Annotated in this window: 110 protein-coding genes (2 of these 110 cut by a window edge); 65 read left to right on the top strand and 45 right to left on the bottom strand. The window is 73.3% G+C overall.

Annotation, left to right across the window (positions count from 1 at the left end; genetic code table 11):
* The 3 genes in view from ACY3FI_RS12870 to ACY3FI_RS12880 are tightly spaced (at most 28 nt apart) and all read right to left on the bottom strand, a layout consistent with a single transcriptional unit that may run on beyond the window.
* Positions 1–108, bottom strand: the 5' end (the start) of a protein-coding gene (locus tag ACY3FI_RS12870) for a MarR family winged helix-turn-helix transcriptional regulator (protein WP_462547950.1). It extends 438 nt beyond the left edge of the window; the window shows 108 of its 546 coding nt (coding positions 1–108); the start codon lies at positions 106–108; its stop codon lies off the left edge, out of view.
* 28 nt (positions 109–136) lie between these two features.
* Positions 137–571, bottom strand: coding sequence for a hypothetical protein (locus ACY3FI_RS12875; RefSeq protein ID WP_462547951.1), 435 nt, complete (start codon positions 569–571; stop codon positions 137–139).
* Positions 568–1,890 (bottom strand): molybdopterin-dependent oxidoreductase, encoded by a 1,323-nt coding sequence (locus ACY3FI_RS12880; RefSeq protein ID WP_462547952.1) that lies wholly within the window; start codon positions 1,888–1,890, stop codon positions 568–570. Before ACY3FI_RS12880 ends, ACY3FI_RS12875 begins: the two co-directional genes overlap by 4 nt.
* 21 nt (positions 1,891–1,911) lie before the next feature.
* Between ACY3FI_RS12880 and ACY3FI_RS12885 the strand changes: the two genes are divergently transcribed.
* Genes ACY3FI_RS12885 through ACY3FI_RS12895 form a run of 3 tightly spaced genes read left to right on the top strand, consistent with a single transcriptional unit; the run spans position 1,912 to position 4,699 of the window.
* Positions 1,912–3,354 (top strand): glycosyltransferase 87 family protein, encoded by a 1,443-nt coding sequence (locus tag ACY3FI_RS12885; RefSeq protein WP_462547953.1) that lies wholly within the window; start codon positions 1,912–1,914, stop codon positions 3,352–3,354.
* Positions 3,355–3,359: 5 nt separating this feature from the next.
* A complete protein-coding gene (gene moaA, locus ACY3FI_RS12890) occupies positions 3,360–4,457 on the top strand; it encodes a GTP 3',8-cyclase MoaA (RefSeq protein WP_462547954.1) in 1,098 nt (365 codons plus the stop codon).
* A 2-nt stretch (positions 4,458–4,459) separates the two neighbouring features.
* The gene (locus tag ACY3FI_RS12895) at positions 4,460–4,699 is read left to right on the top strand and encodes a MoaD/ThiS family protein (RefSeq protein ID WP_462547955.1); all 240 of its coding nucleotides are present in this window, start codon (positions 4,460–4,462) and stop codon (positions 4,697–4,699) included.
* A gap of 13 nt (positions 4,700–4,712) precedes the next feature.
* Here the strand turns inward: ACY3FI_RS12895 and ACY3FI_RS12900 are convergent, their stop codons facing one another.
* From ACY3FI_RS12900 to ACY3FI_RS12920, 5 genes are read right to left on the bottom strand one after another with little or no spacing between them, the layout of a single operon-like run.
* The gene (locus ACY3FI_RS12900; protein ID WP_462547956.1) at positions 4,713–5,723 is read right to left on the bottom strand and encodes an ABC transporter ATP-binding protein; all 1,011 of its coding nucleotides are present in this window, start codon (positions 5,721–5,723) and stop codon (positions 4,713–4,715) included.
* Positions 5,720–6,553 carry an ABC transporter permease gene (locus tag ACY3FI_RS12905; RefSeq protein ID WP_462547957.1) on the bottom strand — a complete coding sequence of 278 codons (834 nt, stop codon included), beginning with the start codon at positions 6,551–6,553 and terminating at the stop codon, positions 5,720–5,722. Before ACY3FI_RS12905 ends, ACY3FI_RS12900 begins: the two co-directional genes overlap by 4 nt.
* 3 nt (positions 6,554–6,556) lie before the next feature.
* On the bottom strand, positions 6,557–7,354 hold the full coding sequence (gene modA / locus ACY3FI_RS12910) for a molybdate ABC transporter substrate-binding protein (protein ID WP_462547958.1): 798 nt from the start codon (positions 7,352–7,354) through the stop codon (positions 6,557–6,559).
* On the bottom strand, positions 7,351–8,424 hold the full coding sequence (locus tag ACY3FI_RS12915) for a ThiF family adenylyltransferase (protein ID WP_462547959.1): 1,074 nt from the start codon (positions 8,422–8,424) through the stop codon (positions 7,351–7,353). The genes modA and ACY3FI_RS12915 overlap by 4 nt, the downstream gene beginning before the upstream one ends.
* Entirely contained in the window at positions 8,421–8,831 is a 411-nt protein-coding gene (locus tag ACY3FI_RS12920) for a TOBE domain-containing protein (RefSeq protein ID WP_462547960.1), read from the bottom strand. Before ACY3FI_RS12920 ends, ACY3FI_RS12915 begins: the two co-directional genes overlap by 4 nt.
* A 172-nt stretch (positions 8,832–9,003) precedes the next feature.
* On the opposite strand from ACY3FI_RS12920, the gene ACY3FI_RS12925 reads away from it, so the two are divergent.
* Positions 9,004–10,665, top strand: coding sequence for a glycosyltransferase family 39 protein (locus ACY3FI_RS12925; protein WP_462547961.1), 1,662 nt, complete (start codon positions 9,004–9,006; stop codon positions 10,663–10,665).
* 16 nt (positions 10,666–10,681) lie between these two features.
* Here the strand turns inward: ACY3FI_RS12925 and ACY3FI_RS12930 are convergent, their stop codons facing one another.
* From ACY3FI_RS12930 to ACY3FI_RS12945, 4 genes are all read right to left on the bottom strand, one after another.
* A complete protein-coding gene (locus ACY3FI_RS12930) occupies positions 10,682–11,614 on the bottom strand; it encodes a 4-(cytidine 5'-diphospho)-2-C-methyl-D-erythritol kinase (RefSeq protein WP_462547962.1) in 933 nt (310 codons plus the stop codon).
* A gap of 9 nt (positions 11,615–11,623) precedes the next feature.
* On the bottom strand, positions 11,624–12,928 hold the full coding sequence (locus tag ACY3FI_RS12935) for an O-acetylhomoserine aminocarboxypropyltransferase/cysteine synthase family protein (RefSeq protein ID WP_462547963.1): 1,305 nt from the start codon (positions 12,926–12,928) through the stop codon (positions 11,624–11,626).
* Positions 12,928–13,974, bottom strand: coding sequence for an LLM class flavin-dependent oxidoreductase (locus ACY3FI_RS12940; RefSeq protein WP_462547964.1), 1,047 nt, complete (start codon positions 13,972–13,974; stop codon positions 12,928–12,930). The genes ACY3FI_RS12935 and ACY3FI_RS12940 overlap by 1 nt, the downstream gene beginning before the upstream one ends.
* Before the next feature lie 86 nt (positions 13,975–14,060).
* Complete coding sequence (locus ACY3FI_RS12945) at positions 14,061–15,059, bottom strand: ATP-grasp domain-containing protein (protein WP_462547965.1); 999 nt, start codon at positions 15,057–15,059, stop codon at positions 14,061–14,063.
* 93 nt (positions 15,060–15,152) lie between these two features.
* Between ACY3FI_RS12945 and ACY3FI_RS12950 the strand changes: the two genes are divergently transcribed.
* Complete coding sequence (locus ACY3FI_RS12950) at positions 15,153–15,653, top strand: hypothetical protein (protein WP_462547966.1); 501 nt, start codon at positions 15,153–15,155, stop codon at positions 15,651–15,653.
* A 3-nt stretch (positions 15,654–15,656) separates the two neighbouring features.
* Here ACY3FI_RS12950 and ACY3FI_RS12955 read toward each other — a convergent pair whose 3' ends face one another.
* On the bottom strand, positions 15,657–16,514 hold the full coding sequence (locus tag ACY3FI_RS12955) for a helix-turn-helix transcriptional regulator (protein WP_462547967.1): 858 nt from the start codon (positions 16,512–16,514) through the stop codon (positions 15,657–15,659).
* 101 nt (positions 16,515–16,615) lie between these two features.
* Between ACY3FI_RS12955 and ACY3FI_RS12960 the strand changes: the two genes are divergently transcribed.
* A complete protein-coding gene (locus tag ACY3FI_RS12960; protein WP_462547968.1) occupies positions 16,616–17,356 on the top strand; it encodes an SDR family oxidoreductase in 741 nt (246 codons plus the stop codon).
* Here the strand turns inward: ACY3FI_RS12960 and ACY3FI_RS12965 are convergent.
* The 6 genes from ACY3FI_RS12965 to rsmI all read right to left on the bottom strand — a co-directional run bounded on the left by ACY3FI_RS12965 (position 17,353) and on the right by rsmI (position 22,727).
* On the bottom strand, positions 17,353–17,892 hold the full coding sequence (locus ACY3FI_RS12965; RefSeq protein WP_462547969.1) for a hypothetical protein: 540 nt from the start codon (positions 17,890–17,892) through the stop codon (positions 17,353–17,355). The genes ACY3FI_RS12960 and ACY3FI_RS12965 overlap by 4 nt on opposite strands.
* A 45-nt stretch (positions 17,893–17,937) precedes the next feature.
* Positions 17,938–18,390, bottom strand: coding sequence for a hypothetical protein (locus ACY3FI_RS12970; RefSeq protein WP_462547970.1), 453 nt, complete (start codon positions 18,388–18,390; stop codon positions 17,938–17,940).
* 10 nt (positions 18,391–18,400) lie between these two features.
* Positions 18,401–19,279: a 16S rRNA (adenine(1518)-N(6)/adenine(1519)-N(6))-dimethyltransferase RsmA gene (gene rsmA / locus ACY3FI_RS12975; protein ID WP_462547971.1), complete on the bottom strand. Its 879-nt coding sequence runs from the start codon at positions 19,277–19,279 to the stop codon at positions 18,401–18,403.
* A 2-nt stretch (positions 19,280–19,281) separates the two neighbouring features.
* A complete protein-coding gene (locus ACY3FI_RS12980) occupies positions 19,282–20,211 on the bottom strand; it encodes a TatD family hydrolase (RefSeq protein WP_462547972.1) in 930 nt (309 codons plus the stop codon).
* Positions 20,208–21,785 (bottom strand): methionine--tRNA ligase, encoded by a 1,578-nt coding sequence (metG, locus tag ACY3FI_RS12985; protein WP_462547973.1) that lies wholly within the window; start codon positions 21,783–21,785, stop codon positions 20,208–20,210. Before metG ends, ACY3FI_RS12980 begins: the two co-directional genes overlap by 4 nt.
* Positions 21,786–21,905: 120 nt before the next feature.
* Complete coding sequence (gene rsmI, locus ACY3FI_RS12990) at positions 21,906–22,727, bottom strand: 16S rRNA (cytidine(1402)-2'-O)-methyltransferase (protein WP_462547974.1); 822 nt, start codon at positions 22,725–22,727, stop codon at positions 21,906–21,908.
* Positions 22,728–22,781: 54 nt separating this feature from the next.
* On the opposite strand from rsmI, the gene ACY3FI_RS12995 reads away from it, so the two are divergent.
* Positions 22,782–24,413 (top strand): dolichyl-phosphate-mannose--protein mannosyltransferase, encoded by a 1,632-nt coding sequence (locus tag ACY3FI_RS12995; protein WP_462547975.1) that lies wholly within the window; start codon positions 22,782–22,784, stop codon positions 24,411–24,413.
* A gap of 99 nt (positions 24,414–24,512) precedes the next feature.
* Here the strand turns inward: ACY3FI_RS12995 and ACY3FI_RS13000 are convergent, their stop codons facing one another.
* Entirely contained in the window at positions 24,513–25,172 is a 660-nt protein-coding gene (locus ACY3FI_RS13000) for a TetR/AcrR family transcriptional regulator (RefSeq protein ID WP_462547976.1), read from the bottom strand.
* Between the two features lie 161 nt (positions 25,173–25,333).
* On the opposite strand from ACY3FI_RS13000, the gene ACY3FI_RS13005 reads away from it, so the two are divergent.
* The 7 genes from ACY3FI_RS13005 to ACY3FI_RS13035 all read left to right on the top strand — a co-directional run bounded on the left by ACY3FI_RS13005 (position 25,334) and on the right by ACY3FI_RS13035 (position 36,103).
* On the top strand, positions 25,334–26,890 hold the full coding sequence (locus ACY3FI_RS13005; protein WP_462547977.1) for an MFS transporter: 1,557 nt from the start codon (positions 25,334–25,336) through the stop codon (positions 26,888–26,890).
* 177 nt (positions 26,891–27,067) lie between these two features.
* Entirely contained in the window at positions 27,068–27,928 is an 861-nt protein-coding gene (locus ACY3FI_RS13010) for a sulfurtransferase (protein ID WP_462547978.1), read from the top strand.
* 71 nt (positions 27,929–27,999) lie between these two features.
* A complete protein-coding gene (locus ACY3FI_RS13015; RefSeq protein WP_462547980.1) occupies positions 28,000–29,067 on the top strand; it encodes an NAD-dependent epimerase/dehydratase family protein in 1,068 nt (355 codons plus the stop codon).
* A 2-nt stretch (positions 29,068–29,069) separates the two neighbouring features.
* Positions 29,070–29,615: an AAA family ATPase gene (locus tag ACY3FI_RS13020; RefSeq protein WP_462547981.1), complete on the top strand. Its 546-nt coding sequence runs from the start codon at positions 29,070–29,072 to the stop codon at positions 29,613–29,615.
* A gap of 66 nt (positions 29,616–29,681) precedes the next feature.
* On the top strand, positions 29,682–31,517 hold the full coding sequence (locus ACY3FI_RS13025) for a thioredoxin domain-containing protein (RefSeq protein WP_462547982.1): 1,836 nt from the start codon (positions 29,682–29,684) through the stop codon (positions 31,515–31,517).
* A 30-nt stretch (positions 31,518–31,547) separates the two neighbouring features.
* The gene (gene hrpA, locus ACY3FI_RS13030; RefSeq protein WP_462547983.1) at positions 31,548–35,414 is read left to right on the top strand and encodes an ATP-dependent RNA helicase HrpA; all 3,867 of its coding nucleotides are present in this window, start codon (positions 31,548–31,550) and stop codon (positions 35,412–35,414) included.
* 62 nt (positions 35,415–35,476) lie between these two features.
* Entirely contained in the window at positions 35,477–36,103 is a 627-nt protein-coding gene (locus ACY3FI_RS13035; RefSeq protein ID WP_462547984.1) for a hypothetical protein, read from the top strand.
* Between the two features lie 6 nt (positions 36,104–36,109).
* Here the strand turns inward: ACY3FI_RS13035 and ACY3FI_RS13040 are convergent, their stop codons facing one another.
* Positions 36,110–36,652: a YbaK/EbsC family protein gene (locus ACY3FI_RS13040; protein ID WP_462547986.1), complete on the bottom strand. Its 543-nt coding sequence runs from the start codon at positions 36,650–36,652 to the stop codon at positions 36,110–36,112.
* 75 nt (positions 36,653–36,727) lie between these two features.
* Between ACY3FI_RS13040 and ACY3FI_RS13045 the strand changes: the two genes are divergently transcribed.
* The 6 genes from ACY3FI_RS13045 (at position 36,728) to ACY3FI_RS13070 (ending at position 41,144) form a co-directional block, all read left to right on the top strand.
* Positions 36,728–37,381, top strand: a complete 654-nt coding sequence (locus ACY3FI_RS13045) for a CatA-like O-acetyltransferase (protein ID WP_462547987.1) — start codon at positions 36,728–36,730, stop codon at positions 37,379–37,381.
* A gap of 42 nt (positions 37,382–37,423) precedes the next feature.
* A complete protein-coding gene (locus ACY3FI_RS13050; RefSeq protein WP_462547988.1) occupies positions 37,424–37,804 on the top strand; it encodes a VOC family protein in 381 nt (126 codons plus the stop codon).
* Between the two features lie 390 nt (positions 37,805–38,194).
* Entirely contained in the window at positions 38,195–38,782 is a 588-nt protein-coding gene (locus ACY3FI_RS13055) for an immunity protein CdiI family protein (RefSeq protein WP_462547989.1), read from the top strand.
* A gap of 25 nt (positions 38,783–38,807) precedes the next feature.
* Entirely contained in the window at positions 38,808–39,539 is a 732-nt protein-coding gene (locus ACY3FI_RS13060; RefSeq protein ID WP_462547990.1) for a class I SAM-dependent methyltransferase, read from the top strand.
* Between the two features lie 25 nt (positions 39,540–39,564).
* Positions 39,565–40,575, top strand: coding sequence for a LacI family DNA-binding transcriptional regulator (locus ACY3FI_RS13065; protein ID WP_462547991.1), 1,011 nt, complete (start codon positions 39,565–39,567; stop codon positions 40,573–40,575).
* A 182-nt stretch (positions 40,576–40,757) separates the two neighbouring features.
* Positions 40,758–41,144, top strand: coding sequence for a VOC family protein (locus ACY3FI_RS13070; RefSeq protein ID WP_462547992.1), 387 nt, complete (start codon positions 40,758–40,760; stop codon positions 41,142–41,144).
* Positions 41,145–41,175: 31 nt separating this feature from the next.
* Here the strand turns inward: ACY3FI_RS13070 and ACY3FI_RS13075 are convergent, their stop codons facing one another.
* Entirely contained in the window at positions 41,176–41,916 is a 741-nt protein-coding gene (locus ACY3FI_RS13075; RefSeq protein WP_462547993.1) for an esterase/lipase family protein, read from the bottom strand.
* A complete protein-coding gene (locus tag ACY3FI_RS13080) occupies positions 41,913–42,683 on the bottom strand; it encodes an alpha/beta fold hydrolase (RefSeq protein WP_462547994.1) in 771 nt (256 codons plus the stop codon). The genes ACY3FI_RS13075 and ACY3FI_RS13080 overlap by 4 nt, the downstream gene beginning before the upstream one ends.
* A gap of 94 nt (positions 42,684–42,777) precedes the next feature.
* Here ACY3FI_RS13080 and ACY3FI_RS13085 point away from each other — a divergent pair, with 94 nt between their 5' ends.
* The 3 genes from ACY3FI_RS13085 to ACY3FI_RS13095 all read left to right on the top strand — a co-directional run bounded on the left by ACY3FI_RS13085 (position 42,778) and on the right by ACY3FI_RS13095 (position 45,267).
* Positions 42,778–43,275, top strand: coding sequence for a hypothetical protein (locus ACY3FI_RS13085; RefSeq protein WP_462547995.1), 498 nt, complete (start codon positions 42,778–42,780; stop codon positions 43,273–43,275).
* 39 nt (positions 43,276–43,314) lie between these two features.
* Positions 43,315–43,863, top strand: coding sequence for a dihydrofolate reductase family protein (locus ACY3FI_RS13090; RefSeq protein ID WP_462547996.1), 549 nt, complete (start codon positions 43,315–43,317; stop codon positions 43,861–43,863).
* Between the two features lie 105 nt (positions 43,864–43,968).
* Entirely contained in the window at positions 43,969–45,267 is a 1,299-nt protein-coding gene (locus tag ACY3FI_RS13095) for an NAD(P)/FAD-dependent oxidoreductase (protein ID WP_462547997.1), read from the top strand.
* Between the two features lie 106 nt (positions 45,268–45,373).
* On the opposite strand, the gene ACY3FI_RS13100 is transcribed toward ACY3FI_RS13095, so the two are convergent.
* Positions 45,374–46,276 carry an SDR family oxidoreductase gene (locus ACY3FI_RS13100; RefSeq protein ID WP_462547998.1) on the bottom strand — a complete coding sequence of 301 codons (903 nt, stop codon included), beginning with the start codon at positions 46,274–46,276 and terminating at the stop codon, positions 45,374–45,376.
* A gap of 94 nt (positions 46,277–46,370) precedes the next feature.
* Between ACY3FI_RS13100 and ACY3FI_RS13105 the strand changes: the two genes are divergently transcribed.
* From ACY3FI_RS13105 to ACY3FI_RS13115, 3 genes are all read left to right on the top strand, one after another.
* A complete protein-coding gene (locus ACY3FI_RS13105; protein WP_462547999.1) occupies positions 46,371–46,943 on the top strand; it encodes a TetR family transcriptional regulator in 573 nt (190 codons plus the stop codon).
* A gap of 95 nt (positions 46,944–47,038) precedes the next feature.
* Positions 47,039–48,304, top strand: coding sequence for an acyltransferase family protein (locus ACY3FI_RS13110; protein ID WP_462548000.1), 1,266 nt, complete (start codon positions 47,039–47,041; stop codon positions 48,302–48,304).
* Between the two features lie 151 nt (positions 48,305–48,455).
* A complete protein-coding gene (locus ACY3FI_RS13115; RefSeq protein WP_462548001.1) occupies positions 48,456–49,616 on the top strand; it encodes an FAD-dependent oxidoreductase in 1,161 nt (386 codons plus the stop codon).
* A 77-nt stretch (positions 49,617–49,693) separates the two neighbouring features.
* On the opposite strand, the gene ACY3FI_RS13120 is transcribed toward ACY3FI_RS13115, so the two are convergent.
* Positions 49,694–50,560 carry a UbiA family prenyltransferase gene (locus tag ACY3FI_RS13120; protein ID WP_462548002.1) on the bottom strand — a complete coding sequence of 289 codons (867 nt, stop codon included), beginning with the start codon at positions 50,558–50,560 and terminating at the stop codon, positions 49,694–49,696.
* 150 nt (positions 50,561–50,710) lie between these two features.
* Here ACY3FI_RS13120 and ACY3FI_RS13125 point away from each other — a divergent pair, with 150 nt between their 5' ends.
* The 4 genes from ACY3FI_RS13125 (at position 50,711) to ACY3FI_RS13140 (ending at position 54,558) form a co-directional block, all read left to right on the top strand.
* Positions 50,711–51,319, top strand: coding sequence for a hypothetical protein (locus ACY3FI_RS13125; protein ID WP_462548003.1), 609 nt, complete (start codon positions 50,711–50,713; stop codon positions 51,317–51,319).
* A 216-nt stretch (positions 51,320–51,535) separates the two neighbouring features.
* Positions 51,536–52,000, top strand: coding sequence for a hypothetical protein (locus ACY3FI_RS13130; protein ID WP_462548004.1), 465 nt, complete (start codon positions 51,536–51,538; stop codon positions 51,998–52,000).
* A 220-nt stretch (positions 52,001–52,220) separates the two neighbouring features.
* Positions 52,221–53,084 (top strand): SMP-30/gluconolactonase/LRE family protein, encoded by an 864-nt coding sequence (locus ACY3FI_RS13135; protein ID WP_462548005.1) that lies wholly within the window; start codon positions 52,221–52,223, stop codon positions 53,082–53,084.
* A gap of 109 nt (positions 53,085–53,193) precedes the next feature.
* Complete coding sequence (locus tag ACY3FI_RS13140) at positions 53,194–54,558, top strand: MFS transporter (RefSeq protein ID WP_462548006.1); 1,365 nt, start codon at positions 53,194–53,196, stop codon at positions 54,556–54,558.
* Here the strand turns inward: ACY3FI_RS13140 and ACY3FI_RS13145 are convergent.
* Positions 54,470–55,426 carry a DMT family transporter gene (locus tag ACY3FI_RS13145; protein ID WP_462548007.1) on the bottom strand — a complete coding sequence of 319 codons (957 nt, stop codon included), beginning with the start codon at positions 55,424–55,426 and terminating at the stop codon, positions 54,470–54,472. The genes ACY3FI_RS13140 and ACY3FI_RS13145 overlap by 89 nt on opposite strands.
* A 70-nt stretch (positions 55,427–55,496) precedes the next feature.
* Between ACY3FI_RS13145 and ACY3FI_RS13150 the strand changes: the two genes are divergently transcribed.
* From ACY3FI_RS13150 to ACY3FI_RS13200, 11 genes are all read left to right on the top strand, one after another.
* Entirely contained in the window at positions 55,497–56,345 is an 849-nt protein-coding gene (locus tag ACY3FI_RS13150) for a LysR family transcriptional regulator (RefSeq protein WP_462548008.1), read from the top strand.
* 57 nt (positions 56,346–56,402) lie between these two features.
* Positions 56,403–57,620: a sensor histidine kinase gene (locus tag ACY3FI_RS13155; RefSeq protein WP_462548009.1), complete on the top strand. Its 1,218-nt coding sequence runs from the start codon at positions 56,403–56,405 to the stop codon at positions 57,618–57,620.
* Entirely contained in the window at positions 57,608–58,327 is a 720-nt protein-coding gene (locus tag ACY3FI_RS13160; protein WP_462548010.1) for a response regulator transcription factor, read from the top strand. Before ACY3FI_RS13155 ends, ACY3FI_RS13160 begins: the two co-directional genes overlap by 13 nt.
* 34 nt (positions 58,328–58,361) lie before the next feature.
* Positions 58,362–59,177 carry a fructosamine kinase family protein gene (locus ACY3FI_RS13165; RefSeq protein ID WP_462548011.1) on the top strand — a complete coding sequence of 272 codons (816 nt, stop codon included), beginning with the start codon at positions 58,362–58,364 and terminating at the stop codon, positions 59,175–59,177.
* 99 nt (positions 59,178–59,276) lie between these two features.
* Positions 59,277–61,508: an ArnT family glycosyltransferase gene (locus ACY3FI_RS13170; RefSeq protein WP_462548012.1), complete on the top strand. Its 2,232-nt coding sequence runs from the start codon at positions 59,277–59,279 to the stop codon at positions 61,506–61,508.
* Positions 61,509–61,546: 38 nt separating this feature from the next.
* A complete protein-coding gene (locus ACY3FI_RS13175; protein ID WP_462548013.1) occupies positions 61,547–62,269 on the top strand; it encodes a response regulator transcription factor in 723 nt (240 codons plus the stop codon).
* Positions 62,266–63,849: a sensor histidine kinase gene (locus ACY3FI_RS13180; protein ID WP_462548014.1), complete on the top strand. Its 1,584-nt coding sequence runs from the start codon at positions 62,266–62,268 to the stop codon at positions 63,847–63,849. The genes ACY3FI_RS13175 and ACY3FI_RS13180 overlap by 4 nt, the downstream gene beginning before the upstream one ends.
* Before the next feature lie 23 nt (positions 63,850–63,872).
* Entirely contained in the window at positions 63,873–64,142 is a 270-nt protein-coding gene (locus tag ACY3FI_RS13185; protein WP_462548015.1) for a hypothetical protein, read from the top strand.
* Positions 64,143–64,248: 106 nt separating this feature from the next.
* Positions 64,249–65,562, top strand: coding sequence for a glycosyltransferase (locus ACY3FI_RS13190; protein WP_462548016.1), 1,314 nt, complete (start codon positions 64,249–64,251; stop codon positions 65,560–65,562).
* Between the two features lie 375 nt (positions 65,563–65,937).
* On the top strand, positions 65,938–71,580 hold the full coding sequence (locus ACY3FI_RS13195; RefSeq protein WP_462548017.1) for a glutamate synthase-related protein: 5,643 nt from the start codon (positions 65,938–65,940) through the stop codon (positions 71,578–71,580).
* Positions 71,577–73,376, top strand: a complete 1,800-nt coding sequence (locus ACY3FI_RS13200; protein ID WP_462548018.1) for a sulfite reductase subunit alpha — start codon at positions 71,577–71,579, stop codon at positions 73,374–73,376. The genes ACY3FI_RS13195 and ACY3FI_RS13200 overlap by 4 nt, the downstream gene beginning before the upstream one ends.
* Positions 73,377–73,606: 230 nt before the next feature.
* On the opposite strand, the gene ACY3FI_RS13205 is transcribed toward ACY3FI_RS13200, so the two are convergent.
* Entirely contained in the window at positions 73,607–73,984 is a 378-nt protein-coding gene (locus ACY3FI_RS13205) for a DUF7882 family protein (protein ID WP_462548019.1), read from the bottom strand.
* 82 nt (positions 73,985–74,066) lie between these two features.
* On the opposite strand from ACY3FI_RS13205, the gene ACY3FI_RS13210 reads away from it, so the two are divergent.
* Complete coding sequence (locus tag ACY3FI_RS13210) at positions 74,067–74,555, top strand: SRPBCC family protein (RefSeq protein ID WP_462548020.1); 489 nt, start codon at positions 74,067–74,069, stop codon at positions 74,553–74,555.
* 56 nt (positions 74,556–74,611) lie between these two features.
* Here the strand turns inward: ACY3FI_RS13210 and ACY3FI_RS13215 are convergent, their stop codons facing one another.
* The 5 genes from ACY3FI_RS13215 to mvk are packed head-to-tail and all read right to left on the bottom strand — an operon-like array spanning position 74,612 to position 79,902.
* On the bottom strand, positions 74,612–75,772 hold the full coding sequence (locus ACY3FI_RS13215; RefSeq protein WP_462548021.1) for a hydroxymethylglutaryl-CoA synthase: 1,161 nt from the start codon (positions 75,770–75,772) through the stop codon (positions 74,612–74,614).
* Positions 75,769–76,833 (bottom strand): hydroxymethylglutaryl-coenzyme A reductase family protein, encoded by a 1,065-nt coding sequence (locus ACY3FI_RS13220; RefSeq protein ID WP_462548022.1) that lies wholly within the window; start codon positions 76,831–76,833, stop codon positions 75,769–75,771. Before ACY3FI_RS13220 ends, ACY3FI_RS13215 begins: the two co-directional genes overlap by 4 nt.
* Positions 76,830–77,909: a phosphomevalonate kinase gene (locus tag ACY3FI_RS13225; RefSeq protein WP_462548023.1), complete on the bottom strand. Its 1,080-nt coding sequence runs from the start codon at positions 77,907–77,909 to the stop codon at positions 76,830–76,832. The genes ACY3FI_RS13220 and ACY3FI_RS13225 overlap by 4 nt, the downstream gene beginning before the upstream one ends.
* Complete coding sequence (gene mvaD / locus ACY3FI_RS13230; protein ID WP_462548024.1) at positions 77,906–78,913, bottom strand: diphosphomevalonate decarboxylase; 1,008 nt, start codon at positions 78,911–78,913, stop codon at positions 77,906–77,908. The genes ACY3FI_RS13225 and mvaD overlap by 4 nt, the downstream gene beginning before the upstream one ends.
* Positions 78,913–79,902 (bottom strand): mevalonate kinase, encoded by a 990-nt coding sequence (gene mvk, locus ACY3FI_RS13235; protein ID WP_462548025.1) that lies wholly within the window; start codon positions 79,900–79,902, stop codon positions 78,913–78,915. Before mvk ends, mvaD begins: the two co-directional genes overlap by 1 nt.
* Before the next feature lie 278 nt (positions 79,903–80,180).
* Here mvk and ACY3FI_RS13240 point away from each other — a divergent pair, with 278 nt between their 5' ends.
* The 4 genes from ACY3FI_RS13240 to ACY3FI_RS13255 are packed head-to-tail and all read left to right on the top strand — an operon-like array spanning position 80,181 to position 83,569.
* Positions 80,181–81,629, top strand: coding sequence for a Mur ligase family protein (locus tag ACY3FI_RS13240; RefSeq protein WP_462548026.1), 1,449 nt, complete (start codon positions 80,181–80,183; stop codon positions 81,627–81,629).
* A 36-nt stretch (positions 81,630–81,665) separates the two neighbouring features.
* On the top strand, positions 81,666–82,118 hold the full coding sequence (locus ACY3FI_RS13245; RefSeq protein WP_462548027.1) for a MarR family winged helix-turn-helix transcriptional regulator: 453 nt from the start codon (positions 81,666–81,668) through the stop codon (positions 82,116–82,118).
* A gap of 26 nt (positions 82,119–82,144) precedes the next feature.
* Entirely contained in the window at positions 82,145–82,567 is a 423-nt protein-coding gene (locus tag ACY3FI_RS13250) for an organic hydroperoxide resistance protein (RefSeq protein WP_462548028.1), read from the top strand.
* A 27-nt stretch (positions 82,568–82,594) separates the two neighbouring features.
* The gene (locus tag ACY3FI_RS13255) at positions 82,595–83,569 is read left to right on the top strand and encodes a zinc-binding dehydrogenase (protein ID WP_462550364.1); all 975 of its coding nucleotides are present in this window, start codon (positions 82,595–82,597) and stop codon (positions 83,567–83,569) included.
* 72 nt (positions 83,570–83,641) lie between these two features.
* Here ACY3FI_RS13255 and ACY3FI_RS13260 read toward each other — a convergent pair whose 3' ends face one another.
* Complete coding sequence (locus tag ACY3FI_RS13260; protein ID WP_462548029.1) at positions 83,642–85,099, bottom strand: sugar porter family MFS transporter; 1,458 nt, start codon at positions 85,097–85,099, stop codon at positions 83,642–83,644.
* A 121-nt stretch (positions 85,100–85,220) separates the two neighbouring features.
* Positions 85,221–85,745, bottom strand: coding sequence for a hypothetical protein (locus tag ACY3FI_RS13265; protein ID WP_462548030.1), 525 nt, complete (start codon positions 85,743–85,745; stop codon positions 85,221–85,223).
* Positions 85,746–85,869: 124 nt separating this feature from the next.
* Between ACY3FI_RS13265 and ACY3FI_RS13270 the strand changes: the two genes are divergently transcribed.
* Positions 85,870–86,775 carry a LysM domain-containing protein gene (locus ACY3FI_RS13270; RefSeq protein WP_462548031.1) on the top strand — a complete coding sequence of 302 codons (906 nt, stop codon included), beginning with the start codon at positions 85,870–85,872 and terminating at the stop codon, positions 86,773–86,775.
* Between the two features lie 217 nt (positions 86,776–86,992).
* On the opposite strand, the gene pgi is transcribed toward ACY3FI_RS13270, so the two are convergent.
* From pgi to ACY3FI_RS13290, 4 genes are all read right to left on the bottom strand, one after another.
* Entirely contained in the window at positions 86,993–88,699 is a 1,707-nt protein-coding gene (gene pgi, locus ACY3FI_RS13275) for a glucose-6-phosphate isomerase (RefSeq protein WP_462548032.1), read from the bottom strand.
* 144 nt (positions 88,700–88,843) lie between these two features.
* The gene (locus tag ACY3FI_RS13280; RefSeq protein WP_462548033.1) at positions 88,844–91,093 is read right to left on the bottom strand and encodes a heavy metal translocating P-type ATPase; all 2,250 of its coding nucleotides are present in this window, start codon (positions 91,091–91,093) and stop codon (positions 88,844–88,846) included.
* Positions 91,090–91,308 carry a heavy-metal-associated domain-containing protein gene (locus tag ACY3FI_RS13285; RefSeq protein WP_462548034.1) on the bottom strand — a complete coding sequence of 73 codons (219 nt, stop codon included), beginning with the start codon at positions 91,306–91,308 and terminating at the stop codon, positions 91,090–91,092. The genes ACY3FI_RS13280 and ACY3FI_RS13285 overlap by 4 nt, the downstream gene beginning before the upstream one ends.
* A 23-nt stretch (positions 91,309–91,331) precedes the next feature.
* A complete protein-coding gene (locus tag ACY3FI_RS13290) occupies positions 91,332–91,622 on the bottom strand; it encodes a metal-sensitive transcriptional regulator (protein ID WP_462548035.1) in 291 nt (96 codons plus the stop codon).
* 112 nt (positions 91,623–91,734) lie between these two features.
* On the opposite strand from ACY3FI_RS13290, the gene ACY3FI_RS13295 reads away from it, so the two are divergent.
* From ACY3FI_RS13295 to ACY3FI_RS13345, 11 genes are all read left to right on the top strand, one after another.
* Positions 91,735–92,928, top strand: coding sequence for a helix-turn-helix transcriptional regulator (locus ACY3FI_RS13295; RefSeq protein ID WP_462548036.1), 1,194 nt, complete (start codon positions 91,735–91,737; stop codon positions 92,926–92,928).
* A 163-nt stretch (positions 92,929–93,091) separates the two neighbouring features.
* Entirely contained in the window at positions 93,092–93,568 is a 477-nt protein-coding gene (locus ACY3FI_RS13300) for an Asp23/Gls24 family envelope stress response protein (protein ID WP_462548037.1), read from the top strand.
* Positions 93,561–93,752, top strand: a complete 192-nt coding sequence (locus ACY3FI_RS13305; RefSeq protein ID WP_126891821.1) for a DUF2273 domain-containing protein — start codon at positions 93,561–93,563, stop codon at positions 93,750–93,752. Before ACY3FI_RS13300 ends, ACY3FI_RS13305 begins: the two co-directional genes overlap by 8 nt.
* Positions 93,749–94,081: a hypothetical protein gene (locus ACY3FI_RS13310; RefSeq protein ID WP_462548038.1), complete on the top strand. Its 333-nt coding sequence runs from the start codon at positions 93,749–93,751 to the stop codon at positions 94,079–94,081. Before ACY3FI_RS13305 ends, ACY3FI_RS13310 begins: the two co-directional genes overlap by 4 nt.
* A gap of 8 nt (positions 94,082–94,089) precedes the next feature.
* A complete protein-coding gene (locus ACY3FI_RS13315; protein WP_462548039.1) occupies positions 94,090–94,665 on the top strand; it encodes a DUF6286 domain-containing protein in 576 nt (191 codons plus the stop codon).
* Positions 94,662–95,225 (top strand): Asp23/Gls24 family envelope stress response protein, encoded by a 564-nt coding sequence (locus tag ACY3FI_RS13320; protein ID WP_462548040.1) that lies wholly within the window; start codon positions 94,662–94,664, stop codon positions 95,223–95,225. Before ACY3FI_RS13315 ends, ACY3FI_RS13320 begins: the two co-directional genes overlap by 4 nt.
* Positions 95,226–95,271: 46 nt before the next feature.
* The gene (locus ACY3FI_RS13325; RefSeq protein WP_462548041.1) at positions 95,272–95,445 is read left to right on the top strand and encodes a CsbD family protein; all 174 of its coding nucleotides are present in this window, start codon (positions 95,272–95,274) and stop codon (positions 95,443–95,445) included.
* Positions 95,446–95,506: 61 nt separating this feature from the next.
* Positions 95,507–96,586, top strand: a complete 1,080-nt coding sequence (locus ACY3FI_RS13330) for an Asp23/Gls24 family envelope stress response protein (RefSeq protein WP_462548042.1) — start codon at positions 95,507–95,509, stop codon at positions 96,584–96,586.
* Entirely contained in the window at positions 96,583–96,996 is a 414-nt protein-coding gene (locus ACY3FI_RS13335; RefSeq protein WP_462548043.1) for an MFS transporter permease, read from the top strand. Before ACY3FI_RS13330 ends, ACY3FI_RS13335 begins: the two co-directional genes overlap by 4 nt.
* Positions 96,997–97,226: 230 nt before the next feature.
* Complete coding sequence (locus ACY3FI_RS13340) at positions 97,227–97,763, top strand: RNA polymerase sigma factor (protein WP_462548044.1); 537 nt, start codon at positions 97,227–97,229, stop codon at positions 97,761–97,763.
* Positions 97,753–98,577 (top strand): hypothetical protein, encoded by an 825-nt coding sequence (locus ACY3FI_RS13345; protein WP_462548045.1) that lies wholly within the window; start codon positions 97,753–97,755, stop codon positions 98,575–98,577. Before ACY3FI_RS13340 ends, ACY3FI_RS13345 begins: the two co-directional genes overlap by 11 nt.
* 46 nt (positions 98,578–98,623) lie before the next feature.
* Here the strand turns inward: ACY3FI_RS13345 and ACY3FI_RS13350 are convergent, their stop codons facing one another.
* From ACY3FI_RS13350 to rimK, 4 genes are all read right to left on the bottom strand, one after another.
* Entirely contained in the window at positions 98,624–99,595 is a 972-nt protein-coding gene (locus ACY3FI_RS13350) for an NAD-dependent epimerase/dehydratase family protein (protein WP_462548046.1), read from the bottom strand.
* Entirely contained in the window at positions 99,592–102,327 is a 2,736-nt protein-coding gene (locus ACY3FI_RS13355; RefSeq protein ID WP_462548047.1) for an alpha/beta fold hydrolase, read from the bottom strand. Before ACY3FI_RS13355 ends, ACY3FI_RS13350 begins: the two co-directional genes overlap by 4 nt.
* Positions 102,324–103,397, bottom strand: coding sequence for a 3-oxoacyl-ACP synthase III (locus tag ACY3FI_RS13360; RefSeq protein WP_462550365.1), 1,074 nt, complete (start codon positions 103,395–103,397; stop codon positions 102,324–102,326). The genes ACY3FI_RS13355 and ACY3FI_RS13360 overlap by 4 nt, the downstream gene beginning before the upstream one ends.
* 69 nt (positions 103,398–103,466) lie before the next feature.
* The gene (rimK, locus tag ACY3FI_RS13365; RefSeq protein WP_462548048.1) at positions 103,467–104,645 is read right to left on the bottom strand and encodes a 30S ribosomal protein S6--L-glutamate ligase; all 1,179 of its coding nucleotides are present in this window, start codon (positions 104,643–104,645) and stop codon (positions 103,467–103,469) included.
* A gap of 66 nt (positions 104,646–104,711) precedes the next feature.
* Here rimK and ACY3FI_RS13370 point away from each other — a divergent pair, with 66 nt between their 5' ends.
* Positions 104,712–105,173 carry an ATP-dependent zinc protease family protein gene (locus tag ACY3FI_RS13370; protein WP_462548049.1) on the top strand — a complete coding sequence of 154 codons (462 nt, stop codon included), beginning with the start codon at positions 104,712–104,714 and terminating at the stop codon, positions 105,171–105,173.
* Between the two features lie 99 nt (positions 105,174–105,272).
* On the opposite strand, the gene ACY3FI_RS13375 is transcribed toward ACY3FI_RS13370, so the two are convergent.
* The gene (locus ACY3FI_RS13375; RefSeq protein ID WP_462548050.1) at positions 105,273–106,163 is read right to left on the bottom strand and encodes an alpha/beta hydrolase; all 891 of its coding nucleotides are present in this window, start codon (positions 106,161–106,163) and stop codon (positions 105,273–105,275) included.
* Positions 106,160–106,771 (bottom strand): TetR/AcrR family transcriptional regulator, encoded by a 612-nt coding sequence (locus tag ACY3FI_RS13380; protein ID WP_462548051.1) that lies wholly within the window; start codon positions 106,769–106,771, stop codon positions 106,160–106,162. Before ACY3FI_RS13380 ends, ACY3FI_RS13375 begins: the two co-directional genes overlap by 4 nt.
* 23 nt (positions 106,772–106,794) lie before the next feature.
* Here ACY3FI_RS13380 and ACY3FI_RS13385 point away from each other — a divergent pair, with 23 nt between their 5' ends.
* Positions 106,795–108,012: an MFS transporter gene (locus tag ACY3FI_RS13385; RefSeq protein ID WP_462548052.1), complete on the top strand. Its 1,218-nt coding sequence runs from the start codon at positions 106,795–106,797 to the stop codon at positions 108,010–108,012.
* Here ACY3FI_RS13385 and ACY3FI_RS13390 read toward each other — a convergent pair.
* Entirely contained in the window at positions 107,968–108,327 is a 360-nt protein-coding gene (locus tag ACY3FI_RS13390; protein ID WP_462548053.1) for a YciI family protein, read from the bottom strand. The genes ACY3FI_RS13385 and ACY3FI_RS13390 overlap by 45 nt on opposite strands.
* Before the next feature lie 209 nt (positions 108,328–108,536).
* Between ACY3FI_RS13390 and ACY3FI_RS13395 the strand changes: the two genes are divergently transcribed.
* From ACY3FI_RS13395 to ACY3FI_RS13415, 5 genes are all read left to right on the top strand, one after another.
* Positions 108,537–109,808 carry an MFS transporter gene (locus ACY3FI_RS13395; protein WP_462548054.1) on the top strand — a complete coding sequence of 424 codons (1,272 nt, stop codon included), beginning with the start codon at positions 108,537–108,539 and terminating at the stop codon, positions 109,806–109,808.
* Between the two features lie 105 nt (positions 109,809–109,913).
* Complete coding sequence (locus ACY3FI_RS13400) at positions 109,914–111,176, top strand: sensor histidine kinase (protein WP_462548055.1); 1,263 nt, start codon at positions 109,914–109,916, stop codon at positions 111,174–111,176.
* Entirely contained in the window at positions 111,158–111,862 is a 705-nt protein-coding gene (locus ACY3FI_RS13405) for a response regulator (protein WP_462548056.1), read from the top strand. The genes ACY3FI_RS13400 and ACY3FI_RS13405 overlap by 19 nt, the downstream gene beginning before the upstream one ends.
* Before the next feature lie 156 nt (positions 111,863–112,018).
* Positions 112,019–112,900 carry an ABC transporter ATP-binding protein gene (locus ACY3FI_RS13410; protein WP_462548057.1) on the top strand — a complete coding sequence of 294 codons (882 nt, stop codon included), beginning with the start codon at positions 112,019–112,021 and terminating at the stop codon, positions 112,898–112,900.
* Positions 112,897–113,249, top strand: the start of a protein-coding gene (locus ACY3FI_RS13415; RefSeq protein ID WP_462548058.1) for an ABC transporter permease. The gene runs 724 nt beyond the window's last position; 353 of the gene's 1,077 nt are visible here — the first part of the coding sequence; it begins with the start codon at positions 112,897–112,899; the stop codon falls past the right edge of the window. Before ACY3FI_RS13410 ends, ACY3FI_RS13415 begins: the two co-directional genes overlap by 4 nt.

Below are 113,249 nucleotides of genomic sequence, written 5' to 3' on the forward strand. Positions count from 1 at the left end.
CCGCTGGAGCTGCTGGTCGAGCGCCGCGGGCAGGAGCTCCATGACGGCGACGAGCTTCATCCACGCACGCAGCTGCTCGCGCGTCAGCCACGGGGTCTCGTCGGTCATGCCCTCATCCTAGCGAAAGGTTGTCGGTTCAACCAGTGGTCGCTGCGACCCGCCGGCGACGACTCCCGACCAGCAGGACGGCGACCACCACCACGAGCAGCACGCCCTCGACGACGAGCAGTCGGGCGCCGTAGTCGAACGGCAGGACCGTCTGGTTCTTCTGCCCGTGCGCCTTCGCCGCGATCTCCGGCACCACCACGACGGCGAGCACCGTGCCGAGGACCACGGCCGTCTGCACCACGACGAGCGCCCAGGCCCGCACCGCCCGACCGGTCCGGCGGAGCAGCACGCCGACCGCGACGACGAACGGGGACAGGATCGCGTCGTGCAGCACGACGGCGGCGATCAGCCAGGTCACCAGGCCCCAGATGCGGTCCGGTCGGACGGTCGTCACGAGCGTGGACGCCCCGAACGCCAGGACGAGCACGCCCACGACGACGAGGACGATGCGCGCGGCCCTCATGCGATCACCTCGATCTTCTCGATCCACTTCGTCTGCAGGACCCCGGGTCGTCCGGGCGCGATGATCCGTGCCGGGAAGCCGTGGTCGAGGTCGAGCGTCGCGCCGTTCAGCTCGAGCGCGACCAGGGTCGTCGGGTCGTCGGCGAACTCCGGCCCCATGTCCATCACGCGGTACCCGCCGTGTCGTTCGAGGCTCGTGACCCGCACGTGCGAGCCGCGCGGCGCCTGCACGGCGTCGAGCAGGTCGCGCAGCGGGACGCCCTTCCAGGTGCCCATCTGGCTCCAGCCCTCGACGCACGAGATCGGCAGGTCCACGGTCGCGCCGCCGAGCGCCACGAGCTCGGCCCGCGCGAAGGTCCGCATCACGACGTGGCTGGACACGGTCAACGTCCAGTCCGCTGCGGTCGCGGTCGCCAGGACGCCGGCCGCCCGCGCGGTCCGGTTCACCGGCAGGTCGTTCGGCCCGCGTCCGCGCTGCCGGGCCCCGAACACGTTGAGCGGCTCGGCGAGGCGGTTCGACTGGCCGGCGGTCAGCGCGACGACGCCGACGGTCGCCGCCGCGACACCGGCGAAGAACCCGCGTCGTGCGATCCGCTCGCGCCGTCCGGTGCTGGGCTGCTCCGCTCTGGAGGCGCGCCCAGCGTCGTCGGGACCGGCCTGCGGTCCGGCGGGAGCGCCGTCGATCCACCGGTGCAGGCGGCCGGTGAGGCCGCCGACGGAGCCGCCACGCGCCTCCTGGTCGTCGGGCAGTAGCTCGCTGCCCACCGAGGCGTCCGCGACGAACCGGCCGTCTGGGTCGTAGGAGTCCCGCGCCCGCCAGTACCGCACGATGATCGGCAGCTTGGTCCCGATGTGCAGCACGAGCGAGCCGATCAGCACGTAGGACAGCGCGTAGTGCACCTGCCGGAAGGGGAACGGCCACGGGTACCACTGGTACGTGTTCACGAGCCCCGTGAACACCTGCACGAGGGCTGCCGAGACGAACACCGCGATGGACAGCCGTTCGAGCAGGTGCAGGACGCCGCGCACCGGCGGGGTCTGCGCGAGGGCCGGCATCACGGCGTTCAGCTTGGCGAGCAGCAGCGGGATGATCGCGATGCCCGCGGTGATGTGCAGCCCCTGCGTGAACTGGTAGAGCTGCACGGGCCGGGTCGGGAACCGCATGCCGGGCAGCGGGTCCTGCAGGAAGTGGCTGTACAGGCCGGTGCCGAAGCAGACGAGGAACGCGATGCCGAGCAAGCGGCCGAGCACCACCGCCGAGCGGGCGTTCCGGTTCGGCGACGCCATGGCCGCCCGCGCGTCCAGCAGCAGCCGCCGCACGATCGGTAGCCTCTCCCCTTGATGAGCGAGCGACTGCGTCCGGGCCGACTCCTGCCGACCGTGCTGGCCGTGGTCGGCGTCCTCGCCCTGGCGGGCGTCGTCGCCTGGGGCGTCACGCATCTGGGGTTCCTCCGAGCCGGTCATCGTTCCCCATTCGTTGCGTGGACCCTCATCGCTTGGACCCTCTTCGCCGGATCGGTGCTCGCGCTCCGGTTCGTCCCGGCCCGCTGGACCTCGCGGATCGTGGTCGTCGGCGCCGTGCTGGTCGGCCTCGCGGCCTTGGTCGGTCCGCCGGACACCAGCACCGACTCTGCCCGGTACGCCTGGGACGGCATCGTGCAGCACGCCGGCGTCTCGCCGTACGCGCACACGCCGCAGTCGACGGCACTGTCCGCGCTGCGTCCGGACTGGCTCTTCCCGGACAAGGTCGACGGCACCTGCAAGCCCCTCGAACCGCGCTTCCGCGGGCTCGGCGACGGTGCGGACGGGCACTGCGTCGCGATCAACCGACCGGACGTCGTGACGATCTACCCGCCGATGGCGCAGCTCTGGTTCGCCGGGGTGCGGGCATTCGTGCCGGCGACCGCGCAGTACCTGCCGTTCCAGGTCGCGGGCCTGCTCGTCTCGCTCGGCGTCACGCTCGGGCTCGTCGCGGTGCTCCGCCGCGTCGGCCGTCCGACCTGGTGGGCCGCACTCTGGGCCTGGTCGCCGCTCGTCGCGTCCGAGGGCGTGACGAACTCGCACGTCGACCTGCTCGGCGCCGCGCTCGCGACCGCCGGCGTCGTGCTCGTGGCGTTCGGTCGACCGGTGTGGGGCGGCATCGCCCTCGGGGCCGCGACCGCGACGAAGCTCATCCCGGCGATCGTGTACCCGCCGCTGCTCCGCCGCTGGCGACACTGGTGGGCGGTGCTCGTCGGCATCGCGGCGTTCGGGCTGCTCTACGTGCCGTACGTCCTGTCCACCGGCATCGACGTGCTCGGGTACCTGCCGGGCTACCTCAGCGAGGAGGGGTACGAGGACGGCTCCCGGTTCGCCCTCGTCTCGCTCGTGGTCCCGGGTGACGCGGCGACGATCGTGGTCGGACTGGTCGTGCTGCTGGCGGCGTTCGTGTCCTGGCGGCTCGCGGACCCGGCGCGGCCCTGGTCGGCCGAGGTGCTCATGATCGGCGTGACCTTCCTGGCGGTGACCCCGCGCTACCCCTGGTACGCCCTGCTCCTCGTGCCGTTCGTGGTGCTCTCCGGGCGGTGGGAGTGGCTGTCGATCGGCCTCGCCATCGCCCTCCGCGGGGTGTGGCCGTCGGCCGACGCCTTCCGGTGGTGGCTCGCCGCGGCGGTCCTCGTCATCGTGGTCGTCACCCTGGTCCGCACCCGCCGCGAGGACTGGCGCCGCTGGGGACGACGCCTGGCCTTCCGTCCACCGATCGCCGCCGCGCTGCCACCGGAGCGCGCGGACGCCGTACGCTGACGCCCATGGCACCCGCGATCCTGCTCGGCACGACCGGCGGCCCCGAGACGCCCAGGAGCGCTCCGGACGACCGGCACGCCCCCGACGGCCTGCTCGACCGGTTCGGTCGGCGCGCCGTCGACCTCCGCGTGTCCCTCACCGAGCGCTGCAACCTCCGGTGCACCTACTGCATGCCGGCGGCCGGGTTGCCGTTCGCGCCGGACGACGCCCTGATGACCGCGGCCGAGATCGAACGGCTCGTGCGGCTCGGCGCCGAGCGCTTCGGCATCCGGAAGGTCCGCTTCACCGGCGGGGAGCCCATGCTGCGGCACGACCTCGTCGACGTCATCGCCCGCTGCGCGGCACTGCCGGACGCCCCCGAACTGTCGCTCACCACGAACGCGATCGGCCTCGCCCACCGCGCCCGGGCCCTGCGTGACGCCGGACTCCGCCGGGTCAACGTGTCGCTCGACACCGTCGACCCCGACGTCTTCACCACCGTCACCCGCCGGCCGTTCCTCGACAAGGTGATCGCCGGGCTCGACGCCGCCGCCGACGCCGGCCTGACGATCAAGGTCAACGCCGTGCTGCTCCGCGGCGTGAACGACGCCCTGGCGCCCGACCTGCTCCGCTGGTGCCTCGACCGCGGCCACGAGCTGCGGTTCATCGAGCAGATGCCGCTCGACCCCGACCACGTGTGGGACCGCACCGAGATGGTCACAGCGGCCGAGACCCGCGCGATGCTGTCGGAGTCGTTCGCCCTGGTGCCCGACGACGCCCCGCGCGACGGCGCCCCGGCCGAACGCTTCCGGGTCCTGGCACGCGACACCGACGCGCACCACCGCGCAGGCGACGACCTCGGCACGATCGGCATCATCGCGAGCATCACCGAGTCCTTCTGCGCCGACTGCACCCGGACCCGGCTCACCGCCGACGGCCACGTCCGCAGCTGCCTGTTCTCGGACGACGAGACCGACGTGCTCGGCCCGATGCGCGCCGGTGCCGACGACGACCAGGTCGCTGCGCTCTGGCAGCGCGCGATGTGGGCGAAGCCGCGCGACCACGGCGACGACGGCGACGAGTTCGTGCACCCCACCCGCGGCATGAGCGCGATCGGCGGCTGACCGTGCCGACCCTGCGCTTCTTCGCCGCCGCCCGCGCCGCCGTCGGTGCGGACGAGGCCACCGCGGACGCCGCCGTCCTCGGCGACGCCCTGGCCGCCGTCGACGCAGCCGACCCGGAGCGCTGGACGGCGCTGCAGGAGCGCTGCTCCTACCTCGTCGACGGCGTCACCACCCGCGACCGCTCGACCCCGCTCGCGGGCGTCGGCGTCGTCGACGTCATGCCGCCCTTCGCCGGCGGCTGACCCGCGGCCGACGTCAGGGCGCCGGGTACACGCTCACCTCGGCCGGCGGGACGGCGACGTGCACGACGTCCCCCGGCACCGGACCGAGCGCGGCGGCCACCGCGACCGTGACGTCCGCCACGAGCTCGCCGGCCCGGATCCGCACCAGACCGTCGCGCGGCTCCACCGCGTCGACGGTGCGGGCTGGCCCGTCGCCGTCCGCCGTCAGCCGTGCCGCCGTCGGGTGCCACGTCGCCAGCGCGGGCCGACCGGGAGGCACGGTGCGCGTCGTCGACGCGAACCCACCCCCGCCGTCGAGCGCGATCCCCGTCGCGGTGGCGGTCCCACGGACCAGTGTCAGCCCCGAGAACGCCGCGGCGAACGCGCTGGTCGGGCGCGCGAGCACGGTGGCGACGGGGCCCTCCTCGACGACCCGTCCGCCGTCCAGCACGACGACGCGGTCCGCGAGGGTCACCGCCTCGAGCGGGTCGTGCGTGACGAGGAGCACCGGACGGTCGGCGCGGAGCGTGCCCAGGACAGCGCGGACCTCGGCGCGGGCGTCGACGTCGAGCGCCGAGGTGGGCTCGTCGAGCAGGAGCAGCTCGGGTGCCGCCGCGAGTGCCCGGGCGACGGCGACCCGCTGGGCCTGGCCGCCGGACAGGGTGTCCGGCGCACGGGGTGCCAGACCGGCCACCCCGACGGCGGCGAGGGCCGCGGCGGACCGGTGCCGCGCCTGGCGTCCGGTCGCACCGGTGGCGCGTGGACCGAAGGCGACGTTCCGGGCGACGGATCGGTGCGGGAAGAGGTCGGGGCGCTGCGCGACCAGGCCGACCCGTCGGCGGTGCGGCGGGATGGCCGTGAGGTCGCGGCCGGCGAGGACCACCGCGCTCTCGCGAGGACGGAGGAGGCCGGCGAGGACCTCGACGACGGTGCTCTTGCCCGCGCCGTTCGGCCCGACCAGGGCGACGCACTCCCCCGCGGCGACCTCGAGGCGGACGTCGACGCCGCGCTCCGGGACGACGACGTGCGCGCGGAGGCCGCTCACGTGACGGCCCCGCGGTTCCGGACGGTCGCGGCGCCGATGACCACGAGCGCGACGACGACGAGCACGAGCGCGAGGGCGACGGCGGTGTCCGGGTCGATCTCGCGCTGCAGGTACACCTCGAGCGGCAGGGTCCGGGTGACGCCCTGCAGACTGCCCGCGAAGGTCAGCGTCGCGCCGAACTCGCCGAGCGCCCGCGCGAAGCAGAGCACCAGGCCGGACACGATGCCGGGCAGGGCCAGCGGTGTCGTGACGGTCAGGAAGGTCCGGGTCGGGCCCGCGCCGAGCGTGGCCGCGACCCGCTCGTACCGGTCGCCGCGGACCCGGAGGGCGCCCTCGACCGACGAGACCAGGAACGGCATCGCCACGAACGTCTGCGCGACGACGACGGCGGTGGTGGTGAACGCGATGCGGAGACCGTGTCCGTCGAGGAACGCCCCGAGCACGCCGAGCCGGCCGTACGCCGCGAGCAGGGCGAGTCCACCGACGACGGGCGGCAGCACGAGCGGCAGGAGGACGAGCGCCCGGGCGACACCGACCCAGCGCGAGGTGGACCGCGAGAACAGCACCGCGAGGGGGTAGCCGAGGACGAAGGCGGTGCCGGTCGCGGCGGCGGCGGTGCCGAGGCTCAGGCCGAGGGCGCTCAGTGACGCGGGCGAGCTGACGAGGGCGGCGAAGGAGGTCCAGTCGACGCGGCCGACCATCGCGAGGACGGGGACGACGACGAACAGGCCGCCGAGGACCGCGGGGACGGGGAGCCACCAGGGCACGGCCGTGCGGGCGGACCGGGCGGTGCGGCCTGGTCCGCGCCGCTCCTCGCGTGGTCCGGGCACGGGTCAGGGCTTCCCGAAGCCGGCGGCGTCGAGCACCCGCTGCCCCGCGTCGGAGCGGACGTACGCCGCGAAGGACCGAGCGAGCGCCGGGTTCCTCGACTGCCGGAGCACCCCGACCGGGTACGTGTTTACGGCCTCCGCGGACTCGGCGAAGGGCACGCCGTCGACCTTGCCGGCAGCCCCCCGGACGTCCGTCACGTAGACGAGCCCGGCGTCCGCCTGTCCGGACTCCACCTTGCCGAGGACGTCCGTGACCGACTGCTCCTCGCTGACCGGTCGGAGGTCGACGCCGGACGCCTGTTCGACCTTCGCGGTCGCGGCTCCGCACGGCACGGGCGCCGCGCACGTGACGAGCTGGACGCCGGGCTCCGCGAGGTCGTCCAGCGAGCGGATACCGCGGGGGTTGCCCGGGGCGACCGCGATCTCGAGGACGTTGGTCGCGAAGTCCCGGGGCGAGCCGTCGAGGTCGCTCGACCCGAGCTTCGCCATGTTCGCCTCGTCCGCCGAAGCGAACACGTCCGCCGGTGCGCCGTTCTGGATCTGGCTGACGAGGTCGCTGGAGCCGGCGAACGATAACGTCACGGTCGCGCCCGGGTGCGCCGCCTCGAACCGGTCACCGAGCGTCGTGAAGGTCTCCTGGAGCGATGCGGCCGCGAACACCGTGATCGAGCCGGTCGCAGTGCTCGATGCCGACGGCGTGCCGGTGGTGTCCGGCTGCGACGAGCAGCCCGTGAGCACGAGGGCGGCGACGCCCGTCCCGAGGAGCAGGGACAAGCACTTCTTCCGCAGACGCGACGTCACTCTGCGATCGTAGCCGCATCTGCGGTGACCGGCAGTCCCTCGCGCCGCCAGGCAATGATGCCGCCGTCGAGCACGACCGCGCCGGGGTGCTGCCGGGCCCAGGCGGTCGCCCGCACGCCGCTCGCACAGACCACGACGACGTCGGTCGCGTCCGCACCGCCGGGCTCGTCCTCCGGCCCCGGGCGACGGCTGCCGGGCACGACCCCGGTCACCAGTTCCTCGTCGGTCCGGACGTCCACGAGGACGGTCCGGCGGCCCGGGTCGTCGAGCCGCCGTGCGAGCTCGCCGGGCGCGATCCGCTCCGGTTCCGCGTCGACCGACGGCGCGGGACGGCGTGACGCGGGGCCACGACGGACCGGGCTCTCCGTCCAGCGCCACCGGCGTGCGTCGACCGTGAGCACCCGCCCGAGCAGGGGTTCGCCGAGGCCGGCGACGAGAGCGGTCACCTGCGCGGCCATCACCGAGCCGACTGCGCCGCAGAGGGCGGGCAGCACGCCGTCGAGGGCGCAGGACCCCTCGTCCGGCAGGGCCTCGGGGTGCAGGTCGTGGAAGTCGACGGGCTCCGGGGCGGCGTCGTGGAACACCGACACCTGGCCGTCGTAGCCGAGGACGGTCCCCCACACGAAGGGGATGCCCGCGTCGGCACAGGCGTCCGACACCGCACGGGTGACCTCGACGCTGTCCGCGGCGTCCACCACGACGTCGTGCCCGGCGACGTGCTCGGACCGGAAGCGCTCCCGGATGGCGACGACCTCGGTCACCGCGTCGACGGCGCGGACCCGAGCGGCGGCGCACACCGCTTTGGCGTGCCCGACGTCGGCCGCCGAGAAGAGCGTCTGCCGGGCGAGGTTCGAGACGTCGACGGTGTCGTGGTCGACGATCGTGATGCGTCGGAGTCCGCTGCCCGCGAGCAGCGCGAGCACGGGAGCACCGAGTCCACCGGCACCGACCACGAGGACGGAGGCCCGGGACAGCGCGTCCGTGGCACGATCCCCGGCCCCGGCGAGCGCGGCGGTGCGTGAGGTCAGCCGGCGGCGGGCGGCGAGGGATCCGGCGTCGGGGGTCGTCATGCGTCCGCCTCCGGTGCCGGGACCTCGACGGAGACCATCGTCGCCTTCACCGAGGCCACCGCGACCGCCCCGACCGCGAGCCCGAGGTCGCGCACGGCCTCGGCGCTCATCAGCGACACCACCCGGTGCGGCCCGCTCTGCAGCTCGACCTGCGCCATCACGCCGTCGACGACCAGGTCGGTGACGATCCCGACGAAGCGGTTCCGGGCCGAGCTGCGAGTGCCGGACGGATCGTCGAGCTGGCCCCCGCGACCACGGATGTGCGCGGCGAGCTCGGCACCGTCGAGCACCGTCCGACCCGAGGCGTCGGTGCCCGGCGTGAACGTCCCGGCGTCGACCATCCGTCGGACGGTGTCGTCGCTCACGCCGAGGTACCGCGCGGCGTCGCGGATCCGCAACTTCGTCATCCCACCGCACGATACCGGCCGCGTCGGCACGACACCGGCCGTGCCCGCACAGCACCGGCGGCAACCGCCGGTCGGCGGCAGGGTGTCCCCCGGGTGACGGCCTGCGGAACTCTCAGTGGGGGCTGTCCGTGCGCCGGGCCACCGCCCAGCCGGTCCCGCTACCGTCCTCGGTGTGACTGCACCTCGGACCGGCTCCATCGGCATCCCCGCCCACGCGGGGCTCGCCTCGGTCCGTTCGCGCTCCCGAGGGGTCGCTGGCTCGATCGGCCTGGCCCTCGTCCGCACCCCCGAACTGACCGTCGGTGCGCTCGGCGTCGCCGTCGCCGCGGCCTTCGCCTGGGTGCCCTCGCTCTGGTACGACGAGGCCGCGACCGTCACGAGCGCCCAGCGGTCCTGGGGCCAGCTCTGGGCCGAACTGCACAGCGTCGACGCGGTGCACGGCCTCTACTACGCCCTGATGCACGCCTGGTTCTGGCTCGTCGGGTACAGCCCGTTCACCCTCCGGTTCCCGAGCGCGCTGGCGGTCGGCGTCGCCGCCGGCCTGCTCGTCGCCCTCGGTCGTCGGCTCGGCGGCCGCCGGCTCGGCATCGTCGCCGGACTCGTCTTCATCGCCCTGCCCCGGGTGCAGTGGGCGGGCACCGAGGGACGTCCCTACGCCACCATCACGACGTTCGCCGTCTGCCTCACCCTCGTCGGGCTCACCGCCGTCCGGCGCTCGCGGAGCGACCGTGCCCTGCGTTGGTGGATCGCCTACGGTGCGCTCGCCCTCGTGGCCGTCACCTTCAACGTGTACCTCTCGCTCGCGGTCGTCTCGCACGGCGTCGCACTGGTGTGGACGCTCCTGGCCGACCGGAGCCGACTCCGCCGGACGCTCGACTCCCGCGACTCCGCCGCGCCCGGTCCGGCGCTGGTCACCCGCGGGGTCCTGCTCCGCTGGGTGGTCGCCGCCGGCGCCGCCGCCGTGCTCGTCTCCCCCGTCGTGCTCGAGGTCGCCTCGCAGTCGAAGCAGGTGGCGTGGATCACGGGCATCGGGAAGCGCACCGCCGACCAGGTGTTCGCGACCGCGTGGTTCGGCGGGTCGAACGCCTACGCCGCGCTCGCATGGACCCTGCTCGTCGTCGGGGTGGTCGGCGTCCTCGCCGCGGCACACCGGCGCTCCGCGGGCATCCGCTCGCTCGTCCGCGCCCAGGCCGTCCGGGTCGCGCTGCCCCTCGTCCTGCTGCCGACCGCGACGCTCGTGCTCGCGACGGCCATGGGCAAGCACCTCTACTCGCCGAAGTACGCCTCGCTGAGCCTGCCCTTCGTGGCACTCCTCATCGCGCTCGCGCTGACCCTGGTCCGTCCGAAGGCACTGCTCGCCGCGGCCGTCGCCGTCGTGCTCGTCGCCTCGGTCCCCGCCGCCGTCCTCGTGAAGCAGCCGCGGGCGAAGCAGGACTCGACGTGGGCGAGCGCCGCCGCGTTCATCGCCGCGGAGCGCGGCAAGAACCGGGTCGACGCGGACGAGGGCGTCGTGTTCGGCAGCGTCTACGGCCACCCCGGGACGACGGCAGACATCATCCGCATCTCGTACCCCGCTGCGTTCACGGGGATGACCGACCTCGGCATCCGCAAGGACGGCCCGGAGTCCGGCGTCCTGTGGGACCAGACCGGCGACCTCGCGGCGAACATCCCGGCACGTCTGCACGACATCGACACGGTGTGGTTCGTCGGCGGCACCCCGAAGGCGCGGAACATCCAGCCCGAGACGGCGCAGATCCTCGCCGCACACGGCTTCGACGCCGAACAGCACTGGAAGCGCGGCACGGTCGTCGTCACGGAGTACGTGAAGGGCTGACGCCCGAGGCCGTCCCTCAGTGCACGACGCGGGCGCCGTGCACCGGCCCGGTCGCCCGGACCGCGACGATGCCGGCCGCGCTCAGCTCGACCTGCACCTCGAGCGCGGTGTCCCGGTCGGCGACCAGGAACGCCACGGTCGGACCGCTGCCGGACACCAGACCCGCGAGCGCGCCGGCCTTCTCGCCGATCTCGATCGTCGAGGCGAGCGACGGCTGGAGCCGCATCGCCGGAGCCTGCAGGTCGTTGTGCAGGCAGTCGGCGAGCAGCGACGGGTCGCCCGCGCGGAGCGCCTGCAGCACGTGCGCCTCGACCACCGGCGTCGTCGGCGCGGGGGCGATGTCCGCACGGTAGCGATCCCGGTGCTCGTCGAGCGCGCGGTAGACGACCGGCGTGCTGAGGCCCTCGTCGCTCAGGGCGAGGACCCAGTGGAACTCGCCCTTCGCGAGCGCCGGGCTGAGCTCGTCGCCGCGCCCGGTGCCGACCGCGGTGCCCCCGGCGAAGGCGAACGGGACGTCCGCCCCGAGCTGCGCCGCGAGCCGGAGGAGCTCCTCGCGCCCGAGGGCGGTGCCCCAGAGCGTGTCGACGGCGAGCAACGTCGCCGCGGCGTCCGCCGACCCTCCGCCCATGCCGCCGGCGACCGGGACCTGCTTGTCGATCGTCAGCCGGACGCCCCCGCGGTACCCGGAGGCGTCCGCCACGAGCCGAGCGGCCCGGATCGCCAGGTTCGACTCGTCCGTCGGCACCGTGCTCGTGTCGATCGGACCGGTGAACGTGACCGAGAAGTCGTCGGCCGGTTCGGCGGAGACGTCCTCGTACAGCGACACCGCCTGGTACGCCGTCGCGATGTCGTGGTAGCCGTCGTCCTGCAGCGCACCGACGGAGAGGTAGACGTTGATCTTGCCGGGAGCGCGCGTCCGCACGCGGGTCGGAGCGGCCAGCGAGGTCATGCGCCCAACCTATCCCGCTGCGGCTGCCGCGAACCCGCGCTCCAGGTCGGCGAGGACGTCGTCCACGTGCTCGAGGCCGATCGACAGCCGGATGAGCCCCTCGCCCACGCCCGCCGCCGCACGCTCCGTCGGGGTCATCTGCACGTGCGTCGTCGAGGCCGGGTGCACGACGAGCGACCGCACGTCGCCGATGTTCGACACGTGGTCGAACAGCTCGAGCGCGCCGACGAACCGTCGCCCCGCGTCGACGCCGCCCGCCAGGTCGAACGCCAGCACCGCTGAAGGCCCCTTCGGCACGTACCGCTGCTGCAGGTGGTGCCACGGCGACGAGGGCAGGCCCGCGTAGTGCACGTGCTCGACCTGGGCGTGCGCGTCCAGCCACGAGGCCACCGTCGCCGCGTTGGACACGTGTCGGTCCATCCGGAGCGACAGCGTCTGGATGCCCTGCAGGACGAGGAACGCGTTGAAGGGCGCGATCGCCGGGCCGAGGTCCGCCGAGAGCTTCGACCGGGTGCGCTGGATGAACGCCCGGCGGCCGAACTTGTCGGCGAAGGCCGTGCCGGCGAACCCGGACTGCTCGACCGTCGTCAGCTGCGGGTACTTCTCCGGGTGTGCCGCCCAGTCGAAGTTCCCGCTGTCGACGATGATCCCGGCGATCGCGCTGCCGTGGCCGGCGAGGTACTTCGTCGCCGAGTGCACGACGATGTCCGCGCCGTGCTCGATCGGCCGGACGAGGTACGGCGTCGCGATCGTGTTGTCGACGATGAGCGGGACCCCGGCCTCGTGCGCGACGCCGGCCACCCCCGCGAAGTCGAGCACGTCGCCGCGCGGGTTCGGGATGCTCTCGCCGAAGAACGCCCGGGTCTCCGGGCGCACCGCCGCGGCCCACTCCGCCAGGTCGGTCGGGTCCTGCACGAAGGTGAACGTGATCCCGAGGTCGCGGAGGGTCGATGCGAAGAGCGTGTACGTCGCGCCGTAGAGCGAGGCGCTGGAGACGACGTGGTCGCCGGCGCGGGCGACGCCGAGGACGGCGAGTGAGGTCGCCGCCTGCCCCGACGCCAGGGCCAGCGCACCGACACCGCCCTCGAGGTCCGCGATGCGCCGTTCGAGGGCCGCCGCCGACGGGTTGTTCACCCGCGAGTACGTGTGCCCGGGGGCGTCGAGCAGGAAGCGCGCCGCGGCGTCCTCGCCCGACGGGTAGACGAAGGCGGCGGTCTGCGCGATCGGCGGGACGTTCCCGCCGAACCCGGGGTCGGCCTTGAACCCGGCGCGGATCTGCCGGGTCTCGAACGCCCAGTCGTCCTCGGCGGCCATCAGGCGACCGGCTCGGCGGGGACGGACGCGCGGACGAGCGGGATGACCTGCTCGCCGAAGCGCTCCATCTCCTCGGCCTGGGGCGAGAACTGCAGCAGGAGCGTGTCGACCCCGGCGTCCTCGAACTCCCGGATCCGGTCGGCGACCTGCTGCGGAGTGCCGACGAAGCCGGGGCGCAGGCCGCGGTTCGACACCGAGTAGTCCTCGAGCGACGGCACGTGCTCGAGCTGCGACTTCGAGATGAAGTCCTGGTACGACTCGTACGCCTTGCCGTGCTGTACGTCGGTGATGCGCGCCAGCTCGGCCTGCGCCTCCTCCTCGGTCTCGCGCACGATCACGTACGCGGCCATGCCGAACGCCTCGAACGGGGCCAGGCCCGCGTCCTCGCGACGACGCTTCATCTCGTCGATCTTCGTGCGGAGCTCGTCCACCGTGCCGCCGTGCGTCAGGTACGCGTCGGCGAACCGGGTGATCGAGCTCTTGCCCGCCTCGCTCTCGCCGCCCGCGTAGATGCGCGGCGTGACCCGCGGCTTCGGCTCGAGGTGCGTGTTCTGCACGTCGTAGTACTCGCCCGAGAACGAGAACGGCGTCTCGGCCCACAGCCCCTTGAGGATCGCCACGAACTCCTCGGTGCGCGCGTACCGGTCGTCGTGCTCCGAGAAGATGCCGCCGTACTGCCGGGCCTCCTCGGCCCACCAGGCGCTCACCACGTTGAACGTGAAGCGACCGCAGGAGATCTCGTCGATGGTCGCCGCCTGCTTCGCCGTCACCGCCGGCAGGTGGTAGCCGGGCCGCATCGCCGCCATGATCTCGAGGCGTTCGGTCGTCGCCGCGAGTGCCGCCGCGAGTGCCCACGCCTCGAGGCTCGGCGCCGCCGTCCCCTTGATGTCGTTGAGGTTCAGCTCCGGCACGAGCGTCAGGTCGAACCCGATCCGCTCGGCACGCTGCGCGAGCCGCTTCACGTAGTCGAAGGTGACGGGCATGTCCTCGTCCTCGACGTTGCGCAGCCAGCCGCCGAAGAGCGGGGTCCAGTATCCGAATCGCACGAGTGGTTCCTTGCTGGTGGGGAGTGACGGTCTGGAGGCGCGGGGCGGGCCCGCACCGCGCCTCCAGACCGGTGGGTGGTGTCGTCTCAGGCCGTGGTCGCTGCTGCGAAGTCGCGCTCGAGGAGCGCGCCGGTGTAGCGCGCGATCGCGCGCGGGCCGGAGACCGGCGCGACCGCCTCGACGGCGGGGTTGTAGTTCGTGTTCGTGTTGATGTCGTAGACCACGGTGCGGCCGTCGGTGGTCTCCATGAACTCGACGCCCGCGATCTGGATGCCGTGCAGGGCCAGGAACGCGCGGAGCCGCTGCACGAGCGGGTGCTCCGCCGTGACCTCCTCGCGCAGGCTGAATGCGGCGGGTGCCCCGGGGGCCTCGGCGCCGGGGACGTCGCACACCGCCCCGGCGATGGCCTGCGGGACCTCGCACGCGTCGGCGGGGCAGAGCTCGAAGCTGCCGGCGCTCGTGTCCACCCGGACCGCGTAGACGAACTCGCCGCCGACGAACTCGGCGCGCGTGATGAACGGCTCGCGGGCCGTCAGGTACTCCTGCAGCAGGGTGATGCCGTCGACGGGCTCCTCGAACTCGGGGCCGTCGACGTAGGCGTCGAACTCGGCGAGCGAGTCGAAGCGACGGACGCCGAGGCCCTTGCCGCCCTGGTTGTGCTTCGTGATGAAGGGGCCGTCCTGCCCGCCGGTGAAGGTGCGGGCGGCCTGCTTGAGCGGCCCCGTGCCGAACACGGCGGTCGTGCTCGGGACGTCGAACCCGGCCGCCTGCAGCAACCCGTGCTGGGCGACCTTCGAGACCTCGAGCTCGAGGACGTTGCTGCCCCCGACGACCGTCCGTCCGGCGCGCTCCAGCCAGCCGAGGAGCGCGCGGGTGTACTCCTTGCTGTGCCCGTGGCCGCGGGTGTGGCTGCTCGCCGACATGCGGCTCCAGTAGACGCCCGGCGCGGGCTCGGCTGCGAGGTCGATCTGCCCCTCGGTGAGGAGGATCTCCTCGACCGGGACGCCCTCGGCTGCGAAGGCGGCGGCGAGCGGCGGGAACCACTCGGGGTTCTCGTGGATGACGTACACGCGGGGAGTGCTCACCCGCCCACCCTAGGCACGGTATACCGCACGTGCCCAAGTGTGTGACGCGGCGTTGCGCGGAGCGGTCCCGAGCTGTGTGGGAGGGTGGAACGCATGGACCACCCCGTGTACGAGGAGACCGTCCGGTCCGGCCGCGTGACGTCGATCATCGGCTGGGGCGTGATCGCCCTCTCGGCGGGGATCGCAGCCCTCGTGCTCGCCGTCCCAGCCGGTTGGCAGGACCGACCGCCGTCCGGGTCCGACATCGGCGTCGTGGTGGTGACCCTCGCGCTGACGCTCGCCCTCGGCATCGGCATCGTGCTGATGCGGATGGTCGTGCGCATCGACGCGCTGCTCGAGGTCCGGGTGCGGCCGTGGTGGTACCGACGACGGATCGACCCGGCGCAGATCACCTCGGCGCGCGTCGTGCAGCTCACCGCGCTGAACTCCGGCGGACTGGGCGTCCGGCTCGTCAGCGGCGGCACCGCCGTGCTGCTCGACCACGGAGCAGGCGTGCAGCTAGAGATCGCCGGAGCTCGTTCTCTGCGGTTCCGGTGCAACGACCCGCAGGCCGTCCTCGAGGCCCTCCGCGTCCGGGGCGCCACGATCCGCTGACGATCAGCGCGCGACGCGGTCGGGGCCGAACTGCTGCGTCCCGACGACACCGAGCAGTTCGAGCTTCTGGGCGTCCTCGCTGCCCGGAGGCGCGGTGAAGAGCAGGAGTGCCTGCGCCTGGTCGTCGGTGTGCAGGACCTGGCAGTCCACGGTGATCCGTCCGAGTTCGGGCTGCACGATCGTCTTGTTGTCGGACCAGCGCGTCGACACCTCGTGCCGTTCCCAGAGCTCCCGGAACGCCGGGCTGCGGCGCTGCAGCTCCGCGACGAGCTCGGTCGCCCGACGGTCGTTCGGCCCGGCCAGTCCGACCGCGGCCCGGAGCGAGGCGACCACCACGCGCCCGAGGCGCTCGTGCTGCTCGGGCGCGTACTTCGCCAGCTCCGTGCCGGTCACGAACCAGCGCCAGGCCTGGTAGCGCTCGTTGCCGGGCAGGTCGACCGAGCCGCCGAGCAGCGCCCGCGCGAGCCGGTTCTCGACGAGGGTCTCGCCCAGGTGGCTCACCACGATCGCCGGGGTGTCCTCGAGCCGGTCGAGCACGCGCAGGATGGCGGGGTCGACGTGGTCGGCACGGTGCATCCGGACCGGAGCGGTGTGCCCGGCGAGGTGGAACAGGTGGTCGCGCTCGTCGAGGCTGCACCGGAGCGCTCGGGCGATCGCCGCCACCATCTGCTCCGACGGCTGCGGCCCGCGCTGCTGCTCCAAGCGCGTGTAGTAGTCCACGCTCATCCCTGCGAGGGCGGCCACCTCCTCGCGACGGAGCCCCGGCGTCCGCCGACGAGCGCCGGTGCCGAGCCCGACGTCCTCCGGACGCAGGAGCTCGCGGCGGCGGCGCAGGAAGTCGGCGAGGGCAGGGCGGTCCACGACTCCATCGTGCACCGCTCCTCGCAGCAGAGCCAGGGATCGGCGGTCCCCCGATGCACGCGCCCTGGAGCCGCCGCAGGACCGGGAGCATCGTGGACGGCATGGACACCACGAACAGCACCGTCTTCATCTCCGGCGCCACCTCGGGCCTCGGCCTCGCACTCGCCCAGCGGCTGCAGGCAGCCGGGAGCACCGTCGTCATCGGCGGTCGCCGGCAGGACCGCCTCGACGCCCTCGCCGCCGAGCACGGCTTCGGCACGGTCGTCATCGACGTCGCCGACGGGGACTCGATCAGCGCCGCGGCCGAGGACGTCCTCGGCCGGTACCCGGAACTCGACACCGTCGTCACCATGTCGGGCATCATGCGGAACGAGGACCTCCGCTCCCCCGACCACATCGGTGACGCGCTCGAGACCGTCCAGACGAACCTCGTCGGCACGATCCGGCTCATCGACGCGTTCCTGCCGCACCTGCTCACCCGCCCCGCCGCGACGCTCATGACCGTGTCGTCGGGCCTCGCCTTCGTGCCGCTGACCGCGACGCCCACCTACAACGCCACGAAGGCAGCCGTGCACTCGTACACGCAGGCGCTCCGGCAGCAGCTCGTCGGCAGCTCGGTGTCCGTGCTCGAACTCGTGCCGCCGGCCGTGCAGACCGAGCTGATGGGTGGTCAGGACTTCGGCGGGATGCCGCTCGACGCCTTCACCGACGAGGTGATGCGCCTGATCGAGTCGGGTGCGGCGCCGGAGATCCTCGTCGAGAACGTGCAGCCGCTGCGGTGGGCCGAGCGCGACGGGACGCACCAGCAGATCCTCGAGGCGATGGCGAGCCGCGGTCACTAGAACCGGGCGAGGAGCTCCTGCAGGCTCGCCTTGGCCTCGGGCATCCGGTCCGGACCGGTCAGTCGTTCGCGCTGCGCCGCGATCCGCACCGTGCCCTCGCGGGGTCCGTCCTCGGTGGTCACGAGGACGGACTCGCGGTCCGGGAACGTCCACCGTGCCGAGGGGCGCTTGCCACCGCGGCGCTCGGACGTGGGGGCGAAGCCGAACACGTCGGAGCACAGCGTGACGATCCGGTCGAGCACGGACTCCCGCTCCCCCGGGACCTGGCGCGACGCCGACACCGCGAAGGTGCCGTCGGACCGCTGCCCCGGGATGCGGAGTCCGCGCGACTGCTCGTAGCCGATCGTGACGCCCTGTGCCCACCACGGGTCGACGCCGAGGCCGACGAGGTGCCCGGCGATCGCAGTGTGCCCGATCGACCGGCCGTCGGCGGCGTCGAGCAGGGCGTACCAGTCGGTCGGCGTCCTGCCCGTGGCCGCCGTGACTCGGCCCGTCGCCATGCCCTGCGCGTGCGTCCGTACCGTGCCGTCGGTCATGGCGTCAGCGTAGAGCGACGAGCGGCGAGCCGGAACAGTCCGGACTCAGTGGTCATCGACCGCGAGGCCTGCCGCCCCGGAGCCGGCGCCGTCGGCCCTGCGGCGGGCGAGCACCGCGTCGAGCCACCGGTTGAGCACCTGCAGGCCGACGATCGTCGCCGCGATCGCGATCGCGACGGTCGCCGAGTGTCCGAAGAGGCTCCGGCTGGCCCAGTACGCGCCGGTGCCGGCCATGGCGAAGAGGGCCGCAGAACCGACCCCGTCGCGCAGCAGCGGCCCGTCGTCGTCTGCCTCGTGACCGTGCCCGTCGTCGGAGCCGAGGCGGTGGAAGGCCACACCCCACGTGACGAGCGAGAGCCCAGACACGATCGCCACCCACGACGTGTCGTCCGTGACGTCGAGGACGACCCCACGGACGGCGAACACGACGAGGGTCGCGCCACCGAGCAGGAAGGCGGCGGTGATGCCCACTGCGAGGCGGGAAGGCCGGCGACGCACCCCGAGGAGCCTAGGGCGCTTCAGGCGCAGTCGGTGCCTGTGCGCCGGCGTCGAGCGCCGTCCGGCCGAGGCGCACGAAGTCGTCCGGGCTGATGGCCTCGCCCCGCGCGGTCGGGTCGATCCCCGCCGCGGTGAGCACCTCGGACGCCCGGGCGCTGCCGCCGAGCACGCCGGACAGACTCTGCCGGAGCATCTTCCGCCGCTGCTGGAACGCACCGTCCACGAGGGCGAACACCTGCGCGCGCAGGGCTTCGTCGCCGGGCTGGTCGTGACGGTCGAAGCCCACGAGGACGCTGTCGACGTTCGGCACCGGCCAGAAGACCTGCCGGCTGATCTGTCCGGCGGTCGACCACGAGCCGTACCAGGCGGCCTTGACGCTCGGGGCGCCGTAGACCTTGCTGCCGGGCCCCGCGGCGATGCGGTAGCCGACCTCGGCCTGCACCATGACGAGCACGCGTTCGATCGTCGGGAACGTCGCGAGCAGGTGCAGGAGGACGGGCACCGAGACGTTGTACGGCAGGTTCGCCACGACGTGGGTCGGCGCTTCGGGGAGCTCGTCTGCTGTCAGCGCGAGGGCGTCCTGGTGCACCACGTGCAGGCGGGCGTCGGGCTGCATGGCGGACACCGTCGCGGGGAGCTGCGCCGCGAGTCGACCGTCGATCTCGACGGCGGTCACCGAGGCGCCGGTCTCGGTCAGTCCGAGGGTGAGCGAGCCGAGCCCGGGACCGATCTCGAGCACGGTCGAGTCCGCGGTGACGCGCCCGGCGGTGACGATCCGTCGCACGGTGTTGGCGTCGTGCACGAAGTTCTGCCCGAGCTTCTTCGTGGGGGTCACGTCGAGCTGAGCGGCGAGGTCCCGGATCTCCGCCGGGCCGAGGAGCGCTGCCACGCCTACTCGTCCACCGTGACGGGTTCGGCGTCCCATGCGCCGTACACGAGCTCGGTGGTGGATGCGATCTGTGCGGCGAGCATCGATGCGTCGGTGCCGAGGGTCTCGGCCATCGACCGGAGCGTGAGCGGGATCAGGTACGGCGCGTTCGGACGCCCCCGGTACGGCGTCGGGGTGAGGAACGGCGCGTCCGTCTCGATCATGACCAGGTGTCTGGGTGCCACCTGCAGCGCGTCGCGCAGCGTCTGGGCGTTCTTGAACGTGACCGTGCCGGCGAAGGACATGTACCACCCGCGCTCGGCACACAGCCGGGCGAGGTCGGGGCCACCGGAGAAGCAGTGGAAGACGGTCTTCTCGGGAGCGCCCACGCGGTCGAGGACCTCGACCACGGCGTCGTGCGCGTCGCGGTCGTGGATCGTCAGCGCGAGGTCGTGCTCCTTCGCGATGCGGATGTGCTCCTCGAACGACCGGACCTGGGCGGCACGGCCGTCCTCGCCGGTGCGGAAGAAGTCGAGCCCCGTCTCGCCGATCGCCCGGACGCGCGGCAGCGCCGCGAGTCGCTCGATGCCGGCGAGGTGCTCGTCGAGGAGTCCCTGCTCGTCGAGCACCGGGGCCTCGTTCGGGTGCAGCGCGACGGCGGCCAGCACACGGGGCTCACGCGCGGCGATCTGCGCGGACCACTCCGAGGTCGCCAGGTCGGTGCCGACCTGCACGACGCCGCGGACGCCCACGCTGGACGCGCGGTCGAGGTGCTCGCGGTAGTCGAGCGGACCGTCGCCGCCCTCTCCGACACCGTCGGCGATCTCCATGTGGGTGTGGTTGTCGTACACCGGCACGACGAGCGCCTGCGGCAGGGGCGGGTAGCTCAGGTCGCGAGAGGACCCGCCGGACGAGCCGTCGCCACGTGCCCGGACGTGCGCCGCGTCCGTCACGCTGCGCCCTGCTCCGCCTGCTCGATGCGCGGGAAGAGCCCGGACTCGAGCGGGGTCACCTGCGCGGCTCCCTGCCACTCCCACGCACGGTCGACGCGCTGCTCGCTGACCGAGCCGCCGGCGCCGATCGAGGCCCAGAGCTTGGCCGTGGCCTTCGGCATCACCGGCGACACGAGGACGTTGACCGTGCCGAGACCGCGCAGCGCGGTCGCGAGGACGGTCCCGAGGCGCTCGCGCTGGGCCTCGTCCTTCGCGAGGGCCCAGGGCTCCTGCTCGGTGATGTACCCGTTCAGCGCGTCCACGAGCTCCCACACGGCGGCGATCGCCTCGTGCGGGGCGAACGCCTGGATGGCGGCGTCGGCACGCTCGGTGACGGAGACCGCGAGGGCGTCGATGGCCTCGTCGGAGGCGCTCAGCGCACCGCGCGACGGGACGGTCCCGTCGAAGTACTTCTGCAGCATCGCCACCAGACGCGACGCCAGGTTGCCGAAGCCGTTCGCGAGGTCGGCGGAGTACCGGGCGGAGATGTCCTCCCAGCTGAAGTTGCCGTCCTGCCCGAAGGTGATGGCCCGGAGGAAGTAGTACCGGAAGGCGTCCGAACCGAACGTGTCGGTGATCTCCGACGGCGCGATGCCGGTCAGCTTCGACTTCGACATCTTCTCGCCGCCGACGAGGAGCCAGCCGTGGCCGAACACCCGCTCGGGCACGGGCAGGCCGGCAGCCATCAGCATGGCGGGCCAGATCACGGCGTGGAACCGAGCGATGTCCTTGCCCACGATGTGCACGCTCGGCCACAGGCGCCGGAACGCCTCGTCGTCGTCGCTGCCGTACCCGAGAGCGGTGACGTAGTTCAGGAGTGCGTCGAACCACACGTAGAGCACGTGGTCGGAGTCCCACGGGATCGTGATGCCCCAGTCGAAGCTCGACCGCGAGATCGAGAGGTCGCGCAGGCCCTGCTTGACGAACGAGACGATCTCGTTGCGGACGCTCTCGGGCTGGATGAACTGCGGGTTCGACTCGTAGAGGTCGAGCAGGCGCTGCTCGAAGTCGCTCATCCGGAAGAAGTAGTTGCGCTCGGACAGCACCTCGACCGGGATCGAGTGGATCGCGCAGACCTGCTGCCCCTCGTACGCGCCCGTGCCGGGGACGAGGTCGCTCGGCTGCTTGTACTCTTCGCACCCGACGCAGTAGAAGCCCTCGAACTCGCCGGCGTAGATGAAGCCGTCGTCGTACAGCTTCTGCAGAAACGCCGTCACACCCCGCTCGTGGCGCTCGTCGGTGGTGCGGATGAAGTCGTCGTTCGCGACGTCGACGGTGTCGAGCAGCGGCTTCCACGCGTCGGTGACGAGGCGGTCGGCCCACTCCTTCGGCGACACGTCGTTGGCGCTGGCGGTGCGCAGGATCTTCTGGCCGTGCTCGTCGGTACCGGTCAGCAGCCAGGTGTCGTCACCGCGCTGCCGGTGCCAGCGCGCGAGGACGTCCGCGGCGACCTCGGTGTAGGCGTGCCCGATGTGGGGCACGTCGTTCACGTAGAAGATCGGCGTGGTGATGCTGAACGAGGACCCGTCGGACATGCGGACCATCCTACGGGCGGGCGGCAGCCGCATGACGCGCCCCGCGCGCCACCTGTGGAGAACCGGACGGGAGGAACGGGGCGGGCCCGCACCGCGCCTCCAGTCCGACCGTGGTCGCGCCTACCGCGCCGCGAGCGCGCCCTCGTAGAGGTCGCGCTTCGACAGCCCGGTCGCGTCCGCGACCGCGACCGCGGCCTCCTTCATGCGCGACCCGGCGGAGACCCGCTCGAGCACCAGGCGGACCCCGTCCTCGATGCTCGTGACGTCGAGTGCGCCGCTCGATCCCTCGACGACGACGCAGATCTCGCCGCGCACGCCCTCCGCCGCCCAGGCGGCCAGCCCGGCGAGCGAGTCGCGGCGGACCTCCTCGTGCAGCTTCGTGAGCTCACGGCACACGACGGCGCGCCGCTCGTCGCCGAAGCCGGCTGCCATGTCGGCCAGCGTGTCGGCGAGCCGGTGCGGCGACTCGAAGAAGACCATCGTGCGCTGCTCGCCCGCGAGCGACGCGAACAGGCGGCGTCGCTCGCCGCCCTTCCTGGTCGGGAAGCCCTCGAAGCTGAAGCGGTCGGTCGGCAGGCCGGACACCGCGAGCGCCATGAGCACGGCCGACGGGCCGGGCAGGGCGGTGACGGTGACCCCTGCGGCGGCAGCCGCCTCGACGAGGGGGAACCCGGGGTCGCTGATGGCCGGCATGCCGGCGTCGGTGAGGACCACCACGTCCTCGTCACGGGCGAGCTCGACGACCTCGGACGCCTTCGCCCGCTCGTTGTGCTCGTGCAGTGCGACGAGCCGCGGGCGGTTCTCGATGCCGAGCGCCCGCATCAGGTGGATCGCAGTCCGGGTGTCCTCGGCGGCGACGACGCTCGCGTTCGACAGGGTCTCGACGAGTCGGCGCGACGCGTCGCCGAGGTTGCCGATGGGGGTGGCTGCGAGGACGATCACCTCCCCATTGTGGTGCCAGTGGCGTCATGGGAGCGATCCGTAGGATGCACTGCGATGACGAGCGAGCTGACCGACGACCGCACGGCCGTGCCCGACGAGCCGGTCGGCTCCCGCCTCGACGACTGGTGGGCACGGACACTGTCCACGGGTCGACGCGTCGCCGTCTGGCGGTGGACGGGTCCGCTGGCCGTCACGTTGCTCGCCGCCGTGCTCCGGCTCGTCGGCCTCGGGCACCCACACAGCCTGGTGTTCGACGAGACGTACTACGTTAAGGACGGCTGGTCGATCGTGCACCTCGGGTACGAGGGCACCTGGCCGCCGAACCCGACCGGGGACGGCGTCCGGACGACCGACCAGCGCTTCGCCTCCGGCGAGACCGACATCTTCACGAGCGCCGCCGAGTTCATCGCCCATCCCCCGCTCGGCAAGTACCTGATCGGGCTCGGGATGCTGCTGTTCGGCGCGGACAGTTCGTTCGGGTGGCGCTTCACGGTCGCCGTGCTCGGCACCGCGACGGTCCTGCTCACCGCCCTCATCGCCCGGTCGCTCTTCCGGTCGACGATGGTCGGCACGCTCGCCGGGTTCCTGCTCGCGATCGACGGGCAGGCGATCGTGCTCTCCCGGGTGACGCTGCTCGACGGCATCCTGACGTTCTTCGTCGTGCTCGGTGCGGGAGCGCTCCTGCTCGACCGGAGGTGGACCGAGCGCCGCCTCGACGCGTGGGTGCGCCGGCGGGCGGAGGCGAACCGGGACACGCTCTGGGGTCCGGTGCTGCTCTGGCGGCCGTGGCTGCTCGCGATGGGGCTCGCGCTCGGGATGGCGGCCGCGACCAAGTGGTCGGGACTCTACTTCCTGGCGTTCTTCGGCCTGTACGCGGTGCTCAGCGACATGATGCTGCGGCGTCGTGCGGGCGTGGAGTTCTGGGCGTCCAGCGCGTTGCTGCAACAGGCCCCCGTGTCGTTCCTGCTCACGGTGCCGATCGCGGCCGCCACGTACCTCGCGTCGTGGACCGGGTGGTTCGTGTCGAAGAGCGGGTGGGACCGCAACTGGATCGGCACGGGTGGGGAACGCTGGACCGGGGTGCTCGCCTGGGTGCCGGACTCGTTGCAGGACTGGTGGCACTACCAGTCGGAGATCTACGGCTTCAACATCGGTCTGCACACGCCGCACTCGTACCAGGCGAACCCGCTGCTCTGGCTCGTGATGCAGCGGCCGACGTCGATGTACTACGTCGGCACGGACGCCGGGCAGGACGGCTGCACGGCGACGCGCTGCGGCGAGGCCATCACGAGCATCGCGAACCCGTTCATCTGGTACGCCGCGGTGATCGCCACGGTCGCCCTGCTCGTGCTCTGGGTGCTGCGTCGCCGGTGGGAGTACGGCTTCGTGCTGCTCGGCGTCGCGGCGGGGTACCTGCCGTGGCTGCTCTACGTCGACCGCACGGTGTTCCAGTTCTACACGGTGGCGTTCGAACCCTTCATGGTGATGGCGCTGGCCGCCGCGATCGGGCTCGTGCTCGGGTCACGGGACGACCCGCGCGGCCGACGGACGCGGGCGATCACCTGGGTGGGGGTGTACCTCGGCGTGGTCGTGCTGGCGTCGGCGTACTGGTTCCCGATGTGGACCGGCATGCAGAGGCCGTGGGACTTCATCCGGTCGCACTACTGGCTGCCGAGCTGGCTGTAGCCGGCGCGGGCGCACGGCCCCGCTTGCGCGTGCGGCGGGCGCATGCGCGTGCGGCGAGCGCATGCGTGCGCGTGCGCGTGCGCGTGCGGCGGGCGACGGTCAGGACTGCGCGTGCAGCGCCCGCTCGATCGACGTGCGGTCGAGCGGGTCGCCGGTCATCGGCGCGGTGGTGCCGCCCGGGAGCACGCCCTCGAGCACGACCTCGGCGTAGCGCCGCCACGCGTCCGGGTCGTGCGCGCGGGTCACGTCCGCGACCGCGCCGACCATCGTCGTGAGCATCGGGAGGTCGCGGTAGTCGAAGCCCGCACGGACGACGCCGGCCCGTTCGGCGCGCTCGATGATGACCGCGACCTGTCGTTCGAGCCGGTCGCGCTCGGAGACGATCGACGGTCGGGCCTTGCCGGCGCGGACGATGGCGTCCGCGAGTGCCCGGTCACGCGCCCGGAACTCGAACACCCCCATCAGGTAGACCCGCAGTGCCTCGCGCGGGTCGGTCTCCTGCGCCGCACGTGCCGCGGCGTCGTTCATCGCCTCGAACTTCGTCGCGAGGAGCGCCTCGATCAGGGCGTCCTTGTCGGCGAACCGACGGTAGACCGTGCCGACGCCGACCCCGGCCTCGTGCGCGATGTCGTTGAGCGTGACCGACAGCCCGCGCTCCGCGAAGCACCGGCGAGCCGTCTGCAGGATCAGCTCACGGTTGCGCGCGGCATCGGCGCGCAGGGGGCGCTCGAGGTCGGGCGCGGACTCGGTGGTGCTCACGGATCGAACGTAGTCGGAATTTCTGGGAACAAACGGATGCGGTCCGTCCGTTTCAGTCTACACTGACCACAAACGGATGCACCGCATCCGGTTCCACCTCCTCGCGAAGCGCTCGACGGCGCGTGCTCCGCCACCACCACCCTTCTCAGAAGGAGGCTGCCGTGACGGCAGAACACACCGTGCCGGCTCCCACCGGGGCCGCCCCCACCGGGGCAGCACCGACGACCCCCGCGTCGACGCCCGACAAGAGCAACCGCCGCTGGATCGCCCTGGCGGTCATCGCCCTCGCCCAGCTCATGGTGGTGCTCGACGCCACCATCGTGAACATCGCGCTCCCGTCGGCTCAGACCGACCTCGGCTTCGGCACCGACCAGCGGCAGTGGATCGTCACCGCCTACTCGCTCGCGTTCGGGTCGCTCCTGCTGCTCGGCGGACGCCTGGGTGACCTCTTCGGCCGCAAGAACACCTTCATCATCGGGCTCGTGGGCTTCGCGGTCGCCTCGGTGCTCGGCGGCCTGGCCGACTCCTTCGGGCTGCTCGTCGCCGCCCGCGCGCTGCAGGGCGTGTTCGGCGCGCTGCTCGCACCGTCTGCGCTCGGCATGCTCACGACGACGTTCCGTGACCCGAAGGAGCGCGGTCGCGCGTTCGGCATCTTCGGTTCCATCGCCGGCTCGGGTGCGGCGATCGGCCTGCTGCTCGGCGGTGTGCTGACCGAGTACGCGTCGTGGCGCTGGTGCCTCTACGTGAACGTCGTCTTCGCCGTCCTCGGCGTGATCGGCGCGCTGGTCTTCATGGCGAAGCCGCCGAAGGCCGACCGTCCCCGCATCGACGTCGCGGGTGTGCTCACCATCACCGCCGGCCTCGTCGGCGTGGTCTACGGCTTCTCGAACGCCGAGACCAACGGCTGGGACGCGCCCCTGACCATCGTCATGCTCGCGGCCGGCGTCGTGCTCATCGCGGCCTTCGTGTTCATCGAGACCCGGGTCGCCCACCCGCTGCTCCCCCTGCGCGTCGTGCTGAACCGTGACCGCGGCGGCTCGTTCATCGCGATCGGCCTGGTGGCGATCGGCATGTTCGGCATCTTCCTGTTCCTGACCTACTACCTCGAGCAGACGCTCGGCTTCAGCGCGCTGCAGACCGGCCTGGCCTTCCTGCCGATGCCGCTGTCGATCATGATCTCCGCGACCCAGATCGGTGGACGTCTGCTCCCCCGCGTCGGGCCGAAGGTGCTCATCTTCGCCGGTGGCCTCGTCGCCGCGACCGGGCTCCTGCTGCTCCTCCGCACCGACCTCGACAGCTCCTACGCGGGCACGGTCCTGCCGGCACTGATCGTGATCGGTCTCGGCATGGGCACGATCTTCTCCTCGGCCATGAACACGGCGACGACCGGTGTGGCGCGGGCGGACGCGGGCGTGGCCTCGGCGACGGTCAACACCATGCAGCAGATCGGTGGCTCGATCGGCACGGCGCTGCTCTCCACGATCTTCGCGGACGTGGTGGACGACCGGCTGTCCGGGCTGACCGCGGCGCCGACGAAGCTGCAGCAGGCGCAGGCGGTGCTCGACGGGTACCACGTGGCGTTCGGCATCTCGGCGGGCGTGCTCGTGCTCGTCGCCCTCGCCGGTGGCCTGCTCATCAACCGGCAGTCCGTGCGGCTCGAGCGGCTCGCGCACGCCGGGTCCGGCACGACCGGCAGCATCCCGACCGCGGCGCACTGACCCCGCTCGCACGCGCATGACGGCGGCGGCCCGTCCCGGTTCCGGGGCGGGCCGCCGCCGTGCGTGCAGGAGGTGGCGCGGGCGGATCGTCGACCACCGGCGTCGAGCAGGCACCCGGGTTGCGCGATGTGTCGCAACTCCTCCCGCGCGTCAGGGGCGCCGGTTATCGTGACGCCCATGGCCCCCGTCCTGACCTCACCACTCGTGTCGACGCAGTGGCTCGCAGACCACCTCGGTGCTGACGAGCTCGTCGTGCTCGACGCGTCGGTGCATGCCACGGGTGCCGGCCTCGGCACCGAGTGGGCCTCGGCAGAGGACTCCTACGAGCGATCCGGCCACGTGCCGGGCGCCCGCTACGCCGACCTCGTCGACGCGTTCTCGGCACCCGACGCCGACCTCCCCTTCACCCGTCCCGACGCCGAGCGCTTCGAAGCTGCCGCGCGGGCCCTCGGCGTCACGAACGACTGCACGGTGGTGGTCTACGACGACAGCGTCGGCGAGTGGTCGGCGCGGCTGTGGTGGACCTTCCGGTCGTTCGGCTTCGACTCGGTCGCGGTGCTCGACGGCGGCTTCACGAAGTGGCGTGACGAGGGCCGGCCGGTCCGGGTCGGCGCCCTCACGGCGAGGCCGACGGGCGGCGCGTCGGACGCGTTCCTCGCGGGCGAGGAACGGCCGATGTGGGTCGACCACGACCGTGTCGCACGAGCGGTGTCCGGCACCGAACCGGCAGCACTCGTGCTCGCCGCTCCCGCGGCGTCGCTCGGTGCCGACCACCCGCCCGTCGTCCCGGGCAGTGTCCCGATCACGATCGACACTCTCGTCGACCCGGTGACGAACGCCTGGCTGCGTCGGCCCGCGCTGGAGCAGGCGTTCGCCCCGGTGCTCGACGCCGACGAGATCGTCACGTACTGCGGGGTCGGCAGCGCGGCGTGCGTCGATGCGCTCGCGTTGACGCTCCTCGGGCACGAGAAGGTGCGTGTGTACGACGGCTCCCTGCTCGACTGGTGGCGGCACGAGCCGGAGACCGTGGGGGTCTGACCCCCGGGTGGGCGAGGCGGCGGGCCCCACGTCGGCACCTCGCGCTGCCGCGCCGGGGCTACCGTGTCCCCATGAGCACCAGACGCGCCGTCGTCCTCGGCGGCACCGGCGGCATCGGGTCCGCGGTGGCACGCACCCTCCTCGACGCGTCCGGCCGGGGCCGTGACGACTGGCAGGTCGACGTGGTCGCGCGCCGCGGCGGCCCCGTGGCCGACGCCCTCACGGCGGACGGTGCCACGTTCCTCCAGGGCGACCGCCGGGACACCGCGCTCCTGCGCGACCTGCTGCGCCCCGGTGCGGACCTGCTCGTCGACACCGTCGGCGCGACGCGCGACGACGCGACGCAGCTCCTGCCGTTCCTCGGCGACGTCGGGTCGACGGTGTTCGTGTCCTCCCGTGCGGTGTACGTCGACGAACAGGGTCGGCACTCGAACTCGCTCGACAAGCCCGTGTTCGGTGCGGCGGTGACCGAGCTGCAGCCGACCGTCACGGCGGCCGACGCCGACCCGACGAGCCGCGACGGGTACGCGGCGGCGAAGGTCGCGGCCGAGCAGGTGCTGCTCGACCACGGCGCTCCCGTCACGGTGCTGCGGCCGTCGAAGGTGTACGGCCCGGGCATCGGGCGGCCACGCGAGTGGTTCGTGGTGCGGCGCGTGCTCGACGGCCGGGAGCGCGTGCTGCTCGCCGACCACGGCCGGAGCGTCGACCACACCACGGCGGCGAGCGGCATCGGCTCGCTCGTGCACCTCGTGGCGGACGCTCCCGACCGGCGGATCCTCAACGTGGCGGATGCCACCGCACCGACCGCGCTCGAGATCGTCCGCACCGTCGCCGCGCACCTCGGGCACCGGTTCGACGAGGTCCTGCTCGACCAGGACGCCCCCGCCTTCGTCGGGGTCACACCGTGGTCGTCGCCGTCGCCGTTCGTGCTCGACACCACCGCCGCACAGGCGCTCGGGTGGCAGCCGCCGACGTTCGCCGACGCGGTCGTCCCCGAGCTCGACTGGTTGATGGAGACCGCGCACGCCGTCCCCGCCGACGGTGACGTGCCGTGGGCGTCCGACCCGTTCTGGGACCGGATGTTCGACTACGGGCCCGAGGACGCCGCACTCGCGATGCTCTCGCTCGGCCTGGACTGACGGTGGGCCGGTCGGCGCTGCCCCGGGCGGAGCTGCTGCTGGTCGGCGGCCGGTCCGGCGTCGGCAAGTCGACCGCTGCGGCGGCGCTGCACGACCTCCTCGCCGCGGCCGACGTCCGGCACGCGGTGATCGAGGGTGACGCCCTCGACCTCGCGTACCCGGCGCCACACGTCGAGCACCCGGACGCTCAGCTCGCCCAGCGGAACCTGGCGACGCTGTGGTCGCGGTACCGGGAGCTCGGCCACCACCGGCTCGTGTTCACGAACACGGTGTCGGTGCTCCAGCGCGAGGAGCTGGCGGCGGCGGTGGGCGACGACCCCGTGGTCACGGCCGTCCTGCTCCGGGCGGACGACGCCACGACCGCCGGGCGGCTCGCGCGACGGGCGGGTGGTGCGGTCCCGCAGGAACAGCTCGCGCACAGCACGCGGACAGCCTGGAGGCTCGACTCGACCACCGCGGACTCGGTCATCCGGGTGGACACCGACGGCCGCACCCCGGAGCAGGTCGCGAGACGGCTCGCGTCCCTGACGGGGTGGCTCCCAGCCTGACGGGTTGACTCCCCGCCTGACGGCGGCGGACACCGTGTCCAGCGTCCGGCGGGCACGCTCGGGTGCATGGACGACAACCGACTCGGCACCGCGGTCAGCCCCTACCTGCGCCAGCACGCCGCCAATCCCGTCGACTGGCGGGAGTGGGGTCCGGACGCCTTCGCCGAGGCACGCGAGCGTAGGGTCCCGGTGCTCGTGTCCGTCGGGTACGCCACGTGCCACTGGTGCCACGTCATGGCGCGCGAGACCTTCTCCGACCCCGAGGTCGGCGCGCTGCTGCGGCGCGACTTCGTGTCGGTGAAGGTCGACCGCGAGGAACGTCCGGACGTCGACGCGAGCCTGATGGCCGCCGCGAGCGCCTTCACCCAGCAGCTCGGGTGGCCTTTGACGGCGTTCCTCACCCCCGACGGCCGGGTGTTCTTCGCGGGCACGTACTTCCCGCCGACCCCGGTCGGGCAGGTGCCGTCGTTCCGGCAGATCACGGCGGCCGTGCTCGACGCCTGGACCGAGCGGCGCGACGAGGTCGATGCGAACGCGAGCGCCATCGCGACGGCGATCCGGCAGGGCGCCGAGGCGGACGCGGCCGCCCGCGGTGGTGACGGCGACGGCGGGGACGAGCCGCGCCTCCCGTCCGTCGATGCGGTGCGCAGCGTGACCGACGCCCTCCTCGACGCCGAGGACACCGAGCACGGCGGCTTCGGCGGCGCACCGAAGTTCCCCGGCACCCCGCTGCTCGAGTTCCTGGCGGACGTCGGCGCCGACGGCGACGACCGCGCGACCGCGCTGCTCGACCGTTCCCTCGACGCCATCCGCTCGTCCGAGCTGACCGACGCCGACGGTGGCGTGTTCCGGTACGCGACCAAGCGCGACTGGAGCGTGCCGCACTACGAGCGGATGCTCTACGACAACGCCGGGCTGTCCGCGGTCGCCGGGCGGGACCAGGCGCGGGGCATCGCGGACTTCCTGCGCGACACCCTCCGCCGCCCCGACGGGGCGTTCGTCGCGGCGCAGGACAGCGAGTCGACCATCGACGGCCGGCGCGTCGAGGGCGAGTGGTACCGCCGACCGCTGGCCGAGCGGGCGACGCTCGACCCGCCGCCCCTCGACGACCAGGTGCTGACCGGGTGGAACGGCCTCGCGATCCGCGGACTCGTGATCGCGGGCGTCCGGTACGGCGACCCGGAGATGATCGGGCTGGCACGTGCCGCCGCCGACGCCCTGCTCGCGCTGCACGTGCGGGACGGGCACGTGGCGGTGCGGTCGAGCACGCCTCGGGGCACGTCGGCGGCCCCGCCCACGATCGAGGACGTCGGCCTGCTCGCCGAGGGGTTGCTCGAACTCGCACTCGCCACGGGCGAGGTCTCGTACGCGGTCGCCGCCCGGACGATCGCCGACGACGGTCTCGCCGGACGCTTCGAGGTCGACCCGGTCCTGGCCGCGGCGGGCACCGCGACCGGTGAGCAACCGCAGACAGCCGTCCGGTCCGGCACGGTGGCCCTGGCCGCGACCGCCACCGTGCTCGCCGCGCTGACCGGGGACCACGCGTACCGCGAGGCCGCCACCCGGCTCGTCGCGGACCGCGCCCGGACCGGCACCGACCGTCCCCTGGGGCACGCGGACGCGCTCGGCGTCGCCCTCGCGCTGCAGCGTCCCTCGCGCGAGGTGGTCGTCGTGGCGTCGGATCCGGCCGACCCACTGCGCGGCGCGGTCCGGACGACGCGGCGCCCGGGCACCGTCACCGCGACGGTGACGCCGGAGCAGGCCGCGGGCTGGGCTGCCGCCGGGTTCTCGCTGTTCGAGGCCCGCAGCGCGCTCGACATGGCTGCGTTCGTCTGCCACGACCACGTGTGCGACCTGCCGGCGCGGACGGCCGACGAACTCCTCGCGCAACTGGCCCGCTGAGCGAGCCCGACCCGGTATCCTGGAAGGCTCATGTCTGCCACGCCCGTCATCACGTACCCGCCGGAACTGCCGGTCTCGCAGCGGCGCGACGACATCGCCGCCGCGATCCGCGACCACCAGGTCGTCATCGTCGCCGGTGCCACCGGCTCGGGCAAGACGACGCAGCTGCCGAAGATCTGCCTCGAGCTCGGACGCCAGAACATCGGGCACACGCAGCCCCGACGGATCGCGGCCCGCACCATCGCGGAGCGCGTGTCCGAGGAGCTCGGCGGCGAACTGGGCGACCTCGTCGGCTACCAGGTGCGCTTCACCGACAAGGTGTCGGCGAACACGCGGATCAAGCTGATGACCGACGGCATCCTGCTCAACGAGATCCACTTCGACCGCGACCTCACGCGCTACGACACGATCATCATCGACGAGGCGCACGAGCGGTCCCTCACGATCGACTTCCTGCTCGGGTACCTGAAGCGGCTGCTGCCCCGCCGTCCGGACCTCAAGGTCATCATCACGAGCGCGACGATCGACCCCGAGTCCTTCTCGCAGCACTTCGGCGGCGCCCCGATCATCGAGGTGTCCGGCCGGACGTACCCGGTCGAGGTCCGCTACCGCCCGCTCGTGGCCGAGGACGGCGACGACGACGCGCCCTCCGCGGACCGCGACGACGAGGACGATCCGCGCACCGACGACAGCGGCTCCGGCCGCACCCCCGACGACCGCGACGTCATGCAGGGCATCACGGACGCACTCGACGAGCTGGCGCGCGAGGACCCGGGTGACGTCCTCGTCTTCCTGTCCGGCGAGAACGAGATCCGCGACGCGCAGGACGCCATCGAGGGCAAGCGGTACGCGGGCACCGAGGTCCTCCCCCTGTACGGACGGCTCTCCGCCGCCGACCAGCACCGGGTCTTCGAGCGCCGGAGCACGCCGGGCATCCGACGCCGGGTCGTGCTCGCGACGAACGTGGCCGAGACGTCGCTGACGGTCCCGGGCATCAAGTACGTCGTCGACACCGGCACCGCGCGCATCTCGCGGTACTCCCCGCGGGCGAAGGTGCAGCGGCTGCCGATCGAGGCGATCAGCCAGGCGAGCGCGAACCAGCGATCGGGCCGTGCCGGTCGCACGAGCGCAGGCATCGCCATCCGCCTGTACTCCGAGCAGGACTTCGACCGACGGCCGGAGTTCACCGACCCCGAGATCCTCCGCACGAACCTCGCCGCGGTGATCCTGCAGATGATCTCCCTCGGCTTCGGCGACATCGAGGCCTTCCCGTTCCTGCAGCCGCCGGACTCCCGCGGCGTCAAGGACGGCCTCGACCTGCTGCGCGAGCTCCGGGCGGTGGACGCCGACGGTCGGATCACGAAGACCGGTCGGCAGCTCACGCGACTGCCGATCGACCCGCGCCTCGGTCGGATGGTGCTCGAGGCCGGGCGGCAGGGCGTCGGGCGCGAGGTCATCGCCGTCGTCAGCGCCCTGAGCATCCAGGACCCGCGCGAACGTCCGCTCGAGAAGCGCGCGCACGCCGACCAGCTGCACGCGCGGTTCGCCGACCCGACGAGCGACTTCCTCACCCTGCTCAACCTCTGGAACCACGTCGAGGACAAGCAGGAGGAGCTCTCGTCGAGCGCCTTCCGCCGCCTGTGCAAGGCCGAGTTCCTCAACCACCTGCGCATCCGCGAGTGGCAGGACCTGTACCGCCAGCTCTCCCGTGCCGCCAAGCAGGTCGACGTCCGGGTGGGGCAGTCGCGCTCCGAGGACGGCGACGCCGTGCACCGTTCCCTGCTCGCCGGGCTGCTCAGCCAGATCGGGCTCCGCGACAAGGAGAAGCGCGACTACCTCGGCTCGCGGAACGTCCGCTTCGTGGTGTTCCCCGGCAGCGTGCTCGCGAAGAAGCAGCCCGACGCGGTGATGGCCGCCGAACTGGTCGAGACGAGCCGCCTGTTCGCCCGGACGGTCGCCAGGATCGATCCCGCGTGGGTGGAGCCGCTCGCCGGCGACCTGCTCAAGCGCACCTACGGCGAACCGCACTGGGAGAAGAAGCAGGGCGCCGTCGTCGCCTACGAGCGGGTCACCCTGTTCGGCGTGCCCGTGGTCCAGCGTCGCCGCGTGCAGTACAAGCGCGTCGACCCGGAGCACTCGCGCGAGCTGTTCATCCGGCACGCCCTGGTCGAGGGTGAGTGGGACGCGCAGCAGTCCTTCGACCGCGACAACCGCCGACTCCGCAAGGAACTCGAGCAGCTCGAGGAGCGCACCCGGCGCCGCGACATCCTGTTCGACGACGAGCGGGTGTACGAGTTCTACGACGCCCGCATCCCCGCCGACGTCGCGACGACGCGGGACTTCGAGGGCTGGTGGCGGTCCACCCGCCGCGAGCAGCCCGACCTGCTCACGATGCGCCGCGAGGACCTCCTCGACGAGGACGCCGCCGAGGCAGCGCAGGACCAGCAGGAGTACCCGACGCAGTGGCGCTCTGGCGACCAGCGGCTCGCGATCAAGTACCGCTTCGAGCCGGGTGCGCAGGACGACGGCGTGAGCGTCCAGGTGCCGCTCGCGCTGCTCCCCCGCATGCGCGAGGAGGGCTTCGACTGGCAGGTGCGCGGCCTCCGTCGCGAGCTCGTCACCGCCCTCATCAAGTCGCTGCCGAAGCAGATCCGCAAGAACGTCGTGCCGGCCGCCGACTGGGCGGAGAAGATCGTCGCCGAACTCCCCGACGACGCCCCGACCGAGCCCACCGAGTCGTTCCGCGCGACGCTCGCCAAGGCCATCCAGCGGATGACCTACGTGCCGGTGTCGGAGTCCGACTTCGACCTGTCACGGGTCCCGCCGCACCTCCTGCCGACCTGGGCGGTCGTCGACGAGCGGGGGCGCCGGGTCGAGACCGGCAAGGACCTGTCGGTCCTGCAGACCAAGCTCAAGGACCGCACCCAGCAGAGCGTCGCCTCCGCCACCGCTCGCGCTGCGTCGCGGTCTGGAGGCGCGGCGCGCGTCGCCGGGGCGGCCGCCGGTACGCAGGTGGAGCGGTCGGGCCTGACGGCCTGGCCGGACCAGGACCTGCCGCAGCAGCTCGACACGAAGCAGGCCGGCGGCGTCATCCGGGCGTACCCGGCGCTCGTGGCCGAGGGCGAGGGCCCGAAGGCGACGGTCGGCGTGCAACTCCTCGCGACCCCCGGCGACCGCTCCGTCCGCATGCCCGCCGGCGTCCGTCGCCTCGTGATGCACGCGGTGCCCTCGCCGGTGTCGTACATCCAGTCGCACCTGACGGCGCAGGAGAAGCTCGCGCTCGCCGCGAGCCCGTACCCGTCGACGGCGGCGCTGTTCGACGACGTGCTCGCCGCGGTCGTCGACGCCGGCATCCGCCGGAGCCACCCCGACGGCCTGGTGTTCACGAAGGCGGAGTTCGAGGCCGTGCGCGACGCCGTGTCCGCCACCGTGGTCGACACGATGTTCACGGCGGTGTCCGAGGTCGCGGCCGTCCTCGGCGCGCAGCGCGCTGCCGACAGGTCGATGAAGCAGGCGAACTCGATGGCGCTGCTCCCGGCGCTCACCGACATGCGACAGCAGGTGGAGCGCCTGGTGTTCCCCGGGTTCGTGTCCACCGCCGGGCTCGACCGACTCCGTCGCATCCGCGTGTACCTGCAGGGCGTCGACGCGCGCGTGCAGAAGCTCCTGCAGAACCCCGGACGTGATGCCGGGTGGATGCGTGAGGTCAGCGTCGCCACCGACCGCTACCTCGACGCCGGGGGGACCTTCCCGCCGGCCGAGGGCGCGCACCCGGAGCTCGTGCACGCACGGTGGATGCTCGAGGAGTTCCGCCTGAGCCTGTTCGCGCAGGAGCTCGGGACCGCCGAGACGGTCTCGCTGCAGCGGATCACGAAGGCCCTCGCCGCCGCCCGGTGAGCAGTGCCGGGCCGGGCGGACGGGGGCCGCGCGGCCCCGTCGGCCGGCACTAGCCTGTGGTCATGCAGGGGGACGAGGACAGCCGGACCGCGATCAGACGCCGACGACGACTGGCGATCGTCCTGGTCGGAGCACTGGTGGCCGTCACGGTCTGTGCCGCCGTCGGGGTGAGCGGCTACCGGCTCGTGCACGAGCCGCTCCCGCTGACGACGAACGGCGGCGGCTTCTGCGGTTCGGCGGGCCCCACGCCGACGACGGACCCCGACCCGACGCGGTTGGCCGCACGGTTCATCGTCCGGAACCACAGCGATTCCGCCGTGCACGTCGACCGCCTCCGTGTCAGCGGAGCGACCGGGCTCCGAGACACCGAGCTGACGGCCTCGGTCCTCCGGCACGCGCCCCGCCCGGACAGCCACCTGGACAACACGCTCGGCGACACCGTCGCGAGCCTCCACGACGGGCGGCCCTTCACCGCACCTCGGGACCTGTCCGTGCCGGCGCACGGCGCGCTCGTCGTCATCGCGGACCTCCACCGCCGGGACGACGACGTCTCCGGAGCGTTCACCGGCGTCCGGGTCGACTGGACCGGCATGCTCGGCACGGCGCACTCCACGGTGGTCGAGGAACGGATCGGCGCCCTCGCGCCCGACGACGAGGACGGCTGCTTCCCCCTGACGCCCACGAGCTAAACCGCGTCACTCCGCCTCGGTCGCGAGCCCCTCGACCACCGTCACGCCGGGCATCGCGGCCAGGGTCGCCCCCGGCAGGAACAGCTTCGCGCCCCGTCGTCCTGCCCCGATGACGACCTCGGGCGCACGGAGCACGCGGGCGTCGATGTACACCGGCCAGTCCGACGGCAGCCCGATCGGCGTGATGCCGCCGTACTCCATGCCGGTGAGCGCGACCGCGTCCTCCATCGGGGCGAAGCTCGCCTTCCGCACGTCGAGCAGCTGCTTGACGACGCGGTTCACGTCGAGCTTCGTGGACGCGAGCACCACGCACGCGGCGTACCGGACGTCCTCGCCACGCTTGCCCACGACGACGATGCAGTTCGCGCCGCCGGACAGCGGGTAGCCGTACGCCTCCGAGAACGCGGCGGTGTCCGCGAGGTCGGCGTCGATCGGCGCGCCCTGCACCGTCGAGAGCAGGTCGCTCGGCAGGGCGACGAGGGCCTCGGCGACGGGGATCGCGAGGAACCCGGTCGCGACGAGGGCGGGGACACGGTCGAGCGTCGGCATGCCCCGAGCCTAGGGAGGCTCGGACGCGAGGCCGGTCAGGCGGCCCGGAGTGCGCAGGGGGACCAGGATGGCCGCATGAGCGAGCTGCGACCGATCGACCTCGACCGCTGGCCCCGCCGCGAGCACTTCGAGCACTACCGCCGACGGGTGCCCTGCTCGTGGGAGATGACCGTCGAGCTCGACGTCACGGCCTTCGTCGACGCCGTCCGGCGCGCCGGTGTGCGGACGTACGCCTCGCAGATCTGGGCGATCGCCACGGTCGTGAACCGGCACGAGGAGTTCCGGATGCAGCTCCGGCAGGACGGGTCGCCCGGGGTCTGGGACGTCGTACACCCGATGTTCACGGTCTTCCACCCCGAGACCGAGACCTTCTCCGCCCTCGCCGTTCGGTACGACGACGACCCGCGACGCTTCCACGACGACGCCGTCACGACGATCGACCGGTACCAGGGCGACACCCGGATGTTCCCGCAGGACGACCGACCGACGAACGTGTTCGACGTGTCCACCATCCCCGGGTCGTCCTTCACCGGCTTCGCGCTGCACATCGCCGACCTCGGGGACCACCTGCTGCCGATCACGACCATCGGCCGGTACCGCACGGTCGGCGACCGGACGCTCATGCCGTTCGCGTTCCAGATCAACCACGCCGCGGCCGACGGGTTCCACGGCAGCCGGTTCACGACCGAGCTGCAGGCCCTGTTCGCCGACCCGTCCTGGGTGCGCTGACCGCCCGGCCCGGCACGTCCTGCGAGGGAGTACAACGGCCGCATGGTGAACGCGGTCGTCCACGTGGAGCTGATCGGACCTGACCCCGACCGGCTCCGTGCCTTCTACGCGGCACTCTTCGGCTGGGACTCCCCCGCCGGTGCCCCCGTTGCCGAGGCGGTCTCCGAGCCGTCCTCGTACTCCTTCCTCGACCCGGTCGACGGTGCCGGCCCGGTGGCGGGAGGCATCGGCGGAGGACCCGGCCACGCGGCCCACGCCCTCTTCTACGTCGGCGTCGACGACGCCGCCGCCGCACTGCGGCGCGTCGAGGAGCTCGGCGGCACCGTCGTCCTGCAGCCGCAGCGGAACGAGGGTGGCGGGGTGACGGTCGGTCACTTCCGCGATCCCGCGGGGAACCTCGTCGGGGTGGCCGGTCCGCGGTGACGGACGGGAGGCGCGGGGCGGCGCCGCACCGCGCCTCCAGACCGCGCCGTGCCGAGGCGACCGCCGCACCGGGCCGGCAACGCGCCTCCCGTCCGCCGCTGCGGATCCTGTACGCCGCCACCGCGCTCCGGGGGTGAACCCGCGACGCGCGTGTCCCGGTGCGAGGGCGGCCGACGCTGAGTTCGGGTCCGGGTCGGACGCCCTCGCGCTACGACGCCGTCGGGTTCGACGCATGGTCTGGACGAGGCCTACCCGGGTAACAGGGGGTCCGGGCATCCGCGGCTAGGGTCCGCGGAGTAGCGCAGGCGACGGTACGTCATCGCGGCGCGTCCGTTCCCAGCTGTGCACCTTCCGGACAGTCGGACCCGGGATCGGACGTACGCTCATCTCGTGCACCGGACCGTCCTCGTCATGGCCGAGTACGGCGTCGACGACTCGCCGCTGTGGGCTCGGGGCGGGTTCGAGGACGCCGGGCTCGTGGACGCCGGACGGCTCGGGTCGAGCGACGGACTCCGTGATCGGCTGCGCGCGTGGAACGACGTGTACGACGACCGGGCCGAGCCCGACTTCGCCTGGCCGTCCGATGCCGTGGCGGAACGGCACCGAGTGGAGGCCTTCGCGCTGGCCAGCGCCCTGCAGCTCGAGCTCGGCGACGACACCGTCGTGTGGTGCGGCGCGGGCGACGGCATCGACTGTTGGACGGAGTCGGGGCGGTGGGTCCTGCTCTCGGCCGACCGGCACGGGACGGACGTCGAACACCGGATCGACGGGCGGGCAGACGTCCGGACCGTCCTCGAGGCCGGGGGCCGCTCGCAGGCAGCCCGCGCCGTCGTCGCCTGGCGCGCGGTGACCGAGCGTGCCGGCGGAGGGGCCGGCGACGCTGCCGCGCGCGCGCTGGGGCTCCGGACTGCCGGCCTGCTGCAGGCGGACCTCGGGCTCGGCGCTCGGGTGCTGTTCCTCGGCGGTGCTCGCGGCTGAGCCGTCCGGGGTGCAGGGTGGGCGCATGGTCTCGGAACAGCACGCCCGCTCCTTCGGTGCCGCCGTCGACGCGTACGACCGCGGTCGGCCGGGTTACCCGCAGGCCGTCGCCGACGCCCTCGTGCCGGACGGCGCGAGGCTGGTGGTCGACGTCGGCGCGGGGACGGGCAAGTTCACGACGACGCTGACCGGGCGGGGTGCCGAGGTCGTCGCCGTCGAGCCGGACGCCGCGATGCGGGAGCGGCTCGCCCGCGCGGTCCCGGGCGTGCGGGCGCTCGACGGGACCGGCGAGGCGATGCCGCTGCCCGACGGGTCCGCCGACGTGGTCACCTTCGCGCAGTCATGGCACTGGGTCGACCCGGTCGCCGGAGCGGCGGAGGTCGCCCGGGTCCTCCGACCGGGTGGCGTGCTCGGGCTCGTGTGGAACGTCCGCGACGAGACCCTGGCCTGGGCCGCCCGGCTCGGCGAGGTCGTGAAGCGGCCGGAGTCGCTCGTGATGGACTACGGGCTCCCGCGGATCGGCGAGCCGTTCGACGAGGGCACCTACCAGCGCATCGCGTGGGTGCACGAGCAACGCCGTGAGGACCTGCTCGCGATGGTCGCCTCGCGGAGCTACGTCATCGTCCGACCCGAGGACGAGCAGCGCGCGGTCCTCCGCGACGTCGAGGACCTGCTGGACAGCGACCCGGACACGGCCGGCCGCGAGGTCGTCGCCGTGCCGTACGTCACGCACGTGCACCGGTACGTCCGTCCCTGAGCGACGTCCGCGCTACGGTGTGGGCATGCGTGCGACCGTGCGGGACGTGGCCGCCCTGGCCGGGGTGTCGCCGAAGACCGTCTCCAACGTCATCAACGGCGGGGTAGTCGTGCGCCCGGAGACCCGCGAGCGCGTCGAGCAGGCGCTGACGCAGCTCGACTACGTGCCGAACCTCTCCGCCCGCGGACTCCGGAACGGCCGGTCGGGCGCGATCGCACTGACGCTGCCGGAGATGGGGAGCGCCTACTCCGCGGAACTCGCGCAGTCGTTCGTGGAGCTCGCCCGTGAGCGCGGATGGGTGGTGCAGCTCGACCAGACCGGCAGCGACCCGGCGCAGGAGCGTGAACTCGTGTCGCGGGCCCGGGCACACCTGGTGGACGGCCTCGTGCTCAACCCGGTGTCGCTCAGCGCCAGCGTCCTCGCCTCGACGGAGGGGCTGCCGCCGACCGTCGTCATCGGCGAGGTCGAGCCGGAGCACGTCGACCAGGTGCACGTCGACAGTCGATCGGCGTCGGAGGAGGTCACCGCCCGGCTGCTCGCGCTCGGACACCGGCGGATCGCCGTCGTCGGAGCTGCCCGGGCCTCGGGCGCGACGGCGACGAGCGAGCTGCGCGAACGCGGACACCGTGCGGCGCTCGACGCCGCGGGCGTCCCCGCCGACCCGTCGCTGCGCGTGCCGCTGCCGGCGTGGACGACGAGCGCCGCGGCGACGGCGTTCGGCGCGTGGCTCGACGCGAACCCGCTGCCCGACGCGGTGTTCGCGTTCACGGACTCGATCGCGTTCGGGGTGCTGCACGTCCTCGCGGCGCGCGGCGTGCGGGTGCCGGAGCAGGTCAGCGTGATGGGGTTCGACGACGTCGACGGTGCGGCGTACGCGATCCCGGCGCTGAGCACCGTGTCGTTCGACCGGCGGGCGTTCGCGGCGGCGGCGCTCGACCTGCTGACGGCGAGGATCGCGGACCGGGAGGTCCCGCCGCGCACGGTCGTGATCCCGCACCGGATCGTGGAGCGGGCGAGCACGGCGCCGCGCGGCTGAGCCGCGGCGGGCGCCGGGCGCCGGGCGCGGCCGCCGCGACCTCACGCGCTCAGCGACACCTCACGGCCGCCTCGCGGCGTGGACTGTCGCTGAGGCCGTGAAGTCGATTGCTGCCCGTCCGCCGCCTGCGCGTCGGGCCGCACCCGCGCCTCCAGGCCCGCCACCGGCGTACGCTCCGCCGCATGACCGCCTCCGACCCGTCGATGCCGACGCTCACCGCGACCGTCCTGCAGTCCCCCGACGTCCCGGCCCTCGCCCGGTTCTACGGCGCGCTCACGGGCTGGACGGTGCACGAGGACGACCCCACGTGGCACCGGGTGCGCCCCGACGAGGGTCCCGGCCTGTCGGTGCAGTACGAACCGGCGTACGTCGCGCCGACGTGGCCGGGCACGACCGAGGCCCCCGGGATGCAACTGCACCTCGACTTCCAGGTCGAGGACCTGCCCGCGGCGGTCGCCCGCGCCGAGTCCCTCGGGGCACGACAGGCCGAGTACCAGCCGCAGGACGACGTCCGGGTGCTGCTCGACCCGGACGGGCACCCGTTCTGCCTGTTCCTGCCCGGTGCCTGAGCGCAACCGCGCCTGAGCGCAGCCGCCCGCGTCACGCCTCCGGGTCCGCCGCCGCCAGCACCGCCGCCCGTGTCCGCGCGTCCGCGAGGATTCGGAAGTGCCCTCCCACCGGCAGCCGCACGTTCGTGGCCCCGACGAGCGCACTCCCCTCCGGGATGAGCGTGTCGAACACCCCGAAGACCGAGGTGATCCGCGTGTTCACGTCGAGCTCCCGCGCGAGTGCGGACAGCACCGGGTCCGCCGCCCTGAACGCCCGGAGGTGCCGCACCGGTGCGAGCCGCGCGTAGCCCGACCCGCCGAACGGCGTCGACACCGCGACCATCCGGTCGATCCGTCCGTGGTCGTCGAGCCGCGTCATCGCGTACTTCCCGATGAGCCCCCCCTTGCTGTGCGCCACGAGCAGGACGTTGCGCAGGTCGTGCTCCTCGAGGTACCCGAGCACCTCGCGTGCGGCGTCCGGCACCGGCCGCAGGTTGTGCCGGAGGACCGGCAGCACGTGCACCGGGTGGCCGCGGTCGTGCAGCGCGTCCATCAGCGGCCGCATGAAGTGCCAGGTCTCGTAGACGCCGGGGATCACCACGACGGCCTGCCGGTCGCCGCTCCGGTAGTCGTCCGCCGTGGTCGGCCCGAGGCTGCGGACCTGCCAGACGACGGCGTACCACCAGTCGAGGGTGGCCCACCATCCGCGCCGGGCCAGCGAGACCCGGTCTGGAGGCGCGGCTCCCGTGGTCCGCGTCGGGTCGCCTCCCGACGTGGCCGGGTCGGTCGTCATCGGCTCGCCCGGTCGCCGGTGCGGGCGGTCTCCGAGACCAGCCGCGCGAAGTCGACGGGCTGCCGCTGCTGCACGTGGTGCGGGCCGGGCAGCTCGACGAGACGTCCGCGTCGGGCGAGGGCCGCGAGCCGCGCCGACCAGTCGTGCCGGGCGATCGGGTCCTGCGTCCCGCGGAGGACGAGCACGGGCTGTCCGAGCTCCGCCACGGTGTCCTCGATGGGGTGCTCGATCATCGGGCGGAGTTCGTGCCGGTACTGCCGCATGCCCCGGAGGTAGTCGACGACCAGCACGCCGTTCATCCGCGGTGACTCCACGAAGCCGTCGCGCCCGAGGGCGAACGCCTGCAGCAGCGCAGACCGGCGCGTGTCCTCGATCACCGGGCCGATGAGCACGACGGCGCGGACGACCCCGGGGTGCAGGCGGGCCGCCTCGGCGACGACCTGCGTCCCCATCGACTGCCCGACGAGCACGAGGTCACCGGCGCCGCGCGCCCGGACGGCACGGACGACGAGGTCCCCGAGCTGCGCCATCGTCAGCTGTCGCCCCGCTGGCGGGAGGCCGCCGAAGCCCGGCAGGTCGACGCTCACCGTCCGGTGCGTGGCGGCGAGCAGCGGCTGCGACCGGTCGAACGACCGGTGGGACATGCCGATGCCGTGCACGAGGACGACGGTCGGGGCCGCGGAGCCGCGGAGCAGTCCGGCCGGCGCGGTGGTGTGCAACCGCACGGGGAGGCCGTCGATGTGGACTGTCTCGACCCTGGCGCGCACGGATCGAACCTACGCGGACGGCCTGCGCGCGCGGCTCAGCGTTCCGTCAGGGCCGTCATCGACTCCTCTTGGTGAGTCGGTGTGCACTGCTGCCATGAGCGACGACACCCCCACCAGCCCGGCTCCCGGCACCGCCACCTCCCCGTACCCGGCGGCTCCCGCGGGCTGGGGTGCCGCGCCGGCCGCCGACACGGGCACGCCCACGGCTCCCGGCGCCGCACCGTACTCGACCACCGTCCCGCAGTGGACCGGTGGCACGACCGGCACGACCTGGTACGGCGCATCCGCCGCTCCGGCTCGACGCGGCGGTCCACGGCCGCCGTGGTTCTGGCCGGTGATCGCCGTGGCGGTCGGACTGGCGGCGCTCCTCGCCGGTGGCGGGGTCGGCTTCGCGGTGGGACACGCGATCGGCGGCCACACGGCCACGACCACCCAGGTGCCGGGGACGAACGGCGGGACGAACCAGTTCCCCGGCGGTGGTGGCGGGTTCCCGGGGACCAGCGACTCGGGGAGCGGCGGATCGGGGACCAGCGGCTCGGGGGCCGGCGGCTCGGGGGCCAGCAGCGACGGCACGGGCACCTCCGGCACCTGACCCCTCGACCCGGGGTCGCAGCCGCCCTATGCTCCGAGCATGCGCAAGGTCACCTCGGGACTCTTCACCTCCGTCGACGGCGTCGTGCAGGACCCGTACAACTACCAGTACGACTCCTTCGACGCCGAGCTCGGCACCGCGATGGGCGCCTGGATGGACCGGACGGACACGGTCCTGCTCGGCCGGAACAGCTACACCGAGTGGGCCGAGTGGTGGCCCGCGCACCTCGACGACCCCTTCGGACAGTGGATCAACCCGATCGAGAAGCACGTGGCCTCGACCACGCTCGGCGACGACCTGGCGTGGGAGAACAGCACCCGCATCACCGGCGACGTGCCCGACTTCGTGCGGGAGCTCAAGCAGTCCGAGGGGAAGGACATCGCGGTCTGCGGCAGCATCACCCTCGTCCGCAGCCTGCTCTTCGCCGGGGTGCTCGACGAACTCCAGCTGATGATCCACCCCGCGATCGCCGGCAGCGGCCGGAAGCTCTTCGAGCCGACCGACCCGCCGACGCGCCTGCGCCTGGTCGACAGCACCGTGACGAGCAAGGGCAACGTGCTGAACACCTACGGGCGGTTCGACGGCTGAGCACGCGACGGCGGCGCGGCCAGCACTGCACGGTGGACCGAGAGGCACCTGAGCGCGCGTACCCTCGGGGGTGACCGTTCCACCCTCCAGCACTCCGGAGTCAGCATGCCCGAGGACACCCGCCCGCACGTCGTCATCGTCGGCGGTGGATTCGCCGGGGTCGCCGCCATGCGCGAGCTGGCCGATGCACCGGTCCGGGTGACGCTCGTCGACCGCCACGTCTACAACATGTTCCAGCCGCTCATGTACCAGGTGGCGACGGGTGGCCTGAACGCCGGCGACGTGACGTACTTCCTGCGGAGCCTCCGCGCCAAGCAGTCGAACGCCGAGTTCCGCCACGGCCTGCTCACCGGCATCGACACCGAGCAGCGCATCGCCGAGATGTCCGACGGCGAGCACCTGCACTACGACTGGCTGATCCTGGCGAACGGCGTGAACACGAGCTACTTCGGCACGCCCGGGGCGTACGAGTACGCCTACTCGATGTACTCCCGTTCCCAGGCCCTCCGCATCCGTGACGAGCTGTTCACCCGGCTCGAACAGGCCGCGGCGAAGCAGGGACCCGACGAGATCAAGATCGTCATCGTCGGCGGCGGCGCGACCGGCGTCGAGATGGCGGGCGCCCTCGCCGAGCTCCGCGACCAGGCTCTCGTCGGCGCCTACCCGGAGATCGAGCGCGGCAACATCTCGATCACCCTCGTGCACCGCAGCGGCGAGCTCCTCAAGCCGTTCGCCCCGCGCCTGCGCCGGTACGCCGCGAAGATCCTGCGGAAGCGCGGTGTCGTGCTCCGTCTGAACACGGGCGTCGCCGAGGTGAAGCCCGACGGCGTCGTGACCGCTGACGGCGAGTTCATCCCCGCGTCGCAGGTCATCTGGGCCACCGGCGTCGCCGCGCACAAGGAGGTCTCGGGGTGGGGTTTGCCGCAGACCCACGGCGGCCGTATCCAGGTGAACGACGACCTGAGCGTGAAGGGCGTCGAGCGCATCTGGTCGGCGGGTGACATCGCCGCGCAGGACGACGCCCTCGCGCAGCTCGCCCAGCCCGCACTGCAGGGCGGACGGCACGCGGCGCGCCAGATCGTCCGGCGCCTCGAGGGCAAGCCGACCGAGCACCTGAAGTACTTCGACAAGGGCACGATGGCGACGATCGGCACGAACGCCGCGGTCGCCCAGCTCCGCGGCGGGATCACCATGGTCGGCCCGCTCGCGTGGGTGGCGTGGGTCGCGGTGCACATCGCGTCGCTGCTCGGCAACGGCAACCGGCTGTCGACGCTGTCGCACTTCTTCGTCCGCTACATGTGGTTCATGCGGAAGCGCTCGATCCCGATCGTCGGCGACGTCCGCCCGGTGCGCCCGAACGGCGACCGCGAGCCGGAGCCCTGGCAGATGCAGAAGGCCGAGTAGCCCCACCCACCGGACGGGAGGCGCGGTGCCAGCCGGCACCGCGCCTCCCGTCCGTCGCGGTGTCGGCCCACTGCGGTCCGCACCTGCGTTCCGGAACGGTGGCGCGCTACCCGCGCACGCCCGCGTACGCCCCCGCGGCGATGTCCTCGAGCAGCCCGGGGCCGGTCGGCTCCCACCCGAGCAGCTCGCGCGTCGCGTCGGCCGTGGCCGCCATCTCCATGCCGAAGAAGTGCCCGATGAAGCCGAAGTGCTCGTCGGCGTCGGCGGGGTCGATCGACGTCGTCGGAAGGCCGAGGGACTCCCCGATCGCCTCGGCGATCCGACGCGTCTCGATGCCCGTCTCGGCGACGGCGTGCAGGCGGGTGCCGACCGGGGCCTGCTCCAGCCCGAGCCGCACGAGTCGGGCGGCGTCCACCACGTGCACGGCCGACCAGTGGTTCGTGCCCTCCCCGATCCAGCCGGCGACGCCGCGCTCCCGGGCCACGGCGACGAGCGCCGCGACGAACCCGTGGTCGCCCGTGCCGTGGGTGGTGGGGCTGAAGCGGGCGGCGACAGCCCGGACGCCCTGCTCGACGAAGTCGAACGCCCGGTTCTCGCTGCCGCCGCGGGCGCTCGCGATGCCGACGAACGGCGACGGGTCCTGCTCGGTCGCGGGCCGGTCGGGGGCGAGCCCGGCGACGCCCGACGCGACGACGAGCGGTCGGTCGGTGCCGACGAGGGCGCCGGCGAGGGTCTCGACGGCGGTGCGCTCGGTCGCGCTCGTGCCGGCGGCGTCCGCCCAGTCGTGCTTGTTGGCGAGGTGCAGGACCCCGTCTGCTCCGTCCGCCCCGCGACGGAGGGCGTCGAGGTCGTCGAGGTCGCCGCGCAGGACCGCGGCGCCCTTCGCGACGAGGGCCTCGGCGGAGGCGTCGGAGCGGGCGAGGCCGGTGACGGTGTGTCCTGCGGCGAGGAGGTCGTCGACGGTGTGGGACCCGATCCACCCGGAGGCGCCGGTGACGAAGACGTGCATGGTCGTTCCTTCCACGGATGCCCACGACTCGATGTCATGAACTGACATCACGCTACCACTCGATGTCAGTTGCTGTCATCAGTAGACTGCGGGGATGGTCCGTTGGCAACCGGGAACGCGCGAGCGCCTGCAGGCGACGGCACTGCAGCTCTTCGCCGACCGGGGGTTCGACGCCACGACCGTCGCGGAGATCGCCGCCGCGGCAGCGGTCACCGAGCGCACCTTCTTCCGGCACTTCGCGGACAAGCGCGAGGTGCTCTTCGCCGGGCAGGACGACTTCCTCGGCATGTTCACCGGCCCGATCGAGGCCGCACCCGCCGACACCCCGCCGTTCGACCTCGTCCGGCTCGCGCTCGACGCCGCCGCCGGGTTCTTCCCCGAGGAACGTCGCGCCTGGTCGCGGGACCGGCAGCGGGTCATCGACGCGAACCCGGCCCTCGGCGAACGGGAACTCGCGAAGCTGGCGACCCTCGCGACCCGGCTCGGCGACGTCCTGCGCGCCCGCGGTGTGGCCGAACCCGGGGCGACGATCGCCGCGCAGACGGCGGGGACGGTGTTCCACCTGTCGTTCGCGCAGTGGATCGCGGACGACGAGGACCGGTCCTTAACCGAGATCGCGGACGAGCGGCTCGATGCCCTGACGAGGATGGTGCACCCCGGTCGTTGAGCGTCCTCTTACCCGAGGGGAGCATCCTGTAACGATCCGGTCACGACCGCTCGCGCGCGGATCGTGGCACCGACCCGATCTCGCAGGAGGCGTCCGTGGCCATCACCACGACCACCCCGGCGCGGACCAAGTCCTCCCCCGCCCCGGCCCGGCCCGACGAGCAGCGCGCCCGGAACGACGAGCAGCGCGCCCGGCCCGCCGAGCAGCGCGCCGTGCCCGCCGGCCGCCAGACCCCACCGCCGCCGCTGACGCACCGGGCCCCGGCGCTCGACGGTCTCCGGACCGTGGCGATCCTCGCCGTCATCCTCTACCACCTGCACGTGCCGCAGTTCGAGGGCGGCTTCATCGGCGTCACGGTGTTCTTCGTGCTCTCCGGCTTCCTCATCACCACGCTGTTGCTCGGTGAGCGCCGGAAGACCGGCCGGGTACGCCTCGGCGCGTTCTGGACCAAGCGCCTGCTGCGCCTCTACCCCGCGCTCCTCGCGCTCGTGGTCGTCGGCCTCGCGCTCTGGAACTGGGTCGGCGACTACAAGGGCGCCTCGTTCTCCCCCGGCGAGGCGGCCTTCATCGCGCTGACCTACACCGGGAACCTCTTCCGGTCGTTCTGGGACACCACGCAGGGTGTCTTCGCGCACACCTGGAGCCTGTCGATGGAGGAGCAGTTCTACCTCGTCTGGCCGCCGGTCCTCGTGCTGCTCGTCGCGATCCGGGCCCGTCGCCGCTGGTTGCTCGCCGGCCTCGGCGTGGTCGTCGTCGGTGCCGCGACGGTCTCGTGGGCGAGCTACCGCACGCCGAACGCGGGAGCGACGCCGGACGTGTACTTCTCCCCCGTCCTCGGCCTCGTGCCGCTCGCCACGGGGTGCCTGCTCGCGCTGCTCCTCGACGACGAGCGGGTGCGCGAGCGCGTCGCCGGCGTCCTCGGCCACGTGGCGACCTGGGTCGGTCTCGTCCTGCTCGTCGCCGTGATGCTGTCCATCGACAGCGACTGGGGCCAGCACGCGTGGACCTTCGGCGTCCTGCTGCCGGTCACCGGGCTCGTCTCGGCGCTGCTCATCGGCGGGCTCGTGTCCGTCCGCTCCCCGCTGTCCGCTGCGCTCGCCTGGACGCCGGTGTCGTGGTTCGGCCGTCGCGCCTCGTACTCGGCGTACCTCTGGCACCCGCTCGTGATCGCCCTGCTCGGCACCTTCGCCGTCGGGGCGTGGGGCAAGGTCTGGCTGGTCGGCGTCGCTCTCCTGGTGGCCGTCGGCGCCGCCTACGCCGTCGAGGTGCCGGTGGAACGGGCACGGGTACGGTGGCGGGAGGCCCGCTCGATACGAGCCGCAGACCGTTCCGCACGCGAGACGGCGGACGCGACCGCCTGAGGCGGCGACCCGTGCACGGTGGGCGTGACCACCTGACGGACGGGAGGCGCGGTGCCGGACGTGCACCGCGCCTCCCGTCCGTCCCGGTGCCGGTCCGCAGGCCGCCCACCCGGCTGGGCGGCCTGCGGACCGGCGTCCGTAGGCTCGGACCGTGCATCCGGAACGTGTCGATGTCCTGGTCGTCGGCGGCGGCCCGGTCGGCCTCTTCGCGGCCGCCCTCCTCGCCGCTCGCGGCGTCGACGTCCGGGTGTGGGAGCGGCGCACCGACCCGCCCACCGGCTCACGCGCCATCGGCATCCACCCGCCGTCGCTCGACGCCTTCGCCGCGATCGGCCTGGACACCGCGGTGCTGGCCGAGGCGACGCTCGTCCGGACCGGCGTCGCCCGGAGTGGCGGGCGTGTGCTCGGCGCACTGTCGTTCGACCGCGCCTCGCGGACACACCCGTACGTCGCGACGCTCGACCAGCACCGCACGGAGACCCTGCTGCGCGAGCGGCTGCCCGACGGGGCACTCCGGACCGGGACCACCCTCGCCGGGCTGACCCGCGGAGCGGCGTCCGTCGTCGCGCACGGCACCGGGACGGACGGCACCACCGTCTCGGTCGAGGCGTCGTTCGTCGTCGGCGCGGACGGCAGCCGGAGCGTCGTGCGGGACCTGCTCGGCATCGGCACGACCGGACGCGAGTACGCCGACCGCTACGTCATGGGCGACTTCGCCGACCCCGAACACCCGGACGCCCGGTCGACGGCGCTCGTGGACGTCGGGCGGGGCGGGGTCGTCGAGTCGTTCCCGCTCCCCCACGGCCGCCGTCGCTACGTCGCGCTCGTGCCCGACGAGGCCGGCGCTGACGGCGCTGCCGACGACCTGCCCGCGCGTCTCGCCGCCCTCGTCGCCGAGCGGACCGGTGCCGCTCCGGACCCGGCGACCTGCTCGATGACGAGCGGCTTCCGCGTCCGGCGGCGCAGCGCGGACCGGGTCGGTGTCGGCCGGGTCGTCCTCGTCGGCGACGCGGCGCACGAGATCAGTCCGATCGGCGGACAGGGCATGAACCTCGGGTGGCTCGACGTCGCCGAGCTCGTGCCGCTCCTCGCTGCGGCCGTGACCTCCGGCGCGGCAGGGCCGTGGCCGGCCTACGCACGGCGGCGGCAGGCGGCGGCACGACGGGCCGCTCGGCAGGCGGAGGCGAACATGGCGCTGGGCCGCCGCACCGGCGGGGTGGGGATGGTCGGACGGGAGGCGCTGCTCCGGACGCTCCTGTCCCTGCCGACGGCGCACGGGCTGGCACGGCTCTACGCGATGCGCTGGTCCTGACGGCTCGCGGGCGTGCGGGCTCGGTCGCGCAGTCGCTCGCCCGTGTGTGCGCGGGCGCGGGCGCGGGCGCGGGCGCGTCAGGCGACCAGGCGGGCCCCCGCGAGCCCGAGCTCGACGACGAGCACGAGCGACGACGCGATGACCAGCCGGAACAGCGTCCGCGAGGCCCGCCCGGCGAACACCAGTCGCACCCCGACCACGGCGAGCACCACCACCACGACGGTCCCGACGACCGCGAGCACCACCCCGGCGCCGCGCACCGGGTCGTCGCCGAGCACCTGCCCGCCGAGCACCAGGAACGCCGCGACGACGAGCGCCCCGAACGCCGTCGTGCCCGCGCCGCGCAGTCCGAGCCGGTGCGGGAAGCCCCGGACGCCGGTCGCCGCGTCGTCGACGAGGTCGGGCAGCACGTTCGTGCAGTGGATCGCGACGCCGAACACCGCACCGGTCGCGACCGCCCACCACGCCGGCAGTGCTCCCCCGCCCGACGCGACGGCCACCACCGGCAGCAGCCCGAACGCCACCACGAACGGGGCGACCGACCAGACCGAGCGCTTGAGCCCGGCGTCGTAGACCCACCCCGCCGCGACCAGCACCACGTGCGCGACCGCGGCCACCGGCCCGAGCAGCACCGAGAGGACGACCGCGACGCCGGCCGTGGCGAACGCCGCAGTCCGGACCGTCGCGACCGCGATGAGTCCGCGTGCGACGGGTTTGTCGCTCCGGCCCACCGCACGGTCGCGGTCGGCGTCGATCCAGTCGTTCGCGAGCCCGATCGACAGCTGCCCCGCGACCACGGCGAGCGCCACCAGCACCACCAGCCACCACGGGTGCCCGACGGCGGCGGCGATGACGGCCGCGAGCACCGTGACCGTGATCGTGGGACCGGGGTGCGACGAGGCGAAGAGCAGGCGGAGGGTGGCGGGCCTGCGGGTGTCGGTCACCTGGTCAGCGTACGGAGCGGCACCTGCGCGAGGGGGCCGACTGCGGCGTCACACCCGCGGAAGTGCCTCTCACACAAGTCAAAGCGCCCAGCCAGCTTGTGCGAACCCCTAGTAGCATGGGGGGTCAGGCTTGATGAACATGGAGCTTCTGTGACAGTCCTCGATCAATTCCTTGAACTGCCTGCCTTCCGGCGCGCTCTCTCCTCGCTTGCGGAGGAGCTTCGTAGAACGGACCCGGCGACTCTCAGAGCCAGGCTCTCAGTGGAGCGGGTGCCAGAGGATGTCAATCCCGACGCTGTCGAGGGACAGAAGTTCATCGAGGCTGCGCGCGCCTTAGCGACATTGGCTGACGTAGCGCGCCGCGAAGAACTCGACGACATCGTCAGCGACCTTGCGCCGCACCTCACGGGTATTGATCCGCAGAAGATTCGCGCGCTCCTTGACGAAGAACCGGAGGAGCGCGAGCGCGCTCAAGGGAGACGCCTCCGCGATTCCATAAACCCGATCCTGACGACTACGAAGTACGCCGTCGATCTGCGACTCGTGAAGCCCAACGACGAGGCGCAGTTGGCACCCGTTGTGATCGCCCGGTTCGCGTTCGACGAACCGATCGCCGGGTCCGACTCGATCGTTTTCCAAATGTCGGCAGCAACCCTACCGGTCCTCATCAACGAGCTTCAGGAGCTTCAGGAGCAAATATCCGGACTTCGGGAGCAACTTCCCAAGCTGCGCATCGCACCCTGGGCCGGGATCGACTAATGGATGGCGCGTCGATCGCCGCGCTCGTGACGGCCGGCCTCACCCTCCTTGCCGGTTTCTTCAATTGGTTAGCGTCACGCAACACTAAGAGCTTGAACGAGACAAACCGCACGAATGCAGAGACAACGAGGCAACTAGCCGACTCCGTCGGGTCAACTCTCAAAGCTCAACAACGCACTATCCGCGATCTGATCGCTCGACTGTGAGGCACCGCTCATGAACGACGTCATCCCAACACTCCTTGTGGTCGGGTCGGCCGCGCTGGCTGCGCTCAGTGGTTTGAACTTCGCCCGCGCCCGCAGGTCAGCCAGCGAGTCACTCGTAGCGGGCCGAGAAGCGCACGCCGCCCTAGAGAGTCTTGTTCGTACTGTCGGCGCAGCGGATCAGGCCAATCTACTTGCCGAGCATGCGACGAGGAGCGACGCTGTGGCGATGGACGCGAAGGCGAAGGGTGCGCAAAGCAATCGGACCCACTCGCTGCCGAAACATGCGCCAGTTGCAGCGATCTTGAACATCTCCTGGATGCCCGGCAACCTCCAGACCGTCAACTCGAAGGCTCAGCGAAACAAAGGCCTCGAGCTGACCGGCTTCACACTGCCAACCACGACTAGATTCCCGATTTCAGCCGAACTAGAACGCGATCTCCGCGAGTGGTCGCTCCGCGAGTCGGCTCTGGTGTGATATCCCGCAGCGCGAATCGCCATTAAAGTCGTCAGCTGAGTCGAGATGGCGGACTCGTACTTGGATGACTGTCTCGGCTTCGCCGAATGGTGCAGCACAGGCAATTTCGCGACGAGACTCGTCAAGATCTACTGAGCCAACTCCCGCCTGACGAATGATCTCAGGCGGAGTCAATCAATATCCCGCGCAAGTTTGTCTGAATTGCGACAGAAGGGCTGAATTGCGACAATCCATCGACTCCGCGACCGACGTCGTCACCGGCATCCGCTTCCCCGAGGGCAACCGCTGGCACGACGGCCGGCTCTGGTACTCCGACATGCACACCGGCGAGGTCTTCTCGATCGACCCGTCCGCCACTGACGGCCCTCGACTCGAGGCGACGGTCGACGGGCAGTCCTCCGGGCTCGGCTGGCTGCCGGACGGCCGCCTCGTGATCAGCGCGATGGAGTCCCGCACGCTCGTGGCGGTGCGCCCCGACGGCACGACCGAGGTCTTCGCCGACCTGGCCGCGACCGAGCCCTCGCTCCTCAACGACCTCGTCGTCGACCCCGACACCGGGCGCACCTACGTCGGGGCGTTCGGTTACGACCTGTACGGCGGCGAGGAGCTGCGCCCCGGCCCGCTCTACGTCGTCGAGACGGACGGCAGCGCCCGGCTCGCGGCCGACGGACTCGTCTTCCCGAACAGCGCGAACGTCCTGCCCGGCACCCGGACCCTGGTCGTGAGCGAGACCTGGGGCGGGAAGCTGACCGCCTTCGACATCGAGCCCGACGGCTCGCTCACCGGTCGTCGGACATGGGCGGAGCTGCCGGAGGGCGTCACACCGGACGGCAGCACCGTGGACGCCGAGGGCGCGATCTGGGTCTGCTCGGTCGACACCGGTGCGTTCCTCCGGGTGGTCGAGGGCGGCGAGGTCACCGACCGCGTCGACGCCCCCGGGCTCTGCGCGATCGACTGCGCGCTCGGCGGGCCGGACGGCCGGACGCTCTACCTCGCGACCGCCGACAGCTACGACCCGGGCACCACGGCGACGACGCGGCGAGGGCGCCTCAGCGCGGTCCGGGTCACCGTCCCAGGGGTCTGACACCGGAGCGGGTCCGACCGCCGTCCCGGGACATCCTGGGCCGCGGCTCCGACACGCGGGCCTACGGTCCGACGGGCGCCGACGCCCCGTCGTCGCGGACGGAGCGACCATGACGACGAGCGGCACCACCAGCGGTACGAGCACCCCGCCGGGTCGACGGGCCTTCCTGCGCCGGATGACCTTCGCGTGCGCGTGGGGCGAGGGCCTCGACGGGTTCGACCTCGGCCTGATCAGCGTCGTGCTGCCCTCACTCACGATCGCGCTCGGACTCGACCCGGTCCTCGCGGGCCTGATCGGTGCCAGCTCGCTCATCGGCATCTTCGTCGGCGCCCCGCTCGCCGGCTGGCTGACCGACCGCTTCGGCCGGAAGCGCGTCTTCACGATCGACGTGCTGGCCTTCATCGTGCTCGGCTTCGCGCAGGCCTTCGTGGCGGACGGGTGGCAGCTCTTCGTCGTGCGGGTGCTCCTCGGCATCGCGATCGGTGCGGAGTACGCGATCGGTGCCGCGATGCTCGCCGAGTTCGCCCCCTCGAAGGACCGCGGCCGACGGCTGTCCGGGCTCCTGGTCTGCTGGTACGGCGGGTACCTCGTGGCGGTCGTCACGGCGTACGCGATGATCGACTGGGCGGGGATCAGCTGGCGGTGGGTCCTGGTGGTGAGCGGGGTCCCCGCGATCGTCACCGCCATCGCGCGCATCGGCTTCCCGGAGTCGCCTCGATGGCTGCTCTCCCGCGGCCGCACGGAGGAGGCGCGGGCGATCGTCGCCGAGCACCTCGGCGGCGACGCCTACTTCCGCGAGGAGCAGTACGCGGCCGAGGAGCAGCGCAGCGGCGGCTACCGCGTCCTGTTCTCGAAGGAGAACCGCCAACGCCTGGCCTTCATCTCGCTCTTCTGGGCGTGCAACGTGGCGCCGTACTTCGCGATCTTCACCTTCGCGCCGACGGTCCTGAAGTCGCTGCAGCTGCACGACGAGGCGACCGGCACGATCATCGTCAACGCGATGGCGGCGATCGGCGCCCTCGTGGGCATGCTCACCATCGAGCGGGTCGGCCGCCGTCGGCAGCTCATCCCGCCGTTCTGGATCATGGCCGTCGCCCTGGCCGTCGTCGGGTTCTGGGGATCGGCGCCGGGCGTCGTCGTCGTGCTGTGCTTCGCGGTCTTCTCGTTCATGAACGCCGCGCAGGGCAACCTGACCGCGGTCTACCCGATCGAGGTGCTGCCGACCGAGGTCCGCTCGACCGGCGTCGGTCTCGCGGCGGCGTGCAGCCGGGTCGGTGCGGCGGCGGGGACGTTCCTGCTGCCGGTCGGCATCGACACCATCGGGATCGGACCGTGCATGCTCGTCGCCGCGGCGATCTGCGTCGTCGGCGCCGTCCTGTCGCAGGTCATGGCGCCGGAGACGACGGGGAAGGGTCTGCACGACACGAGCACGCAGCCGTTGCGGGAGCAGGCGAAGGTGCCCGCCGCGCACTGAGCATGCCGGACGCGAGCGCGATCCCGAGCAGCACGACCAGCCCACCGACCGGCTCGTTCCACCGCAGCGGCTCCCCGAGCACCAGGACGCCGAGCGCGACCCCGACGACGGGTGTCAGGTAGGTGACGGTGGAGGCGCGGCCGGCGCCCCAGGCGCCGACGAGCCGCGTGTTCCAGGCGTAGGCCAGCCCCGTGCCCACCGCACCGAGCGCGACCATCGCGGCCACGATCCTCCAGTCCAGGCGCACCGGACCCGTCGCGACCACCGGGGCGACCAGCAGCATGAGCAGAGCCGCCAGGGTGAGCTGCACGGTCGCGACCGTCGTCGGGTCCTGACCACTGCCGACGCCGAACCGCCGGAGCCACGCGAGTCCGATGCCGTACGAGGCGGTCATGCCGAGGAGCGCGAGCTGCCCGGGGACGGTCGCGAGGACGGCCGGGTCGCCGACGAGGTCCCACGGTCCGACCAGCACGAGCACGCCGACGACCCCGAGCACGATCCCGCCGAGCTGTCGACGGCTGAGGCGTTCGGACGGCACGAGGACCGCGAGGGCGAGCAGCGTCATGATCGGGGTCGTCGCGTTGTAGATGCTCGCCAGGCCGGACGGCACGGTCTGCTCGGCCCATGCCATGAGCGACGACGGCACGGCGTTGAGGAACACGGCGACGACGAACAGGTGGCCCCAGACCCGCCGGTCCCGCGGCCAGCGCCGTCGGGTGGCGAGCAGCACGACGACGAGCGTCAGCGCCCCGAGGACGGTCCGGACCGTGGCGACCTGCTGCGGTGCGAGGCCGTCGAGCCCGATCTTCGCGAAGAAGAAGCTCGAACCCCAGGTGAGGGCGACGAGGAGGTAGAGGACGACGTTCACGAGGGCTAGCATCGACCACACCCGGACATGTGTCGAACGCATGGGGTTCATGGCGACATGAGGAGGACGCATGGCCGTCTCGATCCCGCAGCTGCGCGCGTTCGCCGCGGCCATCGACTCCGGGTCCTTCACCGGCGCGGCCACGTCGCTCGGCATCGGCCAGTCCGCCGTCTCACACGCCGTCGCCGGGCTGGAGCGCGAACTCGGCGGCCCCGTCCTCACCCGCGGCGCGGCCGTCGGGCCCACGCCGCTCGGGGACCGCATGCTGGCCCACGCCCGCAGCGTGCTCGCCTCCGTCGACGCACTGGAGGCCGTGGTGAGGCCCGCCACGGACCGCGGCACCGTGCGCCTCGCCGCCGTCCCCACGGTGTGCCAGGGCCTGCTCCCCCGCCTCCGCGAGGTGTGGGCCGTCACCCTGCCGGACGTCGACGTCCAGGTCTACGAGGGCGACGACGACGAGATGGCGGAGTGGCTGGAGGGCGGCACCGTCGATGCCGCCGTGCTCGTCGACCCGTCCCCCGTCCCGACCGGCGCTGTCGTCGTCGCGGAGGACGAGATGGCCGCGGTCGTGCGCCGTGACCACCCGCTCGCCGACCTGCCCGCGCTGACGCTCGACGACCTGCACGAGGACGGCCTCGTCGCGGGCGGCGGCGGCTGCGAACACCAGATCGAGCGCCTGCACGAGCTGGCCGGACAGCCCTACCGCTACGCGCACCGGGTGCGGGAGATGAGCACCATGTTCGGCATGATCCAGCGCGGTGAGGGGGTGTCGATCGTGCCGACGCTCGGCCGCGGGATGCTGCCGCCCGAGCTCGTCATGGTGCCGATGGCGACCCGGCTGCCGCGGACGCTGGTGTTGAGCGGCCCGGCGTCGCGGCCGTGGCACCCCCTGGCCCAGGCCCTCGTCGACGCGGTCTGACGCTTCTCCGACCTTCGGCCGATCCGCTCGGCACACGTCCGCTCCTACGCTCGACGCATGACGACGTCCACGCTCCGCCCACCCGTCCCCGTGGCGCGCCGCATGTGGTCGGAGACGTGGCGGATCGTGGTCGTCGCGCTCGTGGGGCTGTTCCTGATCGCGACGGTCTGGTCGACGACCGACACGGGCTCGATGAGCGACGCCCGCCTCGGCGCCCACCTGCTCGTCGACGTCGTCGTCGGCGTCCTCGCGCTCGTGCTCGTCCCCTTCCGGCACCGGGCACCGCTGCTCGTCGCCGTGCTCGTGATCGCCGGCAGCACCGTCTCGACGCTCGGAGCCGGAGCGGCCGCCCTGGCGCTCGTGTCCCTGTCCACCCGACGTCGGCCGGTCGAGGTCACGATCGGCAGCGCCGCGTTCGTGCTGTCGTCGCTGGTGAGCGAGGGCACGTACTCCGTGGACGACACGACGCCGCTGTGGCAGGTCGCGGTCGCCGCCGTCGTCGGCACCGCCCTGCTCGTCGCGATCGGCGTCGGCATCGGGCAGCGGCGGGCCCTGCTCGACGGCCTCCGCGAGCGCGCGGCCCTGCTCGAACGCGACCAGCAGCTCCGCGAGGACCGTGCCCGTGAGCAGGAGCGCGCACACCTCGCCCGCGAGATGCACGACGTCCTCGGGCACCGGCTCTCCCTCGTCGCACTGCACGCCGGCGCGCTCGAGTACCGCGGCCGCTCGCTCTCCCCCGACGAGACCGTCGAGGCGGCCGGGGTGGTCCGCGCCGAGGCGCACGCCGCGCTCACCGAGCTCCGTGACGTGCTCGGTGTCCTGCGCGACCCCACCGACACCACCACAGGCACGGCCCCGCCCCAGCCGACGCTGCGCGACCTGCCCGCACTGCTCGACGAGGCCCGCGTGTCCGGGTCGGCGATCGACCCGGTCGTGGACGACCGCATCGCGACCGTGCCGGACGCCGTCGGTCGCCACGCCTACCGCGTCGTGCAGGAGGCACTGACGAACGCCCGGCGTCACGCGCCCGGACGCCCGGTGGACCTCCGCCTCGTGGTCGTCGCCGGCCCCGCGCTGCACGTCCGGGTGGTGAACCCGGTCGACGGGGCAGCCGTCACGACGACTGCGGCACTGGGCGAGCGGGACCCCGGTGGACACGGTCTCCGTGGGCTCGCCGAGCGCGCCCGCCTGGTCGGTGGCACCTTCCACGCCGGGCCCGACGGCACCGAGCGGGACCGCTTCGTGGTGGAGGCGGTGCTGCCGTGGACCGCGTGACCACCCCGGTGCGCGTCGTCCTCGTCGACGACGACCACCTCGTCCGCGCCGGACTCCGGCTCCTGCTCAGCGGCGACGACGACATCGAGGTCGTGGGTGAGGCCGGCGACGGGCTCGCCGCCGAGGCCGTCATCGCCGACACCGTGCCCGACGTGGTGCTCATGGACATCCGGATGCCGCGCTGCGACGGGCTCGTCGCCACCGAACGCGAACTCCGGCGCCGCCCGGACCTCGCGCTGCTCGTGCTGACCACCTTCCAGGACGACGACCTCGTGCTCGGCGCCCTGCAGCGCGGGGCGCGGGGCTTCCTGCTCAAGGACACTCCACCGCGAGAGCTCGTCGACGCCGTCCGCGCCGTGGCCGAGGGACGGTCGATCCTGTCGCCGAGCGTGCTCGACCGGGTGATCGCGTTCGCCGCCGGCTCCGGCTCCACCGTGGGCTCGGGCTCCGGTGCCGTCTCGGGCTCCGGGACGACCGCGGGTGCCGCTCGGCACGACTCCGCCGAGCGCCGACTGCTCGGCTCGCTCACCGACCGGGAGCGCGAGGTCGCCCTCGCCGTCGCGAGCGGCGCCTCGAACGCGCAGATCGCCGCCGAGCTGTTCGTCAGCCTCGCGACCGTGAAGACCCACGTCGGGCACGTCTACGAGAAGTTCGGGGTCGAGAACCGCGTCCAGGTCGCCCTCGTCGTGCACGCGGCGACCCGCTGAACCACGTCCGACCCGCCCTCGGCAGGATGGACGCATGGCCGCGACGCACGTGAAGACCTTCACCGACCCGGACGAGGCGACCGCCGAGGCAGCCGGGCTGGAGTGGCTCGCCGAGGCCGAGGACACCGGCGGCACCCGTGTCGCCCGCGTGCTCGGCCACCCCGAGCCGACCGTCCTGCACCTCGAGCGCATCACCGACGGATCGCCGTCCCGGGAGCAGGCCGAGCGCTTCGGCCGGTCGCTGGCGCACACGCATGCAGCCGGCGCACCGCACTGGGGCGCGCCCTCCCCCGGCTTCCCGACGAGCGCCGGCCTCCGGATGGGTCGGTCGCGGACGCCCTTCACCGCCGCGGCCGACGCCCCACCGACGTGGGGTGCGTTCTTCGCCGAGTACCGCATCCGGGACTTCGTGCAGCGGATCACCGACCGGGGTGGGTTCGACGCCGACGAGGCTGCCGTGTTCGACCGCGTGGCCGAGCGCCTGGAGGACGGCACGCTCGGCTCGCCGCAGCCCCGGCTCGTGGGCGACGGACCGGCGCGACTGCACGGGGACCTCTGGGCGGGGAACGTGCTCTGGCCGACCGACGCCGCCTCGGCGGGGACCGGGGCGGTGCTCATCGACGCGACGGCGCACGGTGGGCACGCGGAGACCGACCTGGCGCTCCTCGGGCTGTTCGGGCTGCCGCGGCTCGAGACCGTGCTCGCCGCGTACGACGCCGAGTCCCCGCTCGCCGACGGCTGGGAGGAGCGTGTCGAGCTGCACCAGCTGGCGCCGCTGCTCCTGCACGTGTACCTGTTCGGCGGCTCGTACACGGGGGCCGCCCTCCGCGCTGCCCGCCGGTACGCCTGACCGGCGCTCTGCCGGTACTCCTGACCGCCGCTCGCGCTCTTAGGGAGCGCCAAGGCGACGCATCGGAAGGCCCGACGCACGCGGACCATCGTCGTCGACATGACCACGTACCCGACCCCTGTGACCGAGCACCCCGGCCGCGCACACCCCGGCGGGAGCACCGCCGCGCGGGATCGGCGGCGCGCGCCCCTCGCACGCCTGTTCCTCGGCGAGCGCGACGACGCCCGCTGGCTGCGGCCGGCCTTCTGGGCGCTGCTCACGCTGACCGCCGTCGTCTACCTGTGGGACCTCAGCGTCTCCGGGTACGCGAACACCTTCTACGCGGCCGCCGTGCAGGCCGGCACGAAGTCGTGGGAGGCGTTCTTCTTCGGCTCGCTCGACTCGTCGAACTTCATCACGGTCGACAAGCCCCCGGCGTCGCTCTGGGTGATGGTGCTCTCGGCGCGACTGCTCGGCTTCTCGTCGTTCAGCCTGCTGCTCCCCCAGGCGCTGATGGCGGTGGCCTCGGTCGCGCTCGTGTGGGGCACCGTGCGTCGTACCCTCGCGCGCCTCGGCACCACGACCGCGAACGTCGGTGCACTGCTGGCCGGGTTCGTCGTCGCGGCCACCCCGGCCGCCGCGCTGATGTTCCGGTTCGACAACCCGGACGCACTGCTCGTCCTGCTCATGACCGCGGGCGCGTACTGCACCGTCCGGGCGCTCCCGAAGGGCAGCTGGCGGTGGATCGCCCTCGCCGGCGTCGCCCTCGGCTTCGCGTTCCTGACGAAGATGCTGCAGGGCCTGCTCGTCCTGCCGGCGTTCGGCCTCGTGTACCTGTTCGCCGCCCGCACAACGTGGGGGAAGCGCGCGATCGGCCTCGGCATCGCCGCGGTCTCGCTCGTCGTCGCCGCCGGCTGGTGGGTCGTCGCCGTGGCGCTCTGGCCCGCGGAGTCCCGCCCGTACATCGGCGGCTCGACCGACAACACGGTCCTCGACCTGGTGTTCGGCTACAACGGCCTCGGCCGGATCTTCGGCGGATCGGGCAACGGCGGCGGTGGCGGCGGGGGCATGGGCGGCGGCACCGCGGGCTCGTCGTTCGGCGGCTCGACCGGGCTGGACCGCCTGTTCTCGTCCGAGATGGGCCTCGAGATCTCCTGGCTCCTGCCCGCGGCGCTCGTCGCCCTCGTCCTCGGCCTGGTGGTCGTCGGCCGTCGGCACCTCGCCGACCCCGCCCGCGCCGGCCTGGTGCTGTGGGGCGGCTGGCTGCTCGTGACCGGTCTCGTCTTCTCGTACATGTCCGGCACGATCCACCCGTACTACACGGTGGCGCTCGCCCCGGCGATCGCCGGCCTGGTCGGCACGGGCGGTGCCCTGCTCTGGCACACCCGCGAGCGTGTCACCGGTCGCCTCGGCCTCGCCGCGATGATCGCGGTGACGGCGTTCTGGGGCTGGTGCCTGCTGAACGAGGACCCGACCTGGCTGCCGTGGCTGCGCTGGGTGATGCTGGCCGGCGGGCTGCTGTCCGCCGCGGCGATCGTGGTCGGCAACGTGCCCACCCTCAGGAAGGCGGTCACGGTCGGCGTCCTCGTCGGCACCCTGTTCGGGCTCACCGGCACGACGGCCTACGCCCTCGCCACCACGACCGTCGCGCACTCCGGCTCGATCCCGAGCGTCGGTCCGGCGGGCAGCGGCTCCGGCGGGGCGGGCGGCTTCCCCGGTGGCGGCGGACAGCCGGGAGGCGCGGCAGGCCCCGGCGGATCGGCCGACGGTTCCGAGGACGGCGGGGCTCAGGACGGCGGGTTCGGGGGCACGGACGGCACCCAGCACGGCGGTACCGAGGACGGGCAGCAGGGTCCGGGCAGCGGCGGCCAGCCGCCGAGCGGCTCCGCACCGGAGGGCACGACCGGTGAGATGCCTGCGATGCCCGACGGCACGACCTCCGAGGGCGGGACCGGCTCGACCGGGAGCGGCACCGACTCGACCTCCGAGCGCGGCATGGGCGGCATGGGCGGCGCGACCACCTCGTCCGCGCTGACGAAGTTGCTCGCCGCCTCGGACGCGAAGTGGTCCGCCGCGGTGAACGGCTCGCAGTCCGCCGCACAGCTCGAACTCGACACCGACACCGCCGTGATGGCGATCGGCGGCTGGTCGAGCGACCCGGCACCGACGCTCGCCGAGTTCAAGGCCTGGGTCGCTGCCGGCGACATCGGGTACTACCTCTCCTCGGGCTCCGGCGGCGGCATGCGCGGCGGGTCCTCCACCGCGAGTGCCATCCAGGAGTGGGTCGCGGCGAACTACGAGGCGACGACCGTCGGCGGCCAGACCGTCTACGACCTGAGCGCGTCGAAGTGACCGACGACGAGGACACGGCGGCAGCTAGGCTCCGGGGCATGTCGGACCGACCGCTGCAGCGCGCCGACGGCACGCCCGCCCGTGTCCTCGTCGTCGACGACGAGCACGCGCTCGCCGAGGCCGTCGCCCTCGCGTTCGAGGACGACGGCTGGGCCGTGCGGGCCGTGCACCGCGGGCGCGACGTGCTGTTCGCGGCGCGGGACTTCCAGCCCGACGTGGTCGTGCTCGACGTGATGCTCCCGGACATCGACGGCTTCGAGGTGCTCGACCGGCTCCGCGACGCCCGCGACGACGTCCGGGTGCTGTTCCTCACCGCCCGGGACGCCCCGGAGGACCGGCTCGCCGGGCTCACCGGTGGCGGCGACGACTACCTGACGAAGCCGTTCGGCATCCGGGAGCTCCTCGTCCGGGCCCGGATCCTCGCCCGGACGACGGAGCGTGTGACGGCGGGCGGGAGGCCGGTCGGACTCGTCGTCGGGGACCTCGTCGTCGACGAGGACGCCCGCACGGTCGTCCGCGGCGGCGACCCGCTCGACCTCACCCCGACGGAGTACGAACTCCTCCGGCACCTCGCCCGCAACCAGAACCGCGTGCTCTCCCGCGACCAGCTCCTCGCGAACGTGTGGGGCATGGACTTCGGTGCCGCGTCGAACCTCGTCGACATGTACGTGTCCTACCTGCGGAAGAAGCTCGATGCCGGGCGCGAGCCGATGCTGCAGACGGTGCGCGGAGCCGGCTACGTGCTCCGGCCGGCGACGTGAGCCGTCCCGGTGCGGTGATCCGCGCCTCCCGACCGCACCGCGTCCCCTCGCTCCGGTGGCGGGTCGTCGTCGCGGTCGCCCTGCTGCTCGTCGCGACGAACGTGATGATCGGCGCGGTGACCGTCGTCGCGTACCGGGGGTACCTGGTCGGACGGCTCGACGCGGAACTCGCGACCGCGGCGGGCCGGACACCCGGGGGCGGACCGCCGAGCGGGACCCCCACCGGACCGCCTCCCGGGTCGTCCGGGACGCCGCAGGACCCGGAGAACCGCTTCATCGGCGCACCGGGACAGTCCGCGGACACCGTCGTCGCGATCCTGCGCGACGGCGACGCCGTGCTCGCCGGGTACACCGACAGCGCGGGTGAGCAGCACCGGCTGAGCCGGGCGCAACGGGCCGTGCTCGCCGACGTGACCCCGGACGCCGACCCGGCGACGGTCTCGCTCGGCACCCTCGGGTCCTACCGGGCGCAGGCGGTCACGCGCGACGGCGACGTGTTCGTGACGGCGCTGCCGCTCGGCGACCTGCGGGCGTCGATCGTGCGGCTCGTCGTCCTCATCGGCGGGGTGACGCTGCTCGGCCTGCTGCTCGCGGCGTGGGCCCTCGCCCTCACGGTCCGGCGGGCGTTGCGGCCGCTCGAACGGGTCGCCGCCGTGGCGTCGGACGTCACCGCGCTCGACCTCGAACGCGGGGACCCGGACATCCCGGTCCGCGTCGGGCCCGCCGACCTCGCCGCCACCCGCGAGGTCGGGCAGGTCGGGACCGCACTGAACCGGCTGCTCGGGCACGTCGCCCGGGCGCTCACCGTCCGTCGCGACGCCGAGCACGGCATGCGCGCCTTCGTCGCCGACGCCTCGCACGAGCTGCGCACGCCGATCGCGACGGTGCGGGCCTACGCCGAGCTCTCGGCGGGCTCCGACGACGTCGACGCCCTGCAGCGGAACGCCGCACGGATCGGCCGGGAGGCGGTGCGGATGGGCGACCTCGTCGAGGAGCTCCTGCTGCTCGCCAGGCTCGACGCTGCCGCCCTCGCCGCGGCGCCGACCGCCCTGGCACCCGTGCGCGAGGCGGTCGACCTCACCGCGACCCTCGTCGAGGCCACGGTGGACGCCCGGGCCACCGCCCCCGGACACCGATGGACGCTCGAGGTGCCGGACGAGCCCGTCGTGGTGCCCGGTGACGCCGGGCAGCTCCGCCGTGCCGTCACGAACCTGCTCGCCAACGCCCGGGCGCACACGCCGCCCGGCACGGCCGTGGTGGTGTCCCTGCAGCGGGTCGACGCGGAGGCGGGCGTCGTCCGGCTGGTCGTCGCGAACGACGGACCGCCCGTACCCGAGGAGCTCCTGCCGACGCTGTTCGACCGGTTCACCCGCGGCTCGTCGTCACGGACGCGGGCGGCGGTCGGGGCGGGCATCGGCGCGGATCCCGGCGCCTCCGGGTCCGACGCCGGGTCGACCGGGCTCGGGCTGGCGATCGTCCGGGCCGTGGCGGAGGCGCACGGCGGCACGGTCCGGGCGGTGTCCGGCCCCGGTCGGACGGCGTTCACCCTCGACCTGCCCGCCGGTCCGGCGCTACCCTGAGGCCACGAGACGAGGGGGTCACGATGCCGAACGACTTCGCACACCTGCCGGAGCGACCACGCAGCGAGGACCTCGTGGTCGAGGTGCCGGCCTTCGAGGACGACCGCCCGCAGCCCGAGCCCGAACCGCCGGCCGCTGCACCGGAGCTCGTCGCGGCGACGCGGTACGCCCAGACCTCGCACGCTCCCGCGACCATCCGCCGGACGCAGATCCGGGCCGGGGCGTGGATCGCGGGCGTGCCGATCGCGGTGCTCCTGGTGGTCGCGCTCGTGCAGATCGTCCTGCCCGACTGACCCGCGCGACCCCGCGCGGCCCCGCGCGCCCCCGCCCGTCGCGTTCTTACCGGTGCCACAGGGTGCTGCTGCGATCCGCATCGGGGCGCTGCCGAGTCTGAACGGCATGACGCCAGCGGACCGCACCCTCGACATCGACATCGTCGTCCCTTGCCACGACGAGCAGGACACCCTCGCCGCGCACGTCCGACGACTCCACCAGTTCTGTCGGACCTCCCTCCGGAACTCGTGGCGGATCACGATCGCGGACAACGCCTCGACCGACGACACCGCGCGCATCGCGGACGACCTGGCGGCGATGCTCCCCGACGTGCACGCGGTGCACCTGCCGAAGAAGGGCCGGGGCCGGGCGCTCAAGGCGGTCTGGCACGACTCCCCCGCGCGGGTGCTCGTCTACGTGGACGAGGACCTGTCGACGGACCTCGCCGCGCTCGAACCGCTCGTCGCGCCGCTGCTGTCCGGACACTCGGACATGGCGATCGGCACGCGGCTGGCCGGGTCCTCGCGAGTGGTGCGCGGCGGGAAGCGCGAGTTCATCTCCCGCTCGTACAACCTGCTGCTCCGGACCACGATGGGGGTGTCGTTCTCGGACGCGCAGTGCGGGTTCAAGGCGATCACCCGCGAGGCCGCCGACCACCTGCTCCCCCTGTGCGAGGACGACGCCTGGTTCTTCGACACCGAGCTCCTCGTCCTCGCCGAGCACGCCGGACTGCGCATCCACGAGGTGCCGGTCGACTGGGTGGACGACGTCGACTCGTCGGTGCACATCGCCTCGACGGCGACCGAGGACCTGAAGGGCATGTGGCGGGTGTCGCGCGGCCTGGCGACCGGTCGGGTACCGATCGCGCCGGTGTACGAGGCGATCGGGCGGCGTCCGTTCACCCCGCCGCACGTCGGCATCGTCGGGCAGGTGCTCCGCTTCGGCGCGATCGGCGTGCTGTCCACGATCGCGTTCGCCGCGCTGTACGCCCTGTCCCGACCTGCACTCGGGGCGCAGACGGCCGACTTCCTCGCGCTGCTCGTCACCGCGATCGGCAACACCGCGCTGAACCGTCGGTTCACGTTCGGCGTGCGCGGTCGGGCCGGCGCGGGGCGGCACCACGTGCAGGGGCTCGTCGTCTTCGGGGTGGCGTGGGCGATCACGGCCGGGTCGCTCGTGGTGCTGCACACGAGCGCACCGAGCGCGTCGCACGGCACGGAGGTGCTCGTGCTGACGGCGGCGAACCTCGTCGCGACCGGGGTGCGCTTCGTCCTGTTCAAGGCGTGGGTGTTCCGCTCCCGACGGCGTCCGGTCCTGGTCCGACCCGGCGACGCCCCCGCCCCGGTGGCCGACGTGACCGAGGCGATCGACACGGCCGACGCGGCCGACGCCGAAGCTGCCGACGTCGAGCGTCCGGCCGTCGACGACCACGCGCGCTGACCGCCCGCGCCGACCGCTGACCGGGGCCGGTCGGCCGGTGCAGGAACGCGACGTCGGCGGTTGCTCGCAGCGGAGTACCGCTGCGAGCAGCCGCCCACGTAGCGTTCTGCGGAACCGCGAGCGTGAGCACCCGGGGCGGACGCGGGAAGCCCGGCACGACGTGACCATCGGGCGGACGCGGGCCGACCGGAGGACGCGCCCCGCGCCTCCCGTCCGGCCGGTCTGTTGCACCGGCGGTATACCAAGCCGTAGCATCGGCTCACCCCCGCACCACCCCTCAGGGCCGCGACCGCGATCAGCGGTCCGCCCGCGGCGAGCGCTCCACCGATGCAGCCTGGCCGTCCGCAGCCGGCACACGCCCCACTGGACCCGCACGTGAACCCCTCCCCCTTCGGTCTGTACGACCCTGCCCGCGAGTCGAGCGACTGCGGCGTCGGTTTCATCACCCGCCTCGACGGCTTCTCCTCCCACGACGTCATCGTGAAGGGCGACGAGGCGCTGTGTGCGATCCCGCACCGCGGCGGCAGCTCCGCCGAGGGTGTCGGCGACGGCGCGGGCGTGAGCATCGACCTGTCGACGGAGTTCTTCAGCGCCCTCACCGGCGAGGCACTGCGCCCCGGGCACTTCGGCGTCGCGAACTGCTTCGTGCCGGTCGTGGACCCCGCGCCCGGCGCCGAGCACGCCGGCCCCGCCGCTCGCGCCGCGGCCGAACGCACCGTCACCGCCGCGATCGAGCACGAGGGCTTCACGCTCCTGCTCGTCCGCGACGTCCCGGTCGACCACACCGTGGCCCGCCCCGAGGCGGAGCAGTACCAGCTGCCGATCGTGCAGTGGGTCTTCCGCGCACCCGACGCCTGGACCCGCACCGAGGTCGACGCCGCCGCGAACCGTGCCCTCCTCGCGATCGAGGCGGCGTCCTACGCCGAGGCGGCGGACGTCCACGCCGCGCACGCCGGCCTGTACCCGCTGTCGCTCAGCGCCCGGACGCAGGTCCTCAAGGGCCGGCTGAACTCGGGCGAGGTGATCCGGTACTTCACGGACCTGCTCGACCCGCGGCACTCGGTCCGGACGCTGTACTTCCACACGCGGTTCTCGACGAACACCGAGCCGCACCCGACGATGGCCCAGCCGTTCCGACTGATGGCGCACAACGGCGAGCTGAACACCGACCGGAAGAACCGGCTGTCCGACGAGGCGCTGGCTCGTGCGCGCACCCGGAGCATCGTCCGACCGCCCGGTCAGTCGGACTCGAGCCGCCTCGACCAGACCCTGCAGAGCCGGGTGTTCGACGACGGTCTGGACATCGTCGAGGCCGTCGTGACGCTCATGCCGCCGGCGTGGGAGAACGACCGCTCGCTGCCCGCCGACGTCCGCGCGATGCTCGAGTACCACTCGCTGTACGAGGAGAAGAACGACGGCCCGGCCGCGGTCGTGTTCAGCGACGGCGACGTGGTGGGCGCCCGGCTCGACCGGCTCGGGCTCCGCCCCCTGCGCACGGTGCAGACCGACGAGTACCTCATCGTGGCGTCCGAGGCCGGCCAGGTCGCGTTCGACCCGGACACGGTCGTGCACCGCGGGCGGATCGAGGCCGGCGGCATGCTCGTGGTCGACCACCGGACGGGCGCGGTCCTGCGCTCCGCCGAGGTCCTCGAGACCCTGGCCGCGCGCAAGCCCTACGCCGAGCTGCTCGACGCGGCGCGGGTGGAGCTCGACGCGCTGCCGGCGCCCGACTACGAGCGCGGCACCGACACCCTCGGGTACGACGGTGACCTGACCCTCGCGGGCCGGTACGTGGCGTACTCGCTGAACCAGGAGAGCTTCCGGTTCATGCTCGACCCGATGCTGCAGCACGGGTCGGAGCGCATCTCGGCGATGGGCTACGGCACGGCGATCAACGCCCTCAGCGACACCGAGGGCGGGATGGCGAAGTACTTCTCGCAGCGCTTCGCCCAGGTGACGAACCCGCCGCTCGACTCCATCCGCGAGGCGGACGGCATGTCGATGCGCGTCGCCCTCGGCGCGAAGCTCGACGCGCACAGCACGCACGCCGCGGTCGGCGCGCCGGGCGATGCAGCCATGGCCGCGGAGCACCCCGCGCCCACCCGCCAGCTCGTCGTGCCCTCCCCCGTGCTCGGGCACCTCGACATGGTCCGTCTGCGCGACCAGGACGTCGTGCCCCTCGAGCGCTTCGACATGCTCTACGTCCCGGTCGTGGACGACGAGCGCGCGAACGCCGACGCCGTCCGCGACGCCGTCGACCGCCTCTGCGACGCCGTCGAGGCGTTCGCCCGCACGAGCGGCGGCATCGCGGTCCTCACCGACCGAGCGGTGTCCTCGACGCACGCGCCGCTGCCGGTGGTCCTCGCGATCGCGGCCGTCGACCAGCGTCTCATCGAGACCGGCCTCCGGCTGCGCCTGTCGATCGTCGCCGAGTCCGGTCAGCTCCCCTCGTCGCACCACGTCGCGACGGCGCTCGGTTTCGGCGCCTCGGCGGTCTACAGTCTGTCCGCCCGCCTCCGCGCCGAGGAGCAGTACCCCGCAGCCCCGGCACCCGCCGGCCAGCTCACCGAGACCGACGCCGCGCTCGCGCGCTTCCGCAAGGCCGCCGAGAAGGCCCTCGCGAAGACGATGGGCCGCGTCGGCCTGTGCACCGCCGAGAGCTACATCGGCGGTGCGTTCTTCGAGCCGAACTACCTCGACACCGGCGACGACCTGTTCGCGCGGGTGTTCCCGCACATGGACGCCCCCGTCGGCGGCGTCGGCTTCGCGCGGATCGCCCAGGCGGCGACGGACTGGCACGAGCGCGCCCGGTCGGTCGCGTCGAGCGCGCAGATCCCGATGCTCGGCCTCTTCAAGGAGCGCTCCGACGGCGCGGGACACTCGTTCGGCGTCGCGAGCGTCCGGGGCTTCGGCGGCATGACCGAGGAGCGGCCGGCCTTCGAGCGCTCGGGCGACTCGGAGGCGCTCCGGCTCCTCACCCTCGGGCAGCTCGACGACGCGTTCGGCGTGACCGACGCGGCGTACCGGAACACCGGGTACGACCGGCTCAGCGACGCCGAGATCGACGCGCACCGGATCACCCCGGGCTACGTCACGTTCCTGCAGACCACGCACGACGAGCGGTCCCGCCGCCCGGCGGCGCTCCGCGACGTGCTCGCGCTGCCGGCGGACGTCACCGGCATCGACACGGCGGAGGACTTCGCCCGCGAGCTCGGCCGCTTCGCGACCGCCGGGAACGCCGGCATCACGGTGCGCGGGCTGGCCGGCTCACGGCCGACGTCGGGCGACGGACTGCCGGGAGGCACGGTGCGGTTCCGCCTGGAGCTCGCCTCGACCGGACCCGCGGGTGCACTGCGCCACGCGGCCCTCGCGGACGGCCTCGCCCTGCTGCACCCCGGCCAGGTCGACGTCGACGTCGTCGCCGACGACCACGTCACGCTCCGGGCCACCGGCACCGCGGTCGAGCTGCTCGCCCTGCTCCAGAGCGCCCCGGACAGCGTCGGGCTCGACGAGGTCCAGCCGGCGCACGAGATCACCCGGACCCTGGCGTCCGGTGCGATGAGCCACGGCGCGCTCGTCGCGAGCGCGCACGAGGCCGTCGCGCACGGCACGAACATGGTCGGCGGCATGTCGAACTCGGGCGAGGGCGGCGAGCACCACTCCCGCTACGGCACGATCCGTGGCTCCCGCATCAAGCAGTTCGCCTCGGGGCGGTTCGGCATCTGGGCGGGCTACCTCGCCGACCCGATGCTCGAGGAGCTCGAGATCAAGATCGGCCAGGGCGCGAAGCCCGGCGAGGGCGGGCAGCTGCCCGCCCCGAAGGTCACGGTGGACATCGCGGCAGCCCGTGGTGGCACGCCCGGCGTCGAGCTCATCTCGCCGCCGCCGCACCACGACACCTACTCGATCGAGGACCTCGCGCAGCTCATCCACGACTGCAAGGCCGCCCGCGTCCGGGTGGTCGTGAAGCTCGTGTCCTCCGAGGGCATCGGCACCATCGCGGTCGGCGTCGCGAAGGCCGGCGCGGACGTCATCAACGTCGCGGGCAACACCGGCGGCACGGGCGCGGCGGCGGTCACGAGCCTGAAGTACGCGGGCCGTTCCGCGGAGATCGGCGTGGCCGAGGTCCACCAGGCCCTCGTCGCGAACGGTCTGCGCCAGAAGGTCACGCTGCGCTGCTCCGGCGCCCACCAGACCGGCTCGGACGTCGTGACGAGCGCGCTGCTCGGCGGCGACTCGTTCGAGTTCGGCACGACCGCGCTCATGATGCTCGGCTGCGTGATGGCGAAGAACTGCAACGTGAAGTGCCCGGCGGGCCTGACCACGAACGCCGAGGCGTTCGAGGGCGACCCGCGTGCGCTCGCGCAGTACCTGCTGAACATCGCGCACGACGTCCGGCAGATCCTCGCCCGGCTCGGCCTGCGCTCGCTGCGCGAGGCCCGGGGTCGCACCGACCTGCTGCAGCTCCTCGACCACCCGGCGGGCGTCGGGCGCCTCGACGTCCGCAACCTGCTCGCGCAGGTGCCGGAGAAGGTCGTGACGGACCCGGAGTACCTCGAGAAGGACTACCGCACCGACGACGCCCTCGTCGAGCGCGTCCGCGCGGCACTGATCGACGGCCACGACCACGCACTCCTCTTGGACGGCGTGGCACTCGGCAACGCCGACAAGTCCGTCGGCGGCCAGCTCGGCATCGACCTCGAGCGCATCCTCAACCACGAGCTGCGCGGCGTCGACCTGTCCACGCACCCGGCCGTCGCCGCTCCGGACGACCGCGGCCGCCGCCGGCTGGTCGACGGGGCGCTCACCGTCCGCACGACCGGTTCGGCCGGACAGTCCTACGGCGTCTTCACGAACGACGGCACCACGCTCGACCACGTCGGCACCGCGAACGACGGCCTCGGCAAGAGCCAGAGCGGCGGTCGCATCGTCGTGCGTGCGCCGGGTGGTGGCAGCGTCGAGCGGGGCGGGAACGTGCTCGTCGGCAACTTCGCGCTGTTCGGTGCGACGGGCGGCCGCACCTTCGTCGAGGGCGAGGCCGGCGACCGGTTCGCCGTCCGCAACTCCGGCGCGACCGCGGTCGTCGAGGGGCTCGGCGACTTCGGCTGCGAGTACATGACCGGCGGCGCAGTGTTCAACCTCGGCCCGTACGGCCGGGGGCTCGGCAACGGCATGTCCGGCGGCTTCCTGTACCAGTACGACCCGTCCGGCCAGGTCGCCCAGCGCGCGAGCACCGACTCACTCCTCGTGTTCCCGGTGACCGACACGGCGCACGGCGCCTTCCACGAGGCCGCCGCCCGACTGCTGCTCGAGTGGCACCTGGAGGCGACGGGCTCGGCGCTCGCGGCCCGGCTGCTCGACGAGTGGACGACCGTGCGTGGCGACGTGTACGTCGGGATGCCCCGGGCGCTGCTGCTCACGCAGGACGCCGAGGCGATCAGCGCCGCGGCGACCCGTGCCGAGCTGCTCGACGAGCTCGCGACCTCGATCGCCCGCGACAAGCTCCGCGCCTTCAAGGTTGACTACCGCGACCAGCGGACCGTGCTCGACGGGCGCGCGCCGGCGCTGGGCGACCAGGGCGACGACATGTTCTCGCTGCTGTCCTCGTACACGGTGCTCGGCGCAGCGCAGGACGTGGCGCTCGAACGGGTCCCCGGCGCCCTCGGCCCGGACGACCCGCGGGTCGCGGCGGCCGTGCGGAACCTCGTGCTCACCGAGGACCACGCCGTGCAGCAGCGCGTCGTGAAGTACCTCCGCGGCACCTTCGACCGGTTCGCGGACGACGAGCTCGCGACCCTCATCGCCGTGAAGCGGCTCGACGACGCCAAGCGGGCGCTGGCGCAGCGGAACAACCGCAGCTCCGACGCCCCCGGCACGACCGGATGGATCATGCACCAGAACGCCACGAACGCCGGTCGGGTCCGGGCCGCGCGCTTCGACGAGCTGCTCGCCACCGCGGCGCTCGAGGACATCGCCCGCCGTGCCCCACGGGCCCCGGTCGAGGCGGTGATCGCGTGAGCGTGCTCCCGCCGTCCGGCTCGCTCATCCCGGTCGACGCGCCGTTCTCCGCCGCCCAGGAGTCCTGGCTCGCGGGCTTCATCGCGGGCATCGCTGCCGCCGGACGGAAGGCCGCGCCGGCAGCGCCGACGACCACGGTCGACGTGCTGTTCGGCACGCAGACCGGCAACGCCGAGGCGCTGGCGGAGGACCTCGTCGCCGGCGCCGTCGCACGGGGCCTCGGCGGTCGGGCGACCGCCCTCGACGCCGTCACGCCGGAGCAGCTCGCCGCGATGTCGCACGTGCTCGTCGTCACCTCGACGTACGGCGAGGGCGAGATGCCCGACAACGCCGGCCTGTTCTGGGACGCGATCCAGGCGACCACGGTCCCACGGCTCGAGGGGCTGCACTTCGCGGTCCTCGGCCTCGGTGACACCAGCTACGACGAGTTCTGCCAGGCGGGCAAGCTGCTCGACACCCGGCTCGAGCAGCTCGGCGCGACCCGGCTGCACGACCGCGTCGACTGCGACGTCGACTACGAGGACCCGGCCGCACTCTGGTCCGCCGCCGTCCTCGACCGCCTCGCGGCGCAGGCCGGCGCGCTGCCCGCAGCCGACGCCGTCGGGGCCAGCACGGGGGTGGGGCGGGCCACGTCCGGTGCCGCCACCGGCGGGACGGGCGCGAGTCGCGCCTCCCGGCCGGGGTCGCAGTGGACCAAGCGGAACCCGTTCCCCGCGCGCATGGTCGAGAACCGGCTGCTGTCGTCGCCGCGCAGCGCGAAGGAGATCCGGCACCACGAGTTCGACCTCGCGGACTCCGGGATCACGTACGCCGCCGGGGACGCGCTCGCGGTCGTGCCGCGGAACGACCCGGCGCTCGTCGCCGAACTGCTCGCACAGGTCGGCGCGACCGGCGACGAGGTGTTCGACGGCCGCTCGGTCGCCGACCTGCTCACCCGTGAGCGCGAGGTCCGCACGCCGTCGAAGGACCTCGTCGCCGACCTCGTGCAGCGTGCGCCGGCGAGCGAACTCGCGGCCGTCGTCGCGCATGGCGACAAGCACGAGCTCGACCGCTGGCTGTGGGGGCGGGACGTCGTCGACCTGCTCCGCGACGCCGGGTCCGCCGCGCCGGGCCTCGACGAGCTCCTGCCGGTCCTCCGACCGCTGCAGGCGCGCCAGTACTCGATCTCGTCGAGCCCGCTCGCGCACCCGGACCGGATCCACCTGACGGTGGCGTCGGTCCGCTACGGCGATCCGCGCCGGGAGTACGCCGGGGTGGCCTCGACCTTCCTCGCGGACCGGGTCGGCGCCGACGACACCGTCGACGTGTACCTGCAGCCGAACGCGTCCTTCGGGGTGCCGACCGACCCGGACGCGCCGATGGTGATGATCGGGCCGGGCACCGGCGTGGCACCGTTCCGTGGGTTCCTGCACGAGCGTGCCGCGGCGGGCGCGACCGGGCGCAACTGGTTGTTCTTCGGCGACCAGCACCGCGACACGGACTTCGTCTACGAGGACGAGCTGACGGCGATGCAGGACTCCGGCGTGCTGGACCGGCTCGACCTGGCGTTCTCCCGCGACCAGGCCGAGAAGGTGTACGTGCAGACCCGGATGGCCGAGCAGGCAGCGGAGCTGTTCGCCTGGTTGGAGGAGGGTGCCCACGTCTACGTGTGCGGCGACGCCTCGCGGATGGCGAAGGACGTCGAAGCGGCGCTCCTGCGGGTCATCCGATCGGGCAGGGGTCGCGACGAGGACGACGCACAGGCGTACCTCGCCGACCTGCGGCGGGCGAAGCGGTACGTGCGCGACGTGTACTGAGCCGTCGGGCTCGGCGGTCGGACCGTCGCCCCGGGTGCGGAACCCGAATCCACGCCCGGGGCGACGTCAGAGGTCGCCAGCGGAAGGCCCCTGATCCGGGACTTCCGAGCCACCCCTCCACGCATGCACCGCGACCGGTTCCCTGATCCGGCACCAGGCGCGCGCGTTACGAGCACCGTACGCCTCCATCTCGCGATCGGGTACCCGGTTGACCGCGGAGCGCCGATCCGCTACACGTTCGTCGAGTCGTCCTCGGCATCGCCCGCCGCGACGGCACGCGACCAGGCGGAGTCCTCGCCGCTGCTGGTGTCCGGCGGCTCCGGCGTGAGCACGAGCCCCGACCCGGAGGTCGCCGTCGCGTAGAGCTGGTCGAGCCAGCTCCGGTTGATCGACGGCACGCGGCCGCCGGCGAACTTGAAGTGCAGGCTGACGTTCGGGTGCAGCCAGATCGTGCTGCGGCCGTCCCCGCGGACGACGTCGTCACGCCAGGAGAACGCGAACCGGTGCTCGCGGCGGAGCAGGTTCACGATGACGATCTGCAGGTGTGTCAACGCGCGGTCGTCGATGCGGAGGTCGAGCACCTCACCGGCGTAGATCAGCTGGCCCATGAGGGTCCTTCTACACCGAGCCCCTTGCGCTCGGACTCGACGTGCCCGAGTCTCGTCACCACATCCGTCGAACGGAGGACCCGTGCCGATCACGTCCCTGCAGGTCGACCACGAGGCGAAGACCCTCGTCCTGGTCACCGACGTCCCCGTGCCGGTCGACCGGCTCTGGCAGGCGTTCACCGACCCACGGCAGCTCGAGCGCTTCTGGGGTCCGCCCGGCTTCCCGGCGACGTTCGCCTCGTTCGACCTCCGCCCCGGTGGCCTCGCGCACTACCGGATGACCTCACCGGAGGGCGAGCGGTTCCACGCGGTGTGGCGTGTCGCCGCGATGGAGGAACCACGACGCATCGTGTTCGCCGACCTGTTCACCGATGCGGACGGTGCCGTCGATCCGGCGCCGCCGGCGAGCGAGACCGTGCTCGAGTTCGCGCCCACCGCCGTTGGCTCCCGCGTGACGCTGACGTCGACGTTCGAGTCCGCCGCCGACCTCGACGCGATGCTCGAGATGGGCATGGAGGAGGGCTACCGGCAGGCCTTCGGCCAGCTCGACGACGTGGTCGCTGCGGGCTGAGGACGGGAGGCGCGGGGCGGGCCCGCACCGTGCCTCCCGTCCGGCGGACGGCCGGGTCAGACCGCCGCGGTCGCCTCGTACTGCCGGGCGCCGCCGCGCACCCCGGCGAAGCGGTACGGCGCAGCCGTGACGCGGGGCCGCTCGACGTCCTCGCTCGTGGCCGCACCGGCGGCGTGCAGCTCCCGGTACGCATCCACCGACAGCGGGACCCGGGCGGCCAGGAGTTCGCGGACGCGACCCAGGCGGCGGTGCGACCGGTAGTCCGGTCGGACGATGCCCGTGATGAGCTCGCCGACACTGCCCGAGCCGTAGCTGAACAGGGCGATGCGCTCCCCCGCGAGGTCGTCGTCGAGGTCGAGCAGCGCCGCGAGCCCGATCCAGAGCGAGGCCGTGTACGTGTTGCCGGTCTGCTTGTTGTACGTGAAGCCGATCGCGAGCTCGGACTCGTCGAACGGCACCCCGACGTGCTGCGTGAGCTTGCGGTGCGCCTTGATCGCCATCTTCGTGAACGGCTGGTGGTGCACGAACCGGACGATGTCCTCGTACGCCGGACCGCCCTGCGCCGCGAGGTCGTCCCACGCGCCGACGAACGCGTCGACGTACGCGCTGACGGACAGCCTGCCGTCGACGAGCGCGGTCGACCGGTCGTTCGGCCGCCAGAAGTCGTCGACGTCGGCGGTGTAGACGCCCGCCGCCGGCTCGAGCTCGATGAGGTCGGGGTCGGCGCTGATCAGGATCGCGGCCGCGCCGGCGCCCTGTGTGGGCTCCGCGGCGGTGTCGACGTCGTAACGGGCGACGTCCGCCGCGATGACGAGCACACGCTCGTGCGGCGCGCGCGCGACGATGCCGAGGGCGAGCTGCACGGCGGCGGTCCCGCCGTAGCAGGCCTGCTTCAGCTCGACGACCCGGACGTTCTTCGGCAGGCCGAGCAGCCCGTGCACGAAGACCCCGGCCGCCTTGGACTGGTCGACGCCCGACTCGGTGGCGAACAGCACGGTGCGGATGCCCTCGACGCCGTGGCGGTCGACGATCTCCTTCGCGGCGGCGGCACCCATCGTGACGATGTCCTCGTCGGGGGCGGGCACGCTGAAGGCGTCCTGGCCGATGCCGACGTGGTACTTCGCCGGGTCGACACCGAGGCGCTCCGCCAGGTCGTCCAGCTGGAGGACGTGGTGCCCGGTCGCGATCGCGATGTCGTGGATGCCGATGCCGCTCATGCTGCACCTCCGGCCGGCTTCGACCCGCGCCGTTCCATCGCGACGTGCGCCGCCATGAGCTCACCCGGGTTGGTCTGCGCGGCGAGCAGGGACAGCTCGCCGCAGAGGACGGTCGCCGCGCAGAGGGCCGCGAGCCGCCGGGCGTTGGCACCGGGCTCACGCTCCTCGCGGCAGCCGAGCCGCACGAGGGCGTCCTCGACGACCGGCAGGTCCCCGCCCTTGCCGTTGCCGACCGTGCCCACGATGAGGTGCGGCAGCGCGGTCGAGAAGTACAGGTCGCCGCCGCGGTCCTCGGCGTAGGTGATGCCCTGCGAGCCCTCGACGATGTTCGCGGCGTCCTGCCCGGTGGCCAGGTAGAAGCCGAGGAGCATGTTCGCGTAGTGCGCGTTCGCGGAGCGCAGGGCCCCGGCGATGGTCGATCCGACGAGGTTCTTCGCCACGTTCAGCTCCGCGATGCGGGCGGCACTCGACCGCAGCCGCTTCTCGACGACCTCGCCCGGGATCACGATCTCGGCGATGGTGTTCCGGCCGCGTCCGCGGATGCCGTTCACCGCCGTGGCCTTCTTGTCGGTGCAGAAGTTGCCCGAGACGCTGACGTACCGCAGGCCGGGCTCCCACGCCAGGATCGCCGGCAGCAGCTTGTCCGCCGCCTGCGTCACCATGTTGTGCCCGGAGGCGTCGCCCGTGGTGAACGCGAAGCGCAGGAAGAGCAGGTCGCCGACGATCTCGGGATGCACCTCGATGAGCTTCGCGAACCGGCTCTGCCCGGCGACGAGCTGCTCGAGCTCGTCCTGGCGCGCGAGGATCCGGCCCGCGGCGATGTGCGCGGCGGCGGCGCTGTCGGCCTTCACGACGACGGAGCGGGTCATCCGCTCGTCGACGACGGTCGCGACGATGCCGCCCTCGACCATCCGCGAGACGCGGGCTCCACGGCCGACGGACGGCCAGAGCGGCGACTCGTAGGTCGCGAGGGGCACTTCGTGCTCGCCCTCGACGGCGTTGCCGCTCACACGGATCGGCCCCACCCACTTCGTGGGGATCGGGGTCAGCAGGTCGGTCATTCGACGCTCCCTTCGGGTGCTTGCACCGCGACGCTGAGGTGTCTGATGTCGTGCGCCTCCCAGGCGCGGTGGATGCCGGCGAGGTCGGTGTCCGCCGGGACGAGCGCGATGCCGCAGTCGCCGCCGCCGGCGCCGGACGGCTTCGCCGCCCCGCCGGCCGCCTCGACGACGTCGCACAGGGTGGTCAGGCGCTCGGTCTCGATCTTCGACCCGACCGACGCCCCGAGGCGCTGCAGGAGCGTGCGGGCGCGGCGCAGGGCGTCGAGCGTCATCGACGCATCGCCGGTCTGGAGGCCCGTGGTCAGGTCGTCGACGCAGGTGCGGCTCTCGTCGAGGAACGCCTGGTACCCGCCGTTGCGGTGTCGACGCACGACACCGACGAGCTTCGTGGTGGACGCCGGCGAACCGGTCCAGCCGACGAGCAGTTCGAGGCCCTTCGGCGCCGGCAGCCGTTCGACGTCGAACCCGGTCCACGCGTCCGCGTCGGTGAGGACGTCGGACACCGTACGGCCGTCGAGCATCTTGGCGAGACGTTCCCGGTCCGGCGCGCTGTAGCGCAGCCAGCCCCCGAAGGTGCTCGCGGCGAGGTCGCCGCCGGACGCCCGGGGGTTCACCCGGATGGTGGCGAGCAGGGCGACCTGGAACCGCTGCCGCTGGGTGAGACCGATGCCGTAGAAGCGGTCGAGTGCGCCGACGGTCGCGACGGTCACCGCGGCGGACGACCCGAGGCCGAACTTCCGGCCGCTCGCGTCGTCGAGCTGGCTCTCGATCCGGAGGTCGTGGAAGCGCGGGGCGATGCCGCGTTCGGAACGGAGCTTCTCGACGAGGTCGATCGTCGCCATCACGTAGTCGTACGGGTGGTGCTCGCGGTCGAGCGCCAGCCCGTCCTCGTCGCGCGTCCAGGTCAGCGGCAGGTGCCCGTACTCCTCGGAGTGCACGCTGCCGGAACCGTGGCCCTCGGCGACCCGCGCGGTGATCGCACGGTCGAGGGCGATGAGCACGGACGGCTGGCCGGGCTCGACGACGGCGTACTCGCCCGCGACGAACAGCTTGCCGTGGGCTCGGAACTCGATCACTCGGTGCGCTCCTCCTGGACGGGTGCGACGCCCGGCTCGGGCGTCCCCGTTCCTTCGGAGCGGACCACGCGCGCGCCTGGTCCGGTGCCGGACTCGATGACGTCGCCCAGGTCGGCGAGCGCCTCGGCCACGGCCGCGCGTTCACCGGGCGTCGTGAGGACGACGACGTTCGGCCCGGCGTCGGCGGTGGCCCAGGCCTGCAGCCCGTCGGCGCGGAGACCGGCGACCGCGTCGAACACCGCGACGCTGCGGGCGGTGAGGTAGCGGATCGGGGGGAACGCGCCCTCGATCGTGGCGTGCATGCGCAGCGCGTTGCTCTCGGTGAGCTCGCCGATCCGCGGGAAGTCGCCGGCGGCGCACGCCGCCACCATGTCGTCGACCGTGCCGGCGGTGCTGGTCACCCACGCCGGGTAGAACGGCGACGTGTCGATCGTCCGGCGCATCGCCTCGCGCGACCCGATCGCCTTCTCCCCCGCCGAGATCGTGACGACGACCATCGCCATCGGCGGCGCGTCGATGCGCTCGGCGAACGAACCCTGGTCGTCGCCGGCGTGCCACATCGAGACGCCGCCGGGGATCGACCGCGTGGCCGAACCGGAGCCGCGTCGGGCGAGCCGCGAGAGGTCGCGCTCGGCCAGGTCGAGCCCGTAGGCGGCTGCGGCAGCGGTCGCGAGGGCGGCGAAGCCCGACGCGCTCGACGCCAGGCCGGCCCCGGTCGGGACGGTGTTCTCGGACACGACCCGGGCGCGCGCGGTGGACCCGGCGAGGTCCCGCACGAGGTCGAGGAACTGCTGGACGCGGAGCAGCGCGCCCTCGGGTGCGGCCCCGCCGTTCAGCACGAACGAGTCGGCGTCGTCGTCCGTGAGCGAGACGGTGGTGGTGGTCGGGAAGACGTCGAGCCCCATCGACACGCTGCCCGTCGCGGGCAGGGCGAGTCGCGCGTCAGCCTTGCCCCAGTACTTGACGAGGGCGATGTTGGGGTGCGCGACGGCGGTGGCGGTCATCAGGCGCGGGCTCCGATCGTGGTGGTCCAGGTGGCTGCGGCCCCTGCGCCGCGGAGTGCGGCCGCGACGCGGACCGCGTGCTCGCCGTCCGTGACGAGCGCGAGGACGCAGCCGCCGCGCCCACCGCCGGTGAGCTTCGCGCCGAGGGCGTCCGCACCACGTGCGGCCGTCACGAGCCGGTCGAGGTCGCCGCTCGACACGTCGAGGGTGGTCAGCAGGTCGTGCGCGGCGTCCATCGTGGCACCGAGGCCCTGGGCATCGCCATCCTCGAGTGTCCCCCGAGCGCGTCGTGCGAGCTCCCCGATCGCGTCGACGGTGCGGTCGACGGTCACCGGGTCGGCGTCGTGTCGCGCGCGGACCGCCGCGACGGCCTCGCGCGTGTGCCCGGGCACGCCGGTGTCCGCGACGACGAAGGTGAACGCGGCGCCGAGCGCGACCGGCTCGATGCGGCCGCCCTCGAACCACACCGGGACGTCGGCGACGACCCCGCGGGCGTCGAGGCCGGACGGTCGGCCGTGGGCGACGCGCTCGCACTCCTGCACGAGCTCGTGGTGGGTCTCGGCGTCGAGCGTCACGCCCAGGGCGTCCGCGACGGCCGCCGTCACGGCAGCGGCGACGGCGGCACTCGAGCCCATCCCCCTGGCCGTCGGCACGGCGCTGTCGACCCGCACGTGCAGGGACCGTCCTGGCGCACCGAGGTGGCGGAGGGTCGCCGTGATCGCGGTCACCGTCGGCAGGACGGCGGCGGGAGCGGTGTCGAGCGGTCCGGTGTGCACCGTCGACTCGAGGTGGCTGCCGCGCGCACCGTCGACCGGGGTGGCGGTCGCGGTGACCCGGACGTCCAGCACGGGCAGCACGAGTGCGGGTGCGCCGTAGACCACGGCGTGCTCCCCGATCAGGATCGTCTTGCCGTGGGACGACGCCGTACCGGTGCGGAGGGTGGTTCCTGCTCCCGGTGTCGCGCTGCGGTCGGTGTGGTGGCTGGTCATCGTGGGTCACGTCAGCCTAACCGGATGCGGCCCGGGAGGCGCGTGGAAGCCGTCCGGACGCCGCTCCCGTGCTGCGCGTCGCGCTCGCTGACCGCGCTCCGGGCGGACACGGGGCATCGTTCGGAGCACGGTCTGCCCGCGCGCGAGCCGCGCCCGCTCCGACCCGAGGTCCCCCACCATGCCGTACGCGCTCCTGCCGTCCCGCACCGTCCCCGTCTCCCTGCGCGCCGTGGCTGCCGCAGCGGGCGGGTCCGTCGTCGGGGACGACCGCGTCCGGGGTGTCGAGCGTCGCGGTGGGCACCGCGGACCTCCAGCCCGGCGGCCTGTTCGCGGCGGTGCCCGGGCGGCGGACCCACGGCGCGGACCACAGCGGTACCGCTCGGCACGCCGGGGCGGTCGCGGTGCTCACCGACGCAGCAGGGCTCCCCGCCGCCCGCGCCGCCGGTCTGCCCGTCGTCGTCGTCCCCGATGCCCGAGGGGTGCTCGGCGCGGTCGCCGCGCTCGTGTACGCCACCGGTGGAGCTCCCCACCGGTCCTTCGGGGTCACCGGCACGAACGGCAAGACGACCACCGTGCACGTGCTGGACGCGCTGATGCGGCGGCTGGGATGGCGGACCGCGCTGAGCTCGACGGTCGAACGCACCATCGGCACGCGCGGCGGTCCGAGCGCGCTCACGACCCCGGAAGCCCCCGAACTGCACGCGTTCCTCGCCGCCGCAGCCGAGGCGGGCGTCGAGGGGGTCGCCCTCGAGGTCAGCGCGCAGGCGATCACCCGCCGACGCACCGACGGTGTCGTGGTCGACGTCGCGGGGTTCACGAACCTGTCGCACGACCACCTCGACGACTACGCCGACATGGACGAGTACCTCCGGGCGAAGGCGCAGCTCTTCACCCCGGCACGCTCGCGCTCGGGCGTCGTCTCGCTCGACTCCGCAGCAGGCCGCCGAGTCGTCGCGAGCGCGTCCGTGCCCGTCACGACCATCATGAGCGACGGGGCCACCGGTGCGGACTGGACGGTGCGGACACGCGAGCAGCGATCGGATGGCACGAGCGCGCTCCTCGTCGCGCCCGACGGGCAGACCCTGGCGATCGACGTCCCGCTCCTCGGGGTGCACACCGTCGCGGACACCGGACTCGCGGTCGCCATGCTCGCGACCGCCGGCGCCCCCCTCCCCGCGCTGCGCGCCGCGACGAGCGCACCGCTCGACGTGGTGGTCCCCGGTCGGATGGCCGACGCCTCGGCGCCCACCGGCCCGCGCGTGTACGTCGACTTCGCCCACACCCCGGATGCGTTCACGAAGAGCCTCGCCGCCCTCCGGGCCGTCGCGCCGGGACGGCTCGGCATCGTCGTCGGAGCGGACGGTGATCGCGATCCGAGCAAGCGCCGTGCGATGGGCGCCGCGGCGGCCCGTGGCGCGGACGTCGTCGTCGTGGCCGACCATCATCCGCGGCACGAGGACCCCGGGCCGATCCGCGCGGCGCTGCTCGCCGGCGCCCGGGAGGCGGCGACGGCGGCCCTCGTGCTCGAGGAGGCAGACCCGGCGCGGGCGATCCGGCGGGCCATCGCCGAGGTCGGACCGGACGGGGTCGTCTACTGGGCCGGCCCGGGTCTCACCGACTACCGGGACGTCGCCGGGGCGCACGTGCCGTACTCGTCGTTCGCGGGCGCGCAACGGGCGCTCGCCGAGGCCGGCCATCCCCGGGCAGCCGCTCCGGTCAATGTTTGAGTTGTGCACAACTGAGTTGCGTGCGACACTGGTGTCATGCCGGTGACCGACGAGATGGTGTGCTTCTCGCTGTACGCGGCGTCGCGGGCGACCACCCAGGCGTACCGCGCGCTGCTCGAACCCTGGGGCCTCACCTACCCGCAGTACCTCGTGCTCGTGACCCTGTGGATCGAGGGCGACCAGACCGTCTCGTCCCTCGGCGACCACCTGCAGCTCGACTCCGGCACCCTCTCGCCACTGCTCCGCCGCATGGAGCAGGCCGACCTGGTCCGCCGCGAGCGTCGCAGCACCGACGAGCGTGTCGTCACCGTCACCCTCGGCGACCGCGGTCGCAGCATCCGACCCGAACTGGCCCACGTCCCCGCGCGGATCGCGGCCGGCATGGGCCTGAGCGACGAGCAGGCGGCGCTCGAACTCATCGCGACGCTGCAGCGCCTCACGGCGACCATGCACGCCGCTGTCGACGCCCCCACGGCGCCGACCCGCTGAACCCCACGAAGGAAGGAAGGACCCACATGGACGTCCTCTACACCGCCGAGGCCCTCGCAACGGGCGAAGGCCGCAACGGCCACGTCGCCACCAGCGACGGCCGCGTCGAGCACGACCTCGCCATCCCGAAGGAGATGGGCGGTTCCGGCAACGGCGCGAACCCCGAGCAGCTCTTCGCCGCCGGCTACGCCGCGTGCTTCCACTCCGCGCTGCAGGGCGTCGCCCGCGCACAGAAGGTGAAGATCACCGACTCGACCGTCGGCGGCCGCGTCTCCATCGGCCCGAACGGCCAGGGCGGCTACCAGCTCGCCGTCATGCTCGAGGTCGTCATCCCCGGCCTGGAGCACGACCAGGCCCAGGCCCTCGCGGACGCCGCGCACCAGGTCTGCCCGTACTCGAACGCCACCCGCGGCAACATCGACGTCGCCATCGTCGTCTCGGAGGACTGACCCATGACCGACACCATCCCCACCACGATGCGCGCCGTCGTCCACGAGGCCTTCGGCGAGCCGGCCGACGTCCTCACCGTGGCCGAGCGCCCCGTCCCGCAGCCCGGCCCCGGCCAGGTGCTCGTCCGCACCGTGCTCTCCCCGATCCACAACCACGACCTGTGGACCATCCGCGGCACCTACGGCTTCAAGCCCGAACTCCCCGCCGCAAGCGGCACCGAGGCGCTCGGTGTCGTCGAGGCCCTCGGCGAGGGCGTCGACCGTCTGCAGGTCGGCCAGCGCGTCGCCGGCGGCACCTTCGGCGTCTGGGCGGAGTACTACGTCGCCGACGCAGCCGGGCTCGTCCCCGTGCCGGACGCGATGCCCGACGAGGCCGCGTCGCAGCTCGTCTCGATGCCGTTCAGCGCGATCAGCCTGCTGCACTCGCTCGACCTGCACGAGGGCGACTGGATCATCCAGAACGCCGCGAACGGCGCCGTCGGCCGGATGGTCGCGCAGCTGGGCAAGGCCCGCGGCATCAACGTGATCGGCCTCGTCCGTCGCGCCGAGGGTGTCGAGGAGCTCCGCGCGCAGGGCATCGACCGCATCGTCGCCACCGACGGTGAAGGTTGGCAGGACCAGGTCCGTGAGCTCACCGGCGGCGCTCCGATCGTCGCGGGCGTCGAATCCGTCGGCGGGAAGGCCGCCGGCGACATCGCCTCGGTGCTCGGCGAGGACGCGACGCTCGTGGTCTTCGGCGCGATGGCGTCGCCGACGCTCGAGATCCCGTCCGGCAAGGTGATCTTCGGCCAGCTCACGGTCAAGGGCTTCTGGGGCGCCGTCGTCAGCAGGACGATGCCGGCCGAGCTCAAGGGCCAGCTCTTCGGCGAGCTCATCACCCGCGTGCTCGACGGGTCGCTGACGCTCCCCGTCTCCGAGACCTTCGCCTTCGAGGACGCTCGCGCAGCGGCGCGGGCGAGCGACACCGCCGGCCGCGTCGGCAAGGTGCTCCTGCGCCCGTAGTCGCGACCGCCGCACGGACGGGAGGGACGGTGCCAGCTGGCACCGTCCCTCCCGTCCGTGACGTGGGTGGTCCTACCGCCGTGCCTGCTTCGCCGGGACCACGAAGATGTTGCCGGTGGTGACCCCCTGCTCGACCTCTTCGAGGGTGCGGCCACGGCTCTCCGGCACGAACTTCCAGATGAACAGCAGCGCGACGGCACCGACCGCCGCGAAGCCGAAGAACGTCCCGGTGATGCCGGTCGCAGCCACGATCGTCGGGAAGTACAGACCGAGGAACGCGTTCGCGATCCAGAGGCAGAACACCGAGATCCCCATGCCGAGCGCACGGATCTGCGTCGGGAAGATCTCGGACAGGATCACCCAGGTGGCGATGTTGAGGAAGGTCTGCATCGACCCGACGAAGGCCACCACCAGGAACAGGATCACCCACGGACGAGCGGCGTTGCCCGGCGCGAGGGTCATCGACGCGACACCGATGAGCAGGTGGCACACCGTCGTCAGCGAGTACCCGAGGACCAGCGTCGTCCGCCGGTTGATGCGCTCCATGTTCGCGAGGGCGATGACGCCGCCGACGACCGCGATCACCCCGGGCGCGATGTTCGCGATGAGGGCCGCCGACTCCTGGAACCCGGACTCGATGAGCACCGTCTGCCCGTAGTACATGATCGAGTTGATGCCCGTGAGCTGCTGCGCGACGCCGATGCCGGCACCGATGAGCACGATGCGGATCAGCCACTTGTTGCCGAGCAGGATGCGCCACCCGCTCACCTGCCGGTTCGAGCTCTCGAGCTCGTTCGTGCGCTTGATGTCCTCGAGCTCGGCAGTGGCGCGCTCGTCCGACCGGACCTGCGCGAGCACCGCTCGAGCTTCGCCGTAGCGGCCCTTCGACGCGAGCCACCGCGGCGACTCCGGGACTCGGAGCATGCCGACGAACAGCGCGATCGCGGGCAGGGCGCACACGGCGAGCATCACCCGCCAGACGCCGTTGCCCTCTCCCCAGAGGCTGCCGATCACGGCGTTGACGACGAACGCCGCCAGCTGCCCGATGACGATCATGAGCTCGTTGCGGCCGGACAGCGACCCGCGGATCTCGTACGGGGCCAACTCGGCGAGGAAGACCGGGACGACTGTGGACGCCCCACCCACCGCGAGACCGAGGAGCACCCGGCCGACGACCATCACCCCGAACGCCGGGGCGAACACGCACGTCAGGGTGCCGACGAAGAAGACCACGGCGAGCAGGATGATCGTCTTCCGACGCCCCCACCCGTCCGAGAGCCGGCCGCCCACCATCGCGCCGATCGCGGCACCGAACAGCAGGGAGCTCGTCACGACGCCCTCGGTGATCGAGGTGAGCCCGAGCTCGGTCGTCATCGGTCGGAGCGCGCCGTTGATGACACCGGTGTCGTACCCGAACAGCAGGCCGCCGAAGGTGGCGACGAGGGCGAGGACGCCGAGCCGGCGACGGTGCGGGCCCTCGCCGACGGGAGGCAGTGCGACGGCCGGTGCCGTCGGCGTGATGTCGACCATGCGGTGACTCCTTCGTCCGTGATCGCACGTCAGTGCGCGCTGTGATCGTAACCCGGATCCATGTCCTGTCAATGCGACAAGAGAACATACTTCCGCTTGGAGCGGTCCACGAAAGACCTGATCAGTGTGGGAGCGGTGCGTCCGGCGCGTCGCGGTCGTCGTCGCCGGGTCCGGTGAGCACGTCCCCCAGGCTCACCATGTCGGCGCCGTGATCGGTGTACCGACGGACGGTCCGACGTGCTGCCGCGCTCGCTGCGCCGGCGAGCCGTGGGTTGCGGCGGGCGGCGTCCGCCACGCGACCGGCGTGTCCGGCGGTCGACAGGAGCACGTTCGCCAGTGCGCGGGCGTTCCCGGCCTCGGGGACCCCGGTGACGCCCCAGGCCGTGCGGAGCTGGTCGTCCGGCGTGACTCCGCGGCGGGTGCCCATGCTGTGCCAGTCGGACAGGGTGCCCTCGGTCCGGGCGGCGGCACGGTCGGCCTCGCCCGCACGCCGTCGAGCGGTGTCGCGGTGCTCGTCGTCGTCGAGCCGTCCGCCGTTCCGCACCGCGTCGGCGCGCTCGCGGGCGGCGGTGTCGTCGCCGCCCGACGCCGCGATCCGTGCGGCGTGGGCAGCTGCAGCAGCGGCGAGGATGTCCGATCGGTCCATGCCTCGACGGTAGCCCGTCACGCCGACACGGCCGCACGGGGGTCGTGCACCTGTGGACACATCCGGCACGTCCGGGCCCTGTGCACGAGGAGGGCTCGCGTTACGCTCGTCACGAGGGGGAACCATGAACCGCATCGTGACCGTCGGCGTCGTCGTGCTCGCGTCCGTCGCCCTGTCCGGCTGCTCGCTCCTGCGCGGCTCCGACGGAGCGCTCCCGCCGCCGTCCAGCCCGCCGGCCAGCACCGGGACGCCGACGCCGACCGCGACCCCCGACACCGAGGGCGAGCCCGACGCCGCCCTGCTCGAGGCCTCCGCGACCCCGCGCACCCCGACACCGGCGCCCACCGAATCCGCTGCTCCCGCCCCCGTCCTCACGCCGATCCCGGCCGGCACCGTCCTCGCGCAGGGCGACGTCGCCTCGCCGAAGGGCAGCATCCACTTCCACTTCCGGGTGGTCGCCGACGGCGACGACACCTTCACCGCGCAGTACTCCGGCGTGACCTCGACGCTGCCGGTCCCGGTCGGCGTCGGGCTCTTCGACCTGCCGCGGAAGGTCGGCGACGGGCTGACCTACCACGGTGTCGGCGACCGCACGCTCGGCGGCCCCACGAGCGCACCGCTCGCCGTCGCGGTCCCCCTCGACGGCTCCGGCGTGGACCCCTCACACCTGACGACGCTCGTGACGTACTCCGCGGCGGCCGCCGGGCAGGACGTGCCGGTCGAGATCGCCTCCGGCAAGGTGCTCGCCGTGACGACCGTCCGCTGGTCCGTACCGGCGCGGACCACGAACGTGCACCCGGTCGACCACGGTGCCCGACCGAACGCCGCCGGACAGCTCACCGCGAAGACGCCCGCCGGCGCCCCGAGGTCGTACGTGGTGGCGCCGGACGACCTCATCGGCGACGTCGCCGCCCGCTTCGGGATCACCGTGCGCGACCTGGTGTGGCTCAACGAGGGCGTGCAGGTGTTCGGCGACGACCAGCACCTCTACTCCGACACCACGCTCAACCTCGACCCGCTCGGCCGCTGACGCGCGCCGCGCGGCCGCCGTGCTCGCTGCGACCTCACGCGCTCAGCGACACTTCACGGGCCGGCACGGCCGTGAAGTGTCGCTGAGCCCGTGAACTGGACCGGCCCGGCCCGGCCCACGCCCGCCCCGCGGCCACCGCGCCCCGCACACACGGGAGGCGCGGTGCCAGCCGGCACCGCGCCTCCCGTCCGGACCATCGTCCGTCAGACCGAGCGGATCAGCCGCGCAGCTCCAGGTACTTCGCGATGAGCGCCTTGGTCGACGAGTCCTGCGCGTCGAGCGCGGCCTGGTCGCCCTCGACGGCGGGCGTGACCTGCAGCGCGAGCTGCTTGCCGAGCTCGACGCCCCACTGGTCGAACGAGTCGATGCCCCAGATGGTGCCCTCGGTGAACACGATGTGCTCGTAGAGCGCGATGAGCTGGCCGAGCACGCTCGGGGTGAGCTCCGGCGCCAGGATCGACGTCGTCGGCTTGTTGCCCGGGAAGGTGCGCGCCGCGACGATCCCCTCGTCGGTCGTGCCCTCGGCCCGGACCTCGTCGGCGGTCTTGCCGAACGCGAGCGCCTTGGTCTGCGCGAAGAAGTTCGCGAGGAACAGCGTGTGCACGTCGGTGCCGGGTGCGACGCCCTTGCCGTCGCCGGTCTCGTCCTTCAGCGGACGTGCCGGGTTCGCGACCGTGATGAAGTCGGCCGGGATCAGGCGGGTGCCCTGGTGGATGAGCTGGTAGAACGCGTGCTGGCCGTTCGTGCCCGGCTCGCCCCAGAAGACCTCGCCCGTGTCGGTGACGACCGGCGAGCCGTCCCAGCGGACGCGCTTGCCGTTCGACTCCATGGTGAGCTGCTGCAGGTACGCGGCGAAGCGGTGCAGGTACTGCGTGTACGGCAGGACCGCGTGGCTCTGCGCACCGAGGAAGTTCGTGTACCAGACGTTGAGCAGGCCCATCAGGACGGGGACGTTCTGCTCGAGCGGCGTGGTGCGGACGTGCTCGTCGATCGCGTGGAAACCGGCGAGGAACTGCTCCCAGTTCTCCTTGCCGATCGCGACGACGACACTCGTGCCGATGGCCGAGTCGACCGAGTAGCGGCCGCCCACCCAGTCCCAGAACCCGAACGCGTTCTCGGGGTCGATGCCGAAGGCGGCGACCTTGTCGAGGGCGGTCGAGACGGCGACGAAGTGCTTCGCGACGGCGTTCGACTTCTCGTCGTCGCTCGCGTCGGTCAGGCCGAGCTCCGCCCACAGCCACTGGCGCGCGAGGCGGGCGTTCGTCAGGGTCTCGAGCGTGCCGAAGGTCTTCGACGCGACGATGAAGAGCGTGGTCTCGGGGTCGAGGTCCGCGGTCTTCTCGTAGATGTCCGCGGGGTCGATGTTCGAGACGAAGCGCGCCTCGAGCCCGGCCTGCACGTAGGGCTTGAGGGCCTCGTAGACCATGACCGGACCGAGGTCCGAGCCACCGATGCCGATGTTGACGACGGTCTCGATGCGCTTGCCGGTGACGCCGGTCCATGCTCCCGAGCGGACCTGCTCGGCGAAGGCGTAGACCTTGTCGAGCGTGGCGTGCACGTCGGCGTCGACGTCCTGGCCGTCGACGACGAGCGCCGGCTCGATGCCCTCGGGACGGCGGAGCGCGGTGTGCAGCACGGCGCGGTCCTCGGTGGCGTTGATGTGCTCGCCGGCGAGCATCGCCTCGAAGCGCTCGGCGACGCCGGCGTCCTTCGCGACCTGGAGCAGTGCGCCGAGGATCTCGTCGTCGACGAGGCCCTTCGACAGGTCGACGGTCAGGTCGGCGGCCTGGAACGTGTAGCGCTCGGCACGACCGGGGTCGCTGTCGAACCAGCCGCGCAGGTCCGGGGTGAAGCCGTCGGCGATGCCGGCCAGCTTCTTCCAGCCATCGGTCGATGTGGGGTCGACGGGAGCGGATTCGGTCACTTCGGTCCTCCTGGGTACCTTCAAGACGTACTGGACCGCGGGTCACCGCAGCGCTGCGTCGCGGACCACGTCCGAGCGTAGTGCGCTCCGGCAGGTGGCGCGCACAGGCCGGACGGGAGGCGCGGGGCACGTCCGCCCCGCCGGTCACGCCGTCGGGTCGGCCGGCTCCACCGCCGTGGCCCGGAAGCGACGCAGGCGCAGGCTGTTCGTCACGACGAACACCGACGAGAACGCCATCGCGGCCCCGGCGAGCACCGGGTTCAGCAGCCCGGCCATCGCGAGCGGGATCGCCGCGACGTTGTACGCGAACGCCCAGAACAGGTTGCCGCGGATCGTCCGGAGCGTCGCCCGGGCGAGCCGGACCGCATCCGCGACGACGGTGAGCCGGCCACTCACGACCGTGATGTCGCTCGCGGCGATCGCGGCGTCCGTCCCGCCGCCCATCGCGATGCCGAGGTCGGCCGCCGCGAGTGCGGCCGCGTCGTTCACGCCGTCGCCGACCATCGCCACGGTCCCGCCCTCGGCCTGCAGCCGGCGGACGGTGTCGAGCTTCGACGCCGGGGTCGCGCGGGCGTGCACCTCGTCGATGCCGACCCGCCGGGCCACCGCGCGGGCGGCGCCCTCGTTGTCGCCGGTCAGCAGCACGGGGCGGAGGCCGAGGCCGATGAACCGGCGGACGGCGTCGGCCGCCTCGGGCTTGACGGTGTCGCCGACCACGACGACGCCGACAGCGACGCCGTCGCGAGCGACCACGACGGCCGTGCCGCCGTCGGCCTCGGCGTCGGTGACCGCCCGTGCGAGCGTGTCGGGGAGCACCACCGCCCACGAGGACGGCAGCCACGCCGGGGTGCCGACGAGCACGACCGCGCCCGCCACCACCGCTTGCACGCCGGCACCCGCGGACGCCTGGAACTGCGACGCAGCGGGCACGTCGACCCCGCGTGCACGGGCGGCTGCGACGACCGCACGGGCGACGGGGTGCTCCGAGCCGTCCTCGACCGCTGCGGCCAGGGCGAGGAGCGCTGCCGGGTCGACGTCGTCGGCGGGCACGACCGACCGCAGCGTCATCGCGCCCGTGGTGACGGTGCCGGTCTTGTCGAGCACGATCGTGTCGACCGACCGGGTGCGTTCGAGTGCCTGCGGTCCGCCGATCAGGATGCCGAGCTGCGAGCCCCGCCCGGTGCCGACGAGGAGCGCGGTCGGGGTCGCGAGGCCGAGCGCACACGGGCAGGCGATGATGAGCGTCGCGACGGCGGCGGTGAAGGCGGCCGTGAGGGATCCACCGAGGACGAGCCAGCCGACGAAGGCCGCCACGGCCAGGCCGATCACGACGGGGACGAACACCCCGGAGACGCGGTCTGCGAGGCGCTGCACGTCGGCCTTGCCGGTCTGCGCCTCCTCGACCAGGCGGCCCATCCGGGCGAGTTCGGTGTCCGCGCCGACGCGGGTGACCTCGACCACGAGGCGGCCGCCCACGTTCAGCGTCGCGCCGGTGACGCGGTCGTCCGGGCCGACCTCGACGGGCACCGACTCGCCGGTCAGCATGCTCCGGTCGACGGCCGAGGCGCCGTCGCGGACGATGCCATCGCTCGGGATCCGCTCCCCCGGCCGGACGACGACGACGTCCCCGACGGCGAGGGCGGACACCGGCACCCGGCTCTCGACGCCGTCCCGGAGTCGGGCGGCGTCCTTCGCCCCGAGTTCGAGCAGGGCACGCAGGGCGGCCCCGGACCGCTGCTTGGCCCGGGCCTCCATGTACCGGCCGGCGAGGATGAAGACCGTCACGGCCGAGGCGACCTCGAGGTAGAGGTCGCTCGCCTCGGGGTCGGTCGCGAACCACGAGGAGGTCATGTGCATGCCGGTGGCTCCGGCGTCCCCGAGGAACAGTGCGTACAGCGACCAGAGGAACGCCGCCGCGACGCCGACGCTGACGAGGGTGTCCATCGTGGCGGCACCGTGGCGGGCGTTCACCCATGCGGCACGGTGGAACGGCAGGGCGCCCCACACGGCCACCGGGGCCGCGAGTGCGAGCGCAGCCCACTGCCAGTGCGGGAACTGCAGCACGGGCACCATCGACAGCAGCACGACGGGCACCGCCAGCACCGCCGAGACGACCAGGCGCTGCCGCAGGGCGGCCGTCGTCGGGTCGGGTGCGTCGGCAGCGCCGTCGTCGGCCGCGGCCGGGGGTGCAGGCACGCTCGCGCCGTAACCCGCCGCCTCGACGGTCCTGATGAGGACGTCGGTGTCGGCGGAGCCGGCGACCCGCGCCTTCTCCGTCGCGTAGTTGACGGTCGCGGTGACACCGGGCAGCTTGCCGAGCTTGCGCTCGATGCGGTTCGCGCACGAGGCGCAGGTCATCCCGGTGATGTCGAGCTCGACGACCTCGTCGCTCATCGCCGGACGACCTCGTAGCCCGCCTCGGTGACGGCGTCGCGCAGGGTCTCGGGGTCCACGGGGCGGTCGGCCGTCACGGTGACCTCGGACTCACCGCCGGGCACGAGCCGCACGGCGACGTCCGAGACGCCGTCGAGCTCGGTCAGTTCCTCGGTGACGCTCATCACGCAGTGCTCACAGGTCATGCCCTGCACGAGCAGCAGTTCGGTGGTCATGGGGTGTCCTCTCGTCGGGTGGGTCAGGAGCGCACGAGCCGCGCGATCGCCTCGCTCGCCTCGCGCACCTTGGCGTCCGCGGTCTCGCCGCCCTCGGCGACGGCCTCGGCGACGCAGTGCGACAGGTGGTCCTGCAGGAGGGACAGCGCGACGCGCTCGAGCGCCCGGTTCGCGGCCGAGATCTGGGTGAGCACGTCGATGCAGTAGGTCTCGTCCTCGACCATCCGGGCGATCCCGCGCACCTGTCCCTCGGCGCGACGCAGCCGCTTCAGCAGGTCGTCCTTGTCGCCGATGTACCCGACGTGCTCGTGCATGTGTGTGCTCCTCGGTCTCCTACCGTACCCCCCTAGGGTACCGGTGTCCGCGCCTGAACGGAAGGGCAGCCGGAGAACGCACATTCTCGGGTTGCCGTGTCATCATGCGCGCATGACCAGGCCGGCCGACAACGGGTTCCGCAAGACCCGCTTCACCGAGTCGGACGCCTCGGGGTACTCCGCCATCTTCACCGCGGAGTACCACGGCTCGGAGATCGCGTCCGCCACCTACGCGACGCCGGGGACCCGGTACGAGTACATGGTGGTCGGCGACGACGACCTCACCCTGCGGTCGATGCGGGCAGAGGGCGGCAGACGCGGCGGGGTGATCGGGGCCCGCGAGGACCACGTCGTCTTCTGGCTCACGAAGGGTCGGTTGGAGATGCACTTCGCCGACCGCACCCGCGTCGTCACCCCTGGCAGCCCCTACATCGCCTCGGCGCCCGAGGCGTACCGGTTCGAGTCCGAGGGCACCTCGTACCACGGCATCCACATCGCCGACCGCTTCCTCCGCCAGACCGCCCGCGAGCTCGGACTCCGACTCCCCGACGGCCCGCTGCTGTTCGACCAGCAGGACGAGGCGATCGCACGCCACGAGCCGCTCCGCCGCCTGCTCCGCGAGGTGCAGTGCACGCTCCTCGACGACCGCGTGCTCGGTCCGATGCGGACGGCGTTGAACCGCCGCGTGGCGACGGTCGTCCTCGACACCTTCCCGATCCGCGACCGGGGCGACGACGTCCCCGTCGCGAACCGGCTCCGCGACGCCGTCCGCTTCATCGAGGCGAACGCGGCCGCTCGCCCCGCCGTCCCGGACATCGCCCGTGCCTGCGGCCTCAGCGAGCGCGGACTGCAGGAGGTGTTCGCGCGCACCCTCGAGACCACACCCGCGCGCTTCCTCCGCGACCACCGGCTCGACCAGGTGCGCGCCGAGCTGCTGCTCGCCGACGCCCCGACGACGGTGGCCGAGGTCTCCCGCCGTTGGGGCTTCACGAACCCGGGCCGCTTCGCCAGCGGTTACCGGGAGCGCTTCGGCGAGGACCCGGTGACGACGCTCCGGACACGTGCGCAGACCTCGGGCCGTCGTGGCCGGTACTCCTGGCGTCTCCGCGCGGCCATGTCCTTCGTCGAACAGCACCAGGGGGAGACCCTGACGCTGGCCCGGATCGCGGACGCCGCCGGGGTACGTCCGCGGCGGCTCCAGCAGCTCTTCCGGAGCGAACACGGGTGCTCTCCGATGCAGTTCCTGCGCCAGGCCCGGGATCGAGCCGAGCGCAGCCGCGCAGACGGAATCGGCGAGCGTCCCTGACCCGGAGACGATCGGGGTACAGGTCCACCCGTGCAACACCGCTTCTTCCTGGAACTTCCCTGGGACGGAGCGACGGCGCGTGACGACGGTCGGTGACAGCCCGTCTCATCCGTGAACAGCAACCGCTGGGATCGCCCGGCGGGACTCACGGAAGGAAGAACAGATGGCTGACACCACGACTCCGAACACCCTGGCCTCGACGACCGCGTCGACCAACGCCGCTGCCCGCACGGGCACGCACGCCGGTGGTTCGGGTGTGACGGGCAAGACCACGATCGACGAGACCGTCGTGTCGAAGGTCGCCGGGATCGCCGCTCGCGAGGTCAACGGCGTGCACTCGCTCGGCGGCGGCGCAGCTCGTGCGATCGGCGCGATCCGCGACGCCATCGGCCAGCGCGACCACGGCCAGGGCGTCAAGGTCGAGGTCGGCGAGAAGCAGGTCGCCGCGGACGTGGTGATCGTCGCCGAGTACCCGGTGTCGCTCCAGCAGGTCGCCGACGGCGTCCGCTCCTCGGTCGCCCGTGCGCTCGAGCAGATCGTCGGCATGGAGGTCGCCGAGGTCAACGTGACCGTCCAGGACGTCTTCATCCCGGGCGACGACGACGAGAACGACGACAAGAAGGAGTCCCGCGTTGAGTAACACACTCGTCGGCGCCCTGATCGGCGCGATCCTCGCGGTCGTGGCACTGCAGTTCGGCTTCTGGGGCTTCGTGCTCGTGGTCGTGTTCGGTCTGATCGGTGCGCTCGTCGCGGCGATCGCGACCGGCAAGATCGACCGGGGCGCCCTGACCGACGTGCTGACCGGACGCCGGAGCTCGCGGTGAGCGCCGGCCCGGGTAGCCTCCCGGCGAGCGCCGTCCCGGGCCGGGTCGAGATCACCGCCAAGGCCCTGACGGCCCTCGCCCGGGCAGTCTCGGCCGAACGGCTCCAGGTCCCCGCGAAGCGCATCCGGGTCGGGCTCGGTGACCACGACGGCGCACTCGCGCTGGAGGTGACCGGCCCGATCCGGGAGCAGTCCGACATCGTGCAGGCGGCCAGTTCCGCAGCGGACGGCATCAAGTCCCGCGTGCGTGAGCTGACGGGACGACAGGTCGGCAGCGCCCACATCGAACTGACCGGCATCGTGCGCGAGCACGAGGGCCGGGTCCGGTAGGAGGAACCATGAGCACCAACTCGCTCGAGCGGCGGCTGCGTCGTCGCAGCGTGCACCGTTCACGGTCCACCGCCGTGTCCGTCGCCCTCGCGGTCCTCGCGATCGTGCTGGCCTGGATCGGCACCGAGTCGGTCCTGACGGCCGTCGGCCAGGGTCCGCTGCTGGCGGACCCGCAGACCGCGGTCGACACGGCCCTCGAGCCGGACGCGGCGTTCACCACGATCGCCGAGGTCGTCGCCGCGGTGCTCGTCATCGCCGGCATCGTCCTGGTCGTGCTCGCGCTGAAGCCGGGTCGCCGGTCACGGTCCGCGATCGACCACGACCGCGGCGCGGTCGTCATCGACACGCGGATCCTGGCGTCGACCGCGGCGAACGCGGCCGCCCACGCGGCGAACCTGCCGGAGTCGAACACCACCGCGAGCGCTCGCGGTCACCACACCGAAGTGCGCGTCGTGCCGCTGTCCGGCATCCCGGTCGACCAGGCCGCCGTGCGCGACGCGGTGCAGGAGCGTCTCGGTCGCCTCGGCGGCAAGCACGGCTCCCGTGTCCGGGTGCACGTGGAGCAGAAGGGAACCCTGTCGTGACCACCACGAACCGCACCCTGAACCGCATCGTCCTGCTGGTCCTCGGCCTCGTCGCCGTGGTCGTCGGTGTCGTCATCGGCGCCGGTGTCCTGACCCCGGTCCGCGACGCCGTCCAGCAGTACGTCACCCTGCCCCGTCAGGTCACCGTCCCGGACACCGCGCTCTGGATCGTCGCGGCCGTCTGCGCGGTCCTGATCGTCCTCGCGGTCGTGTTCATCGCCACCCGCGGTGGTGGCGGGACCTCGGTCGCCGCCCGTCAGCAGCACGGCGACGACCAGGTCACCGTGAACGTGGCACTCGTCCGCGACGTCATCGACCACGAGCTCGCCGACGTCCACGACGTCGTCGCCGCGAAGGTCGACACCTACCTGGTCCGCAAGCAGCGGGCGGCTCGGATCAAGGTCCAGGTCCGCCGGGGCGGGGACGCCGTGAGCGTCCTCGACGCGGTCGACCACGCCCTGACCGTGCTGGACCGGACGCTCGGTCAGCAGGTCCCGGTCCTCGTGCACCTCACCGGTGGTACCCGTACCGCCCTGGCACGACCCGGTCGGGTCCACTGACCCGCACACCAGAACACCCACCGAACACCGAAGGAAGGAACCCCTCATGGGACTCGACGACAAGATCAAGAACGCTGCACAGGACCTCACCGGCAAGGCCAAGGAGGCCTTCGGCAACGCCACCCACGACGACGCCAAGGTCGCCGAGGGCAAGAAGGACCAGGCCGCCGCGAGCGCCAAGCAGACCGGTGAGGACGTCAAGGACGTCTTCAAGAACTAGTCGACGCCCGGACGCCGCCCGCTCGCGAGCGGGCGGCGTCCGTCGTCTGGAGGAGGAACCCATGCAGCACGATCCGAACGCACGGACGCAGGTCGCCGAGGTCGACCTGCCGACCGAACTCACCACCCCGCTCCCCGAGGACGCGGGTCCCCTGGTGGTCGCGGCACGCACCGCGGCGGCGACGGCGCTGGGCGTGCCGGGCGTCCACCACCTCGGCGGCCTCGTCGCCCGGGCGGCCGAACGGGTCCGTTCGCAGTTCGGCCGGTCCGCCGGCACCACGGGCGTGCAGGTCGACGACGTCGACGGCGTGCTCCGGGTCGTCGTGTCCGTCGTCGTGACCTGGCCGGAGCCCGTGGTCGAGGTCGCCGACGAGGTGCGGCGCCAGGTCGCGGCAGCCGTCTCGCAGCTCGGCGCCGGCCGGTCCACGACCGTCGACGTCCGGGTGCTCGACGTGCACGGCCCCTTCGACGACGAGCCCTCGCCGCTGGAACAGGCCGTCTCCACGGTCGGCGACACGGTCCGTGACGCAGCCCAGAGCGGGGCAGCGACGGTCGGGAACGCCGCTCAGGCCAGCGCGGAGGCGGCGAAGGACGCGGCGCGCGCCACGGCCGACGCGACCAAGCGTGCAGCCGACGCCACCGCCGACACCGCGAAGCAGGCGGCGCAGGCCACGGCCGTCACGGCGAAGGACGCTGCCGACGCCACCCGCGAGGCCACGCACCGCGCCGCGGACGCGACCGCCGACGCCACCGATCGTGCCGTCGACCGGGCGGGCGAGACCGCCGAGGCCGTGCGCGGCGCGGCAGCCGGCCACCTCGCCCGCGCCTCGGAGCAGGCAGCCGATGCCGCCGAGGACGCCGTCGACGCCGCCTCGGGCGCCCGCGACGTGGTCGTCGACCAGACGGAGCACGCCGAGCACGTCGACCGCCCGGACGCAGCACCGACCGCCGCCGCGGAGGCCGCGGAGGCCGCGCACGAGGCTGCTGACGCAGCAGCACACGCCGCTGACGCAGCCGCCGAAGCCGCCCGCGCTGCATCCGGCGACCCCGCCGACGTCCCCGCGGCGACCCCGGCCCGCGCCGACTCCGACGCCGACGCCGACCCCGTCGCCCCGAGCGACACCACCGCGCACCGGCCGTGACCACCTGGTTCGGCGGACGTCGCCCGCGCTCCACCCGTCCGCGTCCGCGCGGCGTGTGGGTCGCGGGCGGCATCGGGGTGGTGCTCCTCCTCGCGATCGCGATCGGCGCGTTCCTCCCCCTGGTCGGCTTCCTCGGCGGCGTGACCGCGACGACCGCGGGTCTCGTCCCGTTCCCGTTCGTCCGCACCACGCTCGCCGCGGTCGTCGGTCTGGTCATCGTGCTCGCGCTGCTCCTCCTCGCGTTCACCCGCCGGCACACGACCACGGCGACGATCGCCGTCGTCCTCGCCGTCCTCGTGGGCCTCGCGGTCACGGCCGTGCCGGTCGTGCTCGTCGCGGTCGGCTCGGCCGACCGCGCCGGCGACGTCTGGCCGATCGTGACCGACCTCTGGGACCGGTTCACGGGCTGACGCGACCACGGACGGACGGGAGGCGCGGTGCCGGCTGGCACCGCGCCTCCCGTCCGTCGTGACGCACCTCGCGCCGGGGGCGCCCCGTCCGGTCCGACGCGCCGATCGCCGCCGTCCGCGGTCCCGCGCGAGGGCGTCGCAGCCGCCTCTGGATCACGGATCGGTGACGGAACCGGCGCGTCGTGTCAGGATCCGTCCGCGCTCGACATCGTTCAGGTGGAGGGAGCACCGTGGATGACACAGCAGACGACGCCGCACTCGCGCGGCGCCTCGCATCGGGGGACCGAGCAGCACTGGCGATCGCGTTCGATCGTTTCGCGCCGACGCTCACCCGGTACGCGTGGGCGATCGCGGGGAGCAAGCAGGACGTCGAAGACCTCGTACAGGACACGTTCCTGACGCTCTGGCAGAAGGCCGACGGCGTCCAGCTGCCGACCGGGGAGCTGCTCCCCTGGTTGCTGGTCGTGTGCCGCAACCACGCCAGGAACCTGGGCCGCCGCAACGCCAAGCACGTCGGGGACCAGTTGCCGGAGGAGCTCGCCGCGACGACCGACACGTCGGAGGCGGCGGAGCAGCTCCGGTGGGTCCGCGACGAGATCGCGGCGCTCCCGGAGACCGACCGGCTGATCTGCGAGCTGTGCCTGGTGCGCGGCTACTCCTACGCTGAGGCCGCCCAGCTCCTCGGCCTGACCGTCGGCACGGTCACGCAGCGCGTCTCCCGGTCCCGACGACGACTCCGCAAGGCGGTGACGCACGATGAACACTGAACCCCCCGTGGGAGACGACCTGCAGCGCATGCTCGTCTCGATGAAGCAGCACGTGCTGGAGCACGCCGAACCCCGCCCACGGCGACGTCGACGCGTCGGCATCGCGATCGGCGTGGTCTCGGTCCTGCTCCTCGGAGCGGCCGGCGGCGGCGTCGCGCTCGGACTCATCCCGAGGTCGGACACCGCGGCGCCCGCCCCCGTCGCCTCGAGCACACCGGAACCGACCGTGAGCGAGACCCCGACCGGTGCACCGGTGGTCGACCAGGCGACACCGACGCCCGTCCCGACGCCGACCCCGACGGCACCGTCCCGCGCGCCGTACTCGCCGACGGACCCGTCGACATGGACGATCTCCGGCATGGAGGTCGGGCCGGTCGCGCTCGGCGGTCCGGTCGACGGCGAGCTCGACGACCTCGAACCGGCGTACACCCGGACGGTGAACGAGACGTGCTCGTCACCGGACGTGACGTCCTGGAACGCCGAGGGCTCACCGCCCGTCACCGTCTCCAGCGGCGGCGGCGTGGTCAGTGGGATCGCGATCGGCCTCGGTGGGCCGTCGGAGGGTGCAGGAGGACCGACCACCGCCGAGGGGTTCGGTGTCGGGAGCTCCATCGCCGACGCCCGGGCCGCGTACCCGGACCTGACGCAGATCGACGCGGTGGAGGGCGCGACACCCGGCGACGGGACCTGGGCCCGGTGGACGATGCCCCGCGACGGGGCCTGGATCACCTTCCTCACCGGGAACGACCCGACGCGGATCGGCATGGTGTGGGTGAGCCACGTCCCCTCACCGCCGTACGAGTTCTGCGGCTGACCCGGGCAGCGCCGGAGCCGCCCTCGGCCGCCGGCGCTGCGCGGCGTCAGCGCGCGGCGGCCGCCAGCCGCGCGAGGCCCTCGTCGATCGACACCGACGGCGTCCAGTGCAGGTCGCGTCGGGTCCGCCGCTGGTCGAACCAGTGCGCGGTGGACAGCTGCTCGGCGAGGAACCGCGTCATCGGCGGCTCGTCCTCCCCCGGTCGCACGCGCCAGACCGCCTCGACGAGCGACCCGGCGACCCGGGCGACCGCGGCGGGCACGTGCACCCGCGGCGCCGGCACCCCGGACGCCGTGCAGATCCCCGCCAGCAGCTCGGCGACCGTCCGGGGCTCCCCGTTCGTGACGACGTAGGCGTTGCCGTGCACGCCCTCGTCGGCGGCGTGGTCGAGCGCTGCGACCATCGCGGAGGCGGCGTTGTCGACGTAGAGCGTGTCGATGAGCGCTGCCCCGGAGTCGAGCAGCGGGAGCCGTCCGACCCGGGCCCGTTCGACGATCCGCCCGACGAGCTGGGTGTCACCGGGGCCCCAGACGAGGTGCGGCCGGACGGCGACGACGGCGAAGCCCGGGGCGTCCGCGCCGAGGGCGATCAGCTCCGCAGCGGCCTTCGTCCGGGCGTAGTCGCCGCGGGCGCGCTCGGGTTCGGCCGGCTCGGCATCGGCTCCGGTCAGCGAGGACCCGGTGTGCGCCACCGAGGGCGAGGACACGACGACGAAGCGCGAGACCCCGGCGGCCCGAGCGGCGTCGACAATCGTCCGGGTGCCGTCGACGTTCACGCGGACGAAGTCGGCCGGGTCGCCTGCGAGCGACACCTTCGCCGCGAGGTGCACGACGGCGTCGACGTCCGCGACCGCGCGGGCGACCGCGGCCGCGTCGGTCATCGTGCCGAGGACGTCCGTGACCCCGTCGACCCCGGAGGGCCGACGCTGGAAGGTCCGGACCTCGTGCCCGGCGTCGCGGACGGCGGCGGCGGTGGCGCGACCGAGGAAGCCGCTGGCGCCGGTGACGAGGACCCTCATGGTCGGCCCACGCGTCCGCCGGCCAGCACGGTCTCGGCCCAGCGGGACAGTCGTGCGCGGTCGACCTTCGAGTTGTGTCGGATGTCGGTCGGCAGCACCGGCACGGTGAGCACCGCCGCGACGGGCACCCCGGCCGCGGCACGGACGGCGGCGGCGAGCTCCGGCGACGCCGAGCCAGCGCGGGCCCCGCGCGACCGGCGTCCGGACGCGCCCGCGGCACCGGCGAGCTCGACCACCGCGACGACCTGCTGCGTGCCCCGCGGTCCGATCCCCGCGATCCCGGCACGCCCGACCCCGGGCACGCCCTCGATCCGCTGCTCCGGCCCCACGGGCGTGACGACCCCGCCCGGCGTCGTCACCACGTGCTGCAGCCGACCCTCGACCCAGAGCCGACCGTCGCCGTCGAGGTGCCCGACGTCGCCGGTACGGTGTGCCCGCGGGTCGTCGACGCCGGCCCGGGACACCCGGTTCGTCGCCCAGAGCCGGTCGTAGTGGTCGCGGACGTGCGGCGCCGCGACGACGATCTCACCGGTGACCCCGGGAGCGTCGGTCAGCGCCCCGGTGGGCAGCCCGGCCTCGTCGAGCGGCGCGATCCGGACGCGCACGCCGGCGGCCGGGCGCCCGACGCAGATGCCGTCGTCCGGCGCGGTGGCCGCGGCGCGCACCTCGTCGAGGTCGACGTCCGTCATGAGCAGCCCCTCGGTCATGCCGTAGGGGGTGTGCGCCGAGGCGTTCGGCATGAGGTCGGTCGCCGCTCCGAGCAGCGCTGCCGACACGGGCGCCCCGGCCGACAGGAACAGCCGCACCCGACCGAGCACCGCGCGCTGCGGCGCGGTCAGCCCGGACGCCGTCGCGACCACGTTCGCCAGCGCCGCCGGGGAGAGGAACACCACGGTGGCGTCGGCCGCCGCGACGGCGTCGGACACCGCACGCGCCGTGAGCGTCCGCGGCGCCGTGACGTCCATGTCCGGTGCGACCGAACGGGCCCCGAGCGCCGGTCCGAGCAGCGCGAACGGCGCGAAGCCGGCGACGAGCCCCGTGCCGACGCCGACGTCGTACTGCGTCGCCAGGACGTCGCGGACGGCACCGAGCTGTCCGTGGGTGTACACGACGCCCTTCGCCGGTCCGGTCGACCCGGACGTGAACAGGACCGCGGCGGGAACGTCGGCGGACGGGGCGGCCGGCAGCGTCGCGCCTCCGGCGAGCCGCTCGGCTCCGCGACGTGCGACCTCGGCGAGGGTGTGCTCGACGCGCAACGCACGACGCGCGGGCGCCGGCAGCGCCACGGTCGCGATGCGCCGTCCGGGCCAGCCGAGGGCGCGGGCGGCACCGAGGCCGGGCAGCGCCCCGATGACCCAGTCCGGTCGGGCACCGCGGACGGCCCGCGTCAGGCCGCGCAGCCCGAGCCCGGCATCGGCCACGACGACGACCGCTCCGATCCGGACGCTGGCGTACAGCGCCGCGGTCAGGTCCGCCCCGGGGGTGACGAGGAGCGAGACACGGTCGCCCGCACGGACGCCGACGTCGAGCAGCCCGGCCGCGACCTCGTCGACGCGTCGGGCGAGCAGCCGCCAGGTGATCGTCCGGGGTCCGCCGGCAGCCGCCATCTCGACGAGCGCGGGCTCGTCCGAGTCGCGCAGGTCGTCGAGTGCCGCCCACAGCGGGCGGCTCGCGTCCGCCTCGGGTGCGGCGTCGGCCTGGAGGCGCGGCTCGCCCCCGTCGGACGCCGTCCCGCCCGGCAGACGGTCACCGAGCCAGTCCGTGACCGTCCCCGCCACGTCGGCGTCGTCCGGCAACAGGTGCCCGGCGCCCTCGAAGCGGTGGACGTCGGCGTGCGGCAGCCGGTCGACGAGGTCGTCCAGGTAGCGCTCCAGGAACACCGGGTCGCGAGGTCCCCACATCACGAGCGCGGGGACCTCGAGCGCGGCGACGCCGGTGGCGATCCGGTCGAGCTCGTCGGCGCTCGCGTGCGTGGCGTCGACCGGGATGTCGGCGACGAAGCCGCCGATGCCCCCGCGACGTGCGGCCCCGCGGTACGGCGCACGGTAGGCGTCGGCGACGGGCCGGGTGAGCCGCGGGTGGGCGATCGCCAGGGTGGTCTCGAGGAACGCCGGCGTCAGGACGGTCCCGCGCCCGAGGACCTCCGGACGCAGTGCCAACCGCAGCGGCGCTGGGATCGGGGCGTCGTCGGGCTGGTGCACGGCGGTGTTGCACGTGGCGACCCCGACGACGAGCGACGGGTGGTCGACGGCCCAGCCGAGCGAGACCACACCGCCCCAGTCGTGCCCGAGGGTGACCACCGGCCCGGTCAGGTCGAGTTCGTCGGTCAGCGCGCCGAGGTCCCGTACGCGGTCGGCGAGCCGCTGCTGCTCGCCGGTCCGCTCCGAGAAGCCCATGTCGAGCTGGTCGACCGCGACCACGCGCCAGGCCGGCCCGCCCGCGCGGGCGACGTCGAGCGTGCGGGCCGCGACCGACCGCCAGAGGTACGACCAGGTCGGGTTGCCGTGCACGCAGAGCAGGGTGCCGACCGGGGTGGCGCCGAGCGCGGCCAGGGAGCCGGCCGTGTCGAGGAGGTGCCAGGTGCGCGCGGGGCGATCCGCGCCTCCCGGCCGTGCACCGGTGGCAGCGGGGACGGTGACCAGGCGCGACCAGGCCGGGTCGAGTCCGGGCAGGGGCGGCGGGAGCGTCGCCGGAGCCGGAGCGGCGGCGACGCGCGGGAGGCCGGACCTCACCAGCGCAGTTCCATCATCGCCGTGTTGATGCCGGAACCGACGCCGCCGAGGAACACGCGGTCGCCGCGGGTGATGCCGCCGCGGGAGACCTCGTCCGCCAGGGTGATCGGGATCGAGGCCGGGCCGACGTTGCCGTACCGCTGGTAGGTCGTCGGGACCTTGGTGCGCGGGATGCCGATCGCCTCGACGAACGCGTTCGTGTGCACGTCGGAGACCTGGTGCAGCACGTAGCGGTCCATGTCGGCCCAGTCGAAGTGCGCGCGTGCTTCGGTCCAGGCGGCGACGACGAGTTCCATGCCGCCCTTGAGCAGCATCTTGGCGTCCGTGAACATGCCGTCCACGCTGCCGACGCACAGGTCGTACCACTGCGTCGCGGCGCGCGTGACGCCGCCGACGATGCGGTGGCCCTCGGGGTGCACGTCGGACGGGCCGAGCACGGCGGCCGCGGCACCGGACCCGAGGGTCAGGCTCGCGAACTCGCTCATGAAGTCCTTGCGGTTCCGGCCGCCCTGGTTGAGGCGGTCGATCGTGTTGAGCTGCACCTGGTCGGCGTCCTCGCCGTCCACGATGAGCGCGTACTTGATCTGCCCGGAGTCGATCATGCCCGCGGCGACGCTCATCGCGTTGACGAACCCGAGGCAGGCGTTCGCGATGTCGAAGTTGATCGCGGACGTCGGCAGCCCGAGCCCGTGGTGCAGGCGCACGGCGACGCTCGGCTCGAGGTGCGGCCGGGTCACCGACGTGTTGATGAGCAGCCCGACGTCCTCGGGGCGGATGCCCGCCTCGGCCATCGCCCGACGACCCGCGTCGATCGCGGCGTCCTGGAAGGTCTGTCCCTCGCCCCAGTTGCGGCGCTCCGTGACACCGGCGACCCGCTCGAGCAGCCCCATCGGCAGCCGGAGCCGCCGGAGGGCTCCGCGGAGGCGCGCCTCGATGTCCGCCGAGGTCGTCACGCGGTCGGCCGTGGTCGTCGCCACCGAGAGCAGGGACACGTTGCGGTGCTTCGCCGTGGCGTTGCCCGGGCGCTCCGGTTCGCTGCTCGTCGCCTGGTCGACCGGCCGTTCCGTCATGATCGTCACCGACACATACTTCCGCATCCGACCTGGGTACGCGATCCGGGTGCGCTGAGCGGCACCGGTTCAGGCGTCCTTCGGCAGCTTCCGGACCTTCGACCGACGGCGCCGGCGGTCCGGGATCATCGATCGCATCTCCTCGAGCTTGCCGAAGCAGAGCAACCGGTCGCTGGCCTGCAGTTCGACGCCGCTCCGGGGGTTCGGGATCACCGTCGCACCGCGGTGCAGCGTGAGGACCGTGATGTCCCGGTCCCAGAGCCCGGCCTCCTTGATCGACTTGCCGACGAGGTCCGCGTTCGTGTGCACGAGCAGTTCCGCGACGCCGTAGCCGGTCGACACCGACAGGCGCTGCCGGACGTCGATCTCCGGGAACGCCACCTGGTTGCCGATGAAGTCGATGATCGCGCCCGCGACGTCGAGCCCGGTGGCGCGCTCGATGCCCTCGAGCCCCGGCGACGAGTTGACCTCCATCACCAGCGGGCCGTCGTTGCCCTCGAGCATGTCCACGCCGGCGACCCGGAGCCCCATGATCTGGGCCGAGCGGACCGCCGCTTCCTCGTACTCGGGCGAGAGCGTGACCTTCTCGACGGTGCCGCCGCGGTGCACGTTCGAGCGGAACTCGTCGCCCGAGGCGCTGCGGCGCATCGCGGCCACGACCCGGTCGCCGACGACGAGCGCGCGGATGTCCTTGCCGCGGCTCTCCGAGATGAACGACTGGATGAGGACGTTCTGCTTCGTGGAGTGCAGGGTCTCGACGATCGACTCGGCGACCTTGGCCTCGGGGGCGAGGATCACGCCGATGCCCTGCGTGCCCTCGAGGAGCTTGATGACGACGGGCGCCCCGCCGACGCGGTCGATCGCCCCGCGGACGTCGGCCCGGCTGTTCACGAAGGTCGTCGCCGGCATGCCGATGTGGTGCCGGGAGAGGATCTGGTTCGCCCGGAGCTTGTCCCGCGAGTTCGTGATGCCCGTCGCGGTGTTCGGCGTGTAGACGTCCATCTGCTCGAACTGGCGGACGACCGCGGTGCCGTAGTACGTGATCGAGTTGCCGATGCGCGGCAGGACGGCGTCGTAGTCGCTGAGGAGCTTGCCGCGGTAGAGCAGGTCGGGCTCGTCCGCGGTCAGGTCGATGGCGAACCGGAGGGTGTTCAGCACCTTGACGTCGTGCCCGCGGTCGATCGCGGCGGCGCGGAGTCGCTGTGTCGAGTACGCGCGGGGCGCGCGCGACAGGATGGCGAGTTTCATCGGGGGCTCCGCGGGTGATCGGTATCGACGGCGACGCTCCATCAAAGCATGCGACAGGATGGGCACATGACCCGGACCCCCACGATCGCAGGCTGGCGCGAGTGGGCGGCCCTGCCGGGCATCGGGCTCCCCTGGATCAAGGTGAAGCTCGACACCGGCGCGCGGAGTTCGGCCCTGCACGCGTTCGACCTCGAGGAGCTCCCCGGCGACCGCGTCCGCTTCTCGGTGCACCCGTGGCAGGACACCGACGCGGACGCCGTGACGATCGAGTGCGACGTGCACGACCGCCGGATCGTCCGCAGCTCGACGGGCCACACGCAGGAGCGCATCGTCGTCCTCACCCCGATCACACTCGCCGGCCGCACGATCGACGCCGAGGTCACGCTGAGCAACCGCGACCAGATGGGCTTCCGGATGCTCGTCGGCCGCGAGGCACTGCGGCGCGGCTTCCTCGTCGACCCGGCCCGGTCCTTCCTGGCCGGGCGCGCCCCGAAGGAGATCCGCCGCCGCAACCGCGGTCGCGCCTGAGCGGTCCCGACCGAGCCGCGGCTGGCGGACCCGACCGCGGACGGTCTGGAGGCGCGTGGCGGCGCCGCCACGCGCCTCCCGTCCGTCGGTGGTCGGCGCTCAGGCCCGCAGGTGCCGCCCCAGGAAGGCGAGCTGCTCCGGCGCGAGGCGCCGCCAGTAGGCGCGCGTGTGTCCGCCGGGCTGGAAGCCGCCCGCCGGTGGCGTGCGGAACCCGTCGACGTACGTGCGTGTGGCAGGCTCGAAGCCGTCACCGGTGCCGCAGTCGACCCGCACCGCCACGCCGTCCAGCGAACGCTGTCGACCGAGCACGGTGGCACGCCGGAAGTCGGCGGGGTCGTCGAAGGCTCCACGGGCGGTGTCGCCCGCGGCGGTCCAGAGCGCGGGGCTGATCGCCGAGACCGCCCGGACGCGCTCCGGGCCGAGCGCCCCGGCGAGGTGCAGCGCGCCGTACCCGCCCATCGAGTACCCGGCGAACCCGAGCCGCGCCGTGTCGAGACCACGGCGGGCGAGCAGCGGGACGAACTCGTCGACGACCATCGCGGCCGGGTCGTCGCCGTCCGCGCGGTGGTGCCAGTACCGGTTCCCGCCGTCGACGGCCGCGATCGCGAACGGTGCGCCGCCGGCGGCGAGGTGCGCGGCGAGGAAGCGGTCCCAGCCGAGCTCCTCGGTGAAGGCGGTGTGCGTGTCGCCGTAGCCGTGCAGGGCGACGGCCACGGGCAGCGGGGTGTCGGATGCCGGGGCGATGACGGACCAGCCGACCGTGCGACCGCGGCGGGCGGCGGAGACGAAGGTGCCGGAGACGGTCGGGACGGGCGCGACGTCGGGGATCCGACCGGCCGGGCCGTCGAGACCCAGCACGCGGTACATTGTCGAGCGGCCGGGGAGCAGCCGGACGTCCACGAGCTCGGCGAGCGTGCCGCCGGCCACGAGGGCCGCGCCGACGCCGATGAGCGTGCGGCGGGTGATCCGCGCACCGCGTCCCGCCGTCATGCGCGGTCCGCCCGCGCGGCGTCGGTCGGTCGCGCGGGCTGGGTCGTCCGCGCGTCGAGGAGCGCGGCGGCGATCTCCCGCGCGGCCGTGGCGTCGCGGGAGCCGTCCCGGAGCCGCATCGCGAGCGAGCCGGAGACGAGCACGAGGAGCTGGTCCGCGAACCGGTCGGCGTCCTCCGCTCCGACGAGCGGCACGGCGAGGTCGGTGAGCCGCTGCCGGAGCGTGCCGGTCTCGAGGGCGAGCACGGCGCGCACGTCCTCTGGGGCGTCGACGTACTCGGCGGCGGTGCCGAGGAACGCGCACCATCGCGAACCGGTGGGCGTGGACCGGTACTCGTCGAGCGCACGGAACACGGCGAGCAGTCGCCCGCGGTCGTCCGGCGCGGCCGCGATCGCCCGGTCCCACGTGACGAGCCAGTCGTCGTGGCGGCGACGGAGGGCCGCGGCGACGAGGGACTCCTTGCTCGGGAACCCGCGGTAGAGCGTCGCGCTGGAGACCCCGGCGCGCTCGAGGACGGCGTCGATCGGCGTCGCGGCGATGCCCCGCGCGAAGAACAGCTCCTCGGCGGCGTCGAGCAGCTTCTGCTCCGTCCCTGGACGCATCGTCATGGCAGCACTCTAGGGTCACTGATGTGAAACGATCGTTTTCGTCACGACAGCGCCTCGTCCTCGTCGGCGGCCTCGGCCTCATCGCCGTGTCGTACGGCCTCGTCCGACTCGCCTACGGCCTGTTCCTGCCCGACGTGCAGGACGACCTCGGCCTGTCCTCGGCGCTCGCCGGTGGGATCGCCTCCGGTGCCTCGGCGGTGTACTGCGTCGGTGCGGTCGCGGGCTTCCTGCTCGCCGGGCGGACGCCGCGGGCCCTCGTGGCGGTCGCCGCACTCGTCGCGGCGGGCGGGGCCGTCGGCATGGCGACGGCGGCCGGGCCGCTCGGGTTCGGTGTCGCGTCGGTGGTGGGGTCGGCGGCGGCCGGGATCGCCTCCCCCGCACTCGTCCGGATCGTCGCCGACCGGTTCGCAGAGCCGGACGTGCCCCGGGCGGAGGCGGTCGTGAACGCGGGCACCGGACCCGGACTCGTCGTCGCCGGAGCCCTCGCGCTCGTGCTCCTGCCCGACTGGCGCAGCGCGTGGGCGTGGTCGGGCGTGGCCGGACTCGTCGTGGGCGCGGTCCTGCTCGCCGCGACGGCCGGCTCGGCGGCGAGCGGCACCGCCGGCGCCCGGACGGGCACGCCCCACCCGCGCACCGCCGCCCCGGTGCTCCCCGGGCGCGACTGGGCGCTGGCACACCGGGGCGTCGCCACCCGGGCGCTCCTGTTCGGCGTCGGCTCCGCGGTCGTCTGGACGTACGGCCGGGCGACCCTCACCGCGTCCGGGACCCCTGCTGCGCTGTCCGTCGTCGCCTGGATCGTCCTCGGAGCCGGTGGCGCGGCCGTGGTGGTCACCGCCCGGTGGACCGCCGGGCTCCGAGCACGCACGGCCTGGACCGTCTCGGCCGCCCCGGTCGCCCTGGCAGTTGCCGCCCTCGGTGTCGCGCCGCAGTGGCCCGCGGTGGCGATCGCAGCGTGCGCGGTGTTCGGCTGGGGGTACACCGCTGCGACCGGAGCCCTCATCGCCCGCACCACCGAGCTCGACGCCGGGTACGCCGCCGCGGGCACGTCCGTGCTGTTCGTCGCGCTCGTCCTCGGCCAGGCGGTGGGGTCGGCCGTCGCCGGCGGGCTCGTCGGGTCGCTCGGCTACCCGGGCGCGTTCGTCGCGGGCGCCGTCGTCACCGCGGCGAGCGCCCTCCCCGCCGTCGCCCGGCGACGCTCAGAGCAGCGGACGGAGCTCGATCTTCCGGTTGCACGCCGCTGAGGCCTCGCCCGCGACCCGCACCGCGGTCTCCGCGTCGGGTAGTTCGAGCACCCAGAAGCCCGCGACGTACTCCGCCCCGCGGTGCAGCGGCCCGGGCGTGCGCTGCGGACTGCCGGTCCGGGCGTCGACGACCATCGCGTCGTCCGGTGCCGAGATGCCCGCGGCGAGGACGACCGCGTCGCCGAGCCGTGCGTTCAGCGCGTCGACCGCCTCCGCCTCCTGCCGGGTGGCCGACTCGGTGCGACCGGCGGCCTCGGCCTGCCCGTCGTCCACGACGTTGACGAGGAACTGCACGGTGTCTCCTCTGTTCGACACCCACCGCACCGTCGCGGCGGGTTGGCAGGGACGGTACTCCGGCACTAGCGTGACGTCGAGCACCCCTCGACACGACAGCGGAGTCATGGCAACGAAGCGCTGAGCCGGTACCTGTTCCGGCTCCCCCTCACCCGCGGACCACTCGGTCCGCGCGCTTCCGTCCGCCCGCACGGCCTCAGCCGTGCGACGACATCCGAGGGTCTGCTCCCGTGTTCTCCGTCCACGCCCGCCTCCGGGCTTCCGTCTCCACGCTCGCCGAGCACCGCTTCGTCACGTTCGCGGTGCTCGTCGACACGATCGGCGCCGGCCTCACGCTGCCGCTCACCGTCGTCTACTTCACGCTCACCACCGACCTGTCGCTCGGCACGGTCGGCCTGCTCTCCACCGCCGCCTCGCTCGCCGCGCTCCCGATCGGACTGCTCGGCGGGGTGCTCACCGACCGCTCCGGCGCGAAGTGGTCGATGATCACGAACAACCTGCTGTCCGCCGCCGGCTTCACGCTGTACTTCGTCGCGCACGACCCGGTCCTGGTCTTCGCCGCGGTGTTCCTCGCGAACGCGTCCGAGCGGCTGTACTGGACGTCCTGGACCGCGTACGTCCACGACCTCTCCGACGGTCGGCCGTTCGAGCGCTGGTTCGCGTTCCTCGAGGCCACGAAGGCCGCCGCCCTCGGTGCCGGTGCGGTCGTCGCCGCGGTCACGCTGGCCGGCGGCGGGCACGACGGGCTGCGGTGGCTCGTGGCGGCGAACGTCGTGACGAGCGTCGCCGCCGCGATCGTCTTCGCGACGCAGCGCACGGGCGGCAGCACGGGGCCCCGCGAAGCGGCGTCGAGGGACCTGGAGGACGGGCACGCCGGTTCCCTCCGTGCCTTCGCCGCCGACCGGTCGATGCGCCTCGTCACGCTCGGGCAGTTCCTGCTCGGCCCCGCGATGGTGCTGCCGAACGTCGCGCTGAGCGTGCTGTTCGTCGAACGCTGGCACCTGCCCGCGGCCGTCGCGCCCGTGCAGTTCGCCGTCGCCACCGGGCTCGCCGCCGTGCTGCAGACGTCGGTGACGCGCCGGGTCGCCGGGTTCGACCGCGGGGTGCTCGTCGCCGTCGGCGCCGGGACGATCGCGCTGGCCGTCCTCCCGCTCGCCGTCCTGCCGCCGATGCACGGGGCCGGCGCCTGGGTCGTCGTCGTGCTCGTCGCGGTGGCGCTGGCGGTCGCCGACATGGTGGCACTGCCCGCCGCGAACGCCGTGATGGCCGAGGCACCGCACCCGAGGATCCGCGGCCGGGCGATCGGCGTCTTCCAGACCGCCGGCTCGGTCGGCATGGCCCTGTTCCCCGCGACGCTCGGCCTGCTCGACACCGACGTGCCGTGGTTGCTGTGGGTGCTGACCGCCGTGGTCTTCGCCGGGGCGGCGTGGGCCTGGCGGGCGGCGGTCGCAGCGATGCCGCCCCGGGTCCGCACCGCGACGACGGCGGACGCCGACGCGTGACGGACGGGAGGCGCGGTGCGGGTGAGGGACGTCGGTCACGGGCCCCGCGCCTCCCGTCCACAGCCCGACTCCTGTCCGCTCCGCGCAGCCGCTAGCGTGGTCCGCATGGGGACGACGGAGTGGACGCGCCTGCCGGTGGGGCGGCGCGAGCACCGGCAGGACGCGGTGCTCGCACTCGCGCTCGCCGGGGCGATGGGGGTCACCACCTTCCTGTACGGGTCGGCCGGCACGTACGGCGACGACCAGGCGGCGTGGTGGGTGTCGGCGCTGCTCGTCGTCGCGAACGCGGCGCCGATCGCGTTCCGCCGTCGCTGGCCGATGACGGTCGCGGTCGTCTCGGCGCTGGCGTTCGCCGGAGCACAGCTCCTGCACGTGCCCGAGGTGTTCGTCGTCAACGTCACGCTCTTCGTCGCGCTGTACACCGTGGGGGCGTGGTGCTCCGACCGGATGCGTGCCGAGGTCGTGCGCTGGGTCGTCATCGGGGGGATGTTCGCGTGGCTGTTCCTCGCGATCTCGTTCGGGTGGGCGTCGCCGACCTCGCTGCCGAACGAGGGCCACTCGGTCGTCCCGCCGTACATCGCGATGTCGCTGCTCAACATCGTCATCAACGTGGCCTACTTCGGCGCCGCCTGGTACGCCGGCAACCGGGCGTGGGCGTCGGCCGTCGCTCGACACGAGCTCGACGAGCGGACCGCGGAGCTCGCAGCCGAGCGCGAACGGTCCGCGGCGCAGGCGGTGTCGCTCGAACGCGTCCGGATCGCACGCGAGCTGCACGACGTCGTCGCGCACCACGTCTCGCTGATGGGCGTGCAGGCCGGTGCCGCCCGCCGCGTGGTCGACCGAGACCCAGCGCAGGCGACCCGGTCGCTCGGGGTCGTCGAGGACAGCGCTCGCACCGCGGTCGAGGAACTCCGGCGGATGCTCGGCACGCTCCGCTCCGTCGACGACGGCGACACGACCGTCGAGGACGCCCCGAGCACGACCGGCCTCGCCCGGATCGCCGAGCTGGCCGAGTCCGCCCGGACCGCCGGGCACCCCACGGACTACGTGGTCGTGGGCGACGAACGCCCGGTCCCGCCGACCGTGTCGACCGTGGCCTACCGGATCGTGCAGGAGGCCGTCACGAACGTCCTCAAGCACGCGGGGCCCACGGCGAGCGCCGACGTCCGGCTGCGCTACCTCGACGACGGCGTCGAGATCGAGGTGGCCGACGACGGGCGCGGCATCCGGGGCGGCCAGGACACCTCGGGCAGCGGACTCGGCCACGTGGGGATGCGCGAGCGCGTCGCCGCGGTGGGGGGACGGATCGAGGTCGGGCCGCGTGCCCGAGGAGGGTACCTGGTGCGGGCATGGCTGCCGACGACCTGACGATCGTGCTGGCGGACGACCAGGAGCTCGTCCGCGCCGGCTTCCGCGTGATCCTCGAGTCCGAGCCGGGGCTCCGGGTCGTCGGCGAGGCAGCGGACGGCGCCGCCGCGGTCGAGGCCGTCGAGCGGCTCCGGCCGGACGTGGTGTGTCTCGACGTGCAGATGCCCGGCGTCGACGGGCTCGAGGCAGCCCGGCGGATCGCGGCGCTCCCGGACCCGCCGGCGGTGCTCGTGCTGACGACCTTCGACCACGACGACGCTCTCTTCCAGGCGCTCGAGGCCGGTGCGAGCGGGTTCCTCCTCAAGAACGCCTCCCCCGAGCGACTGATCGAGGCCGTCCGGACGGTGGCCGCGGGCGACGCCCTGCTCGCGCCCGACGTCACGCGCCGGGTGATCAGCCGGGCGACGTCGGCCGGGTCGAGCCGTCCGGACGCACCGGGACGGTCCGGACCGGGCGCGGACGGCGCAGCGGCCGTCGCGGCGGCGGGGCTCACCGAACGCGAGGCCGAGGTGCTGCGGTTGCTCGCCCGCGGGTTGAGCAACGCGGAGATCGCGGCGGAGCTCTTCGTCGGCGAGGCCACCGTCAAGACCCACGTCTCGAACGTGCTGCAGAAGACCGGGCTCCGCGACCGTATCCAGGCGGTGGTCTGGGCGTTCGAGCACGGGGTCGCGGGCACGTCGGCCTGACTCCCCCTCCCCCGCACGGCGGAGGGGCAGGACCCGGCCGGCACCTCCCCCGCGCGGCGGAGGCGCAGGACCCGTCCCCAGCCGGAGGCGGTCGACCCCACCAGGCCCCTAGCGTCGAGAACGCAGGCGGCGGGTGCCGCTGCAGAGGGGAACGAGATGCTCGACATCCGAGGGGTGACGAAGCAGTACGGCGACCGCCGGGTGCTCGACGACGTGACGTTCACGGTCGGGGACGGTCGGCTCACCGGGTTCGTCGGCGGCAACGGCGCCGGCAAGACCACGACCATGCGGATCCTGCTCGGGGTGCTGCGCGCCGACGCCGGTACCGTGTCGATCGACGGCGCCGAGCTCGGCCCGGCCGACCGCCGACGGTTCGGCTACATGCCGGAGGAGCGCGGGTTGTACCCGAAGATGCCGGTCGCCGAGCAGGTCACCTACCTGGCCCGCCTCCACGGCGTGGACAAGCCCACCGCGGCCACCCGCACGGCCGACCTGCTCGAGCGTCTCGACCTCACCGGGCACGCCGGCGACGCCGTCGAGAAGCTCTCGCTCGGCAACCAGCAGCGCGTGCAGGTCGCCGCCGCCCTGGCCCACGACCCCGAGGTCCTCGTGCTCGACGAGCCGTTCTCGGGCCTCGACCCGATGGCCGTCGACACCGTGCTCGGCGTCCTGCGGGAGACCGCGGCGACGGGGGTGCCGGTCCTCTTCTCCAGCCACCAGCTCGACGTGGTCGAACGGCTCTGCGACGACGTGGTCGTGATCGCCGGCGGGTCCATCCGCGCCGCCGGACCGCAGGACGAGCTCCGCCGCACCGCCGGACCCCCGGCGTGGGAGCTGCTCGTCGACGGTGACGTGGCCTGGCTCCGCGACGAGGCGGGCGTGGCGGTGCGCGAGTTCGACGGCGGTTACGCGCTGTTCGAGGCGGACGACGCGGTCGCCCAGCGCGTCCTGCAGCGGGCCGTGCAGCACGGCACCGTCGGGTCGTTCTCGCGGCGCGTACCGCGGCTCAGCGAGGTCTTCCGGGAGGTCGTCCGATGAACAGTTCCTTCGTGCAGGCCGTCCGGCTCGTCGCCGGCCGTGAGATCCAGGCGCGGGTCCGCAGCAAGGCGTTCGTCGTGTCGGCGCTCATCCTGATCGGGATGGTCGTCGCGTCGATCGTGGTCGGCGGCATCGTCGGCAAGGCCACCGCGGACGACACCACCCCGGTCGCGGTCGTCGCGGGCGTCTCGCTCCCCACGACGAAGGGCCTCGACGTGACCGAGGCCCCGGACTCCGCAGCCGCCGAGCGCCTGGTCGAACGCGGCGACGTCGATGCCGCCGTCCTGCCCTCCGACGATGCGCTCGGCTACCGGGTGGTCGGGCTCGACGACGCCCCGGCCGACGTCGT

Source organism: Curtobacterium sp. RM9, from assembly GCF_054956955.1.

Bases quoted from the DNA above. Each gene is read 5' to 3' on its own strand.
- ACY3FI_RS12875 (WP_462547951.1), bottom strand. From the start codon at position 571: ATGAGGGCCGCGCGCATCGTCCTCGTCGTCGTGGGCGTGCTCGTCCTG.
- ACY3FI_RS12885 (WP_462547953.1), top strand. From the start codon at position 1,912: ATGAGCGAGCGACTGCGTCCGGGCCGACTCCTGCCGACCGTGCTGGCC.
- moaA (WP_462547954.1), top strand. From the start codon at position 3,360: ATGGCACCCGCGATCCTGCTCGGCACGACCGGCGGCCCCGAGACGCCC.
- ACY3FI_RS12915 (WP_462547959.1), bottom strand. From the start codon at position 8,424: ATGACGACCCCCGACGCCGGATCCCTCGCCGCCCGCCGCCGGCTGACC.
- ACY3FI_RS12920 (WP_462547960.1), bottom strand. From the start codon at position 8,831: ATGACGAAGTTGCGGATCCGCGACGCCGCGCGGTACCTCGGCGTGAGC.
- ACY3FI_RS12930 (WP_462547962.1), bottom strand. From the start codon at position 11,614: ATGACCTCGCTGGCCGCTCCGACCCGCGTGCGGACGCGCGCTCCCGGC.
- ACY3FI_RS12935 (WP_462547963.1), bottom strand. From the start codon at position 12,928: ATGGCCGCCGAGGACGACTGGGCGTTCGAGACCCGGCAGATCCGCGCC.
- ACY3FI_RS12950 (WP_462547966.1), top strand. From the start codon at position 15,153: ATGGACCACCCCGTGTACGAGGAGACCGTCCGGTCCGGCCGCGTGACG.
- ACY3FI_RS12960 (WP_462547968.1), top strand. From the start codon at position 16,616: ATGGACACCACGAACAGCACCGTCTTCATCTCCGGCGCCACCTCGGGC.
- ACY3FI_RS12965 (WP_462547969.1), bottom strand. From the start codon at position 17,892: ATGACCGACGGCACGGTACGGACGCACGCGCAGGGCATGGCGACGGGC.
- metG (WP_462547973.1), bottom strand. From the start codon at position 21,785: ATGTCCGACGGGTCCTCGTTCAGCATCACCACGCCGATCTTCTACGTG.
- ACY3FI_RS12995 (WP_462547975.1), top strand. From the start codon at position 22,782: ATGACGAGCGAGCTGACCGACGACCGCACGGCCGTGCCCGACGAGCCG.
- ACY3FI_RS13010 (WP_462547978.1), top strand. From the start codon at position 27,068: ATGGCCCCCGTCCTGACCTCACCACTCGTGTCGACGCAGTGGCTCGCA.
- ACY3FI_RS13015 (WP_462547980.1), top strand. From the start codon at position 28,000: ATGAGCACCAGACGCGCCGTCGTCCTCGGCGGCACCGGCGGCATCGGG.
- ACY3FI_RS13025 (WP_462547982.1), top strand. From the start codon at position 29,682: ATGGACGACAACCGACTCGGCACCGCGGTCAGCCCCTACCTGCGCCAG.
- hrpA (WP_462547983.1), top strand. From the start codon at position 31,548: ATGTCTGCCACGCCCGTCATCACGTACCCGCCGGAACTGCCGGTCTCG.
- ACY3FI_RS13035 (WP_462547984.1), top strand. From the start codon at position 35,477: ATGCAGGGGGACGAGGACAGCCGGACCGCGATCAGACGCCGACGACGA.
- ACY3FI_RS13040 (WP_462547986.1), bottom strand. From the start codon at position 36,652: ATGCCGACGCTCGACCGTGTCCCCGCCCTCGTCGCGACCGGGTTCCTC.
- ACY3FI_RS13045 (WP_462547987.1), top strand. From the start codon at position 36,728: ATGAGCGAGCTGCGACCGATCGACCTCGACCGCTGGCCCCGCCGCGAG.
- ACY3FI_RS13050 (WP_462547988.1), top strand. From the start codon at position 37,424: ATGGTGAACGCGGTCGTCCACGTGGAGCTGATCGGACCTGACCCCGAC.
- ACY3FI_RS13060 (WP_462547990.1), top strand. From the start codon at position 38,808: ATGGTCTCGGAACAGCACGCCCGCTCCTTCGGTGCCGCCGTCGACGCG.
- ACY3FI_RS13065 (WP_462547991.1), top strand. From the start codon at position 39,565: ATGCGTGCGACCGTGCGGGACGTGGCCGCCCTGGCCGGGGTGTCGCCG.
- ACY3FI_RS13070 (WP_462547992.1), top strand. From the start codon at position 40,758: ATGACCGCCTCCGACCCGTCGATGCCGACGCTCACCGCGACCGTCCTG.
- ACY3FI_RS13075 (WP_462547993.1), bottom strand. From the start codon at position 41,916: ATGACGACCGACCCGGCCACGTCGGGAGGCGACCCGACGCGGACCACG.
- ACY3FI_RS13085 (WP_462547995.1), top strand. From the start codon at position 42,778: ATGAGCGACGACACCCCCACCAGCCCGGCTCCCGGCACCGCCACCTCC.
- ACY3FI_RS13090 (WP_462547996.1), top strand. From the start codon at position 43,315: ATGCGCAAGGTCACCTCGGGACTCTTCACCTCCGTCGACGGCGTCGTG.
- ACY3FI_RS13095 (WP_462547997.1), top strand. From the start codon at position 43,969: ATGCCCGAGGACACCCGCCCGCACGTCGTCATCGTCGGCGGTGGATTC.
- ACY3FI_RS13100 (WP_462547998.1), bottom strand. From the start codon at position 46,276: ATGCACGTCTTCGTCACCGGCGCCTCCGGGTGGATCGGGTCCCACACC.
- ACY3FI_RS13105 (WP_462547999.1), top strand. From the start codon at position 46,371: ATGGTCCGTTGGCAACCGGGAACGCGCGAGCGCCTGCAGGCGACGGCA.
- ACY3FI_RS13130 (WP_462548004.1), top strand. From the start codon at position 51,536: ATGAACGACGTCATCCCAACACTCCTTGTGGTCGGGTCGGCCGCGCTG.
- ACY3FI_RS13140 (WP_462548006.1), top strand. From the start codon at position 53,194: ATGACGACGAGCGGCACCACCAGCGGTACGAGCACCCCGCCGGGTCGA.
- ACY3FI_RS13150 (WP_462548008.1), top strand. From the start codon at position 55,497: ATGGCCGTCTCGATCCCGCAGCTGCGCGCGTTCGCCGCGGCCATCGAC.
- ACY3FI_RS13155 (WP_462548009.1), top strand. From the start codon at position 56,403: ATGACGACGTCCACGCTCCGCCCACCCGTCCCCGTGGCGCGCCGCATG.
- ACY3FI_RS13165 (WP_462548011.1), top strand. From the start codon at position 58,362: ATGGCCGCGACGCACGTGAAGACCTTCACCGACCCGGACGAGGCGACC.
- ACY3FI_RS13170 (WP_462548012.1), top strand. From the start codon at position 59,277: ATGACCACGTACCCGACCCCTGTGACCGAGCACCCCGGCCGCGCACAC.
- ACY3FI_RS13175 (WP_462548013.1), top strand. From the start codon at position 61,547: ATGTCGGACCGACCGCTGCAGCGCGCCGACGGCACGCCCGCCCGTGTC.
- ACY3FI_RS13185 (WP_462548015.1), top strand. From the start codon at position 63,873: ATGCCGAACGACTTCGCACACCTGCCGGAGCGACCACGCAGCGAGGAC.
- ACY3FI_RS13190 (WP_462548016.1), top strand. From the start codon at position 64,249: ATGACGCCAGCGGACCGCACCCTCGACATCGACATCGTCGTCCCTTGC.
- ACY3FI_RS13205 (WP_462548019.1), bottom strand. From the start codon at position 73,984: ATGGGCCAGCTGATCTACGCCGGTGAGGTGCTCGACCTCCGCATCGAC.
- ACY3FI_RS13215 (WP_462548021.1), bottom strand. From the start codon at position 75,772: ATGAGCGGCATCGGCATCCACGACATCGCGATCGCGACCGGGCACCAC.
- ACY3FI_RS13220 (WP_462548022.1), bottom strand. From the start codon at position 76,833: ATGACCGACCTGCTGACCCCGATCCCCACGAAGTGGGTGGGGCCGATC.
- mvaD (WP_462548024.1), bottom strand. From the start codon at position 78,913: ATGACCGCCACCGCCGTCGCGCACCCCAACATCGCCCTCGTCAAGTAC.
- mvk (WP_462548025.1), bottom strand. From the start codon at position 79,902: ATGACCAGCCACCACACCGACCGCAGCGCGACACCGGGAGCAGGAACC.
- ACY3FI_RS13245 (WP_462548027.1), top strand. From the start codon at position 81,666: ATGCCGGTGACCGACGAGATGGTGTGCTTCTCGCTGTACGCGGCGTCG.
- ACY3FI_RS13250 (WP_462548028.1), top strand. From the start codon at position 82,145: ATGGACGTCCTCTACACCGCCGAGGCCCTCGCAACGGGCGAAGGCCGC.
- ACY3FI_RS13255 (WP_462550364.1), top strand. From the start codon at position 82,595: ATGCGCGCCGTCGTCCACGAGGCCTTCGGCGAGCCGGCCGACGTCCTC.
- ACY3FI_RS13260 (WP_462548029.1), bottom strand. From the start codon at position 85,099: ATGGTCGACATCACGCCGACGGCACCGGCCGTCGCACTGCCTCCCGTC.
- ACY3FI_RS13265 (WP_462548030.1), bottom strand. From the start codon at position 85,745: ATGGACCGATCGGACATCCTCGCCGCTGCTGCAGCTGCCCACGCCGCA.
- ACY3FI_RS13270 (WP_462548031.1), top strand. From the start codon at position 85,870: ATGAACCGCATCGTGACCGTCGGCGTCGTCGTGCTCGCGTCCGTCGCC.
- ACY3FI_RS13280 (WP_462548033.1), bottom strand. From the start codon at position 91,093: ATGAGCGACGAGGTCGTCGAGCTCGACATCACCGGGATGACCTGCGCC.
- ACY3FI_RS13285 (WP_462548034.1), bottom strand. From the start codon at position 91,308: ATGACCACCGAACTGCTGCTCGTGCAGGGCATGACCTGTGAGCACTGC.
- ACY3FI_RS13290 (WP_462548035.1), bottom strand. From the start codon at position 91,622: ATGCACGAGCACGTCGGGTACATCGGCGACAAGGACGACCTGCTGAAG.
- ACY3FI_RS13295 (WP_462548036.1), top strand. From the start codon at position 91,735: ATGACCAGGCCGGCCGACAACGGGTTCCGCAAGACCCGCTTCACCGAG.
- ACY3FI_RS13300 (WP_462548037.1), top strand. From the start codon at position 93,092: ATGGCTGACACCACGACTCCGAACACCCTGGCCTCGACGACCGCGTCG.
- ACY3FI_RS13315 (WP_462548039.1), top strand. From the start codon at position 94,090: ATGAGCACCAACTCGCTCGAGCGGCGGCTGCGTCGTCGCAGCGTGCAC.
- ACY3FI_RS13325 (WP_462548041.1), top strand. From the start codon at position 95,272: ATGGGACTCGACGACAAGATCAAGAACGCTGCACAGGACCTCACCGGC.
- ACY3FI_RS13330 (WP_462548042.1), top strand. From the start codon at position 95,507: ATGCAGCACGATCCGAACGCACGGACGCAGGTCGCCGAGGTCGACCTG.
- ACY3FI_RS13345 (WP_462548045.1), top strand. From the start codon at position 97,753: ATGAACACTGAACCCCCCGTGGGAGACGACCTGCAGCGCATGCTCGTC.
- ACY3FI_RS13350 (WP_462548046.1), bottom strand. From the start codon at position 99,595: ATGAGGGTCCTCGTCACCGGCGCCAGCGGCTTCCTCGGTCGCGCCACC.
- ACY3FI_RS13360 (WP_462550365.1), bottom strand. From the start codon at position 103,397: ATGACGGAACGGCCGGTCGACCAGGCGACGAGCAGCGAACCGGAGCGC.
- rimK (WP_462548048.1), bottom strand. From the start codon at position 104,645: ATGAAACTCGCCATCCTGTCGCGCGCGCCCCGCGCGTACTCGACACAG.
- ACY3FI_RS13370 (WP_462548049.1), top strand. From the start codon at position 104,712: ATGACCCGGACCCCCACGATCGCAGGCTGGCGCGAGTGGGCGGCCCTG.
- ACY3FI_RS13375 (WP_462548050.1), bottom strand. From the start codon at position 106,163: ATGACGGCGGGACGCGGTGCGCGGATCACCCGCCGCACGCTCATCGGC.
- ACY3FI_RS13380 (WP_462548051.1), bottom strand. From the start codon at position 106,771: ATGACGATGCGTCCAGGGACGGAGCAGAAGCTGCTCGACGCCGCCGAG.
- ACY3FI_RS13400 (WP_462548055.1), top strand. From the start codon at position 109,914: ATGGGGACGACGGAGTGGACGCGCCTGCCGGTGGGGCGGCGCGAGCAC.
- ACY3FI_RS13405 (WP_462548056.1), top strand. From the start codon at position 111,158: ATGGCTGCCGACGACCTGACGATCGTGCTGGCGGACGACCAGGAGCTC.
- ACY3FI_RS13410 (WP_462548057.1), top strand. From the start codon at position 112,019: ATGCTCGACATCCGAGGGGTGACGAAGCAGTACGGCGACCGCCGGGTG.